Raw genomic sequence first — 115,343 nt, forward strand, 5'->3', positions numbered from 1 at the left:
TTGACCGACATCGAAAGGGCTCCGTCCATCGAACGGAGCCCTATGAATCAGGCATCCCACAAAAGGGGAATCCCTGAATGTCGATACGACCTAGGGCCATGCTGGACCTGACGGGGGCGCTGGATTTTCGAACCGACCGCTTCCAGCTGCGGCCGCTGTCGGTCGAGGATTCCCCCGTCCTGTTCCGGCACCTGTCCGACCCGGCCGTTACCGAGTTCATGGACATCGACCCCCTGCAGGGCGAGGACGAGGCCCTGGCCATCATCGGCTGGGCCATGGGCATCCGCGAGCGCAACGCCGGCCTGCGCTGGGGCATCCGCGACCGCGACGGCGAATTCCTGGGCACCGCCGGCTTCAACACCATCGAGCTGGAGCGCGGCCGCCGGGGCGAGGTGGCCTACGACATCCGCAAGGCCAGCTGGGGGCAGGGGGTGATGGGCGAGGTCCTGCCAGCCCTGGCCGTATTCGGCTTCCAGGGCCTGGGCCTGCGCCGGCTGGAAGCCATGGTCACCGTCGGCAACGAACCCTCCTGCCGCCTGCTGGAACGCCACGGTTTCGAGCGCGAGGGCGTGCTGCGCGACCATGGCTTCTGGAAGGGCGGGTTCTGGGACCAGGTCGTCTACGGACGGCTGGCGACTTGACCCCGGCCGGCTGAGGCTCCAAGTCTCCGCCCGGATCAGACGGCCGGGCGATCGCCCTCGCTTGCGGGGGAGGAAAGTCCGGGCTCCACGGTGACAAGGCGGCGGGTAACGCCCGCCGGGGGCGACCCCAGGGATAGCGCCACAGAAAGCAAACCTCCTGCGGCTTCGGCCAAAGGGAAGGGTGAAAGGGTGGGGTAAGAGCCCACCGCGGACGTGGCAACACGGACGGCATGGCAAGCCCCGCCTGGAGCAAGACCGAATAGGGATTCCGCGCCCGGCCAGTCCTTTCGGGGATACTGCCGGGCAGGGCCGTCGCCGGCCCGAGGCGTCCGGGTTGGTCGCGAGAACCGTCCCGCGAGGGGCGGTCCAGAGGAATGATCGTCGCGTCCCGTTTCGGCGGGGCGGCACAGAACCCGGCTTACAGGCCGTCTGATCCGTTCTGTTTTCCGGCGAAGGCCCATTTCACCGCCTCGACGAACATCGGCCGCCAGGTTGCGGCGTCGTGGCCGCCCTGGCCGGTGCGGAAGACCACCTCGCCGGGGGTGCGCTGGGCCTGTTTGACGATGCCGGTGGTCACCGTCTTGAACGTGGTCTCTTTCGAGCCGATGCCGATATAGAGCCTGGGCCGGTTCGCCACGGCGATATGCTCGCCCGCCGCCTCCCAGCCGATGGAAAGGGCGGTGACCGCGCCGAACAGCCCGGGGTTCTTGAGGCCGGTGGTCAAGGCCCAGGTCGCGCCGTCGGAATAGCCGAACAGCATGCGCTCCTCGCGCCGGGTCGAGGCGCCCAGCCTCAGGCCTGCAAACGGCACGACCTCCTCGAGGAAATACTGCTGGAAATGGGCGTAGCGCCGGGCCGCGCCAAATCCAGGCAGGTATTCCTGGGAGCGGGTGTAGGGCCCGCCCTGGCCCTCCGCCGACCACAGTCCGATGGCCACGATCGGCGGGACCTCGCCCTTGGCGATCAGCGGATCGAGCAGCTGCAGGTACTGGAACAGATACTGCCCGTCGGCGGCGTAGATCACCGGATAGCTCGCCCCTTCTCGCCAGCCGGGCGGCTTGTAGAGGGTCAGCCGCCGCTGCTCGCCCATGGCCGGGCTGGCGACCCGCACCAGAGACACCGTTCCTTCCGTGGGCGGCGCATCTGTCGGTTGGGCGACAGATATACTGCGCCACATGGTCGCGAATATCCCCAAAGCCACTACTTTTCGGCGAGTTGTCGCAGACTTATGCACAGCGTTCGATGTATGTTCTTGTGGATCGTTCACTTTGCTTAACAGTTCTTAGGAATTAGCTCAAATGCCGCAGGTTAGAGGCATCTAGTGTCATTGCATCCCAATCAATCCCATGTTAACCCAAATTCATGGTCAGCGGGATCGCGGCCAGGGGATAGTGGGGTCAACGCAAGGTGTTTCTCTCGACGTTCGAGAAGCAACTGGACGCCAAGCGGCGGATCGTGGTGCCGCAGGAATTCCGCGCGACCGTTTCCGGACCCTTTGACGGCGTCTTTTGTTTCCCCTCCATCGAGGCCGATTGCCTGGAAGGTGGCGGCAAGGCGTTGTTCGACCGTTACCTGGCCCTGATCGAAGAGCTGCCCTTCGGCGATCCGCTGCGCTCGGCGCTGGAGACCAGCGTGCTGGGCGGCATGGCCAAGCTCTCCTTCGACGATGCCGGCCGCATCACTCTGCCCCCGGGCCTTTGCGACATGTTCGGCATCACCGACTGGGTGGCCGTTGTGGGCCTGGGCGACCGTTTCCAGATCTGGCCGCGCGAGGCCTTCCAGTCGCACCGCGCCGCCGCCCGCGAGACGGCCCGGGCGGGCCTGGCCGAGCTGCGCGCCGCCCAGCGCGCCAAATCCCTGGCCGGCGCCGCTTCATGAACGGGCCGCACACGCCCGTGCTGATGGATGAGGTCCTGGCGGTCCTGGAGCCTGGGGCTGGGCGACGGATCGTGGATGGCACCTTCGGGGCCGGCGGCTACACCCGCGCGCTTCTCGAGACCGGCGCCGAGGTGGTGGCCTTCGATCGCGACCCTACCGCCCGCCGCTTCGCCGATCCTATCGCCGCCGATCCCGAACTGGGTCCGCGCTTCAAGCTGATCGAGTCCCGCTTCTCGGCCATGGACGAACTGCTGGGCGAGGGCTCGATGGACGGCGTCGCCCTGGACCTGGGCGTCTCGTCCATGCAGCTGGACGAGGCCGAGCGCGGCTTTTCCTTCATGCGCGATGGGCCGCTCGACATGCGGATGTCGGCCGACGGCCCCACCGCCGCCGACCTGGTCAACGAGCTGGAGAAGGAAGAACTGGCCCGCATCTTCTTCGTCTATGGCGAGGAGCGCGAGAGCCGGCGGGTGGCCTCCTTCCTGATCCGCCGCCGGGCCGAGAAGCCCTTCACCCACACCCTCGACCTGGCCGAGGTCGTCGAGCGCGCCCTGGGCGGGCGGCGCGGGGCCAAGACCCATCCGGCCACCAAGGTCTTCCAGGCCCTGCGCATCGCCGTCAACGAGGAGCTGAGCGAGCTTGAGGCCGGACTGGAATCGGCCGAGCGCGTTCTGAAGGCCGGCGGCCATCTGGCCGTGGTCACCTTCCACTCCCTGGAAGACCGTATCGTGAAAGCCTTCTTCACCGCCCGCTCGGGTCGCACCCCTGGCGGTTCGCGCCACGCGCCGCCCGTGCAAGGCGGGCCCAAGCCCAGCTTCAGGATGGTGTTCAACGGCGCCCGCGAGCCGGCCGAGGCCGAAACCGCCGCCAACCCCCGGGCCCGCTCGGCCAAGCTGCGCGCCGCCACCCGGACCGACGCCCCCGCCTGGAAGGCCGCGGCATGATCGGCGCCCTGTTCAATCACCGCACCCGTGGGTTCCGCACCATCAACCTCGTTGGCATGGCGCTGCTGATCGCCATGGCCCTGACCGTCAACCTGGCCAAGACCTATGCCGGGCGCGAGCGCAGCCAGATCGACCGCATCGACCGCCGCATCGTCGCCGAGCAGCAGCGCATCCGCCTGCTGCAGGCCGAGGTCGCCCATCTGGAGCAGCCCAACCGGCTGGAAAAGCTGTCCCGCGAGACCCTGGGCATGGCGCCCACGACCTCCAAGCAGGAGGTGTCGGTCGCCGCGCTTCCGCAAGCCGCCGGCCAGCCGGTCGAGCCGGTCCGCATCGCCACCGCCGTGGTCGCCTCGCCTGAGCCTAAGGCGGACGAGCCCAAGGCCGAGGAGCCCAAAGCCCCTGAGCCCGAACCCGCCAAGCCGGTGGAGGGCGTGAAGCGATGAGCATCGCCGATCTCGCCCCCCATCGCTTCCCGGCCGCCTGGCGCTGGGTCATCGAGCGGGTCTGGCGCCTGGAGCACGCCTTCGAGCGGGCCAAGGCGGCGGGCAAGGCCGAGGACGACACCCGCCTGCGCATCCTGTTCGTGCTGGCGGTGTTCGGGCTGCTGTTCCTGTTCGCCGGCGTCGGCGCCACCTTTGCGGCCCTGTTCTCGGACGCCGGCAAGGGCGGGGCAGGGGCCGGCCTGGCCGTCAACGCCCGCGCCGACCTGGTCGACCGCAATGGCCAGCTGCTGGCCATGGATCTGGTCCACTACGCCGTCTACGTCGACCCCAACGAGGTCTGGGACCGGTCCGAGACCCGCAAGGGCCTGCTCGGCGTGCTGCCGCAGCTGCCCGGCAAGCGGCTGGACAAGGCCCTGGCCGGCAAGCAGCGCCGCTTCATCTTCGGCGGCCTGACCCCCGACCAGAAGCGCATGATCCACGACCTGGGCCTGCCCGGGGTCAGCTTCGAGCCCGAGGTCGGCCGTTCCTATCCGCTGGGCAACACCGGCTCGCACCTGATCGGGTTCGCCCGTCCCGACGGCTCGGGCATGGCCGGGGCGGAAGCGGGGCTGGAACCGGCCCTGGTGGCCGGCGCCAAGGATGGCAAGCCGGTCGCCCTCTCCATCGATCTGCGGGTGCAGGGCGCGCTGGAGGACGAACTGGCCGCCGCCGCCGCCGAGTTCAGGCCGCGCGGCGCGGTGGGCATCGTCACCGACATCCACACCGGCGAGATTCTGGGCATGGCCAGCTGGCCGGACTTCGATCCCAACCGCCCCGGCGCCGCCAGCCCCGACCAGACCCTGAACCGCGCCGCCGCCTCGGTTTTCGAGATGGGCTCGACCTTCAAGGCTTTCACGGTCGCCATCGGCCTGGACACCGGGGTTGCGACGCCCAGCTCGATGTTCGACGCCCGCACGCCGTTCCAGATGGGCTATCGCACCATCCACGACTATCACGGCACCAACCGCATCCTGAGCTTGGTGGAGGTGTTCAACCACTCCTCCAACATCGGCACCGCCAAGCTGGCCGAGAGCATCGGGCCCGAGCGGCTGGCCGGCTATTTCAAGCGCTTTGGACTGACCCGCCCGGCCAATATCGAGTTGCGCGAGTCCGCCCGGCCGCTGACCCCCAAGGTCTGGGGGGCCGACGACATCGCCTCCGTGAGCTTCGGCCACGGCATCGATGTCAGCCCGCTGACCCTGGCCCAGGCCATGGGCGCCATCCTCAACGGCGGCAATATGATCCCGCTTACCATTCGCAAACAGAAAGAGGGCTATTGCCCCAAGGGCGTCCCGGTCATCTCCGAGAAGACCAGCATGACCATGCTGCAAATGATGCGGGCCAATGTGGTCGGCGGCACCGGCCGCAAGGCTGACGCGGTCGGCTACAATGTCGGGGGCAAGACCGGCACCGGCGAGAAATACGACCCCGCCATCCGCGCCTACAGCGGCTACAAGCAGATCGCCTCCTTCGCCGCCGTCTTCCCGACCGACGGCCCCGTCACCGCCAAGCGCTACTTCGTGCTGATCCTGCTGGACGAGCCGCAGGGCGGCATCCGCACCGGCGGCATCGTGGCCGCGCCCGCCGTCGGCCGGCTGGTCGAGCGTATCGCTCCCTTCCTCGGCGTGCCGCGCCGGACCCCGACCATTCCGATGATCGGCATGACTCCGGTGTCTCCGGAGGACGGGCTGTGAGGCTGTCCCAACTTATCGAGGGCGAGGTATCGGGCGATCCGGAAATCACCGGCGTCACCGCCGACAGCCGGCGGGTGAAGCCGGGCGTGCTGTTCGCCGCCATGCCGGGCTCCAAGGTCGATGGCCGCAGCTTCATCCCCGCCGCCCTGGCCGCGGGGGCCGCCGCCGTTCTGGCCCCTGACGATGTGAGCGGCCTGCCGGTTCCAGTGGCCCACGCCAGGGACCTGCGCCGCGCCTACGCCCTGGCCGCCAGCCGCTTCTGGGGCAAGCAGCCCGCTGTGTGCGTCGCCATCACCGGCACCAACGGCAAGACCTCCATCGCCGCCCTCTGCCGCCAGGTGTTCGCGCGCCTGGGCCATCGCTCGGCCAGCATGGGCACGCTGGGCTTCCGCATCTCCGCCCCAGGCGAGGCCGACGAGGTCGTCACCCCGCCGGGCCTGACCACCCCCGACGCCGCCGATGTCGCCGAGCTGCTGGCCAAGGCGGCCGGCAAGGGCGTCACCCACCTGGCCCTGGAGGCCTCCTCGCACGGCATCGATCAGCGCCGGCTGGACGGGGTGACCCTGACCGCCGCGGGTCTGACCAACTTCACCCAGGACCACCTGGACTATCACGGCACCATGGGCGCCTACCGGGCCGCCAAGCTGCGGCTGTTCGAGACGCTGTTGCCGGCGGGTTCGATGGCCGTCCTCAATGCCGACAGCGACGCCTTCGAGAAGTTCGCCGAGACCGCCAAGGCCGCCGGCCAGACCGTGCTGTCGGTCGGCGAGGCCGGTGAGGATCTGCGGCTGATCTCGCGCCGCGCCACGCCCGAGGGCCAGCAGCTGACCGTCGCCTGGCGCGGAAAGCACATCACCGTCCGCCTGCCGCTGGCCGGCGCCTTCCAGGCTTCCAACGCCCTGGTCGCGGCCGGGCTCTGCATCGCCGCCGGCGAGGACGCCGAGGCCGTGTTGAAGGCGCTGGAGCATGTCGAGGGCGCGCCGGGCCGGCTTCAACGCATCGGGACCGGGCGGCAGGGCGGCGAGGCCTATGTCGACTACGCCCATACCCCCGACGGGCTGGAGACGGTGCTGTCGGCCCTGCGGCCGCACACCGAGGGCCGGCTGATCGTGGTGTTCGGGGCCGGCGGCGACCGGGACAAGGGTAAGCGGCCGCTGATGGGCGAGATCGCCGAACGTCTGGCCGATATCGCCATCGTCACCGACGACAATCCCCGCTCCGAAGATCCCGCGGCGATCCGCGCCGATATCCTCAAGGCCGCGCACGGGGCCCGCGAGATCGGCGACCGCCGCGCTGCCATCCGGGCCGGGGTCGCCGAGCTGAAGGCCGGCGATGTGCTGGTCGTCGCCGGCAAGGGCCACGAACAGGGCCAGCTCGTCGGGACCGTCAACCATCCGTTCGATGACGTGGCCGAAACCCAGGCCGCGCTGGAGCTGGTTCATGTCTGAGCCGCTCTGGACCGCGCGGGAGATCGCCGCCGCGACCGGCGGGCGGGCGGGCGGCGACTTCGCTGTGACCGGCGTCTCGTTCGACAGCCGCGAGATCGGCCCCGGCGACCTCTTCGTCGCCCTGGCCGGGGTGCGCGACGGCCATGAGTTCGCCGCCCAGGCCTTCAAGCAGGGCGCCGCCGGCGTGCTCGCTTCGAAGCCGGTCGATGGTCCCTCTGTGCAGGTGGCCGATACGCTGAAGGCTCTTGAGGACCTCGGCATCGCCGCCCGCGACCGCGCGACCCACGCCAGGCGCGGCGCGGTGACCGGCTCGGTCGGCAAGACCAGCGTCACCCAGGCGGTGGCGGCGGGCCTGGCCCGGGCGGGCCGCTCGCACAACTCGGTCAAGTCGTTCAACAACCATATCGGCGTGCCCCTGACCCTGGCCCGCATGCCCCGCGATACCGAACGCGCCGTATTCGAGATCGGCATGAACCACGCCGAGGAGATCGTGCCGCTGAGCCGTATGGTCCAGCCGCACGTGGCGGCCATCACCACGGTCGGCCCTGTCCATATCGAGGCCTTCGCCGATGGCGAGGCCGGCGTGGCGCGGGCCAAGGCCGAGATCTTCGCGGGCCTGAAGCCCGGCGGCGTGGCGGTGCTGAACGCCGACAACCAGTGGTTCGACTACCTGGCCGGCGAGGCCCGCAAGGTCGGCGCGGAGGTCTGGAGCTTCGGGCAGGCGGGGACCACCGCCAGGCTGCTGGACTTCCAGCCCCGCACTCAGGGCGCGGCCGTCCGGGCCGAGCTGGACGGCCGGCCTCTGGACTTCCCCATCCGCCAGAGCGGCTTCCACTGGGGGCCCAACAGCCTCTGCGTGCTGCTGATGCTGCGGGCGCTGGGCGTCGAAGAGGCCACGGCCCTGGCGGCGCTGGAAAACTTCGAACCGCTGGCCGGCCGCGGGGCCGAGCGTGAGGTTCATGTCGCGGCCGGGGTCTTCACCCTGGTCGACGAGAGCTACAACGCCAATCCGATCTCGATGCAGGCGGCTTTCCGCAGCCTGGGCGCTCGCAGACCCAAGGGGCGGCGGATCGTCGCGCTGACCGACATGCTTGAGCTGGGCCCGGACGAAGCGCAGTACCACGCCGCTCTCGCGGAACCCATTCTGGCGGCGCAGGTTGACCTCGTATTCTGCGCGGGGCCGCTGATGAAATCGCTCTTCGACGCCCTTCCGCCGACTCGCCGTGGCGGCTACGCGGAAACGGCGGCCGGTCTCGCGCCGTTGGTAACGACGGCCGTAGAGCCGGGCGATCTGGTGATGGTCAAAGGGTCCAACGGCTCACGCGCGGCGTCTATCGCCGCGGCGCTGGCCGCGCTGGACCGCGCCGGGGGAGGCGCCTGAAATGCTGTTTCTGCTCCATCAATGGCTGTCGGGTTTCGGGGAGCACATCCCCGCCGCCAACCTGCTGAAATACCTGACGTTCCGCAGTGGGATGGCGATGATCACCGGCTATGTGGTCGCCGTCGCCATGGGCTCGCGGTTCATCGGCTGGATGAAGGCCAAGCAGGGCAAGGGCCAGCCGATCCGCGCCGAGGGCATCGCCCGCCACGTGGTGGAAAAGGCCGGCACCCCGACCATGGGCGGCTTCATGATCCTGGCCGGCATCCTGGTCGGCTCGATGCTCTGGGCGGACCTTTCCAACGTCCATGTCTGGCTGGTGCTGGGCGTCACGGCCGCCTACGGCCTGCTGGGTTTCCTGGACGACTACGCCAAGGTGACCAAGCAGACGACGGCCGGCGTCTCGAGCGGCATGAAGCTGCTGATCCAGACCGTCGTGGCGGTGGCGGCCGTGGCCGTGCTGATGTTCTACGGCCCGGTTTCGCCCGAGACGCCGGAGCTTTCGACCTCGGTCGCCTTCCCGATCTTCAAGAACCTGCTGATCAACCTCGGCTATTTCTACATCGCCTGGGCCGCCTTCATCATCGTCGGGGCCTCGAACGCGGTGAACATGACCGACGGCCTGGACGGCCTGGCCATCGTGCCGGTGATGATCGCCGCCGGGGCGTTCGGCATCATCGCCTACCTGGTCGGCAACTTCTCGTTCGCCCAGTATCTGCAGGTGCATTTCGTGCCGGGCCTGGGCGAGGTGGCGATCATCTGCGGGGCCACCATCGGGGCGGGCCTGGGCTTCCTCTGGTACAACGCCCCGCCGGCCAGGATCTTCATGGGCGACACCGGCTCGCTGGCCCTGGGCGGCATGCTGGGCATGATCGCGGTGATCGCCAAGCACGAGATCGTGCTGGGCATCGTCGGTGGGCTGTTCGTCGCCGAGCTGCTGTCGGTGATGATCCAGGTCGCCTACTTCAAGCGGACCGGCAAGCGCATCTTCCTGATGGCGCCGATCCACCACCATTTCGAAAAGCTGGGCTGGGCCGAGAGCACCATCGTCGTGCGCTTCTGGATCGTCGCCCTGATGCTGGCCTTCATCGGCCTGGCCACCCTGAAGATCAGATAGAGGGGGTACGCGCAGCATGATCCCCATCCGTGGTTTCGAGGGCCGCAAGGTCGCCGTGTTCGGCCTGGGCCGCACCGGCCTGACCGCCGCGCGCGCCCTCGTGGCCGGCGGGGCGCAGGTCGCGCTGTGGGATGATGGCGAAAAGGGACGGGCCGAAGCCCAGGCCGAGGGGCTGGCCCTCACCGACCTCAACACCGCCGACTGGTCGGACTTCGCGGCGCTGATGCTGTCGCCCGGCGTGCCGCTGACCCATCCCAAGCCGCACTGGACGGTGGATCGCGCCAAGGCCTCCGGCGTCGAGATCCTGGGCGATATCGAACTCTTCGCCCGCACCCTGGCCCTGGTCCCCGAGCACAAGCGGCCCAAGGTCGCCGCCATCACCGGCACCAACGGCAAGTCGACCACCACGGCCCTGCTGGGCCATGTCTGCCGCATGGCCGGCCGCGACACCCGGATCGGCGGCAATATCGGTTTCGGCGTGCTGGGCCTGCCCGACATGCATGGCGGAGCGGTCTATGTGCTGGAGCTTTCCTCCTACCAGCTGGACCTGACCTCGAGCCTCAAGCCCGACGCCGCCGTCCTGCTCAACATCTCGCCCGACCACCTGGACCGCCATGGCGGCATGGAGGGCTACGTCAATTCCAAGAAGCGTATCCTGCTCAACCAGGTGAAGGGCGACACCGCCGTCATCGGGGTCGATGACGAATGGTGCCAGCGCATCTGCACCGAGATCACCGCCGCCAACCGCCGAACCATCCGCCCGATCAGCGCCTCCAAGTCGATGGGCCGGGGCGTCTATGCCCTGCAGGGCGTGCTCTATGACGCCACCGGCGAGCGGGTCATGACGGTGGCCGACCTGTTGCGGGCCCGCTCGCTGCCCGGCCGCCACAACTGGCAGAACGCCGCCGCCGCCTATGCCGCCGCCCGGGCGCTGGGCATTCCGGCCGAGGAAGCCGCCGAGGGGCTGATGACCTTCCCGGGCCTGGCGCACCGCATGGAGACCGTCGGCCAGATCGGCCGGGTGCGCTTCATCAACGACAGCAAGGCCACCAACGCCGACGCCGCCCGCCAGGCGATGTCCAGCTATCCGAACTTCTACTGGATCGGCGGCGGCCAGCCCAAGGCCGGCGGCATCGAGGCCCTCGCCGACCTCTTCCCGCGCATCAACAAGGCCTACCTGATCGGGGAGGGCGCCGATGAGTTCGGCCGCACGCTCGAGGGCAAGGCGTCCTACGTGAAGACCGGCACGCTGGAGGCCGCCACCGCCGCCGCCTATGCCGATGCGGCGGCCAGCGGCGAGGACGCCGTGGTGCTGCTCTCGCCGGCCTGCGCCTCGTTCGACCAGTTCAGTGATTTCGAGCAGCGCGGCGACGCCTTCCGCGCCGCCGTCGAGGGCCTTGTTCGCCCTGCCGCCCGGGGAGCCCGCGCGTGAGTCCAACCAATCAGCACATGTTCCTGCGGTCCGATAAGACCCCGCTTGGCCGATGGTGGTGGACGGTCGACCACTGGCTGCTGGGGGCGGTCGGCATCCTGCTGGTCACCGGCGTGCTGCTGTCGTTCGGTTCCAGCCCGGCGGCGGCGGCGCGGATGCATGTCACCTTCCCGTTCCACTTCGCGATCCGCCAGTGCGTCTTCGCCCTTCTCGGCGCGAGTATCCTGATCGGCGTCTCGATGCTGTCGGCCCGGGGGGTCAAGCGGGCGGCCTTCTTCATCTACCTGGCCTCGATCGCGGTGATGATCGCCCTGCCGTTCATCGGCCACGAGGCCAAGGGGGCCAACCGCTGGCTGCAGGTCGCCGGCTTCACCCTGCAGCCGTCCGAGTTCATGAAACCGGCCCTGCTGGTCCTGGTCTCCTGGATGTTCTCGGAAGGCCAGAAGGGCGAGGGCGTGCCCGGCGTCTCCATCGCCTTCGTGCTCTACTTCCTGGCCGTGGGCCTGCTCTTAATCCAGCCGGACGTCGGCCAGACGGTGCTGATCACCGTCGCCTTCGGGGCCGCCTTCTGGATGGCCGGGGTGCCGCTGAGCTGGATCACCGGCCTGGCCGTCGCCGCCGTCACGGGCCTGGGCTCGACCTATTTCATCTTCCCGCACGTGGCCTCGCGCGTGAACCGCTTCCTGCAGCCCGAGCACGCCGACACCCACCAGGTGACCAAGGCGGCCGAGGCCATCGCCAATGGCGGCCTGTTCGGCAAGGGGCCGGGCGAGGGGGTGATGAAGACCGGCGTGCCGGACGTCCATACCGACTTCATCTATTCGATGGCGGCCGAGGAATACGGCCTGATCTTCTCCCTGACCCTGATCGCGGTGTTCGGGGTGCTGGTCGTGCGCGGGCTCTACAAGTCCATGCGGCTCTCCGACCCCTTCGAGCAGGTGGCGGCGGCCAGCCTGTTCGTGCTGCTGGGCCAGCAGGCCTTCATCAATCTGGCGGTCAATCTGAACCTGATCCCGACCAAGGGCATGACCCTGCCGTTCATCAGCTATGGCGGCTCCTCGGTGCTGGCCATGGGGCTGACCATGGGCATGGCCCTGGCCCTGACCCGCCGCCGGCCGGGGGCCTATCTACCCGCCGAAGGACTCGCGCGCGCCGGCGCTTTCGCCTAAAGCGCGGGCATGGCCGAAAGACTTGCCGTCATCGCCGCGGGGGGAACCGGCGGCCACATGTTCCCGGCCCAGGCCCTGGCCGAGGCGCTGCGGGCGCGCGGCTGGCGCATCCTGCTGGCCACCGACGAGCGCGGCGCCCTCTATGCCGACCGCTTTCCGGCCGACTCGCAGCTGTCGCTGTCGGCGGCGACCGCCAAGGGCAATGATCCCATCGGCATGATCAGGGCTGGGATCGCGGTGATGCGCGGCGTCATGCAGGCCAGAGCCTCGTTCCGCAAACTCGACCCCGCGGTGGTGGTCGGGTTTGGCGGCTATCCCTCGCTGCCGGCCCTGTTGGCGGCGATCGGCCAGAAACGCCCCACCGTCATCCACGAACAGAACGCCGTCTTCGGCCGGGTGAACCGCTTTATCGCCGGCCGGGTGACCGAGGTCGCCTGCGCCTTTCCCACCCTCGAGATGGCCAAGCCCTCGATCAGGCAGCGGGCTCACGTCCTGGGCAGCCCCGTGCGGCCCGAGATCATGGCCCTGGCCAATGAACCCTACGCCCCGCCCGAGCCCGGCGGCCCGATCCGCCTGCTGATCACCGGCGGCAGCCAGGGGGCCCGCCTGCTCTCCGAACTGACCCCCGAGGCCATCGCCCGGCTGCCGGAAGAGATGCGCGGTCGTCTGGAGGTCCAGCAGCAGACCCGCAAGGAGTCGATGGACTCCGCCCGCCGCATCTACGCCAACGCCCTGGTCAAGGCCGAGGTGGCCCCCTTCTTCCGCGACATGGCCGGACGGCTGGCCAGCGCCCACCTGGTCATCGGCCGGGCCGGCGCCTCGACGGTCTGCGAGCTGGCGGTGGCCGGCCGGCCCTCGCTGCTGGTGCCGCTGAAGATCGCCGCCGACGACCACCAGCGCTTCAACGCCCGCCTGCTCGAAGACGCCGGCGGCGCGGCCGTCGCCCTGGAAGACGAACTGACCGTCGACAGCCTGGCCGGCGCCCTCAAGCACATGCTCGCCAACCCCGCCCTGCTGGCCCGCATGGCCGACGGGGCCCGCTCGGTCGCCAAGCCGGACGCCGCCGAGCGCCTGGCCGATCTGGTCGAATACACCGCCTTCGCCTGACCCTTCGCCTGGGCCAGAAAATCGTCTAACGGGGTGGGATGATCCAACGTCGCCGCCCCGTCCCGTTCGAACTCGGTCCCGTCCACTTCGTCGGCATCGGCGGCATCGGCATGAGCGGCATCGCCGAGATCATGATCCGCATCGGCTATACGGTGCAGGGCTCGGACGTGAAGGCCAGCGCCAACACCGACCGGCTGGAGAAGCTGGGGGCCCGCATTTTCATCGGGCACGAGGCGAGCCATGTGGAGGGCGCTTCGGCCCTGGTCTATTCGACCGCCGTCAAGCAGGACAATCCCGAGCTGATCGCCGCCCGCGAGCGCCGCATGCCGCTGGTGCGCCGGGCCGAGATGCTGGCCGAGTTGATGCGCCTTCAGTTCTCGGTGGGCGTGGCCGGGACGCATGGCAAGACCACCACCACCTCGATGGTCGCCGCGGTGCTGGACGCCGGCGGGCTGGACCCGACCGTGGTCAACGGCGGCATCATCAACGCCTACGGAACGAACGCCAAAGTTGGCGAGGGCGACTGGATCGTCGTCGAGGCCGACGAGAGCGACGGCACCTTCCTGCGGCTGAAATCGACCGTGGGTATCGTTACCAACATCGATCCCGAGCACCTGGACCACTACGGCGACTTCGAGGCGGTCAAGAAGGCCTTCCAGGACTTCATCGAGAACATCCCCTTCTACGGCTTCTGCGCGGTCTGCCTGGACCATCCGGAAGTGCAGGCCCTGGCCGCCAGGGTCGAGAACCGCCGGCTGGTCACCTACGGCGTCAACCCGCAGGCCGAGGTGCGGGCGCTGAACATCACCATGGGGCCGGACGGGGCGGCCTTCGACGTGCTGGTCACGCCGCGCGAGGGCGAGCCGGTGCTGCATGAAGGCATGAAGATGCCCATGGCGGGGCACCACAATGTGCTGAACGCCCTGGCCGCCATCGCCGTCGGCCGCGAGCTGTCGGTGCCCATCGAGGCCATCCGCAAGGGCCTGGCCGAGTTCGGCGGCGTGCGCCGCCGGTTCACCACCACCGGCATAGCCAACGGCGTGCGGGTGATCGACGACTATGGCCACCATCCGGTCGAGATCGCCGCCGTGCTCAAGGCCGCCCGGGCGGTCACCGAGGGGCGGGTCATCGCCGTGGTGCAGCCGCACCGCTACACCCGCTTGCGCGACCTGATGAGCGAGTTTTCCTCCTGCTTTAACGACGCCGACACGGTGATCGTCGCCCCCGTCTATCCGGCAGGCGAGCAGCCCATCGAGGGCGTGGATCGCGACGGCCTGATCGAGGGCCTGCGCCGCTTCGGCCACCGCCGGGCCCTGCCGCTCAGCGGGCCCGACGCCCTGGCCGCGATGGTGGCCGAGGAGACCCGGCCCGGCGACCTGGTGGTTCTGCTGGGGGCTGGCGACATCACCAGCTGGTCCTATGCGCTGCCGGGCCAGTTGGAGGCGCTTCAAGAGGGAGGGGGCGCGTGACCAAGTGGGGCGAGGCGCCGCCCTACAGGCCCGAGCCGGCCAAGACACCGACCGCCTTCCTGCGGAGCGTCGAGGAAGAGGCCAAGCGGCGGCGCATCCCGCTGAAATACCTGCCGCAGCTCGATAAGGGGCGGGGTCTCAGCGACGGCTTCTGGCTGCAGATCGTCGTGCCGCCGGCGACGCCGCGCTATGAGATGTTCCAGATGGAACGCAACGTCCGCACCCCGATCTTCGACACCTACGACGTGTCCGAGGCCGAGCGTCTGGTCCTCCAGCACGCCGACAAGTCCGCCCGCAAGGCCGAAGCCCGATGACCGATCTTCCCGCCGTGCGCGGCAAGCTGCTGCGCGAGGAGGCCCTGGCTCCTTTCACCTGGTTCCGGGTCGGCGGCCCGGCCGAGGCGCTGTTCCTGCCGGCCGACGAGGCCGACCTGGCCGAGTTCCTGCGCAATCTGCCCGCCGAGGCCACGGTCACCCCGCTGGGCGTCGGCTCCAACGTCATCGTCCGCGACGGCGGCATCGCCGGGGTGGTCATCCGCCTGGCCGGCCGCGCCTTCGCCCAGGTCACCGTCGAGGGCGACCTGATCACCGCCGGGGCCGGCGCCCTGGACGCCAACGTCGCCAAGGCCGCCGCCAAGGCCGGTCTGGCCGGGCTGGAATTCTATGCCGGCATCCCCGGCACGGTCGGCGGGGCGCTGACCATGAACGCCGGCTGCTACGGGTCCGAGACCAAGGACATCCTGGTCCGCGCCAGGGGCTATGACCGCTCCGGCGAACTGCGGACTTTCGAGCTGGCCGACTTCGGCTACACCTACCGCCACAGCCGCATTCCGGAGGGCCAGATCATCTGGACCGAGGCCACCTATCGCGGCCGCCCCGACAGCCCCGAGGCGGTCTCGGCCCGCATGGCCGAGATCACCGCCCGTCGCGAGACCACCCAGCCGATCCGCGAGAAGACCGGCGGCTCGACCTTCAAGAACCCGCCCGGCGATTCCAGCTGGCGCCTGGTCGACGCCGCCGGCTGGCGCGGCAAGCCCTATGGCGGGGCGCGGTTCTCCGAGCTGCACAGCAACTTCATGATCAACACCGGCGAGGCGACCGCCGCCGACCTCGAGGGCCTGGGCGATACGGTCCGCGCCGATGTGAAGGCGAAGTTCGGCGTTGAACTCGACTGGGAGATCAAGCGGATCGGGCGGCCCGGATGAATCCTGAGGCTGAGGCGTTCTATCGCCTTGTAGACAGCTTTATGATCTCTCAACCCGGCTGGTTCACCGAGGTGGAAACGCCGGCCGCCGACGTTGAAATTGCGGTGGCAGAAGCCGCGTTGGGCTTGGCGCTCCCCATCGAATACAAGAGCTTCTTGCGACGGTTCGGGGGCGGGTATTTCGCCCAGATCAATGTCCTTACGGTCGGTGAAGCAAGCGACTGGAATATCGTTCGCTGTAACGAGGTCGTGCCGAAAGATCGATCGTTTCTAGCTGTCACCGACGATGAAACGGGTGCGTACTATGGCTTCAAATACGCGAATGGCGTGTGCAGTCCGGAAATCTATCACCTTGACCCCGAAGTCGCTGATCCTCCCGAATTCGTTGCCCGAAACTTCTTTGTCTATGTGGAAGAAGTTGGCCTGCGAGGAGTGATCAAGCCGATCGGGCGGCCCGGGTAAGCGCCTTCTCGGTGGCCACCAGCCGGGCCGTCGAGGTGGCCCGCGCCACCAGCACTCCCTCGGGGTCGAACAGCCTGGCCTCCAGGAAGGCCACGCTCTTGCCCATCTGCACGACCTGGCCCTCGCCGACCAGCGGCCCCGGCCTGGCCGGCGCCAGGTAGGAGACGTTCATGTCCATGGTCGCCGTGTAGAGCGCCCCATGCGAGGCGATGAAGGCCGCCGGCCCCATGCAGTCATCCAGCATGGCCGCCAGGAACCCGCCCTGCACATAGCCGGCCGGATTGACGAACTCCGGCCGCCCACGAAACCCGATACGGATCCAGCCGCGTTCCGGCTCGGCCTCAAGGATGTGCCAGCCGAGAAGTTGGGCGCAGGGCGGGGTGGGCATCTCGTCGAGGGCGGTGGCGGTCATGGCGGGGCTCTCCTGAGATAGCGTTCAGGATGCGCCGGGGCTCCTGACAGCATGGTGTCAGCAGACGATCAGCAGGGCGGACCCTCGCCCGACTCCTGTTGAGCCAGCCAGGCGATCCGCGCTCGCGCTTCCCGTTCAGCCGCCCCAGGCGAGTCATAGAGTCCGCCCTCGGCAAGAGCGGGCCAAGCCTCATAGGTGAATGTGTCGCCGTCCGCGTCCTCTACGAAAGTGTAGAGGCCATGGCGCCTTAAGATCGACACCCGCCGCTTGCCGTCGGCGCGTCGGATTTCCTTGATAACGGCATCGTTCATTGGTCCTCGCACAGTCAGCCTAGTCCATTGTCGGTTTCCTGAAAGGTCTGGCTGAAGGGCGCGCTTGACTCCCGACCCCGCCTGTCGCACCCGGCCTTCATGCGCATGCTCATTCCGGCCCTCACGGCCAGCCTCGCCCTCTGTCTGACGCCCGCCATGGCCAAGCCGGCCAAGGCCAAGCCGCCGGCCGCCGCGCCGCAGCCGCCGGCCGTGGTCGCCGCCGCCCTGCGCGACAAGGCGCTGACCGACACCACCGCCTGGGACGTCCTGGAATCGCTGACCACCGAGATCGGGCCGCGGCCGGCCGGATCGCCCGCCATGACCCGGGCCAAGGACTGGGCGGTGGCCAAGTTCACGGCCCTGGGCTTCAAGAACATCAAGGTCGAGGAGTTCGCCAAGCCGAGCTGGAGCCGGGGCGCCGAGTCGGGCTCGATCACCGGGCCCTATCCCTTCAAGCTGTCGATCATCGGCCTGGGCGGCACCGTGCCGACCCCCGCCGAGGGCATCGAGGCGCCGATCGTGATCTTCCCGACCTTCGCCGACCTGCTGGCCGCGCCGGAGGGCTCGCTGACCGGCAAGATCGCCGTGGTGACCCAGCCCATGGTCCGGGCCCAGGACGGCGCCGGCTATGGTCCGGCCGGGACCCTTCGGCGCAGGGGTCCCAGCGAGGCGGCCAAGCGCGGGGCGGTCGCCTTCCTGATGCGGTCCGCCTCCACGTCCAGCAGCCGTGACCCCCATACCGGCGGCACCGGCTATGTCGACGGCATTCCGAAAATCCCCGCCGCCGCCCTGGGCGTGCCAGACGCCGAGTTGCTGGTCCGGCTGGCCGCGCGCGGACCAGTGACCGTCAAGCTGAACCTGGCCTCGACCACCAGCGCGACCACCGTGGCCTGGAACATCTCCGGGGAGATCGTCGGCTCCGAGAAACCCGACGAGGTCATCGTCATCGGCGGCCACCTCGACAGCTGGGACCCGGGCACCGGCGCCATCGACGACGGCGCGGGCGTCGCCATCACCACCGCCGCTGCCAAGCTGATCGGCGACCTGCCGCAAAAGCCCAAGCGCACCATCCGCGTCGTCATGTGGGGCTCGGAGGAGACCGGTGGCTCGGGCGCCGCCTACCTGGCCGCCCACAAGGATGAGCTGGGCAAGATAATCATCGCCGGCGAGAGCGACTTCGGCGCCGACAACATCTATTCGCTGGAACTGCCGGCCGGGGCGATGAAGGACCCGACCTTCGCGGCCCTGCCGGGCCTGTTCGCCCCGCTGAAGATCCTCCTTTCGCAGACGCCCTCGACCAATGGCGGCTCGGACACGGACGAGATCCACGCGGCCGGCGTGCCGGTGTTCGCGCTGAACCAGGACGGCGCCCGCTATTTCGACCTGCATCACTCGGCCGACGACACCCTGGACAAGGTCGATCCGCTGCAGATGAACCAGAACGTCGCCGCCTGGGCCTCGCTGCTCTGGCTGATCGCCAACAGCGACATCGATTTCCGGAAGGTCTCGGCGGCGAAATGAGCGGCGATCTTTCCGGACACCACGTCGCCGTCCTGAAGGGCGGCCTCTCCTCCGAGCGCGAGGTCAGCCTGGTCTCGGGCTTCGAATGCGCCAAGGCGTTGCGCAATGTCGGGGCCAGGGTCACCGAGGTCGACGCCGGCCGCGACCTGGCCCAGGTGCTGGCCGCCCTTAAGCCCGACGTCGTCTTCAACGCCCTGCATGGCGAATGGGGCGAGGACGGCTGCGTGCAGGGCATACTGGAGACGCTCGACATCCCCTACAGCCACTGCGGCGTGCTGGCCTCGGCCCTGGCCATGGACAAGGCCAAGTCCAAGGCGGTGCTGGCGGCGGCCGGGGTCGCGGTGCCGGGCGGCGGGCTCTACGACCGCTTCGAGGCGGCCAGGGACCACGTCATGGCCCCGCCCTATGTGGTCAAGCCCAACGCCGAGGGCAGCTCCGTGGGAGTCTTCCTGGTGTTCGAGGGCGCCAACCGCCCGCCGCAGGAGCTGGCCCAGCCGGAATGGACCTATGGCGAAGAGGTGATGATCGAACCCTACATCGCCGGCATGGAGCTGGCCGTGGCGGTGATGGACGGCAAGGCCATGGCGGTGACCGAAATCGTACCGTCCACAGGTTTCTACGACTACGAGGCCAAGTACGGCGAGGGCGGATCGACGCATGTCGTTCCGGCCCGAATGCCCTCGGAAGACTACGACCGCGCCCTGCGCATGGCCGAGGCCGCGCACGCCGCTTTAGGTTGCCGAGGGGTGACCAGAAGCGACTTCCGTTATGACCCTGTTAAGCGACTTCTGGTCCTGTTGGAGGTCAATACGCAGCCCGGCATGACACCCACTTCGCTCGTCCCAGAGCAGGCGGCCCATCTCGGGATTTCGTTTGATCGCCTGGTGATGTGGATCGTGGAGGACGCTTATGCCCGCGGCGCTGCGGGGGGGAGGGCGGCAAGCCGCCAAGCCCCGGGCTAAAACGCCCTCGAACTCTGGCAGAGGCCGTGCTGCGCCGCCGTCCCGTCAGGGGGCGACGAAGCTGCGCGCCGCGCGTGGCGTGCTGCCCGCTCGGGTTGCGCTGCCCGCCGCCATCGGCATCCTGGTCCTGGGCCTCATCGTCACCCTGGCCACCGGCGGCCGGGCCGAGAAGCTGCAGACCGCCATGAGCCAGACCCTGGCCGGCGAGGGCGCCGCCCTGGGCCTGAAGGTCGCCGCCATCCATGTGCAGGGCGCCTCGCCCGCCGCCGAACGCTCCATCCGGGCCGCCCTGGGCGTGCAGCCCGGCGATCCGATCATGGGCGCCAGCCTGTCCGACTTGCGCGCGCGGGTCCTGCAGGTGGGCTGGGTCAAGGACGCCCAGGTCGTGCGCCTGCTGCCGGACACCCTGGTCATCGCCGTGCAGCAGCGCGACACCCTGGCGGTCTGGCAACGCAACCGCCGCATGGTGGTCATCGACGGCTCCGGGGCGGTGATCCCCGAGGCCGATCCGGGCCGTTTCCCCGAACTGCCGCTGATCGTCGGCGCGGGGGCCAATGACAGCACCGCCCTGCGTATCCTGCCGGCCATCGCCCAGCGTCCGGGCCTGCGCGACCGGCTCGAAGCCCTGGTGCGGGTCGACGAGCGGCGCTGGGACCTGCGGCTCAAGGACGGCTCGCTGATCCAGCTGCCGGCCGTCGACGAAGAGTCCGCCCTGATCCAGCTCGACCAGCTGGAAGAGCGGCAACAGATTTTGACCCTGGGCTTCTCGCGCATCGATCTGCGCGAGCCGGGAATGGTGGCAGTACGCCCGCGTGAGACCCAGACGGCCGCCGTGACGGCGCCGCTGGTGGCGGATGGTGTTTGAGTAAGGGCTGAAACGGGTGGTGAAGACGATGTCAGGACTGGCGGACCGCAAACAGGCTAAGGACAGCCTGAAGCAGGCGCTGCAGCGCCAGCCGGTGATCGCCGCTGTCGACCTGGGGGCCTCCAAGGTCGCCTGTTTCGTCATGAAGCCCGACGGCGTGCGCCGGGCCGACCGCACCCTCACCACCGCCGGGGTCGGCTATGTGCAGTCGCGCGGCGTGAAGGGCGCCTCCATCGCCAGCATGGACGAGGCGGCCGAAGCCATCGCTCTGGCCGTCGAGCGGGCCGAGGGCGTCGCCAATCTCTCCGTTCAAGGCGTGACCATCGCCACCTCCGGCGGCCAGCTGGCCAGCCAGCGGGTGTCGGCCCGCGTCTCGCTGGGCGCCCGGCCGATCAGCGACAATGACTGTTCCCGCGCCCTGGCCTCGGCCATGGCCCAGATCCGCCTGCCGGGCCGCAAGGTCATCCACCTGCTGCCCATCGCCTGGTCCGTCGACGGCCAGAAGGGTGTGCGCGATCCGCGCGAGATGTTCGGCAAGTCGCTGGGCCTGGAGCTGCTGGTCGTCTCGATCAACGAGAACGTCTTCCAGACCCTCTGCCACTGCGTCGAGCGCGCGCATCTTCAGTTCGAAGGGGTGGTTGCGGCCCCGTTCGCCTCCGCGCTCGCCGCGCTGGAAGAGGACGAGATGGAACTGGGCGCCATCTGTATCGACATGGGCGGCGGTTCGACCTCGGCGGCCGTCTTCTCGGGCGGCAGCCTGGTCCACATCGACAGTTTCCCGATCGGCGGCGAGCACGTCACCGCCGACATCGCCCGCGGCCTGTCGACCTCGCGGGCCGGCGCCGAGCGGGTGAAGACCCTGCACGGCTCGGCCATCGCCTCGTCCAACGAGGACCGCGAGATGATCGAGGCCCCGCCGCGCGGCGACGATCCCGGCGCTGGCCCCGTCACCGCCCCCCGCAGCCTGCTGAAGGGCATCATCGCCCCCCGCGTCGAAGAGACGCTGGAGCTGTTGCGCGACCGCCTCAAGAACGCCGGCGCCCTCATCGAGCCCGGCGCCGGCATCGTGCTGACCGGCGGCGCCAGCCAGCTGGCCGGCGTTCGCGAAGTCGCCGTGCGCGTCTTTGACCGCCCCGTCCGCCTGGGCCGTCCGCGCCGGGTGCCGCACCTGGCCGACGCCGTTACGGGACCTGCCTTCTGCGCCGCCGCCGGCATCCTGCACCGCGCCGCCTTCGGCCCGCGCGAGGCGGTCTCGCCCAAGGCCCTGGCGGCGGTGAAGGCGTCCCGCGCCCCGATCGATCCCAAGGCCGGCCCGGTCACCAAGGTGGCGGCCTGGCTGCGCGACAATCTTTAGCGGGGAGCTTCGGGAGCGCAGCCATACGTGGTTTTAAACCGTGTATGGCGATGGTAGGCTTTGCCCATAGGAGCCCACAGTATGGTCAAAGTGATTGTCGCCAGTCTGAAGCCGAGCCCCAAGGGTGGCAGGTCGACCGTGGCGGTTACGAAGAAGCGGGTGCGCGACACCGAAGGCCAGATCAAGACATTGCGGACCCTTGACGCCGCCAGCGCGACCTTCGGTGATGATTTTCAATATGTGTTTGGCAGGAACGTCGCCAAGGCCCGTAAGGACAACAAGCGGACGGCCGGCGTGACCGATGCCGCCGTCGCTAAGCGCTGAGCCGCCTTATCTGTTGATTGTGGCCGGGCCAAACGGCTCCGGAAAAAGCAGCGCCTATCAAGACGCCGATATCGAATCTTTCGGCCGCTCCGTCTGGATCATCAATCCTGACCTGTTGGCTGCACGAATTCGCGATATCGAAGGGATGGATTTGCTGGCGGCAAATCTTCAATCCGTTCAGCGGATAGAAATCTGGCTGGAAGCTTCGATCAAGGCGCATCAAACGATCGGCGTCGAGACGGTGCTGTCCACGCCCAAATATCGGCGCCTTGTGGAAATGGCGAAAGGCTTGGGCTTTCAAGTTCGCCTGATCTACGTGGTCCTGGACAACCCTAGACGAAACGTCGAGCGCGTCCGTCTGAGGGTGAAAAAGGGCGGGCATGCCGTCCCGGAAGACAGGATTCTCGAGCGCTACACCAAATCATTGCAGCAGATGCCTTGGTTTCTTGAGCAGGCGGACGAGGCTTGGTTCTATGACAACTCGGGGGCCCAGCCTCGTCTCGTGGGAAAGAAGCAGGACGGCGTCGTGACGCTCGATCCTTCCATCCCGCCAGACCTCAAGCGCGCCATCCAGACCATTGAAACAAACTGATCCAGACCGAGCGGACCAGGCGGCAACCTCCCGCTATTGCCCTCTGACGGACTCATTTCCGGATTCTAAGACGACCCAACAGTTGATTCGCGACTGATCTGTTGAATCGTTCCGCGCTCAAGACGCGCTGGACGTTCGCGACAATCCGTAGCAGCCCCCGAGAGGTTTCGAATCGGCGAAACCCTTACAAGACAACAAATTCTGTCCACAGACGGGTCGACCCGCGCACGACTCACGATATGCGGTTAACCGCCGATTAAGGATGCGGGTTCTCATATTAACCGCGCCGTAAGGCATTCCAGGCGGGCGGGTCGTCTGGCGTTCGAAACGAGCGGCGAACAAGGATGCGGGTACCCTTATGAAACTTTACGCGCCCCCCACCACCGAACTGAAGCCCAGGATCGTGGTCTTTGGCGTCGGCGGGGCCGGCGGCAACGCCGTCAACAACATGATCGAGGCTGGCCTCGAAGGTGTTGAGTTCGTCGTCGCCAACACCGACGCCCAACAGCTTGCCTTCTCCAAGACCGATCGCCGCATCCAGCTCGGGATGACGGTGACGCAGGGCCTCGGAGCCGGGGCTCACCCGGAAGTCGGCATGAGCGCCGCCGAAGAGTCGGCTCCCGAGATCGGCGAGCACCTCGACGGCGCCCACATGGTCTTCATCACCGCCGGCATGGGCGGGGGCACCGGCACCGGCGCCGCCCCGATCATCGCCAAGAGCGCCCGTGAGCGCGGCATCCTGACGGTGGGCGTGGTCACCAAGCCCTTCCACTTCGAGGGCCGTCACCGCATGCGGCTGGCCGACGCCGGCATCGCCGAGCTGCAGCGCTATGTCGACACCCTGATCGTCATTCCCAACCAGAACCTGTTCCGGGTCGCCAACGAGCGGACCACCTTCGCCGAAGCCTTCGGCATGGCCGACCAGGTGCTGCATTCGGGCGTGCGCTCGATCACCGACCTGATGGTGCTGCCGGGCCTGATCAACCTCGACTTCGCCGACGTCCGCACGGTCATGACCGAGATGGGCAAGGCGATGATGGGCACCGGCGAGGCGTCCGGCGAGGACCGCGCCCTGATGGCCGCCCAGAACGCCATCCAGAACCCGCTGCTCGACGAAGTGTCGCTCAAGGGCGCCAAGGCCGTGCTGGTCAACGTCACCGGCGGCCTGGACATGACCCTGCTGGAGGTCGACGAGGCCTGTAACGCCATCTCCGACCAGGTCGACCCGGACGGCAACATCATCTTCGGCGCGGCCTTCGATCCGACGCTGGAAGGCACCATCCGCGTCTCGGTGGTCGCCACCGGCATGGACGGCGCCTCCATGGCCCTGATCGAGCCGGCCGCCCGGCCGACCCGCAGCACCATGGGCCTGCCGCAGGCTGCTCCGGCCCCGATCGCTACGCCCGACCCGATCAGCTACGCCCAGCCGGAGCCGCAGCCGGAACCGGTGATGCAGACGCCGTCGCGCTGGGAGCCCAGCTTCAGCCAGCCGGAACAGACCCTCGAGGAACAGCAGGCCGATCTGGCCTTCGACGCCCCGCCGATCCCCGAGCCGGTTCGCACCGAGGCCGCCGTGCGCATCGAGCCGCGTATCGAGCAGCCCCGCACGGTGATCGTCGACCCGCTGGTCGAAGAGATCGCCGACGAGCCGCTGTTCGGCGAAACCCACTTTGGCGAAGAAAAGCGCAAGGGCGGATTCCTCAGCCTGTTCGGCGGCCGCCAGCAACCTCGCTACGACGCCCCGGCGCCGGCGGCCCGTCCCGCCTCGCGCGGCGGCGCCCAACCGGCCCAGGCGCTCGAGGAAGAGGCCCAGATCGAGGAAGGGGACGATCTCGAAATCCCCAGCTTCCTGCGCCGCCTGGCGAACTGACACTCCGGGTCATCCGGCGATCCAGCGCCCGGCTCCGAAAGGGGCCGGGCGTTTTCGTTTGAGGGCAGGATTCTCTTGCAAGGCGAGGAGGGCATTGGGGATTCCCCTCCAACCCGTCTTGGTTACGGACAAGGTTACAATCCGAAACAGCCCTTGTTTTGCCCCCTGACACCCCGATCCGTAGAAGGCTTGTGGGGCGTGAAGCGGCAGCGAGCCGCCCGCGTGCAGAACGAGGTCGGTAGTGTCGGTTCAAGAGTATGCCCATGCATTCCAGCACACGCTGGCCGGGCCCGCGATCTTCGCGGGGCTGGGCGTGCATACGGGCGAGCATGTGCGGGTGGCCATCCGTCCCGCCGCCGCCGACGCCGGCATCGTCTTCGTCCGCACCGACATCAAGGATCGTGACAACCGCGTCGCCGTTTCCGGCGAGGGCGTGATCCGCACCGAGCTGGGCACCGTGATCGGCAACGCCGCCGGGGTGACCGTCTCGACCATCGAGCATCTGATGGCCGCCATGGCCGCCCTGGGCGTCGACAACGCCGTGGTCGAGCTGGACGGGCCGGAAGTGCCGATCATGGACGGCTCGGCCGAGCCCTTCGTGCAGATCCTCGACCGGGCCGGCCGCCGCCGCCAGGACACCCCGCGCCGCTATATCGAGATCACGGGCGCCATCGAGGTCGTCGAGGGCGACAAGCACGCCTCCCTGACCCCCGCCGACCGCTTCGAAGTGGCCTTCGAGATCGCCTTCGACAGCGCCGCCATCGGCCGCCAGCGGGTGGACGTGGTCGCCGACGAGGCCGGCTTCCGCAAGGAGCTGTCCAACTGCCGCACCTTCGGCTTCCTCAAGGACGTCGAGGCCCTGCGCGCCAAGGGCCTGGCCCGCGGCGGTTCGATGGACAACGCCGTGGTGCTGGATGGTGACCGGGTGCTCAATCCCGAAGGCCTGCGCCGCCCCGACGAGTTCGTCCGCCACAAGGCGCTGGACGCGGTGGGCGACCTCTATGTGCTGGGTATGCCGATCGTCGGCCGATTCGAGGGCGTGCTGGCCGGCCATGGCCTGAACAACCTGCTGGTTCGCGAGCTTCTCGCCCAGCCGCAGGCGTGGCGCGTGCGCACCTTCGCGCCAGAGATGGCCGAAGCCGTCTAACTAAGGCCCCTCCTGCAGGGTTCGCCGCATTTGCGCCCGCCTTTTCGTGGTGTAAGACCCATGTCGGCGCCCCAACAGCATGTGGGGGAGGCGCATCCGCTCTAACGGGGTGAGGGTTGGTTTTGTTTAAAGGTTCGGGCCGTGTGGCCGCCGTCTTCGCCGTGATGGTCATCGCCCTGGCGGCGGCGGGCTGTGCGCGCGAGAAGCCCAAGCCCCGGCTGGTCTATCAGGAGCGCCCGGTCGAGCTGCTCTATTCCACCGGCGCCGCCAAGCTGGACGAGAAGCGCTGGGGCGAGGCGATCGACTATTTCCGCGAGGTCGAGCGCCAGCATCCCTATTCGGAATGGTCGCGCCGCGCGATCCTGATGACCGCCTACGCCCACTATCAGGCTAACGCCTACGCTGCGGCCATCGAGGACGCCGACCGCTTCATCTCGCTGTATCCCGGCAACCAGTCGACCTCCTATGCCTACTATCTCAAGGCCGTCTGCTACTTCGAGCAGATCGTCGACGTCGGCCGCGACCAGGCCTCGACCGAGCAGGCCCTGCAGGCGCTGAACGACGTCATCGCCCGCTACCCGCGCAGCGAATACGCCGCCGACGCCCGGCTGAAGATCGACATGGTCCGCGACCAGCTGGCCGGCAAGGAGATGACCATCGGCCGCTACTACCTGCGCCAGGGCCAGACCCTGGCCGCCATCGGCCGCTTCCGCACCGTGGTCGACAAATACCAGACCACCTCGCACACGCCCGAGGCCCTCTACCGCCTGGTCGAGGCCTATATGACCGTCGGCCTGCTGGGCGAGGCCAAGCGCAACGGGGCGGTGCTGGGCTACAACTACCCGGACGACGCCTGGTATGGCGACGCCTACAAGCTCTTGACCAGCAAGGGTCTTCAGCCGGCCATCGAGCCCAGGACCCCCGGCTCGAAGAAGAGCTTCCTGCAGCGCCTGACCCGCGACAAGGGCGCCACCCTGGCCCCGCCGGCCTCGGACAGCTCGACCGACACGGCGGCGCCGGACCAGACCTCGGCCACCCTGCAGGCCCCGCCGGCCGACGCCGCTCCCGCCGCGCCGCCGCCGCCCAAGGCCAAGCGCAAGAGCCTGCTGGACAAGATCCTGCGGCGATAGGCTGAAGGCCCTTCTCATCGCGGGAGGGGCTTTCAGTTTGTTCCCCTTGCGTTCGACCCGATTTGGCGGGATTTTAGCCACATGCTGATCGGTCTCGGAATCCGCGACGTGGTGCTGATCGAGTCGCTGGACCTGTCCATCGGCGCGGGCCTCACTGCCCTGACCGGCGAGACCGGGGCGGGTAAGTCCATCATCCTGGACGCCCTGGGCTTGGCCTCCGGGGCCCGCGCGGAAGCCGGCCTGGTGCGCCGGGGCGCGGCCCAGGCCAGCGCCGCCGCCATCTTCGCCCTGTCGCCCGATCACGCCGCCTGGGCCCTGCTCGATGAGAAGGGCCTCTCCTATGACAGCCACGAGGACCTGGTCCTGCGCCGCACCCTGACGGCGGACGGGCGCTCGCGGGCCTTCGTCAACGACCAGTCGACCAGCGTCGCAACCCTCAAGGAACTGGGCGGCCTGCTGCTCGAGGTGCATGGCCAGCACGAGACGGTCGGCCTGCTCGACCCCCGCACCCACCGCCCGCTGCTCGACGCCTATGGCGGGCTGTCCGGCGACGCCGTTTCCAGGGCCTGGAGCGGCTGGCGGGCGGCGCGGGAGCGGCTCAGCGACCTGCAGGCGCTCGCCGCCAGGGCCGAGGCCGAGATCGAGGAAATCACGCTTCGTCTGGGCGAACTGGACCGGCTCGATCCCCGCGAGGGCGAGGAGGCGACCCTGGCCGAGGAGCGGGCCCTGCTGGGCTCGGCCGAGAAGGCGCTGGCCGACATCGACTCCGCCCGCGACGCCTTCAACGGCGCCGCCGTGACCGCCAAGATGGCCAATGCCTACCGGGCTCTGGAACGGGCCCGCGACCGGGCGGTGCAGTCGGGCGCGGCCGTCGATGGACCGGCCGTGGTGCGGCTGACCGCCGCCGCCGATCAGGTCGACAAGGCCATCTCCGAAGTCCAGGAGGCGACCGCCGCCATCGACAACGCCGCCTCGGCCTTCGATCTCGATCCCGACCAACTGGACCGCACCGAGGAGCGGCTCTTCGCCCTGCGCGCCATGGCCCGCAAGCTGTCGGTCAGCGTCAACGAACTGCCGGCCACCAGAGCCGCCTTCGCCGCCCGCCTGCGCGACGCCGAGAACAGCGAGGAGGCCCTCAAGAGCGCCCGCGCCGAAACCGCCGCCGCCCGCCAGGCCTATCTCGACGCCGCCGCGAGCCTCAGCGCCGAGCGCCGCGCCGCCGGCGATCGGCTGGCCGAGATGGTGATGGCCGAGCTGGGCCCGCTGAAGCTGGACAAGGCTCGCTTTCGGGTGGCGCAGGAGGTGCTGGGCGAGGAGCGCGCCGGGCCGTCGGGCCTGGACCGCATCGCCTTCGAGATTTCCACCAATCCCGGCGCGCCGTTCGGCGAGCTGGGCTCCATCGCCTCCGGGGGGGAGCTGGCCCGTTTCGCCCTGGCGCTGAAGGCGGCGCTGGCGGGACGCGGCGATGTCCAGCCGCTGATGATCTTCGACGAAGTCGACCAGGGGGTCGGCGGGGCTGTGGCCGACGCGGTGGGCCTGCGCCTGCGCCGGCTGGCCCGCGACGCCCAGGTGCTGGTGGTGACCCATAGCCCGCAGGTGGCCGCCCGGGCCGACGCCCACTGGAAGATCAGCAAGGCCGGCGACGACACCGCCATCCGCACCATCGTCGACCCGCTCTCGCCCGCCGCCCGCGAGGAAGAGATCGCCCGCATGCTGTCGGGGGCCGAGGTCACCGACGCCGCCCGCGCCGCAGCCCGAGCCCTCATGAATGCCTGAGAAACCTGTCGCCGACCTCAGCGAAGCCGAGGCCCTGGAGGAACTGACGCGCCTGGCCGACGAGATGGCCGGCCACGACCTGCGCTATTACCAGGACGAGGCGCCCACCGTAACCGACGCCGAGTATGACGCCCTTAAGCGCCGCAACAGCGAGATCGAGGCGCGCTTCCCGCACCTGATCCGTGACAACTCCCCCTCGCTCAAGGTCGGCGCCAGCCGGGCCGCGCAGTTCGCTCCGGTCGAGCATGGCGTGCCGATGCTCTCGCTCGACAACGCCTTTTCCGACGAGGACGCGGTCGAGTTCGATGCGCGTATCCGCCGCTTCCTGCGGCTGGACGAGACTCCGGTCGCCTACACCGCCGAGCCCAAGATCGACGGTCTGTCCGCCTCGCTGCGCTACGAGAAGGGCGTGCTGGTCCAGGGCGCCACCCGGGGCGACGGCCGGGTCGGGGAGGACGTCACCGCCAACCTGCGCACCCTCTCGGAGATCCCTCACCGCCTGAAGGGCTCGGGCTGGCCCGACGTCATCGAGATCCGCGGCGAGGTCTATCTAGGCCATGCCGAGTTCGCCGCCTTGAATGCCGCCGCCGCCGAGGCCGGCGAGAAGATCTATGTGAACCCGCGCAACTCGGCCTCGGGTTCGCTGCGTCAGATCGACCCGAGCATCACCGCCAAGCGGCCGCTGCGGTTCTTCGCCTATGCCTGGGGCCTCATCAGCGGCTCGTTCGCCGAGACGCAATGGGAGGCGCTGGAGAAGCTCAGGGCCTGGGGCTTCCAGGTCACCCCGCAGGCCAGGCGGGTCGAGGGCGTCGAGGGCCTGCTGGAGGCCTACCAGGCCATGCAGGCGCTACGGGCGGGCCTGGGCTACGACATCGACGGGGTGGTCTACAAGGTCGACCGCCTGGACTGGCAGCAACGGCTGGGCTTCGTCAGCCGCGCCCCCCGCTGGGGGATCGCCCGCAAGTTCCCGGCCGAGCAGGCCCGCACGGTGCTGGAGGACATCACCCTGCAAGTCGGCCGCACCGGCGCCGTCACCCCGGTGGCGCGGGTCAAGCCGGTGATGGTCGGCGGGGTCACCGTGGTCAACGCCACCCTGCACAACGCCGACGAGATCGCCCGCAAGGACCTGCGCATCGGCGACACGGTGATCATCCAGCGGGCGGGCGATGTGATCCCGCAGATCGTCGCGCCGGTGCTCGAGGAGCGGCCGGCCGACGCTGTCCCCTTCGAATTCCCGACCCACTGCCCCTGTCCGCTGCACACCCTGCTGGCCCGCGAGACCACGGCCGGCGGGGCCGAGACGGTGGTGCGGCGCTGCACCGGCGAGTTCGCCTGTCCGTTTCAGCGGGTCGAGCACCTCAAGCATTTCGTCTCGCGCCGGGCCTTCGACATCGAGGGACTGGGCGACAAGCAGCTGCAGGCCTTCTTCGACGAGGGCCTGGTCCGCGAGCCGGCCGACATCTTCCGCCTGGCCCGCAATGACGAAGTCCTGACGGCGCTGAAGGCCCGCGACGGCTATGGCGAGACCTCGATCGCCAACCTGACCGCCTCGATCGATGCGCGGCGCAGGATCGGGCTGGACCGTTTCATCTTCGGCCTGGGCATCCGCCATATCGGCGAGACCACGGCGGTGACCCTGGCGCGGGGCTATGGCGACGCCGCCAGCTTCCTGGCCGCCATGGACAAGGTCGCCGCCCGCGACGAGGAGGCCATGGCCGAGCTAGACGCCCTGGACCAGGTCGGCGAGGCGGTCATCGAGGCCGCCGCCAGCTATTTCGCCGAGGACCACAACCGTCGCATCGTCCAGGAACTGGTCGGCGAGCTCGATATCCAGGACGCCGAAAAGCCCAAGACCGATACCGCCGTCGCCGGTAAGACCGTGGTCTTCACCGGCGCCCTGGAGAAGCTGACCCGCGACGAGGCCAAGGCCCAGGCCGAGGCCCTGGGGGCCAAGGTGTCGTCCTCGGTGTCCAAGAAGACCGACCTGGTGGTGGCCGGCCCGGGGGCGGGCTCCAAGCTGAAGACCGCTACCGAACTGGGCATCCAGGTGCTGACTGAGGATGAGTGGATCGCGTTGGTCGCGGGCTGACTAACACCCGCTAATCCCAGCGAAGGCGAGGATGAGCGGGTGGGGAAGGTCAATAGTAGTCGCGCAGAGTGAGAACCTTCACCGTCCCGTTCGCCAGTGTCACCGACAGGGTCGCGCCGGCCGGCAGAGCCCGCAGACGCTGGAAGTCGGCGGTGGTCAGGTCCTTGAGCGGCTTGCCGTCGATGGCGGTCAGGGTGTCACCGGTCTTGAGGCCGGCGGCGTCGGCCGGGGAGCCCGGGGCGACGAACTGCAGCTTGCCGTTGGGTGGCTGAAGGCCCAGGCCGGTGCGGTCCTTGGTGAACGGCTTGCCCACCGCGTCCGGCAGCGGGGTCAGCCACAGGCGGTCGTGCGAATAGTCCGTGGTCAGGGCGAAGCGGCTGAGGATCGGCATGCCGATATTGCCCAGCGAGATGGTGCCGTCAGCGTCCTTGGCCTCGTCGCCGAACAGCACGGCCGGCACCGCTTCAAACGTCACCCCCGCGAAGGTCAGGGTGCGGACGGTGACCAGGTCCCGCGCTTTCAGGCCGCCGACGGCGCCCGACAGGCCCTTGGAGGCCAGGCGGCCATCGGTCAGCAGGCCGGCTGGTTTCCAGAAGGCGGAATAGACCAGCAGGGGCGAGCCGTTGCCGAGGTCAAAGTCCATCGGTACGGGCGCGGCGCCCTCGATGGAGACCGGCACGGTGCGCAGGCCGTTGACCAGCATGATCGGCACGGCCGTGGCGCCGGCGGGCGGGGTGAAGGCGGCGGGGTCCTGGAAGGCGATGGTTCTGGCCTGGAAGTCCAGGCTGACGGCCAGGTCGTTGAACACCTCCTTGCCCAGGATCACCGGCAGCGGCCGGCCCAGCATCTTCTCGACCCCGCGCAGGTCGATCAGCACCACGGTGAGATCCTTCAGCTCCAGGTCGCCGATCCGGATGGTGACGCCGCTGGCCAACTCGGCCTCGGCCCGTCCGCCAGTGCCGACGGCGGTGACCGAGCCGGTCGGCTTGATGCCGTTGGCCGCGGCCCAGGTCTTGTCCAGCACGGTCGCCTCGGCCCCGGAATCCAGCAGGACGTGGGTTTCGACGCCATTGACGCTGGCCGGAATGTAGATGCGGCTGCCCAGATAGAATTCGAAGGGCAGGGGGGCGGTCGCCGTGGCGCCGCCGGCGAAGGCGAACTTGCGTTGCGGGGCGGGAGCGGCCCAGACCTGGGCGTCGATCACCGGGTCGATGTCGATGGCCGTGAAGGTGAAGCGCTGCTGGCGGCGGTCGTTTTCGATCTGCTGGCGCTCCTCGAAGGGCATGCGCACGCCCTCGACCATCCGCCAGTCGCCATAGCGCACGGTGGTGGTCTGGCGGTCCTCGGTGAGCCGCATGGCGATGAGGGCGCCGGTCTTGGGATTGAGCAGCAGGTCGTAGCTGTCGGGGCCCTCGAAGACGATGCGGATCACCGCCACCCTGGCCCCGTCGAAGGTTTCGGACGGCTGCAGGCTGACCTTGGCGCCCTCGGCGCCGCGCAGGGCGTCATCGAAGGTCAGCAGGGCGCGCCGCTTGAGCTGGGTCAGCTCGGCGCCGGACAGGGCCTCGACCTGGCCGCTGAGGGTGACGCTCCAGCCGCCATCCGGGCCGTAGGCCTGGTTCAGCTTCACCGCCCCGATGGCGACGTCTTCGCGGCCTCGGCCCGGAGCCTGCCAGCGCTGCGCGGGACCGCCGTATTCGCCATCGCGAGCCTGGCCGGTCTCGTAGACGCCGTGAGCCTTCGCAAAGGCCTCGCCGCCGCGCCAGGCGACATAGCGGTCGGTGAGGTCGGACAGCGGGTCGGCGCAGGCCGCGCCGGCGGTCAGGGCCAGGGCCGTCAGGGCGCCGGCGAGCAGGGTGAAGGGTCTCATTCGGGGTCTCCGATCAGGGTCGTCAGGCCGCTGGGGCGCAGGGTGAGCAGTGAGAGGTCGGACCAGGGGTCGTCGCCACCGCGGGCATTGAGCCGCAGCTCGGCCGAGAGGCCGCTGTGCTGCAGGCAGGCGAGATAGGGGCTGTCGCTGGAGACACCCTGGATCACCCGTCCGCCGTCCGGCGAGAGCAGGGCGACCAGATGCTCGCGGGCGTCGGCGACGACGGTGACCTGTTGGCCGGGCCAGCGCTGGGCCACCTGCTCGGCGGCGGCGCCCTGGGTGGTCCGGAAGCTGGCGCTGGTCGGGGCGTAGGTCAGGCCGGCGACGATGATCCCGGCGGCGGCGGCCCGCTCCAGGTCGGGCTTGAGGGCCTCGAGCGGCTGAGGGAAGAGGTCGAACAGCACCACCTCGCGGGCGGCGGCGATCATGGCCCGGGCCCGGGCCAGAACCTGTTCGGGGGTCTTGAGGTTGTAGAGCCGCGCGTCGGGCTCGGGCGGGCGGATGGCGCTGAGCGCCGCCAGGGCCGCGCCGCTGCGCCGCTCGTAGCCGGCCTTCAGCGCCGCCACCAGCTCGGCGGCCGGGGCGGCGCGCCAGGCCTTGGCCTCGGTTTCATCGACCTGGACGGCGCCCTTGTGGCTGAGGCTTTCCAGCGCCTGGTAGACATTGGCCGGCGCCTTGCCGATCGCCCGGGCCAGCCGATAGCCGGTGGCCGGCCCGCCGCGCGCCAGCTCGCAATAGAGCCGGGACTCGGTGTCGGTGAAGCCCAGTTCGGCCAGCAGGCGTTCGGGTGTTTCGTTGTTAGTAGTCATAGCTACTACTAACGGGATCGAGGCGCCTCAGGTCCAGTGAAACCTTGGTAATCCAAGCCTAGGAAGCGGCGACCCTGGGCTTGCCCAGGTCGCAGAGGGCCGCGATCGCCGCGACCACCAGATAGATGCCCAGGCTGGTGCGGCCGAAGGCGGCGGCGGTTCCGGCGGGGAGGGCGAACAGGCTGGCGGCCTGCAAGGCCAGCAGCAGGGTCAGAAAGATCAGGCCCGGCCAGATGCTGCGTCCCTCCCTGCCGCGCCGCCACAGCCAGGCGGCCCCGCTCAGGGCGATCAGTCCTGCCTCCAGCAGCAGTTCCGGCTCCGGATAGTCCCATAGGCTGAGGCCCACCCGGCCCGGCATGAACAGCAGTTCCAGATCCGGCCGATGGACCAGGAAGTCGCCGATCCAGTGGGAGAACACCACCAGCCCGACCAGCACGGCGGCCCGCCAGTTCAGCCTCAGCAGCCAGCGGCTCAGGGCCATGCCGGCCAGCGACCACAGGACGGCGGCCGGCAGGCTGTGGGTGAAGGGCATGTAGTCCAGGACCAGGAAGCTGCCCGGCAGTTCGGGATCGAAGCGGACCTTCTCGACGCCGGCCATGACCAGCGAACTCCAGCCAATGTCGAGCAGCTGGGCGGCGGCGACATAGGTCCACAGCGGGCCGCGCGGCTCGACGGCCTTGGCGGCCAGGGCGGCTGAATAGTGGCCGACGAACATGCGGGTCCCCTCCCGGTAGGGCGGGAGTGTGGGCCTAAAGCCGGCCCGGCTTCAATAGTAGTCGGCCAGCACCAGGTCGCGCTGGCGGCCGTCGGCCAGGGTCAGGCGCACATGCGAGCCGGGCTTGCCCCGCGCCCAGCCCGACTGACGGCTGCCAGGCCAGCCGGCGTCGATCCGCTGGCTGTCGATGGCGACGATCTGTTCGCCGACCGACCAGCCGCCGGCTTCGGCGGGGCTGGCCCTGGCGACGTGAATGACGGTCAGGGCGGCGCCTTCGAACCGCACCGCCAGGCCCGAACGGTCGCGGTTGAAGGGCTCATCCAGAGCGCCGGAGGCGGGCTTGAACCAGAGCCGTTCGCCTGGATAGTCGACCACCAGTCGGAAGCGGCGCCAGATGGGCATGCCGATCACCGCCGGACTGGCGCCCGCGGGCTGGCGGTCGACCACGGCGACCGGCACGTTCGACAGTTCGAAGTTGGCCAGCTCGACCCTGGGCAGGACGGCGGTCGTGAACTGGCTGGCGCCGTCGATGCCGGTCGAGACCCAGCTGGATTGACGAAGGCCGTCCAGCAGGCGGTGGCTCTCCGCCCACTCGCGGCTGATCTGCAGGGGAATGGCGCTGCCCAGGTCGAAAGTCGCGGCCAACCGAGGCCCCGGCGCCGGGCCCTTTCCGACCCACAGGGGCATGCAGCGCAGGCCATCGGCTTCCTGGCTCAGGGTCAGGCCCCACCAGTCGGTGGGCGTATCCTCGGCGATCCGGAGCCGCGCGCGGGGCAGGTCGAGATCCAGCCGGGTGGCGTCGAACAGAGCCTGGCCGGCTATGGCGCCGGCGCCGGGACGCAGCGGCGAGAGATCGAGCGCCTCGGCGCCATCCTTGGGAAACCGGATCGCGACCCCGGCGACCGAAAGCTCGAAATCGCCGACCTTCAGGGTCTCGACCGGGCCCCCCGCATTGCCCACCGCCGCACCGGGGCCGGAGAGCGAGAGGCCCAGGTCGCGCGCCTGGGCCAGGTCGATCAGGGTCGGGACCGAACCGCTGTCGAGCATGACCGGCATGGACCGCCCGTTGACGGTCCCCTCGACGAAGATCAGGCCGGTTGAGAGGTCCAACCGCGTCCAGCGACCGGCCGCCGCCGACAGGCCGGGAAGGACCAGACTGGGAAGGGCAAGCGCCGCCCCGGCGGTCAGCAGGGCCTGGCGGCGGTTCACAACGGCGCGCAGACCTCGAGCAGCCAGGCCCGCACTTCCGGCTCGACCAGGGGCGAAATCGTTTCCAGCACCCGGGCGTGATAGGCGTCCATCTGGGCGCGCTCGTCGGCGGTCAGCAGGCGGGTCTCGATCAGCCGGCGGTCGATGGGGGCCAGGGTCAGGGTCTCGAAGCCCAGCATCGGCCGCTCGCCGCCGGGCACGGGACGGGCCTCGGTGACATACTGCAGGTTCTCGATGCGGATGCCGTATTCGCCGGTCTTATAGTAGCCGGGTTCGTTGGAAACGATCATCCCCGGCCGCAGGGCGACGTTGTTGGGGGCCTTGGCGATGCGCTGAGGCCCTTCATGGACGCCCAGATAGCTGCCCACGCCATGACCGGTGCCGTGGTCGTAGTCCAGGCCGGCGTTCCACAGCGGCGCTCTGGCCAGGGCGTCGATGGCCGACCCCGTGGTGCCGGCCGGGAAGCGGATGGCGGCCAGGGCCAGGTGGCCCTTCAGCACCAGGGTGAAGCGCTCGCGCATCTCCTGGCTGGGCTCGCCGATGGCCACGGTGCGGGTGACGTCGGTGGTGCCGTCCAGATACTGGGCGCCGGAGTCGACCAGGAACAGCGAGCCGGTCTCGGCCTTCTTGTTCAACCGCTGGGTGGGGCGGTAGTGGACGACCGCGCCGTTGCTGGCGGCGCCGGCGATGGTGTCGAAGGAGAGGTCCTTCAGCGCGCCGGTGGCCTCGCGGAAGCCTTCGAGCTTCTTCACCACGGTGACCTCGTCGGGGAGGCCCTCCTGCCCCTCGGTGGCCAGCCAGTGCAGGAACCGGGTCAGGGCCGCGCCATCGCGGACGTGGGCCCGGCGGGCGCCTTCGATCTCGACGGCGTTCTTGCAGGCGCGGGGCAGGGCGACGGGGTCCATGGCCCGCACCGTGGCGGCGCCGGCGTCGTCGAGGGCGCCGAAATACCAGGCCGAGGACAGGGCCGGATCGACCAGCACCCGCTTGCCCTTCAGCTCGGCCAGGGCGCCGGGCAGGGCCTCGGGCCGCTCCAGCGAGACCTGGTTGCCCAGCCAGGCCGGCAGGTCCTCGGTGATCTTGGCGGGGTCGAGGAAGACCCGGGCCGTGCCGTCGGCGTTCAGCACCGCCTGGCCGATGGGCAGGGGCGAGCGGATAACGTCGCCGCCGCGGACATTGAACAGCCAGGCGATGGAGGCCGGGGCGGTGATCACCGCGGCGTCGGCGCCCTGGGCCTTGAGGCTTTCACCCACACGGGCGCGCTTGGCGGCGCTGTCCTCGCCGGCGTACTGCAGCGGGTGAGGCACGATGGGGGCGGTCGGCTGGGCCGGGCGCTCGGCCCCCCAGGCGGCGTCCAGGGGGTTGGTGTCGACGGGCTGCAGCTTGGCGCCGGCCTTCTCGGCGGCGGCGCGCAGGGAGGCCAGGGCGTCGGGGCTGTGCAGACGCGGGTCGTAGCCGATGACGCCGCCCTTGGGGGCCCGTTCCTCGAGGTAGGCGGGGACGCCGCCCTCGACCAGGTCGCGGATCTCGAAGGTCTGCTGGTCGACCTGGTCCCGGACCTGCAGGGTGTAGCGGCCATCGACGAACACGGCGGCCCGGTCCTTGAGCACCACGGCGGCCCCGGCCGAGCCGGTGAAGCCGGTGGCCCAGGCCAGGCGGTCGTTGGCCTGGGGCAGATATTCGTTCTGATGCTCGTCCTCGTGCGGCACCAGGAAGCCGTCCAGGCCCTGGGTCTGCATGGCCTTGCGGATCAGCGGCACATGGCGCGGTCCGAAGGAAGGATCGGTGGTCTCGTCGAAGGTCTGGCGCATGGGGGAGATTTAGGCCGGGGCGCGGCGGGGTGCAAACCTCGGCTGTTGAAACCGGAGCCGAATGGGCGCCAAATCCGCGCCGTCAATGTCGGGAGGGCGACCCATGCAGACCTGTGAAGCGTTCAACAGTCCGTCGCGGCGGTCGTTCCTGCAGAAGGTCGGCCTGGGCGGTGGCGCCATGCTGCTCTCCACCCTGGCCCCGGGCCTGGCGGTGGCGTCGGGGGCGACCGACGCCCTGTTGCTGACCTGTATGGACTATCGGCTGATCGACAATGTCGGCGCCTATATGGACGGCCGCGGGCTTCGCGACCGCTATGACCACGTCATCCTGGCCGGCGCCTCGCTGGGGGTGCTGACCGGCAAGATGCCGAACTGGGGCCAGGTGTTCTGGGAGCATCTGGACATCGCCATAGCCCTGCACAAGATCCACAAGGTCATCGTCATCGACCATTGGAACTGCGGCGCCTACAAGACCTTCCTGGGCGAGGAGGCCGTCAAGGATCCGCCGACTGAACTGGCGACCCATACCCGCTATCTGCGGGCCTTGAAGTCTCAGCTTTATGCGCGTCATCCCGACCTCGAGTCCGAGATCGGGATCATGGCGCTCGATGGAAAAGTCCAACTTCTGAGCTAGACTACTGGGGCGCCTGTTCGTTCGGCGCGGTTTCGGCCGGCGGCGGCGGGGTCGCGGCGGTGGTGGCGTCGCGGGCGCTGGCGGCCGCACGGTCGGCGGCGTCACGGGCGCTGGCGGCGGCGGCCCGGGTGTCGGCGGCGGCCTGATCGGCGGCCGACTGGACGCCGGACTGAACGCTGCTGATGGCGGCGTTCGAGCCTTCGACGATGCCCTGGGTGCGGGCGTTGTCGGCGGCGGTCTGCAGGTCCTGGGCGGTCGGGGCGGTGCTGCCGCTCATCACCATGAAGGCGACCGCGATGATGGCCACCACGGCGACCACGCCGGCCACCAGCCAGCCAACGGCGTTGTTGTTGGTCTCGCGCCGGGCTTCGTCGCGGGCGACGGCGGCTGTCTCTCGATTGACGTCGTACTGGGACATGGGAACTCCTGAACCTGTCCCCCGACCGGGAGCAAACGTCAGGGCGGAGCGGCGGTTCCGATCAGGGCCGTTCGAGGACCAGAGTCGCCCAGGCGTCGCGGTGCAGCCGCTTGACCATCCGAAAGCCCCGCGACAGGTAGGCCGCCCTGACCATCCGCTCCTGGCTGCGCAGCAGGCCGGACAGTATGGCGATCCCGCCAGGCTTCAGGGCGCCCTTGATGTCCTGGGCCAGGCCGATCAGCGGCCGGGCCAGGATGTTGGCGAACACCAGGTCGTAAGGGGCCTGGCCGGCGACCAGGCGGTCGTTCAGCCCGTTGGCGTGGACGAACCGGGCCGTCGCGTCGTTGATCGTGGCGTTCTCGTTGGCGATGCGCACGGAGTCGCGGTCGATGTCGGTGCCGACCGCCACTCTGGAGCCGGTGCGGGCGGCGGCGATGGCCAGCACGCCGGTGCCGCAGCCCACGTCCAGCACCTTATCGAACCGGCGGGCCTTGATGAGGTCGTCATAGGCTGACAGGCAGCCCTCGGTGGTGCCGTGGTGGCCGGTCCCGAAGGCGGCGCCCGCCTCGATGCGCAGCTTCACGGCATTGACCGGCGCCCGGCCGGTGTCGTGGGCGCCATAGACGAAGAAGCGACCGGCCCTGACCGGCGGAAGGCCCGACAGCGACATGGCCAACCAGTCGGCGTCGGCCAGCTTGTCGACGCTGACGGTCAGCTGCGGATAGCCGGCCAGCAGGGCGGTCAGGCCATCGATCTCGAACGGCTCGGTCGGAAAGGCGTCGATGCGCCAGACGTCGTGGTCCTCGTCCTCTTCCAGGATGGAATAGGTGGCGCCCTCCAGGGTCGGGTCGGAGTCGATGGCCACGGCGGCGGCCTCGGCGACGAGGCGGGGCCCGCGGGCGATGATCTGGACGGCGTCTTGGCTCATGCCGTCCTGTAGCGGGGCGGAAGTCGGTTAGGAAGGGCTGTGCGGCGCGACCGGGCGGGTGTCGCCGGTGGGCGCGCTGTCGTCCTGGTCGGGCATAGCGGGCGGTGGCGGGGCGGACAGGGCCGCTCTGGGGTCCTGCTGGACCGGCAAGGCGCCCGGCAGATCGCCATGCGGCGTCAGGCCCGACAGGATATCGCCACTGGCGCTGGGATAGCGGACCGGCGCCTGGTCGGGCTGCGGGGCGCTCAGCGTGTCCAGAAGGGCCGCCTGGCGGATGGCGTCGGCCCGGTCCTCGGGGGCCGGACGCGGGTCGTAGCGGGGAACGTCCGCATCGCCGGCGTCGTAGGCGGCGCTCTGCAGCAGGGTCTGATCGGGGCGGGCCCAGGAGTCGTAGTAGACCGGCGCCACGACCGGGGCGTAGCTAGCCGTGTCGTCATAGGCGTAGCCCTGCGCCACAGGCGCCATGGAGCCGTCGCGGGTGGCGCTTTCGATCGGACCCAGCTTCATGGCCGCGCCGCCGGCCAGGCCGACCAGCGCGGCGGCCCCGATGCCGTAGAACAGCTCTTTCACCGGCTGGCCACAACCTGATTGGCCGGCGAGGTGTTCTCACGCAGGCTGATGCCGGCTCCCAGAACCAGGGCGACCAACAGGCACATTTGCAGAAGGTTTTTCATCGTTCCGCTCCCACACTCCCTGGGGGCAGAGCGCGTGAGGGCGGCAAAGGTTCAATCCGTTAACCTATGCCGGCTGGCGAGACCTGGCCGCGGCGGCCTCTATGGCGTCCACCAGGGTCGGGATCAGGGCGATGGGCAGGTCGTGACCCATGCCGGGAATGATCCGCAGTTCCGCGCCAGGGATGACCCTGGCGGTGTCCTCGCCGCCGTCGACCGGCACCAGCGGATCGTCGGCGCCGTGCAGCACCACGGTCGGGCATTTGATGGTGGCGACGGAGGCGCGGCGGTCGCCGCTGGCCAGGACGGCGGCGTACTGGCGGGCCACCCCGATCGGATAGACCGCCCGCTCGGCGTCGGCGCGCAGGCGGGCCCGCATCTCGTCGTCGTTGAAGGGATAGCCGGGGCTGCCGACGACGCGGGCGGACTCCAGTCCGAACTCGACCGCCGCTTCGATCCCGGCCTCGGCGGGCGGGCGGCTGGTCAGGCGGGCGGCGGCCTCGGGGGTCGACTTGGAAAGGCCGGGGTTGCCGGTGGTCGACATGATCGAGGTCAGGCTGAGCGCCTTGTCCGGATACCGCGCCGCCAGCTCCTGGGCGATCATCCCGCCCATCGAGGCCCCGACGATGTGGGCTCGGGCGATGCCCAGGGCGTCCATCAGCCCGGCGGCGTCGGCGGCCATGTCCTCGACCAGATAGGCGGCCGGGGAGGGCTGGCCCGCCGCCCGGGCGGCCAGGATGGCCCGGATGTCCGGCGGGCCGGCGCTCTCGAAGCGGTGGGAGAGGCCGACGTCGCGGTTGTCGTAGCGGATGACCTGATAGCCGCGCGCGGTCATCGCCTCGACCACGCTGATCGGCCAGCGGGTCAGCTGGGCGCCCAGGCCCATGATGAACAGCACCGTCTCGCCGGCGGGATCACCGTAGCGCTCGTATTCCAGCTCGATACCGTTGGCGACGATGCGCGGCATGTTCCGCTCCCTCTGGTGTTTTCACCACCTTAGGGGAGGGGAACGCGGGGCGGCAACGGCCCTTACGCCGCCTTCTTGCGCTTCACCGGCTTCTCGGCCCAGTCGGGGGCCATGTCCTTGCGCCAGGCGACGCAGCCCGGGGCCGACAGCTTCACATCGAAGCGGCGCTCATGGCTGCGCTCGAAATTCATCAGCGGCGGGGCGTAGGTCTTCAGGGCCTTGGCCGCCAGCAGGTAGGGGGCGCTGATCGCCTGGGCCGGGCCGCGCGATTTGGGCGCCCAGCCGAAGCGGCGGCGCAGCCGGCCGTTGGTGTAGAAGACGCCGTTGGTCAGCACCGAACGCGGCGAGGAGAATTCGATCGAGATCGAGACATTGAGGTCCTGGCCATTGATCACCCGATGCGGCGAATGCAGCGGCCAGTAGGCGCCCTCGCCCGGCGACAGCTTCACCGGGCTGACCTCGTTCTCCATCAGCGGGTTGTAGGGCAGGTCCGAGAGGGTCTCCTTGAGCAGGATGGCCTCCAGGGCCGCCTCGGTCACATGCTCCTCGTGCGGCGGATAGACGAAGATCGTCTTGTGGCCGCGGATATGCCACAGCATCGTCTCGGCCGGATCGACGTGGAAGAAGATGCCCATGTTCGGGCTGGAGATCAGCACGGCGGCGTCGGCGCTGAGGTGCGGGACGCCCGTGGCCTTGGAGAACTCGGCCATCAGGCGGTCGAACACGACCTTGTAGCGCGGGTTTTTGGTCATGGCGCTGCGGGGGCTGACCCAGAGCGCGCCCTTGCGGGCCGCCTCGACCAGCTGCGCGCCGGTCAGCTTGCCGGGGTCGCCGGCGATCCAGGTTTCGTGCGGGGGCGGGTTGGGCCGCATGGTGCAGACGGTCAGCTCATCGCGCGGATGCTCGTCGATCAGTTGCGCCAGGGCCTCATCGGTGAACAAGCCCGTTTCCTCAAGGCGATGGTTGAACTTGAGGATCTCCTTGCCGGCGACCTGGCGGTCTTCGCGGGAGAGGGTTTCGAGCAGCTGCATGGCGAGGTGTCCCAAGGCGGATCAATCGCCTCGGTCGGCAGCAAGAAGGGGGCCTAAGAGCAGGTCTTGAGCGGCACGGAACCCAGGCCTTCGTTCTGGCCCGGCATGCGAAGGCTGCGCAGGATGGCCAGGCCCGTGATGCGATTGGCCTGCGGACCGCCGACGGTCCAGGCATGGACGTAGGCGTTGCCCTGCTTGTATTTCAAGACCAGCAGGACCTCGCGCCGCGCGACCACTGACCCGCTGCATTCCACCTTCTGCTGCACCGGGCCGCCGTCGGGATCGGGGGTGAACATCGGGAAGTTGCCGACATAGGCGCCGGCGTAGGTCACCTCGCCTTTCCTGAAATAGTAGACCGTGAAGTCCGGACCCTGGCTGACGAGCGTGGTGACGCCCGGCGGCAGAGTGACCTCGAAGGGCGGCTTGGCGTTGTCCCGCGCCGTCGCGGCCGGAGCGCCGACGAACAGGGCTGCCGCCATCAGGGCGAGCTGCGTCCACGGCTTGCCTGCGCCCATCAGCCCTTCTCCACGAAGCTGTCGATGACCTTCTTCTCGCCGGCCTTGTCGAAGCTGACGGTCAGCTTGTTGCCCTCGATGGCGATGACGTCGCCATAGCCGAACTTGATATGGAAGACCCGGTCGCCGCGCTTGTAGGCGCTGGACTTGCCGGTGTCGGAGACGGCGACCAGCCGGCCCTCGCCCTCGATCACCTGGGTGCGGCCGGCTGGGCCGCCATGATAATTGCGGGCCTGGGCGCGCTTCCAGCCGGGTGAGCTGTAGCCCTGGCCGAAGCTGGTGGAGTCGTCCCAGCGCGAGGCGGTCTGCTGCATGCCGGGGCCGCCGCCGTAATAGCCGGTCTCGCTGGCCGCCTCGACATTGGCGATGGGCAGTTCGTCGACGAAGCGGCTGGGCAGCTGGCTGGTCCAGCGGCCATAGACCTGGCGGTTGGCGGCGAACGAGATGCGGGCCTCCTCGCGGGCCCGGGTGATGCCGACATAGGCAAGGCGGCGTTCCTCCTCGAGGCCCTTCTCGCCCTTCTCGTCCATGCTGCGCTGGCTGGGGAAGACGCCTTCTTCCCAGCCGGGCAGGAAGACCAGCGGGAATTCCAGCCCCTTGGCGGCGTGCAGGGTCATCACCTGCACCGCGTCCTCGCCGGCCCCGCGGTCCAGGTCCATGACCAGGGACACGTGTTCCAGATAGGCCTGCAGGGTGTCGAAGTTGCCCATCGACTGGACCAGTTCCTTGAGGTTCTCCAGCCGGGTCTGGCTGGTCGGCCCACGGTCCAGGCGCAGGGCGTCGGTGTAGCCGCTCTCCTCCAGGATGGTCTCGGTCAGCCGGGCCTGGTCGGTGGTCTCGGCCAGGGCCCGCCAGCGGTCCATGTCCCGCAGGAAGTTGGCCAGCGCCGTGCGGGTGCGGGCGGCCAGTTCGTCGGTCTGGACCAGGCCGCGCGAGGCCGTGCTGGCGGAAATCCCGTTCACCCGGGCGAAGTGCAGGATCTTCTGCACCGTGGTGTCGCCGATGGCCCGCTTGGGAACGTTGACGATGCGCTCGAAGGCCAGGTCGTCGTCCTCGGACTGCACCAGCCGCAGATAGGCGTGGGCGTCGCGGATCTCGGCCCGTTCGAAGAAGCGCGGGCCGCCGACCACCGCATAGGGAATCTGCAGCATCACGAACCGCTCTTCGAAGGCCCGCATCTGGAAGCTGGCGCGAACCAGAATGGCGACATCCTTGAATTTGCGGGGTTTCTCTCCGCTTTTTTTCCAGCGCTCGATCTCGTCGGCGACCAGCCGGCTCTCGGCCTCGCCGTCCCAGACCCCGCGCACCACGACCTTCTCGCCGTCGTTGGCCTCGGTCCACAGGGTCTTGCCGAGCCGCCCCTTGTTGACGGCGATCAGCCCCGAGGCCGCCGCCAGGATGTGGCTGGTCGAGCGATAGTTGCGCTCCAGCCGGATGACCTGCGCCCCCGGGAAGTCGCGCTCGAAGCGCAGGATGTTGTCCACCTCGGCGCCCCGCCAGCCATAGATCGACTGGTCGTCGTCGCCCACGCAGCAGACGTTCTGCCGCTTCTGGCCCAGCAGCCGCAGCCAGAGATACTGGGCGACGTTGGTGTCCTGGTATTCGTCGACCAGGACGTATTTGAAGCGGTTGTGATATTCCTCAAGGATATCAGGGTATTTGGTGAACAGCGTGATGTTGTGCAGCAGGAGGTCGCCAAAGTCACAGGCGTTCAGAACCCGCAGGCGATCCTGGTACATGGCGTAGAGGGCCTGGCCGCGGTTGTTGGCGAAATGGGCGCCTTCGGACGGCGGCAGCTTGTCGGGGGTCCAGCCACGGTTCTTCCAGTGGTCGATGAGGCCGGCCAGGTTCTTGGGCGTCCAGCGCTTGGCGTCGATGTTCTCGGCTTCCAGCAGCTGCTTGATCAGCCGCTCCTGATCGTCGGTGTCGAGGATGGTGTAGCTGGACTTCAGCCCCAGCAGCTCGGCGTGGCGGCGCAGGATCTGGGCGGCGATGGAATGGAAGGTGCCCAGCCAGCGCAGGCCCTCGGCGGCGGGGCCTATGATGGCGGTGATCCGCTCGCGCATCTCGCGGGCCGCCTTGTTGGTGAAGGTGACGGCCAGCAGCTCCCAGGGCCGCGCCTTGCCGGTGGCCAGGATGTGGGCCAGCCGGGTGGTCAGCACCCGGGTCTTGCCGGTGCCGGCGCCCGCCAGGACCAGAACCGGGCCTTCCGTGGCTTCCACAGCGGCGCGCTGCTCGGGGTTCAGCCCGTCAAGATAGGGGGCCGGCGCGTCGGCGCGGGCCAGGTCGGAAATGCGGGGCTGGGGCAGTGACTCGGACATTGCGGAACATATGTAGCACAGGGCCGGATTGCTTACGCCTGTGCGGCGTTCCGTTGCAAGGCGAACACCCGGCAGGCCGAGGCCAGGGGCCGGCCGGCGCGCTGATCGTCGATGCGGCCGATCAGAGCGGCGAGGCTGAGGCCCTCGGCGGCGGCGGCGGTGTCCAGCACCGCCCAGAACTCCGGCTCCAGCGCCAGCGAGGTGGCGTGGCCCGACAGATTGACCGATCGCTTCTTTAGATCGCCGGGCATGGCAACCGCGCTTCGGAGTGGGCGTTTTCCCTGCCGACGGCGCCATCGCGCCGGCTTTCAGCAGGAGTAGCCCCATGATCTCGCCCAGTGAAATTCGTGAACGCATGGAAGTCGTCGGTTCGGACGAACATCACGTCGGCCGGGTCGACAAGGTGATGGGTGGCGAGATCGAGCTGGCCAAGCTGGATTTCGGCGGCGGCTTCAAGCACCATCTGATCCCGCTTTCCTGGGTGGAATATGTCGATGAGGACAAGGTCCGCCTGACCATGACCGCCGACGCCGCCAAGGCCGCCTGGACCGAAAAACACTAGTCCGGATCCCGTTTGGCGGAATCGAGATTGGAGGCCGCCTTGTCGCGCAGGGCGGCCTCGAGCTTTTTCTGCGCCTTGGTCAGGCCGAACTTCACCCGGTTCTCGCTCGCCTGGGTCTTGGCGGCCGATTTGGCCTTGGCCTTGCGGAAGCGGTTGAGGTTGACCGGCTCGCTCATCGCGGGGTGATCACTATGGTAGCCTGCAGGTGCAGGGCGCGGCCCTTGCTGAGGACTGCCGGCGCGCGGCCGGGGAAGACGCAGTTCTGCACCGAGGCCTCGCGGCGCAGCAGCCAGTAGCGCAGCGGCCGGCCGTCGACCTTGCAGGCCAGGCCCACGCCCCAACTTCCGAGGCCCGGCTGGCCCGGCCAGGCAAAGCCCATCGAGGTTCCAGCCTGGAGCGAGCCGAAGCCCGGCTTGACCGGCCGTCCGTCGGAGGCGAAGGCCAGGGCCGAGGCGTTGGTCAGTCTCAGCGCGAACCCGCCGAAGCCACGCTCGTCGTCATTGCCGGCCAGGGACAGCCCGTCGAGCCGCGAGATGATGGTAGTGTCGAACTCGATCCGCCGCGCGCCCTTCTTCAGGGGATAGATACGGACGGTGGTCACCTCGTCGGCGGCATAGACCACCTCGGTCCCGCCGGTGAGCAGCCAGTCGCTCTTGAGAACCAGCTCGGCCGAACCGCCGGGACCCGGGCCGAAATGGGTGTCGCGGACGGTGAAGGCGATGCCCTTCAGGTTCCAGCTGTCGGCGACCGGCTTGCCGTCGACCAGGATGCGCGGCCAGGCCCAGAAGGCGCCGCGCTGCTGCGGATAGCTGGCCGCCCCGTCCTCGGTCAGCACCGTGCCGTCCGGCGCATAGAGCGGATGCAGGTAGTCGAGCCGCCCGGCCTCGGTCCCGGCCGCCGCTCGGGTGCGGAAGAAGAAGGCTGGCTTGCCGGTCTCCAGCACCGTCACCCCGTCGGTGGTGATCTGGGCGTCGAACAGGGGCTTGGGGGTCTGGGGCGCCGGAGTCTGGGCCAGGGCCGGGGTGGCAATCAGCAGGGTCAGGACGAGAAGGGCGGGTCGGATCATGGGCGGACCGTGGCGGAAAATTGCGGCAAGTTGTGGGGCCGTCCGCGTTCCAGGGCAACTGCGCAAGGTCTAGAGTCGTTCTGGGGCTATGACGTTTCTGTCGTGCTTTGGCGTTAAACGAGTCGCGTGATGACGGATGCTTTCCGCACCCATATGCAGGTAATCGGGTCGGACGATCGGCCGGTGGGCGCCATTTTGCGTATCGTCGGGCGGCATATCGAGCTGGCGGTCGAGCCGGTTCTGCACATCCCGCTGCTGTGGGTGGCCCGGGTCGAGGCCGACCTCGTGCGGCTGGACCGCCCCGCCGCCCAGGCCCTGGCCGCCAGCCCCAAAGCCGCCTGAAGGGCGCCCTGGGGCAATCCGACGCCGGTTCCGCCTTCTCTGAGCCTTGGTCTAGACCCAAAGATTGCGTTAGTGACGGTCTGCTCTTGCGAGGGGGAATCGTCGCCGTGCGCCATTTGCGTCTTATCCTGGCCCTGTCGGTGGCCGTGTCCGCGGTCAGCCCCGCCCCGCTGATGGCTCGGCAGAGCGCCGCGGCCAGCGCCGACGCCGCCACCTGCATGGGCGCCTATGGGGCCCTGGGCAAGCTGCGCGACAACCTGGCGGTGACCAATCCCGACCTGAAGGACATTCCCAACTACGCCAGCATCGACTTCTCGGCCCGCAAGACCGAGTTGCAGCGGCGCACCGCCTTTGATCCGGCCACGGTCAACGCCAACGAAAGCGCGGCCATCACCCTGCTGACCGGCGGGGTGATCGACAACGACCCCAGCCGCATCCAGCGGGTCATCGACACGGTCAGCCGCTGCGACAGCGTCTTCGGCTTCCGCCCGCAACTGGGCCAGGTGCAGGGGGCGGTCGCGCCCTCGGCGCCGGCCCCGACCGCGCCGCTGATCACCGCGACGCCGATCGCGCCCGCCGCGCCGCCGCCGGCCGCGCCGAAGCCCAAGCCCGGCCAGCCCGCGCCGCCCGTGGTGTCGGCCATGGACGACCGCAGCTGCTCGGTGGCCTATCTGGCCCTGTCCTGGGGCAACAGCGCCAACCCGACCCTGGCCCAGGCCCTGCTGGACCGCGCCAAGGCCGCCGGCGCGAAATACATGGCCGCCAAGCCCAGCCTGGCGGTCGGCGATGTGCAGACCGATATCCAGACTGCCGCCAAGGCCCGGCTGGATCCGATCGTCGACGGGACCAGCGGTCCGGAGACCCTGTTCGCCGACGTCCGCTCCTGCGACGCCAAATACGGTTACGGCATCCCCGAGGGGGCGACCCCTTAGGCGGTCAGAGGACCCAGCCGCCGCTGTCGCCGGTGACGTTGCCCGAGATCTTCATCCGGTAGTCGGCCACGCCGTCGCCGTTCACGTCCAGCGACAGGGTGGTGACGCCCGAGCCGAAGCTCAGGGTCATCTCGCCGGCATGATGGGTGAAGCCGCCCACCAGGGTGAAGGCCTGGTCGCCGCCGGTGATGCTGTCGGCGTCGATGGCCGAGAGGTCGAGCTTGTCGCTCTGGGCGGCGATCAGATCGTTGACCGTGTCGACCTCGATGGCGCCGCTGGTGCGGATCGACTCCTGGCGGATCACGAACGTGTCCGTTCCCGCGCCACCGACCATGATGTCGGACCCGGTTCCGCCGATCAGGGTGTCGTTGCCGTTCATGCCCTTGAGCAGGTCGTCGCCGCCCAGGCCGTCCAGGCTGTTGGCGCCGCCATTGCCGGTCATGGTGTTGGCCAGGCCGTTGCCGACCCCGTCGATATTGCCCGAACCGTCCTGGATCAGGTTCTCGATATTGGCCGACAGCGTCCAGTTCAGGGTGGCGCGGACGCTGTCCGTCCCCTGGCCCGAAGCCTCGGTGGTCGTGTCGCTGGCGTCGTCGACATAGAAGGTGTCGTCGCCCAGGCCGCCGGTCATGCCATCAGCCCCGGTCCCGCCGTCCAGCACGTCGTTGCCGTCGCCGCCGCTGAGGATATCGACCCCGATGCCGCCGTTCAGCGCGTCATTGCCCGTGCCGCCATCCAGGTTGTCGTTGTCGGCGCCGCCGTCGAGGATGTCGTTGCCCGAACCGCCGGCCAGGGTGTCGTTGCCGATTCCGCCGTCCAGCCGGTCGTTGTCGTTCTGGCCGTCCAGGTTGTCGGTGCCGTCGCCGCCGAACAGCATGTCGTCGCCGACGCCGCCCTGCAGGGTGTCGTTGCCGACCCCGCCCTTGATCATGTCCGAACCGGCCCCGCCATCCAGCGTATTGTCGCCGCTGTTGCCGAGCAGGGTGTTGTTGCCGCCGTTACCGGTTCCGTTGATGTTGGCGCTGCCTTCCTGGACCAGGATTTCCAGGTTGGCGGCCAGGGTCCAGGTGATCGCGGCGCGGACAGTGTCCGAGCCTTCGCCCGAGCCCTCGATGGTCGTGTCGCTGGCGTCATCGACATAATAGATGTCGTCGCCCGTGCCGCCGGTCATGGCGTCCGCGCCGGTTCCGCCGTCGAGGATGTCGTTGCTGGCCCCGCCGTCCAGCTGGTCGATGCCGTCGCCGCCGTTGAGCTGGTCGGCGCCGAGGCCCCCGATCAGGTCGTCGGCGCCCGCGCCGGCGTTGAGGATATCGTTGCCATCGCCGCCGTCCAGGGTGTTGGCCCCGCCGTTGCCGGTCATGGTGTTGGCGCTGGCGTTGCCCGTGCCGTTGATGTCGGACGAGCCGTCCAGGATCAGCTGCTCGAGATTGGCCGCAAGGGTCCAGTTCAGAGCCGCCCGGACGGTGTCGTAGCCTTCGCCGCTGTTCTCGGCAGTCGTGTCGCCGGCGTCATCGACATAGAAGGTGTCGTCGCCCGTGCCGCCGGTCAGGGCGTCCTGGCCCGTGCCGCCGTCCAGGATGTCGTTGCCCGAACCGCCGTCGAGGGTGTCGTTGCCGCCCAGGCCGTTCAGCGTGTCGTTGCCGCCGCCCGCGTCGAGGTTGTCGGCGCTGCCGGTGCCGTCATGGCTTTCGTCGGCGCCGGTGCCCGTCCAGGATCCGCTGGCGGCCGGGTGGCCGTAAATGATCCAGGTCGCGCCGGCATTGTTGCCGCCAGCGTCGTGGAACGAGGTGGCGACCAGGATGTCGGCGGCGCCGTCGTTGTTGAAGTCGCCCCAGCCGCCGACGCGGCTCAGGTTGTCGCCCGCCGCCTCGCCGTTGATCTGGAAGCCGTTGGTCCCGTCCAGGCCGGCGAGGGAGACGCTGCCGGTCGAGCCCACGGTGGCCCCGCCGAAGATGACATAGGCGGCGCCGGCGTTGCTGCCGGCGTCGTCCTTGCCGGTGGCGCCGATGATGAAGTCGTTGATGCCGTCGCCGTTGACGTCGCCCGTGCCCGCGACCCGGATGCCCAGGTTGTCGCCCGAGAGCTCGCCGTCGATCCGGAAGCCGGTGGTCCCGGTGAGGGTGGAGACGTTGACATTGCTGGCGAAGTTGCCGTCGACGGCGGTGTTCTTGCCGAACAGGACGAAGGCGCCGCCGTTGTTGGTCAGGCCGTTGGCCCCGATGATGACGTCGTCGATGCCGTCGCCGTTGACGTCGCCCAGGTTGGAGACCGAGATGCCGGACTGATCGCCCGCCGCCAGGCCGGCGATGCGGAAGCCGTTGGCGCCGTTCAGGGTGCTGAGGTCGACCGTGGCGGTGAAGCCGGTGTTCTTGCCGAAAACGACGTAGACGCCGCCCGAGTTGGAGCCGTTGGCGTCGAGGCCCATGGCCCCGATCAGCATATCGTCGATGCCGTCGCCGTTGATGTCGCCGGCGTTGGAGACCGAGGTGCCGGCATAGTCGTAGCTGTTGATGGCCGGCATCTTGAAGCCGTTGGTGCCGTCCAGGGTGGCGACGTCGATGTTGCCGGCGAAGGCGCCGCTGACGCCGGTGTCCTTGCCGAAGATCACATAGGCCGCGCCGCGGTAGCCGTCGGCCTGGTTGGCGCCGACCAGGATGTCGGCGATGCCGTCGCCGTTGAAGTCGCCCGAGGAAACCGAGAAGCCCAGGCCATCGCCGCCGTTGGTGCCGCTGATCTGGAAGCCGGTCGTGCCGGTCAGGCTGGAGGTGGCGATGTCGCTGGCGAAGGCGCCGGCGACGGCGACGTTCTTGCCGTACAGGACATAGACCGCGCCCGAGCCGCCGCCGTCCGGGTCCGCGCCCGAGGCGCCGAGGATGACGTCGTTGATGCCATCGTGGTTGACGTCGCCGGCCGAGACCGAGACGCCGACGAAGTCCTGGGCGTACTCGCCGCCGTTGATCTGGAAGCCGTTGGTCCCGTTGATGCCGGTCAGGCTGAAGTTGGCGGGAAAGCCGCTGGCGGTGCCGAACACCACGTAGACCGCGCCCTGGCTGGAACCGCCGACCCCGGTGGCGCCGATCAGGAAGTCATCGATGCCGTCGCCGTTGATGTCGCCGGCGTTGGAGATCGACTGGCCGGCATAGTTGCTGGCCGCTTCCCCGGTGATCTGGCTCCCAGTGGTGCCGTCCAGGCTCGTAAGAGCAACTACCGCCGTGAAATCAGCCATGTCTTCTCCCCTGAACAAAGCGGCGCTGTCGTCGCCGTCAGTATTTGTTCAAAACGCACGCAATGCGCGTCCACAAAGCGCGCACATGACATGTCGTGGGGAATGGTTACCGATTTGTTCGAGGTGGCTATCTTGTCGCAGGCCCCCATGGGGCGGCGCGGGCTCGCCGCGCCGGTCAACCTGAAGGATGCGTGCGGTGGCTTCCCTTATTCCACAAGATGTTGGCAGCTTCGCCGGGGCGGCGGGGAGGGGGATCGGAGGTCACCACGCCCGCCAGCTTTTTGGCATTCAGTCCGTCACAATCTCGCGAGCAGCAGTGATTGCTGCGACGGGCTTGCAGCCCGTCTAGCGAACCGCCCCGCAGAAGCGCTGAATCCGGCTGCAGGCCTCTTCCAGCACATCGTTGGAGGTCGCGTAGCTGATGCGGAAGAAGGGTGAGAGCCCGAAGGCCGCGCCATGCACCACCGCCACGCCTTCGGCCTCCAGCAGCTCGCTGGCGAAGTCCTCGTCGTTGCCGATCACCTTGCCGGTCGGGGCCGTGCGGCCGATCAGCTTCTCCACCGACGGATAGACGTAGAAGGCGCCCTCCGGGGTCGGGCAGTACATGCCGCTGGCCTGGTTGAGCATCGAGACCACCAGGTCGCGGCGCTCCTGGAACAGCTTTGCGTTGGGCTTGATGAAGTCCTGCGGGCCGTTCAGCGCCTCGACCGCCGCGTACTGCGAGATCGAGGTCGGGTTGGAGGTCGATTGGCTCATCACCTTGGCCATCAGCTTGATCAGCGGCTCGGGCCCGGCCGCGTAGCCGATGCGCCAGCCGGTCATGGCGTAGGCCTTGGAGACGCCGTTCATGGTCAGGGTGCGGTCGTAGAGCTCGGGAACGACCTGGGCGATGGTGGTGAACTCGAAGTCGTCGAACACCAGATGCTCGTACATGTCGTCGGTCAGGATCCAGACCTGCGGATGGCGCAGCAGCACCTCGCCCAGCGCCTTGAGCTCGGCGCGGGTGTAGGCGGCGCCCGACGGATTGGACGGTGAGTTGAGCAGCAGCCACCTGGTGCGGGGCGTGATGACGGCTTCCAGGTCGGCCGGCTGGACCTTGAAGCCCTTGGCCGCCGTGGTCTGCACGAACACCGGCTCGCCGCCGGCCAGCAGAGCCATGTCGGGATAGCTGACCCAGTAGGGGGTCGGCACGATCACCTCGTCGCCGGGCGACAGGGTGGCCATGAAGGCGTTGAAGATCACCGGCTTGCCGCCCGGCGAGACGTTCACCTGGGACGGCTTGTAGGCCAGGCCGTTCTCGCGGGCGAACTTGGCGCAGATGGCTTCCTTCAGCTCCGGGATGCCGTCGACGTCGGTGTATTTGGTCTTGCCCTCGCGGATCGCCCGGATGGCGGCTTCCTTGATATTTTCGGGGGTGTCGAAGTCCGGCTCACCCGCGCCCAGCCCGATCACGTCGCGACCTTCCCGCTGCAGCATGCGGGCCTTGGCGCTGACGGCCATGGTGGCGGAGGGCTTCACGCGCCGCAGCGCGGCGGACTCAAACGACATGGGGTTCCCCTGGACTCGGATGGGTTGGACAGGATTGCGGCGGTCTTAGCGTCCGCCATGCTGCGATGCAACGCGAAGGCCCCGCCGGAGCGAGTAAGTCTTGATTAGAGACGGAGTGCGGCCCATGCTCGCCTCCCCAACAGAAGGAGCCCGCGATGGCCCGCAAACCGCTTGAGCCCACCCCGCCGCAAGGCAGCGTCCTGGTCGTCGGCGTCGGCGCGCTGGAGGGCCTGGGCGCCGCTATCGCCCGGCGCTTCGCCGAGGGCGGCTATCCGGTCGTCATCGCCGGCCGCAATGCGCCCAAGCTCGAGGCCACGCTCGCCGCCCTGCAGGGGCTGATCGCGCCGGTCACCGCTGTGATCGGCGACGCCTCGATCCCCGAGGACGCCCAGCGGTTCGTGGCGGCGGCCCAGGCGGTGGCGCCGCTGGCCCTGGTGGTCCACAACGCCGGCTCCAACCGGCCCGCGCCGTTCCTCAAGGTCCCTGCCGAGACTTTCGAGGGTCACTGGCGCGAGCATGCGCTGGGCGGCTTCCATGTCGCCCAGGCGGCCCTGCCGGTCCTGGTGGCGCGCGGTGGCGGCAGCCTGATCTTCACTGGGGCCAGCGGCAGCCTGCGCGGCAAGGCCATGTTCGCCCCGTTCGCCGCCGCCAAGGCCGCCCAGCGCGCCCTGGCCCAGAGCATCGCCCGCGAGTTCGGGCCGCAGAACGTCCATGTCGGCTACGTCGTGGTCGATGGCGGTATCGAGGGCGAGCGGCTGCTGACCTTCCGGCCGCAGCTGAAAGACGAGCGCGGCCCTGACGGCATGCTCAACATCGACGCCATCGCCGACGCCTACTGGACATTGCACCACCAGCACCGCAGCGCCTGGACGCTCGAGTTGGACCTGCGGCCCTGGAGCGAGACCTTTTAGTCCCTCTCTAATTCCGCTCATCCCCGCGAAAGCGGGGACCCAGGCGTTTTCGTTTCAGCCTTTCGGCCGCCCAGGCCCGTCAGAGCCGCCCCAAACGGCAAAAAACCTGGGTCCCCGCTTTCGCGGGGATGAGCGGATTTTGGGGGCCTTTTGAGTCCTATCGGCGATAGGCGCTTACCGCCTCTACGAACGCCGCCAGATGCTTGCCCATGAAGGCTCGCGTCCGCTCGTCGGTGAGTTCGCCATCGATGATCTTGGTGTGGGCCTGAAAAACCAGCACCTCGCTGAGCGGCGCCACATGGGTCTGGGTGCGGCGCAGGATCAGGCGCAGGTGGTCCTGGCCGCGGGCGCTGCCGGTCATGCCGGGGCTAGCCCCGATCATGCAGGCGATCTGACCGGTCAGCGGGGCGGGATCGCCGCGTGACGCCCAGTCGATGGCGTTCTTCAGCACCCCGGTTATGCCGTTGTTGTATTCCGGACAGGCGAACAGCAGCCCGTCCGCCGCCCGCACTGCCGTCTTCCAGGCCTGGACCGCCGGCGGATCGCCCTGGTCTTCGACGTCCTGGTTGAAGAGGGGCAGGTCGTGCAGGCCGAAGACCTCGATATGCACGTCCGGCGGCGACAGTTCCTGGGCCGCCTTCAGCAGGGCGGTGTTGAACGAGGCGGCGCGCAGGCTGCCGGAAATGCCCAGGAGTTTCATGAGGCGAAGATGATCCCATTATCCCCGCCCGCAAAGCGCGGAGGGGGTCCCGCCCGGCAGTGCAAAAAATTGGTGCTATTTTCGCGCCGGAGGCGAGCGGTTGCGGCTTTTGGGGACTGCCGGACGTTGGTGGCCCGGGCGAATACCCCCACATTGGGGCCAATCAGTAGAGATTGGCGTTCAACACCCGTGCCCATTGAATCTTCTCCCCCTTCGGCCGGTCCCGACACCCCCGATACGGATGCGCTCAAGCAGCTGGTCACCGAGCTGATGACCCCGGCCGCCATCGCCGGGCTGCAGGCCCACCCCGCCTTCGCCGACGCCGCCCGTGGCACCCTCGACGGCTGGGCGCCGCAGCCGGGGGACGAGCGCCATATCAATCGCACCCTGCAGGATGTCGGCCTGTTCATGGCGGGCCTGTGGGTCATGCAGCTGGCCGCCGAGCCCGAGGGCTTGACCCATACCAGCCTCTCCGCCGTGCTCGCCGCCTGGGGCGTCGCCAGCCGCGGCCGGGTCGGGGCGATGCTCACCTATCTGCAGTTTCGCCGGATGATCGAGCCGGCGCCCTCCGGCGACCGGCGCAGCCAGCGGTATCGGCCCACCCCCGCTCTCAGCGCCCTGCTCGGAAACTGGTTCGAGCGGGAACTGAAGGCCTGCGCCCTGGTCCGGCCCGATGTCGCCCCGGTCCTTGGCGCCTGGGACCAGAGCGCCGTCCGCGACCGCTACATCGCCGCCTACAGTCGCCTGATGCTGGGCGCCCACCTGGCCCATGCCCGCCCTGAGGACAGCCTGGACGTCTTCTCCCATCGCCGCTCGGGGCTGACGGTGCTGGGCCAGATCCTGATCGACGCCGGCTTTCCCGATGCCGGTCCCGTCCGCCTCAACCATGTCTCCATCGCCCGCCGCGCCGACGTCTCGCGCGGTCATATCCGCAGCCTGGTGCTGGCCGGCGAGCGGGCCGGCTTCCTGGTCCGCGACCCCGATGGCCTGACCACCCTCTCGGAGGATCTGCAGCGCCACGTCCGCGATTTCCTGCCGATGTACTGGCTGGGCCTGGCCTGGGCGGCAGGGGCGGCGATGGCCGGGGAGGGGAACTCCGGCGCCTGACGATCATTTTCACCATGCGGGGCAGGAGCATGCATGACCTTCGCCGCCCACCCGCACCGTTCCCCACATGACTCTGGCGACGACCTGCTGTGGCTCGACTGGAAGAGCGTCGACTGGCTGTCCCTTGACCCGATGTCCGCAATCGGCGAGGCCTGGGCTCGCATGAAGGCCTTCATCAACTTCGTCCTGAACATGGACGCCCGCGCCTGGCGCACGGTGGGCGTTTCGTTCGTGCTGTTCGGCGGGGTGGGGCTGGTTTTCGTGTTCGGCGCCCAACTTCTCGGTATCAATGGCGCCGACACCATGGAGCAGTGGATGAACGCCGCTCATGGCGTCTGGGCCCTGCCCGTCGCTGTGGGGGCCTTCGCCGCCCTGGCCTTCCTGGGGGTGCCGCAGATCGTGCTGATCGCGGCCGCCGTGGTGGCCTTCGGACCATGGACCGGCATGCTCTACAGCTGGATCGGCACCATGGTCTCGTCCGTGGTCGGCTTCTGGATGGGCCGGCTGTTCGGCGGCCGGCTGCTGCGCGATGTCGGCGGCGAGCGGGTCAGGAAGTTCATGGACCTGATCGGCCGCAACGGCTTCATGGCCAGCCTGATCGTGCGGCTGGTGCCCTCGGCCCCGTTCATCGTGGTCAATATGGCGGCCGGCGTCTCGCCGATGCGCCAGCGGGATTTCTTCGCCGGCACGGCGCTGGGCATCCTGCCCAAGATCGTGCTGACGGCGCTCGCCGGCCACTCGGCCATGAAGGGCATGTCGGGCGGCGGCATGGCCAGCTATTCGGTCATCGGCCTGGTCGCCGTGGCCTGGATCGGCGTCGGCTGGTTCGCCCGCCGGTGGCTGCGCAGCCGCGAGGACGCCGCCGCGGCGATCCCGCCGGCGACCGCCGAGCCGACTGACACCTAGGTTACACTCCCGCCCCGCCGCCGGCGCGATGCTCCCCGCCACACCACGGCCGGGGAGGGCCGCCCATGTCGCGCATCGCCACCACCATCGCAGGCCTGATGCTTACCCTGGCGCCCGCCGCGCAGGCCGCGCCTCAACCGGCCAGCCCCGCCACCATCCAGGCCCAGGCGGCGCTGAAGGCGCAGCTGCCCTTCGCCGACCGCCAGGATTTCGATTTCGCCAGCCGGGGTTTCCTCGGCTCGCGGACCGATCCGCTGGTCAAGGACGACAAGGGCAGGGTGGTCTGGGACCTCTCGGCCTACGACTTTCTGAAGGGCGAGGCGCCGGCCACCGTCAATCCCAGCCTCTGGCGGCAGGGCCAGCTGCTGTCGATGAACGGCCTCTTCCAGGTCAGCGAGACCATCTGGCAGGTGCGCGGCTTCGACATTTCCAACATCACCTTCGTCAAGGGTCAGACCGGCTGGATCGTCATCGACCCCCTGACCAGCAACGAGGTCGCCAAGGCGGCCTATGACCTGGTCACCGCCAGGCTGGGCTCCCGGCCCGTGGTCGCGGTCATCTACACCCACAGTCATGCCGACCACTTCGGCGGCGCGCGGGGCGTGGTCAGCCAGGCGGACTACGACAGCGGCAAGGTGCGGGTGATCGGCCCGGCCGGCTTCCTGGAGGAGGCGGTCAGCGAGAACGTCATCGCCGGCCCGGCCATGAACCGCCGCGCCGTCTACCAGTTCGGCTACGACCTGGCGCCCGGCGTCCAGGGCCAGATCAGTTCGGGCATCGGCCAGGCGGTCTCCAAGGGGACGACCAGCCTGCTGCCGCCCAAGGAGAGCATCGACCACACCGGCCAGATGCTGGTGGTCGATGGCGTGAAGATCGAGTTCCAGGTCACGCCGGGGACCGAGGCGCCGGCGGAGATGAACTTCTACTTCCCGGACCTGAAGGTGTTGTGCATGGCCGAGAACGCCAACGCCAGCATGCACAACATCCTCACCCCGCGCGGGGCCAAGGTGCGCGACGCCAAGGCCTGGGCCGACTACCTGTCCGAATCCATCCGCCTCTATGGCGGCCGCACGGACGTGATGTTCACCAGCCACGGCTGGCCGCGGTTTGGCCAGCAGGTCGTCGTCGACTACCTGGGCGACCACCGCGACGCCTACAAGTTCCTGCACGACCAGACGGTGCGGCTGATGAATAGCGGCATGCTGCCCGGCGAGATCGCGGGCGCCCTGGTCCTGCCGCCGGCCCTGGCCAAGGACTGGTTCAACCGCGGCTACTACGGGACGATGAGCTTCAACAGCCGGGCGGTCTATCAGCGCTACATGGGCTGGTACGACGCCAATCCCTCCCACCTGGCGGTGCTGCCGCCGGCCGAGGAGGGGCGGCGCTATGTCGAGGCGATCGGCGGGGCCGACAAGGTCATCGCCCTGGCTAGGGCCGCCTATGACAAGGGCGACTACGGCTGGGCCGCCACCCTGCTGAACAATGTGGTCATGGCCGACGCCGGCAACGGCCCGGCCAGGGCCCTGCTGGCCGACGCCTACGAGCAGCTGGGCTACCAGGCCGAGAGCGCCATCTGGCGGAACATGTATCTGACCGGAACGACGGAATTGCGCACCGGCGTGGCGGCGCCCGCCCCGCAGTCCGGCTCGGCCGACGTCATCGCCAACCTGCCCACCCCGATGATCTTCGACCTGTTGGCGACAAGGCTGAACCCGGCCAAGGTCGGCGACGCGAGCTTGAGCGTGCTCTTCGTCTTCCCGGACCGGAACGAGCGCTACCTGGTCCGCGTCCATAACGACGTGCTGACCGCAGAGCCGGCGGCGCCGGACGCCAAGGCCGACGCGACGCTGACGGTGGCGCGGGGTCTGTTCCTGCAGTCACTGTTCACCGGCCAGTCGCTGGCCCCCAAGGTGCTGACCGGTCAGGTGAAGATCGACGGCGATGTCGGTGCGCTGCAGCGTCTGACCAGTTGGTTCGATCCGCCCAAGGGGGGATTCCCGATCGTCACGCGGTAGGGCTAAAAGGGGATCATGCTGATCCTCTACACCCGCACCGGCTCCTGCAGCCTGGCCAGCCATATCGCCCTGGAAGAGGCCGGCGCGGCCTACGAGACCCGTGAGATGGACTTCAGCGTCCAGCAGCAGCGCTCGCCGGAATACCTGGCGCTCAATCCCAAGGGCCGCATCCCGGCCCTGGTCACCGATCGGGGCGTGCTGAGCGAGAACCTCGCCATCCTGGCCTACATCGCCCAAGCCTTCCCGCAGGCGCGTCTGGCGCCGACCGATCCGTTCGAATTCGGCCGGGCCCAGGCGATCAACGCCTACCTGTCGTCGACCGTCCATGTCGCCCACGCCCACAGGCATCGCGGTTATCGCTGGGCCGACGATCCCGCCGCGCACGAGGCTATGCGGGCCAAGGTTGCCTCTAACATGGCCGAGTGTTTCACCCTGATCGAGACCGAGATGCTCGAGGGGCCCTGGGTGCTGGGCGAGGCCTACAGCATCTGCGACCCCTACCTGTTCACCATCGCCGGCTGGCTGGAGGGCGATGGGGTCGATCCCGCCCAGTTTCCCAAGGTCTCGGCGCACATGGCGCGCATGGTCGAGCGGCCCGCCGTGCGGAAAGTTCTTGCTGCGTTGACCTGATCCACAGCCCATCCGCGCAAGACTCTTGCGCGGATTCGCCAGATTCGTTAGAGAAGGCGCATGCGCAGCGACCGCGACAACCTGCTTCTTCTCGGCCTGGGGCTTAGCCGCCCCTGGGCGACCGCTTAGCCGCGCGCTGTCGCGGCCGGGCGCTCAGGGGTGAGTTGATCCGACCCTGACCCCGACACAAAGCGACGAAAGCTCCGTTCAATGACTTCCCCGGTATCCGACTCGAAACGCGATCGAGTCATCATCTTCGACACCACCATGCGCGATGGCGAGCAGTCGCCCGGCGCCTCCATGTCTCTGGAAGAGAAGCTGGAGCTGGCCAAGATCCTCGAGGAGATGGGGGTCGATGTCATCGAGGCCGGCTTCCCGATCGCCTCGAACGGCGACTTTGAGGCGGTGCGCGAGGTCTCCAAGATCGTCACCGAGAGCACGGTGGCGGGCCTGTGCCGCGCCCACCAGGTCGATATCGACCGCTGCCACGAGGCCATCAAGCACGCCAAGCGCGGCCGCATCCACATCGTCATCGCCACCAGCCCCCTGCACATGAAGCACAAGCTGCAGATGGAGCCCGAGGCGGTGCTGGAGGCGATCACCAAATCGGTCGGTCACGCCCGCAACCTGTGCGGCGATGTCGAATGGTCGGCCGAGGACGCCACCCGCTCCGAGCGCGACTTCCTGCGCCGGGCCATCGAGACGGCGATCAAGGCCGGGGCCACGACCATCAACCTGCCCGACACGGTGGGCTACACCTATCCGTCGGAATACGCGGACCTGTTCAAATACATGGTCGAAAACGTCGAGGGGGCCGACAAGGCGATCTTCTCGACCCACTGCCACAACGACCTGGGCCTGGCCGTGGCCAACAGCCTGGCCGGGGTGCAGGGCGGCGCGCGGCAGGTGGAATGCGCTGTCAACGGCCTGGGCGAGCGGGCCGGCAACGCGGCGCTGGAAGAGATCGTCATGGCGCTGAAGGTGCGCGGAGACCAGCTGCCCTATGAGACCGGCATCGTCACCCAGCACATCACCCGGGCCAGCCGCTATGTCTCGGCCATCACCGGTTTCCCGGTGCAGTTCAACAAGGCCATCGTCGGCAAGAACGCCTTCAGCCACGAGAGCGGCATCCACCAGGATGGCATGCTGAAGAACCGCGAGACCTACGAGATCATGCGGCCCGAAGACGTGGGGCAGGGCGCCACCAACCTGGTGATGGGCAAGCACAGCGGCCGCCACGCCTTCCGCGAGAAGCTCAAGGGCCTGGGCTACGAGCTGGGCCAGAACGCCCTGAACGAGGCGTTCGGGCGGTTCAAGGACCTGGCCGACAAGAAGAAGCACGTCTTCGACGACGACATCATCGCCCTGGTCGATGACGCCCTGGCCCGGGGGTCGGAGAAGATCCGCGTCGTGCGCCTGCGCGTCGTGGCCGGCACCGAAGGCCAGTCGGCCGAACTGACCCTGGACGTCGATGGCGAGGTGAAGACGGCGCACGCCACGGGCGACGGCCCGGTCGACGCGGTGTTCAACGCCATCATCGAGATCGTCCCGCATTCGGCGGCGCTGCGCCTCTTCCAGGTGCATGCGGTCACCGAGGGCACCGACGCCCAGGCCCAGGTCTCGGTGCGGCTGGAAGACGACGGCCGCATCGCCACCGGCCAGGCCGCCGACACCGACACCCTGACCGCCAGCGCCAAGGCCTATGTGAATGCGCTGAACAACCTGTTCTCCCGCAAGGAGAAGGGGCGGCCGGAAACGGCGATCGCATCAGGATTTTAGATTGATGGTGAATATCGTATAGGGAGAGAATGCAGCGACCGCCTCCGCTCCCGGTGAGCAGGGAAAAGCTCAAACGTTCCAAGGCTGAGCTCCGGGACCGCTTGGACCAGGATGCGGAGGCAAATTCGCTTTTGAAGCGGCTTGATTCTCAACGCAACAATGCTAACGCCGACGACAACCTTATTGCTGATCTAGCTAGAATAAACCATATGCGGCCAAATAGTCGCATACGTGCGACTATGATGTTTAGTTCTAGATTAATGCATATAAGCAAGTCCATCGATTCTGCAGTAAAGGGTGGGGCTCCGATATTGAATCCGGGTGAATTTATTAAATTGCACGAGGCGATAGATCGGGAGAGAATCGCCAAGTGGACGCGGAATTCATTTCGGAAGGGAGCTGAAGCTAAGGCGGTTTACGAGACGACTCAGACATTGCAAGCGTTGCAGCGCTTGGTGCAGTTTGAGTGGGTTGCTGCGCCGGCTTCAAGGCGCAAGGTTTCGCCGACTATTTTAGAGATTAGAGCAGAGGTATTGAGGCGTAGCGCTTCGGTATTGCGCGAGGCATTGATCGAGTTCTCGGCTTTGTTACAGCGTACGGAATTTGGCCCTGACGTAAGAGAAAATATTGGTGGAAGTCTGATCTCAGACATTCTGAGACTTTCGGAGAGAATTGTTAGGGATATAGAAGAAGGGATAATCGATATCCCGGTCCTCAATCTCAACAGACGTGCGGTCAGGGACTTGAAAAAGTTCCTTGCGAACGCAGTCATAGCCGGGGTGACTGCATTGGCAGGCGCAGCGGGGGCTAATATTCTCTCAAGCGGCGAGCCCCCCCCAAAGTCACTAGGCCCACCTGCGGGATATGAGCAGCTTCTGCAGTACGCTGACGCGTTGGATGAGGCGACGGCTGCGGTAAATGATTTATCCCTCGATAGATCAGCGATCCCGGACGAGGATGTTGACTTCGGTTTGGTGTAGTCTTGACGTCCTTCCTTTGGATTCCCATCACCGTCGCCGCGGCCGGCTTCCAGGTCGCCCGCAACGCCGCTCAGCGCAGTCTGCTGACCGGCGCCGGGCCGTGGGGCGCGACCCTGGTGCGCTTCCTGTTCGGCCTGCCGTTCAGTCTGGTCTTCGTGGCCATCGCCCTGGCCATCACCCCGGCCCAGCCGCGCTTCACCGCGATCTTCTGGCTGTGGTCGGTGCTGGGCGCCTTCGCCCAGATCGGCGCCACCGCCGCTTTGCTGGTGGCCATGCGGCGGTCGAGCTTCGCCCTGGGCACCGCCTTCCAGCAGAGCGGCCTGCCGTTCGCCGCCCTGATGGGCTGGGCCTTCTTCCATGACCATCTCAACCCCCTCGCCTGGGGCGGGGTGCTGGTCGCCACGGCGGGTCTGATGGCGCTGTCATGGCCGCGGCAGGCCGAGGGCCCGCGCGACTGGAGCGCCGCCTGGCTGGGCACGCTGTCAGGGGCCTGCTTCGCCCTCTGCGCCAACGCCTTTCGACAGGCCGCCCTGGGGCTGGACCCCGTCCACCACATCCCCTCGGCCCTGATCACTGTGGCGGCGGTGCAGGCGGTGCAGTCGGCCGCCCTGGTGATCTGGATGAGCCTGACCCAGCGCCCGGCGCTGGGCGCCGCGCTGCGGTCGTGGCGGGTGTCGCTGGGCGCCGGGCTGTTCGGGGCCCTGGCCTCGGCCGGCTGGTTCAGCGCGCTGGCCCTGTCGCCGGCTGGGCCGGTGCGGGCGGTCGGCGTCGTGGAGATGCCGTTCGCGGCCCTGGCCGGCCGGCGGCTGTTCGCCGAGCGGGTCAGCCCCTGGCAGTGGCTGTTCGGGGCCGTTACCGCCGGCGGGGTGATCCTGGCGGCGCTGGGCTGACGCCCCTTTTCAGGGCATGCGCGGCGCGGCGGCCAGGCCCAATCTGACATCATGATGCGGAGCCTGTTCCTCGTCGCCCTTCTGAGCCTCGCCGCCGCCTCCGCCCGGGCCGCGTCGCCAGAGGAGGCGTTCCTGGACCGCCTGCAGGCCATGGCGCCGGTCGAGCTGCAGGTCGCGGCCGGCCTTGGTCCGCCCGATCCGGCGGCCCGCGTCCGTCTCGCGGTCCCGGCGCCCGGACAGATCGAACTGCGGACCATCGCCGGCCCGCGGGCCGGGCAAATCGAGACCCTGGCTTTCCAGCCCTCCGAAACGGGCGGTCTGAGGGTGAGGCTCGCACGGGGCCCGGCCCCGGTTTTCGACCCCGACGAGATCGCGCGTTGTGGGGCCGAACTGGAAGGCGAGGACATCCTGGCCATCGAATGCTCGACGCGGCGGGGGGAAATGAGCCGCGCCCTCATCCCGCCGCTGCGAATCTACACCATCTTCCTGGAGGCCGACGGGCCGCGCCTGGTGGCGGGCGGGGACCTGATGGGGCGGATTGTCTATTCACCCGCCGGCGCCAAGCCGGCCGGTCCGCTGACGGCTGGCCTGCAATCCAACCTCGCCGACGCCCTGCGGCAGATGGCGGCCGGCCCGGCGGCGGCCCCGGGACGGCTGCCCGGCGGGGCCAGCGGCCGGGGGAACTGGTATGGGACCGACCTTCTGCTCACCGAGGTGGCGGGGCTGGATTTCGTGCTGGCGCGGACGGCCGACCGCGAGGCGGAGGCCCGGCAGGTAAGCACGCACTGGGCCTTCGTGTTTCAGCCCGGGGAGCCCGACACCCTGGTCTGGCGCATGCGCCGCTCCCGGCCGGGGGCGGCGGATCGGCTGTTCTGGTGTGTCGGACGTCCGGTCGGCGACGGGGTGGAGGTTGCCTGCCATCCCGGGCGCCGCGCGCCCGCCGGCGCCGACCCGGCCGTCGCCTTCCGCCTGGCCCCCTTTCCAGAGTGGTCGATCCAGGTCGAAGCCGGTGAGGACAACCCTTATGCAACCGTCGGCAGCGCCCGTCTGAAGACCCGTCCGGCCCCCTGAACCGGGCCGTTATCGCAGCCCGGGTGATTCTGGGCGCGGCCGCCTGAAGCAGGCCGATTAATAGACCTTGAATTCAACACGTTCGCAGGGCACACCGCAGCACGTTCTGCATTTCCCACCGACTCTGTTGTTCGACGCTGCGCCAGGGGAGCGCGCTCGCGGCGTGGTCCCGGGATTGCAGAGCGAGCGTATAACCGTCCCGATTTGCTCCTGACCCAAGGTCCTGAATGTTCGGCTCTCTCTTCGGCGCCATTTCCAACGACATCGCCATCGACCTCGGCACGGCCAACACCCTCATCTACATGAAGGGCAAGGGGATCGTGCTGAACGAGCCTTCGGTGGTCGCCCTGCGCAACATCGGCGGCCGCAAGACCGTTCACGCCGTGGGCATTGAGGCCAAGCAGATGCTGGGCCGCACGCCGGGCCACATGGAAGCCATCCGTCCCATGCGCGACGGGGTCATCGCCGACTTCGAAGTCGCCGAGGAGATGATCAAGTATTTCATCCGCAAGGTTCACAACCGCAAAGGCTTCGTGAACCCCAAGGTCATCGTCTGTGTGCCGTCGGGCGCCACCGCCGTCGAGCGCCGCGCCATCAACGACAGCTGCCTCAACGCCTCGGCCCGTCGCGTCGGCCTGATCGACGAGCCCATGGCCGCGGCCATCGGCGCGGGCCTGCCCATCCATGAGCCCACCGGCTCGATGGTCGTCGACATCGGCGGCGGCACCACCGAGGTGGCCGTGCTGTCCCTGTCGGGCATCGTCTATTCCCGCTCGGTTCGCGTCGGCGGCGACAAGATGGACGAAGCCATCATCAGCTACATGCGCCGCCACCATAACCTCCTGATCGGCGAGACCACCGCCGAGCGCATCAAGAAGGAAATCGGCACCGCCCGGGCCCCGGCCGATGGCGAGGGCCTTTCCATCGACGTCAAGGGCCGCGACCTGATGCAGGGCGTGCCGCGCGAGGTCCGGATTTCTGAGAAACAAGCGGCGGACGCCCTCGCGGAGCCGGTCAACCAGATCGTCGAGGCCGTGAAGGTCGCCCTGGAAGCCACCCCGCCGGAACTGGCCAGCGACATCGCCGACAAGGGCATCATGCTGACCGGCGGCGGCGCCCTGCTGCGCGGCCTGGACGCCGAGATCCGCGACCACACCGGCCTGCCGGTGACCGTGGCCGACGACCCGCTGAGCTGCGTGGCCCTGGGCTGTGGCAAGGTTCTTGAACATCCCAAGTGGATGAAGGGCGTTCTCGAGTCCACGCTCTCCTAAACCGTCCTGATTCGGGGCGGGGTGCCCCGACGGAGAACACAGGGTGGCGTTCCGCCAGGATCCTTTCGGCGAACTCAAGGTCCCGCTGACCTGGACGGCGGCGGTGGCCCTCATCGTCTGCATCGTCATCGCCGCGGCCGTGCTGCTCAGCGACCGGCGGGAGACCCTTGAGGACAAGGCCTATCCCAAGGCCCGGCAGGTGGTCGACGTCGCCGCTTCCAAGGCCAACGGCGTGGTGGCCGCTCCGACGCGCTGGGCCGGCGACTTCTTCGGCGCCATCGGCAGCTACTTCTTCGCCGCCAGCGAGAACCGCCACCTCAAGAAGGAACTGCTGGTCGAACAGGGCTGGCACGACCGCGCCATCGCCCTGCAGGACGAGAACGAGCGGCTGCGCGCCGTGCTGGGCGTCAAGACCGACCCGCCCATTCCCATGGTCACCGCCCATGTCGTCTCGGACTCGCGCGGGCCCTACGCCAACGCCCGCCTGGCCGATGTCGGCTCGGAAAAGGGCGTGCAGATCGGCTTTCCGGTGATCAGCGAGCGCGGCCTGGTCGGCCGGGTGGTCGGGGTGACCAATGGCGCCAGCCGCATCCTGCTGCTGACCGACGTGATCTCGCGCACCCCGGTGATGATCGACCGCACCAACGCCCGGGCCATCCTGACCGGCGACGGCGGACCCAACCCCAAGCTGGACTACCTGCGCGGCCGCGATCCGGTGAAGCAGGGCGACCGGGTGCTGACCAGCGGCGACGGCGGCGTCATCCCGCGCGGCCTGCCGGTCGGCCGGGCGGTCAAGGGCCTGGACGGCGCCTGGCGGGTGGTGCTGGACAGCGACAGTCAGGCTATCGACTGGGTGCGTATCCTCAAGTTCACCGACTACAGCCAGCTGGTGAACCAGCAGGCCCTGTCGACCTCGACCCTGCCGCCGGTAATCACCGAGGACCCGCAGGCCCGCATCGTCGCCGATCAACCGGCCCCAAAGCCGGCCGATAAGCCGACCCCGGACGCCGACCGGCCTGCCAAGCCGGCGGACAAGCCGACCCCAAAGCCGGCTGACAAACCCGCCGACAAGCCCAAGCCACCGGCCAAACCCCCGGTGAAACCCACAACCCCCGCGGGGGCGCCGCAGTGAGTTTCGACACCGCCCGGCCGCTGAACCCCTGGCGGTGGCTGGGCCTGCCCGCCCTGCTCTGCGTGCTGGCGGCCATGCTGTTCGCCACGCCCATCCGCATCTTCGGCCAGCAGCTGCCCGAGCCGGTCTTCCCGATGATCTGCGCCTTCGCCTGGGCGGTGATCCGGCCCTCGATCCTGGCCCCCATCGTGCTGCTGCTCATGGGCGTCTTGCTGGACATCTTCTGGGGCGCGCCCGCCGGCCTGTGGGCCCTGTCGCTGCTGGTCGCCTATGCCGGGGCGCTGACCGTGCGCAACATGATGACCGGCCAGAGCCGGCCGATGATGTGGGCCTGGTATGCGGGCTTTAGCGCGCTCGCCATGCTGGCCGGCTATTTCTTCACGGTGATGGACGCGAGGACCCCGCCCAGCCTGATCGCGGTTTTCTGGCAATTTTTGGCCACCAGCCTGCTCTATCCGTTCGCACACCGGCTGATCGACCGGTTCGAGGACGCGGATGTGAGGTTCCGGTGAGCGAGCCTTCAATCTTCTTTTCCGAGGTCAATGAGCGGCAGGGCGTCTTTACCCGCCGCGCCTTCCTCATGGGCGGCCTGACCGGCCTGGGGCTGGTGGCGCTGGGCGGCCAGCTGGTCCACCTGCAGCTGGTCGAGGCCAACCGCTACGCCAAGCTGGCCGAGAGCAACAAGTTCAACTTCCGCCTGGTGCCGCCGCCGCGCGGGCTGATCCTGGACCGCAACGGCGTCACCCTGGCCTCCAACCGTCCAAACTTCCGCCTGCTGGTGGCCCGCGACGGGGGCATGGATGTCGAGACCACGGTGGCGGAACTCTCCAACCTGGTGCCCATCGACGACAAGCGCCGCATCCGGCTGGTCAAGGACATCAAGCGCGCGCCCAAGCGGTCGCCGGTCTCGGTGATGGAGGACATGACCTGGGAGGAGTTCAGCCGCGTCAATGTCCGCGCGCCGGAACTGCCGGGCGTCACCGCCGACATGGGCGAGGTGCGGGTCTATCCGCACGGCGGCGCCTTCGCCCATGTCATCGGCTATGTGGCCAAGGTCAACGACAAGGACGTCAAGGCGGCCGGCGCCAACCCCGATCCGCTGCTCTACAACCCCGGTTTCCGTATCGGCCGGCAGGGCATCGAGAAGGCCTTCGACCTGCAGCTGCGCGGCAAGCCGGGCGCCCAGAAGCAGGAGGTCGACGCCAAAGGCCGGGTGGTCCGCCAGGATCCGCGGGGCGACATCGCCCCCACCCCGGGCAAGGAAATCCGCCTGACCATCGACGTGGACGTGCAGGAGCGCGCCCTGGAGGTGTTCGGCGAACAGAGCGGCGCGGCGGTGGTCATGGACTGCCGGACGGGTGACCTCCTGTGCCTGCTCTCGGCCCCCAGCTTCGACGCCAACCGCTTCGTGCGCGGCCTGACCGTGCCGGAGTACAAGGCGCTGAACGAGTACGAGCGCCGGCCGCTGCTCGACAAGGCGCTGTCGGGGACCTATCCGCCCGGCTCGACCTTCAAGACCATGGTGGCGCTGGCGGCGCTGGAAAGCGGCATGATTACGCCGCAGGATCGCTATGTCTGCGGCGGCGCCTGGTGGTTCGGCGGCCGCTATTTCCACTGCTGGAAGAAGGACGGCCATGGCGCGCAGAACATGCACGACGCCATCAAGAACAGCTGCGACATCTACTTCTACCAGGTGGCGCTGAAGATCGGTCCCGACCGCATCGCCTCGGTGGCCGGCCCGTTCGGCATCGGCCAGACCTTCGATATCGGCATCACCGGCCAAATGGCGGGCACGCTGCCCTCCACCGACTGGGTCAAGAAGCACCGGCCCTCCGACCCCAAATGGTATCCCGGCGAGTCCCCCAGCTACGGGATCGGGCAGGGACTGCTGAACGTCAATCCGCTGCAGCTCTGCGTGATGACCGCGCGGCTGGCCAACGGCCGCAAGGCGCTCAATCCACGCCTGGTCAAGTCGATCGGCGGGGTGGAGCAGCCCAGGGGCTCGGAGGCTCCGGACCTGCCCTTCTCGCCCGAGCACATCGCCATCGTCCGCGAGGGCATGGCGGCGGTGGCCAACGACGTCAGCGGCGGCGCCTATCGCCAGAGCCAGCTGGGGCTGGGGCCGATCAAGATGGCGGGCAAGACCGGCACGGCCCAGGTGCGCAGCTACGACAAGGTCGCCTCGCGCAAGAGTTCGAGCGTCGGCTGGAAACTCAAGGACCACAACTGGTTCGTCGCCTTCGCCCCCTATGACAATCCGCGCTATGCGCTCAGCCTGCTGGTCGAACATGGCGGCGGCTCGGGCGCCACCGAGGCCGCCCCCCGGGCCCGCGAGATCATGCGCACGGTGCTGCTCAAGGACCCCGAGCTGCGCAGCCTGATCGAACAACCCATGCCGATGCCGGACGTCGACCCCGGCGCCGATACCGAAGGCGCCGCGCCGGACCTGCCCGACGCCGCGCCCCCGCCGCCGCCCGGAGCCCCCACTTGACCGTCTCGGCCCTGACCCGTCCCGGCGAGCGCGACCGGCCCATCGTCAAGTTCAGCGAGATCGACTGGGCCTTCTGCCTGTTCCTGTGCCTGATCGCCGGGATCGGGGCGATGATGATGTATTCCGCCGCCCCACAGTCCTGGCTGCCCTGGGCCGCGCCGCACCTGATCCGCTTCGGCGTCTTCTTCGTGATCATGATCGTGCTGGCCATGGTCGACCTGCGGGTCTGGTTCAGCGTGGCCTACATCGTCTACGGCGTGGCCCTGGTGCTGCTCGTGGGCGTGGAGGCCTTCGGCTATGTGGCCAAGGGGGCCCAGCGCTGGCTGGACATCGGCCCCATCCGCATCCAGCCCTCGGAGATCATGAAGATCGGGGTGGTGCTGGCCCTGGCGCGCTTCTACCACGGCCTTTCCGGCGACCATGCCCGCTTCTCCTGGTGGCTGCTGGTCCCCGCCGCGATGATCGGCGCGCCGGCCCTGCTGGTGGCGGTGCAGCCGGACCTGGGCACCGCCATCCTGATCGTCGCCACCGGCGTGGCCATGATGGTGCTGGCCGGGCTTTCCCTGCGGCTGATCGTGGCCGGGATCGTGGCGCTGATGGTCGCCGCGCCGCTGGCCTTCGAGTTCCTGCTGCACGACTACCAGCGCAACCGGGTCTTCACCTTCCTGCACCCGGAGAAGGACCCTTCGGGCGAGGGCTACCACATCCTGCAGTCCAAGATCGCCCTGGGCTCCGGCGGCCTGCTGGGCAAGGGGTTCGGGTTGGGCTCGCAGAGCCAGCTCAACTTCCTGCCCGAGAAACACACCGACTTCATGTTCGCCACCCTGGCCGAGGAGTTCGGGTTCGTGGGGTGCTTCTCGGTGCTGTTCCTGTATGGCGCGATCATCTTCATGGCGCTGAGGATCGCCTCGACCAGCCACAGCCATTTCGGGCGACTTGGGGCGTCGGGTGTGACGGCGACGTTCGCCCTTTACGTTTTAATCAATGGGGCGATGGTCATGGGCTTGGCGCCGGTCGTGGGGGTTCCGATGCCGCTGCTCAGTTACGGCGGCACCGTGATGCTCACGGTGATGATTGGCTTTGGCCTGGTGCAGTCCGTACGCGTCCATCGCTACTCGGAAGTCACCGCCGGCCGTGGCGCCCTTCTCTAACCCTCCGGGGCAGGGGCCTAAACCAACGCCGCCTCGTCCGTCGCCCGGATCAGCGCGTCGATCACGCCTGGCTCCGTCGAGGCATGCCCGGCATCCCAGACCACCTCGAACTTCGACTCCGGCCAGGCCTTGTGCAACGCCCAGGCGGTTTCCAGCGGGGTGACCACGTCGAAGCGGCCGTTGACGATCCAGCCGGGGATGTGGCGGATCTTGCCGACCTGTTTGAGCAGCCAGCCGTCCTCGGCGAAGAAGCCCTTGTTGGCGAAGAAGTGGCACTCGATGCGGGCGAAGGCGACGGCGAAGTCGACCTCGTTGAACTTGGGCGGCCGGGCCTCGGGGCCGCGGATCGAGATGGTGTCGCCTTCCCACTGGCTCCAGGCGGCGGCCGCCTCGGCCTGGACCTTGCGGTCGGTGTGGGTGAGGCGCCGGTGGTAGGCGCTGATCATGTCGCCGCGCTCGGCCTTGGGGATGGGCGCCCGGAACCGCTCCCAGGCGTCGGGGAACAGCATCGAGGCGCCGTCCTGGTAGAACCATTTCAGCTCGCGCTGGCTGACCAGGAAGATGCCGCGCAGCACCAGCGCCTCGACCCGCTCGGGGTGGGTGACGGCGTAGGCCAGGGCCAGGGTCGAGCCCCAGGAGCCGCCGAACACGGTCCACTTCTCGACACCCAGATGTTTGCGCAGCCGCTCGATGTCCTCGACCAGGGTCCAGGTGGTGTTGTCCTCCAGGCTGGCGTTGGGCCGCGACTTGCCGCAGCCGCGCTGGTCGAACAGCGCCACCCGCCACTTCTGCGGATCGAAGAACCGCCGCATGGTCGGGTTGATCGCCCCGCCCGGGCCGCCGTGCAGCACGATGGCCGCCTTGCCCTCGGGATTGCCGCACTCCTCGTAATAGAGCTCATGCGGCCCGCCGGTCGGCAGCCAGCCGAAGGCGTGCGCCTCGATCTCGGGATACAGGCCCCGGCGGGACTGGGCGGCGCCGAGCGGCGGCGTAGGCAACGAACGATCCATCCGCGCCTTCTAGCCGATCCGCTTTCCCTGGGGGAGAGTCCCTAGACGGGAAAACGCTTATCCAGCCAATCGATCAGGATGCGGTTCAACTGCTCGGGCTGTTCCTGCTGGGTCCAGTGGCCGCTGTCGGTCACCAGTTTCTTCTCGAGGTCGGTCACATAGGCCTCCATCCCGTCGGCGGCGGAGGGCGGCAGCACCGCGTCCTTCTCGGCCATCACCATCAGGGCGGGCTGGGTGACGCTCGTCGGCAGGTCGGCCGAGGCCTGCCAGTTGCGGGTGAAGTTGCGGTACCAGTTGATGCCGCCGGTGAAGCCACTGGCCTTGAAGCTGTCGGCGAAGACCTGGAACTCCTGCGGCGTCAGGAATTTCTCGCGCGGATCGGCCGCCGGGTCCCAGGCCTGGAACAGCCGCACCATGGCGAAGGCCGAAGGGTCGCCCGGCTTGCGCTCGGTGGCGAAGCCGGCCGAGGCCGGCGCCTGGGCCGGCGGCTTGCGCATGAAGAAGTCCATCGATCGGGACGGGTCGGCGTCGAGGATGGCGTCGGCCTCGTCGGGCTTCTGGAAGTGGACGATATACATTTCGTCTCCCATCCGGGCCCGCATGATGGCGATCGGGTCGACCGGCGAGCGGCGATAGAAGGGGGTGTTGACCCCGATCACCCCGGCCACCCGATCCGGGTGCATCAGCGGCATCTGCCAGACGATGATGCCGCCCCAGTCATGGCCGACGAAGACGCCCTTCTTCGCGCCGACGTGATCCAGCAGCCCGACCAGGTCGCCGGTCAGGTGGGCCATGTCGTAGTCCTCGACCGCCTTGGGGGCCTGGGTCAGGCCATAGCCGCGCTGGTCCGGCGCGATCACCCAGCGGCCGGCGTCGGCCAGGGCCTTGATCTGGTGGCGCCAGGAGAAGGCCAGTTCCGGGAAGCCGTGGCAGAGCACGATGGGAACGCCCGTCCTGGGACCAGCCTCGTAATAGGCCATCCGGATGCCGTTCACGTCGGCGTACTGCACGGGCGGCATCATCGGCAGGGCGTCGGGCACGTCGCTTTCCTCCAGCGTTTTGGGGACCGTGACGGGTCGCCGTCGGGGAAGGCAAGATGCTATGAGCCCCGCCGTGACCATTCCGCCCGACAACGCCAGGCCCGCCCCGACCCCATGGGGCCTGATCATCCTGCTGGGGGCGATGACCGGTTTCGCGCCGGTCTCCATCGACATGTACCTGCCGGCCCTGCCCTCCATCGGCAAGACGCTGGGGGCCAGCGCCGGGGCGACCCAGGCGACCCTGTCCGCCTTCCTGGCCGGCATGGCCATCGGCCAGTTCATCTACGGCCCGGCCTCGGACCGGTTCGGTCGCCGCGCGCCGGTCATGGTGGGGGCGGTGGTCTATATGGCCGCTTCCGTGCTCTGCGCCCTGGCGCCCAGTATCGAATGGCTGATCGCCGGGCGCTTCCTGCAGGCCCTGGGCGGCTGCGCCGGGGCGGTGATCGCCCGGGCGGTGGTCCGCGACCGCTTTGGCCATACCGACACGGCCCGGGTGCTGTCGCTGCTGATGCTGATCATGGGGCTGGCCCCGATCCTGACGCCGCTGGCGGGCGGCTGGGTGATGCTGGTCGCCGGCTGGCGCGGCATCTTCTGGCTGCTGGCCGGTTTCGGCGTGGCCATCTGCGTGGCCGTGATGCTGTTCCTCACCGAGAGCCGTTCGGACGAGACGGCGGCTCTGGCCCGTTCGGAGAACCCCTTCCGCGCCTATGCCGAACTGCTGCGCCAGCGCCGGCTGATCGGCTACAGCCTGGCCGGGGCGCTGAACGGGGCGGTGCTGTTCACCTACATCTCCGGCTCGCCCGATCTGATCATCGACCAGTACGGCTTCTCGCCGCAGACCTTCGGCTGGGTGTTCGGGGTCAATGCCTTTGGAGTCATCGGCGCCAGCCAGGTCAATCGCTGGCTGCTGCGCCGCCATCACCCAGACTATGTGCTGGGCCGCGCCAGCCTCGTCGCCAGCGGCTTCGCCATCCTGATGTTCGCCGACGCCGCCACGGGCCTTGGCGGCATGTGGCTGCTGCTGCCGCTGCTGTTCATGACCCTGGCCAGCTACGGCCTGATGCAGGGCAACACCATGGCCGGGGCCCTGAGTGTCGACCCCCGGCGGGCGGGTTCGATCTCGGCCCTGATGGGCGGCATGTCGTTTGGCGTGGGGGCCTTCGCGTCCTGGGCCTCGGGAGCCTTCCACGACGGCACCGCCCGGCCGATGACCGGGGTGATGCTGGTGGCGCTTCTGGGCTCGGCGGCCGCGATCTGGCTCCTGGCTCTGCCCAGGGATCAGGCCGGCGACTGATCGACCCCTCTGGCGGCCCAGATCAGGATCGCCCAGCCGATCAGGAAGCTCACGCCGCCGATAGGGGTGATCGCCCCGACCCAAGGCGACGCCCCGAACGCCAGGGCGTAGAGCGAGCCCGAGAACAGCACGATCCCGCCCAGGAACCAGGCCGGCGCGAACCGGGCCCGCCTGGCGCCCACCTGCATGAAGGTGGCGCAGGCGAAGGTGGCCATGGCGTGCATGAACTCGTAGCTGGCCCCGGTCCTCAGCAGCTCGGCCGCGCGCGGCTCCGCCCCATGCGCCGCGAACGCCCCGATGGCCACCGAGCCCAGCCCCATCAGGGCGGCCAGGGTCATCCAGTTTCGTCTGGTCCAGATCGTCACGAAAACTTCCCCCGCGTCACCGTTGATACGGCCCTGGCCCGACCTTACCGTGGAGGATGAAGGCGTAAAGCCGCCCATCCTCCCCCAGCGAGGCGGCGCGCCCACGGAGGATATCCCATGGCGCTGACCCGAGGCGACGACTATCCGATCCACCAGACGCCCGATCCCATCGCCTATGGCGGCACCGACCGGAACTTCTACGACCGCTACTTCTTCAATGGCTATCACCCCAAGGAAGGCGAGGACTTCTTCGCCGCCGCCTTCGGGGTCTATCCGCACCTCAACATCACCGACGCCGCCTTCGTGGTGGTGCGCGACGGGGTCGAGACGGCGCTGCACGCCAGCGGCTGGCTGGGCGACCGCATGGATCTGGAAGTGGGGCCGATCAAGATCGAGATCCTCGAGCCGCTCCACAGGCTGAAGCTCATCGTCAATGCGCCGGACAAGGGCCTCAAGGCCGAGATCGTCTTCACCAGCCGCGCCGCCCCCATCGAGGAGCCGCGCTTCATCCGCCGGATCAGCACCCGGGCCTTCATGGACTACACGCGGCTGACCCAGAACGGCCACTACGAGGGCTGGATCGAGCTGGACGGGGTGAAGAAGTCGGTCGACGGCTTCGTCGGCACCCGCGACCGCTCCTGGGGGGTGCGGCCGGTCGGGGCCCGCGACAGCCAGGAGGTCGTGCCGCCCCAGCCGCAGCAGTTCTTCTGGCTGTGGTCGCCGCTCAGCTTCGACGACGGCAGCTTCTTCTTCCACAGCAACGACGACGCCCTGGGACGGCCGTGGAACACCCGCGCCGTCTGGACGCCGGACGGCTCGGACGAGGCCGGCATGCATCACCTCAACGGCCAGGCCAAGATCGAGTGGAAGAGCGGCACCCGCCACGCCAGGTCGGCGACCATCCAGCTCACCGACGACTACGGCAAGCCGGCGGGCCAGATCGCCTTCGAGCCGGAATACGAGTTCCTGATGCTGGGCCTGGGCTACACCCATCCCAAATGGAGCCACGGCCACAACCACGGCCAGCTGGCGGTCGAACGCGAGGACATCGGCCTGGCCCAGGCCGATCCCAAGATGCCCTTCCATCTGCACGTTCAGGCGCTTTCCAAGGTCACCTTCACCGACGCCGCCGGCAAGGTCCGCAAGGGCAGGGGGGTGCTGGAGCAGCTGGCCATCGGCCCGCACGGCCCTTCGGGCTTCAAGGACATGCTGGACTTCGCGCCTTGAGCCTTACCGAACAGCTTGAAGCCTACCTGACCCGCACCACGGGCCTGCCGACGAAGGTTGTGGCCATGGCCCGCATCCCCGGCGGGGCCAGCCGCGAGACCTATCGTTTCGACGCCGACGTCGGCGGGACGATCAAGCCGCTGATCCTGCGGCGCGACCCGGTCGGCAGCCTGATCGACACCGACCGGCGGTTGGAATTTCTGGCCTTCCGCAGCTTCCACGGCCGCGGCCTGCCGGTGCCCGAAGCCATCGCGCTCGAGGAGGAGGGGGCCGAACTCGAGCGGCCCTTCTTCATCATGGGCCGCATAGACGGCGGCAAGGCCGGCAGCCCGTTCAGCGCCCCGCCCTATGGCGACCACGCCCGGGCCATCGGCGAGCAGTTCTTCGGTCATCTGGGCGCCATCGCCGCCGCCGACCCGCTGACCCTGCCGATCAGCGAGGCGGCTGAGGCGCCGGCTCTGGACGCCTGCTGGAAGCGCGAACTGGACTACTGGTCGGGGGTCATTGAGGCCGACGAACTGCATCCCCAGCCCATCGTCCGCGCCGCCATCCGCCGCCTGCGCGCCAACCCGCCGCCGCCGGCCCAGAAGCTCAGCGTCGTGCATGGCGATTATCGGACCGGCAACTTCCTGCATGACGGCGAGGGCCGGGTGATCGCCCTGCTCGACTGGGAGATGGCCCATCTGGGCGATCCGCTGGAGGACCTGGGCTGGGCCATGGACCCGCTGTGGTGCTACGGCGAGACCGAGCGGGTCTGCGGCATGGTCCCGCGCGCCCAGGCCATCGCCCTCTGGGAAAAGGCCAGCGGCCTGAAGGTCGATCTCAAGGCCTTCGCCTGGTGGGAGCTGTTCGCCTCGGTCAAGGGCCAGGCCATCTGGACCTCCTCGGCCAAGGAGTTCCGCGACGGCGGCCTGAAGGACCCGGTGCTGGGCTTCTCGGGCTGGTACACCGCCCGCCGCCAGGACATCATCCTGGCCGACCGCCTTTCGCAAGGCATGGCCCTGCTGGAGGCGCAGGCATGACCCCGACCGTCGCCGAACTGCTGCTGGGCAATTTCGTGGCCTTCTCCAACCCGCCGCCGCCCGAAGCCATGGGCGATTTCATGACCAGCCGCATCGGCATCGTCGGCATGATCTCCATGCTGGCCGCCCAGGAGGCCGACCGCGGCGCCGCCGCCCGCATCTGGGAGAACGGCGCCATCCGCGCCATGCTGGCCAGGGGCGGCGGCTACGGGCCCTTTGCCGAGGTTCAGGACGGGGAGGCGACCATCGAGGCGTTGGACGCGGTCAACGCCGACCTGCGCCGGGCCCTCATCGCCCTGCACGAGGCGGTCGAGGCCGCGAAAGACGACGATCTGGATCGCGAAATCCTCGACCTCTATGTCAAGATGGCTCAGGCTAGACGCCTGGACCTGCCGCCGTTTCCCGCGAGTTGACCCATGATCCGCCGTGTTTTCGTCGTCCTTGGTCAAAGCTTAGTATTGGCCTTGGCCCTGGCGGCGCCGGCCAGGGCGGAGGTGTTCAAGGAATTCAAGGACTGGTCGGCGGTCTGCGACAACATCAAGTCGTGCGAGGCGATGACCTTCGCCGGCGACACCTTCGAACTGGCGGCCTTCTTCACCATCCGCCGCGCCGCCGGACCCGGCGCGCCGGTCAAGGTGGTCATCTCGGCCATGGCCAGCGACGACGAAGCCGGCCGGCAGCCGACCGTTTGGCAGCTGCTACTGGACGGCAAACCGCTGCCGGGATTCGCCGATCTCAACGCCCCGTCCAAGGACGGCATGTGGCGGGTCGAACTCGTCGGGCCGCGGGCCGAGGCCTTCCTGGCCGCCATCCGCAACGGCGATGGCCTGCTGGTCAAGGGCGCCAGCAAGACCGACCGCAGCCGGTTCTCGCTGTCGGGCCTGTCAGCCAGCCTGCTCTGGCTCGACGACGCCCAGGGCCGGGTCGGGGGCGCCACGGCGCTGGCCAAGCCCGGTCCCACCCCGGCTTCGGCGGTCCCGCCGGCTCCGCGGCGGCCGATCATCATCGCCGCCAAGCCGGTCAGCCAGGCCGGCCTGCCCAAGACCCCGCCGGCGGCGCTCAAGGCCAATCCGGCCCTCGCCGAATGCGACCTCGATCCCAAGGCGGGGAATTACGACCTGGTGGTGGCCCGCCTGGCGCCTGGAAAGCTGTTCTGGGGCATCCCCTGCTCGGCGGGGGCTTACAACACCTTCTACGAGCTGTTCGTGACCGATGAGAAGGGCGGCGGGGCCAAGCCGGCCATCCCGCCCTATGCCCCGGGCGCCGAGGACCAGCCGACCAACGAGCTGATGAACATCAGCTTCGATCCCGCCAAGCAGATGCTCAGCAATTTCGACAAGATGCGCGGCATCGGCGATTGCGGCGCTATGAGCGACTGGGTCTGGGACGGGACGAGCTTTCTGCTGGTCACGCAATACATGATGCCCGACTGCCACGGCGTCCCGCCCGACGATTGGCCCTCGCTGTGGCAGGCCGAGGTGAAATAGCGGCGACTCAGTCTAGCAGCCGCCCATGCCGACCTCGCTGCGCATGGGCCTCTACTACGCCGGGATCTTCATCGGCACCGGCGCCAGCCTGCCCTACATGTCGGTGTGGTTTCACGACCATGGCCTGAACGGCGCGCAGATCGGCATGATCCTGTCCGCGCCGATGCTGGGACGGCTGTTCAGCGGTCCGGCCCTGGCGGTCTCGGCCGATGGGTTCAAACTTCGCCGCACCCCTTTGATGTTGCTGGGTTTTGGCTCAGGTCTGGCGTTCGGCGCCATCGCCCTGTTCCAGGGCTTTCCCGTCTGGCTGCTCTGCTGGCTGGCGGGCGCATGCCTGCAGGGCGGGATGTCGCCGCTGGGCGATGTGATGACCCTGCGCCTCGCCGCGCGGGAGGGCTTCGCCTACGGCCCGGCGCGTTCGGTCGGCTCGATGGCCTTCGTTGTCGGCAACCTGCTCGGCGGAGTGGTGCTGGCGTCGTTCGGGTCCGGCGCGATCCTGGCCTGGACCGTGGCCGCCGCACTGCTGAGCGGCGTCTTCGCCCGCCTGCTGCTGCCACCCGAGCCGGTGCATGAGGGCGGGGCGGCCCCCGCCAGCCGCTCCGACCGCTGGGCCGGGCTTGGCCAGCTTCTGCGCGACCGCACCTTCATGCTGATCATCGTCTCCGCCGGACTGATCCAGGCCACCCACGCCTTCTACTATGTCTTCTCGAGCCTGCTGTGGCAGGGGCAGGGGATCTCCGATTTCGTGATCGGCGCCTTGTGGGCAACCGGCGTCATAGCTGAGATCGGTTTCATGTTGATGGCCGAGCGCATCCGCCGGCGAGTCGGTCCTGAACGGCTGATCCTGATCGGCGGCGTGGCGGCGCTCCTGCGCTGGTGCGCCAGCCCGCTGGTCCTGCCGCCCCTGCTGCTGTTTCCGCTGCAGGCCCTGCATGCGCTGAGTTTCACCGCCACCTTCATCGGCTCGCTGCAACTGATCCAGCTGCGCGCGCCGGCCCGCTTCGCCTCGGCGGCGCAGTCCCTGGCCACCACCTTGTCCAGCGGCCTGCTGATCGGCCTGGCCACGCTGGCGTCCGGGCCGCTGTTCGATCGCTTCGGATCGCTCGGCTACCTGGCCATGGCGGTTATGGCGCTAGCGGGCGTCATCGGTGCGGCCCGACTCCCCAGAGCGCTCTCGCGCGCCTGAAACCTGTCCAAAAGTTCATCCCCCGCCATATTGTCGCAGGACCCGACCTGAGGGATAACGGCGCTATTCGGGAACGGGGCCTGCATCATGCAGTTCATCCTCGACATCATCGCGGCGGCCCTTGTCTGGCTGGCGGCGGTGGCGTTTGGCCATTTCGGGATCAAGGTCGACCTGCCCGACCGGCATCCCCCCAAGGCGGAGCGCATCATCGAGCGCACGCCCGCCCCCGCACGCCAGTCCGCCAGGACCAATCCGGACTGCCCCGAACTGAAGCCCGCGGCCCTCAAGACCGTCTGAGACGCGCTAGACTCTGCCTGCGACGTCAAGACCTTAACATATTCTTTGCAAGCCGCTTTCCGCGCGGCCTTTTCATCGATAGTTTTCACCCAGCGCGAGAAGTCATGGGCCGGGGCCAGCGCTTGAAGATCACCATCCGGCCGCCCAGGAACCACGTCGGCGCATGACGGCCAGATCCCGACCGCCTTTCGATTTCACCCGGCTGACGCCGCCTCCGATCGTCGCCCGTCCCGGTTTGAGCGAGGGCAACGCCGATGCCCCCGAGCCGCCGGCGGTGACCGACACCGACCTGGAGATCGTCGAGGCGCCCGTCCTCGAAATGCCCACCGTCGAGATGGCCGCAGACACGCAGTCGCCGCCGCCGGCGATGACCCAGCGCCCCGCGGCCGAGCCGCCGTCGACCCCCGCCGTCATCACCCAGCCGCCCACGGCCCTGGCCAGCGACAAGGGCCCCGCCTTCTGGCCGATCCTGATCGCCGCGCTGATCTTCTCGGCCGTCTGGCCGGTCGCGCCCCTGGCGTTTGCCTACGGCTATATCCACAACGTCGCTCCGCTGACCGAGACCCCGGTCGCCTGGATGGTGTTCGGGCTGCTGGTCGTGGGGCCGCTGCTTCTGGTCTGGATCTCGGCCTACACCCTGCACCAGAGCCGCAAGCTGGCGGCCGAAGTGCGCCGCAGCCGCGATGTCGCCACGCGCATGCTGGGTCCCGCAGCCCTGGCCGCCGCCGAGGCCGGCTCGGCCGTCGAGGCCATCCAGGGCCGCATCAACGCCGCCGCCGCCTCGGCCAAGGACGCCCGCGACACCATGCTGGCCCTCAACCAGTCGATGGCCGAGGAAACCGAGAAGCTCAGCGAGACCGCCGCCAGCGCCGCCCGCAGCGCCCGCCAGCTCAGCGGGGAACTGGCCCGCGAGCGCGAGTCGCTGGAGATCATGGGCCAGACCCTGGACGCCAGCTCGGCCGCCGTCGAGGACGCCATCACCCGCCAGGCCCGCATGGTCGCCGAGGCCTCCGACCTGGCCGAAACCCAGCTGCGTGAAGCCGAGGCCGCCCTGACCGCCCGCGCCGCCGACCTGGCCGCCGCCGCCGGCGAGGCCAGCGACGCCGCCCGCGTCGCCGCCGAGGACCTGTCCCGCCAGATCGGCCGCCTCGAGACGGCCGGGATCGGGGTCGGCGACCAGATGCGTCTGGTCGAGGAGGGCCTGACCGAACAGCGCGCCTCGCTGGTCACCGCAGCCCACGCCATCCGCGCCGACCAGGAGGACTTCGCCGCCCAGGCCGAGACCCGCGCGGCCCAGCTGGCCGAATACATGACCGCGGCCACCAACAGCGCCACTGACCTTTCCGAGAAGTCGACCCGCAGCGCCGAGATGCTGCGCCAGCTGATCGGCGACGCCGCCACGCGGCTGGGCGAAATCACCGCCGCGGCCCAGGCCGAGCGCGAGTCCATCGCCCGCCAGACCGCCGAGAGCCTGGGCAAGGTCGCCGACATCGCCAGCCAGGAGCGCTCGGCGCTCGAAGCCGAGATGAAGGCCTCCATCGACGCCCTGGCCGGCTCGGCCGAGGCCGCCCGCAGCGCCGCCGAGGGCCATGCCCAGGCCGCCCAGGGCCGGGTCGACCAGCTCAACGAGGCCGCCTTCGCCGCCCACCAGAAGGCCGACGCCATCTTCGAGGCCCGGCTGAACGACGCCCGCGAACTGATCGAGCAGTCGGCCCAGATGGTCGAACAGGCCGGCTCGCGCGCCGCTCAGCGGCTGGAGGAAAGCGTCGCCGCCGTGTCCGCCACGCTGAGCGGGCTGGAAAAGATGCTGACCGAGGTCGAGAGCCGCACCGACAGCCTGCCGGCCCAGGCCCAGGGCCGGGTCGAGGCGATCAAGGACTCGGTCGAGCGCGGCATCGACGAGCTGATGGACGCCGCCCGCCGCACCGCCGAGGAAACCCAGGCCATCGACTCGGCCTTCCAGGAGCGGGTGCGCCGCAACTACGACATGCTCAGCGAAGCCGCCCGCCTGATGGGCGCGGTGGCCGGCGGGGCGAGCAGCGCCGCGCCCGCCATCCGGCGCGAGGCGCCCGAGCCACGCGTGTCCGAGCATCGCGGCCCTGAACATCGTGGAATGGAGGCCCTGGTCTCGCCGGTTCGCGAGCCGACCACCCGCCAGCGCCTGCGCCTGACCCCGACGGCCACCGACGAGGAGTTCCGCAGCGTGTTCGACGCCGCCGGGGGCCGCGAACCGGCGGCTCCTCCGGCCGCGCGTGACGCCGCGCCGGCCGCCGGCCCCGCCACCATCGGCGACGCCTGGAGCTGGAAGGACCTGCTGCAGACCATCGACGACACCCCCGACGACGCCGAGGGCCTGGCCGAACGGCTGGTCGCCGAGATCGAGGCCATGGGCATCGACCCCATCGCCCTGCTGCCCAAGCCCAAGATCGACGAGATCGCCGCCGCCGTGCAGACCCGCGACGGCCGCGGCGCCCGCGAAGTGGTCAAGCGCCTGGCCCCCGCCGCCATCCGCCGCCTGGTGAGACGCCTGTTCTCCGACGCCGCCCTGCGCGGCCAGGCGGAACGCTATCTGCGCCGGTTCACCGGGATGCTGGACGAGGCGGCCGAGCGGGATCGCGGCGGGCTGCTGGTGGCGGCGCTGCTGTCGTCGGACGGGGGCAGGGCGTATCTGCTGCTCGACGCGGCGGCCGGGGATTTAGCTTAGATCGACCCGCGTCTCCCGCCGGGCTTCCAGCCAGGCGAGGTGCCTGCCGTGCAGCGCTTTCTCAGGCCCGTGGGCTTTGGCGTGCAGTGATCGGATATCCTGGATGTGACGATCCAGTTCCGAAAGCGACCAGGCGTCGGCGGTGGCCTCGAGTCCTTCTCCCAACCGCCGTCGCTCGAGTGGCCAGAGCGCCAGCGGCGTCAGCAGAATGATCGCGCATACGACAAGGCCGCAAATGATGGCGAGCAGCAGCAAAGCTGGCCAGTGCTGGCCCAGCCCGCCTTGAGACGTTTGAGGCGAAAGCATGATCCGCAGGACGCCGAGGCCCGCGAAGGCGCCACCGGAGAAGAGCCCGATGCGAAGCACGGCCCGCACGTCGATTGGATTTCTCACGTCGACCGGAACGGGCACGGGGTCGCCCCGCTTTCCGACGGCCGTCATCCAATAGTCTTGCAGGTTCATGGTCTGTCAGCGAGCTGCTAGCGACGGCCAGGAATGTGACATCTGCGGGTGAACGACTGCTTTCCGCACCCGCTGGAGCTTCGCTGATGCGTACGGCTAGGTGAGGCGGTCGTAGGCGGCTTCGACTGGCGCCTTGAGCGCGATGGCCAAGGCGGGCGGGAATACCGGTAGTTCCAGAAACCGCGCCACGCCGCCGGCCCGCCCCACCGTCGCCAACGTCTCGGCCAGCGGATCGACAATCGCCACGCCGGCCCGCGCCTGCCGCTCGATGAACCTCATCCAGCCGGCGAGTGGGCGGCACAGGCGTTCGACCGGTCGGCCGGCCAACAGGGCGTCATGAGCCGTCGCCAGCAGCCGAATCGGCAGCTTCTGCGAGCCGTCCCAGGCGATCTGGCTGAGCCTGTGGCGGATGGCCCGGTTGCGGAAGCGTTTCAGGATGGCGTCGATGTAGGGACCCTGGTCGCCTGGCAGGGTGGGGGCGATGTCCTGGCGCATCAGGGTTTCGATGAAGCCGGCGAGGTCCGGGTCGGCCATGGCCTCGGCGACCGTCTCGTGGCCGCGCAGCAGGCCCAGATAGGCGAGGCTGGAATGGGCTCCGTTGAGCAGCCGCAGCTTGGCCTGCTCGAAGGCGGCGACGTCGGGGGTCAGGGTGACGCCGACACTGGCCAGGTCGGGGCCTCCGGACGGCAGGATGTCCTCGACCACCCACTGGGTGAAGGCTTCGCGCTGGATGGGCCAGGCGTCTTCCAGGCCGGTCGCCTCCAGGACGCGGGCCTTGAGGGCCTGGTCGGTGGCGGGGGTGATGCTGTCGACCATCGAGCAGGGGAAGACCACCTCGCCGGCGATCCAGGCGGCGAGGTCCGGGTCGCGGCTGGCGGCGAGGGCGATGACGGCGGCGCGCAGCCTGTGTCCGTTGTCTGGGAGATTGTCGCACGACAGCACGGCGAGGGGTTCGAAGCCCGCCTCGCGCCGGCGCCTCAGACCTTCGACCAGCCAACGGATCGCGCTGGCGGGCAGGTCGGGGTGGCCCAGGTCCAGCGTACCGTCGGGTTTGAGGCAGTAGCCCTTCTCCGTGATGGTCAGGGTCACCAGCTTGAGCTCGGGCGCGGCAAGACGGACGGGGTCGGGCGCGACCAGCCGCTCGCGATGGGCGCCGATGACGCGGAAGGCCGTCTGCTCGTCCAGGGTGGCCAGGGTGTAGAGGCCATCCTGCGGGTCCAGCGCCCGCTTGAGGTCGCCGCTGCGCAGGGAAACGGCGCTGATCGCCCACCTCGGGTCATGGGCCAGCAGGCGGTCGAAATAGTCGGCCTGGTGGGCGCGGTGGAAGGCGCCGGGGCCGATGTGCAGGACGCCGATGCTTGTCGCCTCGCGATCATAGGCCAGGGGCGGGGCGGTGGCCGCGTTCAGCCTCACAGGGTGACGCCGGTCTTCCAGATGGCCATCTCGCGCTCGCCGTTCTGTTCGGCGCGGGTCGGCTGGCCCGAGGCGGTGGCCAGGACCAGGGCCATGAGGTCGTCGGCGGCCTGGTCCATCGTGCGGTCCTCGAGCACCACCCCGGCGTCGAAATCGATCCAGCGCGGTTTGCGGGCGGCCAGGTCGCTGTTGGTGGCGATCTTCAGGGTGGGGGCGGGGAAGCCGAGCGGCGTGCCCCGGCCGGTGGTGAACAGGATCACGGTCGCCCCCGCCGCCGCCAGGGCGGTGGAGGAGACGGCGTCGTTGCCGGGGGCTTCGAGCAGGGCCAGGCCGGGGCCGTGGGTGCGCTCGCCATAGGCCAGCACCTGTGCCAGCGGGGCGTGGCCCGCCTTCTGCACCGCGCCCAGCGACTTTTCCTCCAGGGTGGTGACGCCGCCGGCGATGTTGCCGGGCGAGGGGTTTTCCGAGACCGGCTCGCCGTGGTCGATGAAGTAGCGCTTGAAGCCATTGACGAGGCTGACCGTCGCCTCGAACACCGCCGGGCTGGTGGCGCGGGCCATCAGCAGGCGCTCAGCCCCGAACACCTCGGGGATTTCGGTGAGGATGGACGTGCCGCCGCCGTCCGAGACCTTGTCGGCTATGCGGCCGACCAGGGGGTTGGCGGTCAGGCCGGAAAAGCCGTCCGAGCCGCCGCATTTGAGGCCGATGACCAGGTCGGAGACGGGGCAGGGGACGCGGCTGTCCCGCTCGGCGATCTCGACCAGGGCCTCGACGGCGGCGAGGCCGGCCTCGATCTCGTCTTCCTCACCCTGGGCCGTAAAAGACCGCAGCCGGCTGGGGTCGATGCCCGGGGCGGCGGCCAGCAGGGCGTCCAGTTGGTTGGACTCGCAGCCCAGACCGACGATCAGCACCCCGCCGGCATTGGGGTGCGAGGCCAGGGCGCCCAGCAGCTTGCGGGTGTGGCCCAGGTCGTCGCCCAGCTGCGAGCAGCCGAAGGGATGGGTGAAGGCGTGCACGCCCTCGACCCGGCCGGCGAACTGCCGGTTCGCCGCCTCGGCGATGCGGCGGACGGTGTGGGCGACGCATCCAACGGTGCAGAGGATCCAGATCTCGTTGCGCGTCCCGACCCGGCCGTCGGTGCGGCGGTAGCCCATGAAGCCTGGAGCCGGTGTCGCCGTAACTGGCGCGGGGAAGGTGGCCGGCGCTGCGTAGCCCTCCTCGCCGCCGAGGGCCGTGGCGAGGTTATGGCTGTGGACGTGCGAGCCGGCAGCGATGGCGGTGGTGGCCTTGCCGATCGGGTGGCCGTATTTGCGCACCGCCTGGCCGGTGGGGAGGTCGCGGAGGGCGATCTTGTGGCCCTTGGGGATGGCGTCCAGCGCGGTCAGGTCGTCCACCGTCTCGCCCACCGCGATGTCGCGCAGGGCGACGGCCACGTCGTCGGCGGGGTCGATGCGGAGCAGGGCGCGGGCCATGGCGCTCAGGGATGATCCCGCCGGACACCGGTGTCAACGACCCAGCCGCCCACCGGTGGCGCGCCAGGGCGACGCAGGCTAAGAGGGTGAGGACATGACCGAACGCACGCCTCCGCAAGACGACGAGCCGCAGGCCGAAACCGGTTTCGGCCGCCGCCGCCCGACCATCAACGACATCGCCCGCCTGGCCGGGGTCTCCAAGAAGACCGTCTCGCGGGTCATCAACGCCTCGCCCTTCGTGCAGCAGGAAACCCGCGACCGCATCCAGCAGGTCATCGCCGAGACGGGGTATGTGCCCGACCCCCAGGCCCGGGGGCTGGCCTTCCGCCGCTCGTTCCTGATCGGCCTAGTCTACGACAATCCCAACCCCCAGTACGTCGTGAACATGCAGCTGGGTCTGCTGGACGGCATGCGCGGTTCGGGCTTCGAGCTGGTGGTGCATCCCTGCGAGCGTTCGAGTCCCTCGTTCCTGGCCGACATCCGCGCCTTCGTCGAACGCCAGAAGCTGTTCGGCGTGGTGCTGACCCCGTCGGTCTCGGAGGACGAACGGGTCGCCTCGCTGCTGGAAGAGATCGGTTGCGAATACGTCCGTGTCGCCTCGGTGTCGCTGGACAGCCCCGCCCATATGATCGTGACCCAGGACCGGGTCGGCGGGGTGCAGGCGGCGGACTACCTGGTCAGCCTCGGCCACCGCCGCATGGCCCACATCAGTGGCCCGGCGACCTTCCGCTCCTCGCACGAGCGGCGCGGCGGGTTCGAGGACGGGCTGGCGGGCCATGGGCTGAAGCTGGAGGACGGCTACAGCCGGGAAGGCGCCTACACCTTCGAGTCGGGGATCGAGATCGGCGGCCAACTGCTGGCCCTCTCGCCCAAGCCGACCGCCATCTTCGCCGGCAATGACGAGATGGCCGCGGGCGTGCTGCATGCCGCGCGGCAGGCGGGGCTGCGGGTGCCCGAGGACCTGACCGTGGTCGGGTTCGACGACTTCCAGATCGCCTCGCGGGTCTGGCCGGCGCTGACGACCGTGCGGGCGCCGACGCGAGAGATCGGGCGGCTGGCCGGGGAGCGCATCCTGGGCAAGGAAGACGCCAAGGCCAATCCGGAGGATCGGGCGCCCAAGCTGGTGGTGCGGGATTCGTCGGGGCCGGCGCCGCAAACCTAGCCGCTACACGGCTTTGGAAATCGAGTTGCCTCGCCTCATGACACCGGTTACCTAGTCGCCCATGCCCCGCCCGCTGCGCCAGCATCCGGACCGACTTTTCCCCGCCGAGCCGAATGCCCGGGCGGCGGCGCGGGAGCTTTATGCGAGCGTCAAAGCCCTGCCGATCCTCAGCCCGCACGGTCACACCGACCCGGCCTGGTTCGCGACCAACGAGGCCTTCGCCGACCCGACCGACCTGCTGCTGGCCCCGGATCACTATCTCTACCGGATGCTCTACAGCCAGGGTGTGTCGCTCGAGCGCCTGCGGGTTCCGGCCCATGGCGGCGTGGCGATGGGTGATCCGCGCGAGGCCTGGCGCACGCTCGCCGGCCATATGTATCTGTTCCGGGGCACGCCCTCGGCCCTGTGGCTGACCCACGTCTTCACCGAGGTGTTCGGCCTCGACGTCGCCCTGAGCGGCGAGACCGCCGACCTCTACTACGACACCATCGCCCAGGCCCTCGCCACTGACGCCTTCCGCCCCCGCGCCCTGTTCGAGCGGTTCAATATCGAGGTGCTGGCCACCACCGAGAGCCCGGCCGACAGTCTCAATCACCATCACGCCATCCGTGACAGCGGCTGGAAGGGCAGAGTGATCACCGCCTATCGCCCCGACCCGGTGATCGACGCCGAGCATGAGGCCTTCGGGGCTTCGCTGGAGCGGTTCGCCGAGCTGACCGGGCAGGATGTCTATGACTGGGCCGGCTATCTGGAGGCCCACCGCATCCGCCGCGCCGCCTTCGCCGAGGCGGGGGCGACCTCGACCGACCATGGCCATCCCACCGCCGCCACGGCCGACCTGTCGCCGACCGACGCCGAGGCGCTGTTCCGGGACCTGATCGCCGGCGACGTGACGCCCGAGAAGGCCGAGCTATTCCGCGCCCAGATGCTGACCGAGATGGCGGCGATGAGCCTGGACGACGGGCTGGTGATGCAGATCCATCCCGGCTCGTTCCGCAACCACAATCGCCTGCTGTTCGAGGGCTATGGCCGCGATAAGGGCGCCGATATCCCGACGCGGACCGACTATGTCAGTGCGCTCAAGCCCCTGCTGGACCGGTTCGGCAACGACCCGCGGCTGTCGGTCATCGTCTTCACACTCGACGAGACCTCATACGCCCGCGAGCTGGCCCCGCTGGCCGGCCATTATCCGTGCCTGAAGCTGGGCCCCGCCTGGTGGTTCCACGACAGCCCCGAGGGCATGCGACGCTTCCGCGAGCAGACCACCGAGACGGCAGGCTTCTACAACACCGTCGGTTTCAACGACGATACCCGGGCCTTCCTCTCCATCCCGGCCCGCCACGATGTGGCCCGGCGGGTGGACTGCGCCTTCTTAGGGAAGCTCGTCGCCGAGCATCGCCTGGATATCGATGAGGCAGGCGAAGTCGCCGCCGACCTGGCCTACAACCTGCCCAAGCGGGCCTACAAACTCTAAGAAGAAACGAGGGAGCGTCCGATGTTCGAAAAGACCCTGCAGGCCACCCATCCGGACATGATGGACGGCGCCAGCAACGACCAGCTGCGCGACCGCTACCTGATCCAGAACCTGTTCGTTCCCGGCAAGGTCAGCCTGACCTACAGCCACAACGAGCGCTTCGTCATCGGCGGCGCGGCGCCCACGACCGGGCCGGTCAAGCTGCCCGATCAGACCGAGCCGGCCTCGGCGGCGGGCCGTCCGTTTCTGGAGCGGCGCGAGGTCGGGATCATCAATGTCGGCGGGGCCGGCAAGGTGACCGTTGACGGGACAGCCTATGACCTGGCCCCGCGCGACGGCCTCTATGTCGGCATGGGCGCCAAGGATGTGACGTTCGAGAGCAGCGACCCCGCCGCCCCGGCCAAGTTCTATTTGGCCTCGACCCCGGCCCATGCGGCCTATCCGGTCCAGAAGATCTCCATCGCCACCGCCAACCCGCTGCAGCGCGGGGCGCTTGAGACCTCCAACCAGCGGACCATCTACCAGTATGTCATTCCGGGGATCTGCCAGTCGGCGCAGCTCTTGCTCGGCCTGACCATCCTGGAGACCGGCAGCGTCTGGAACACCATGCCGCCCCACCTGCATGACCGCCGCTCGGAGGTGTATTTCTATTTCGGGCTGGAGGGGGACCAGCGGGTCTTCCACTTCATGGGCGAGCCGGACAGCGCCCGCCACATCGTCGTCGCCAACGAGGAGGCGGTGGTCAGCCCGCCCTGGTCGATCCATATGGGATCGGGGACGCAGAACTACGCGTTCATCTGGGCGATGGGCGGGGAGAACCTCGACTACACCGACATGAACGTCCTCGACATCTGTCAGCTGAAATAGGCGCCGGCATGTTCGATCTGAGCGGCAAGACGGCGCTGGTCACCGGCGCCAACACCGGCCTTGGCCAGGCGATCGCGCAGGCGCTGGCGGGCGCTGGGGCCGACATCGTGGCCGTCGGCCGCTCGGCGCCCGCCGACACGGAAGCGGCTGTGCGCGCGGCGGGCAGAAGCTTCCTGTTTCTGGAGGCCGACCTAACCTCTCAGGCCGGTTTCGCCGAAATCGTCAGCCGCTGTGAGAAAGAGGTTGGCGCACCCGACATCCTGGTCAACAACGCTGGGACCATCCGGCGCGCTGACGCCGTGGATTTCTCCGAGGCGGACTGGGACGAGGTGATGAACGTCAACCTCAAGAGCGCCTTCTTCCTCACGCAAGCCGTGGGCCGCGGCATGATCGCGCGCGGGGCCGGTAAGGTGATCAACATCGCCTCGATGCTGTCCTTCCAGGGCGGCATTCGCGTCGCCAGTTACACCGCCTCCAAGAGCGGCATTGCAGGCCTCACCAAGCTGCTGGCCAACGAGTGGGCGGGCAAGGGCGTCAACGTCAACGCCATCGCCCCCGGCTATTTCTCGACCAACAACACCGAGGCCCTGCGCAACGACGAGACCCGCAGCCGGGACATCCTGGCCCGCATCCCGGCCGGGCGCTGGGGCAAGCCGTCGGACCTGGGCGGGGCGGCGGTGTTCCTGGCGGCGCCGGCCAGCGACTATGTGCATGGCGCGATTATTCCTGTGGATGGGGGATGGCTGGCCCGCTGAGCGTCCAGGACCCGCAGGCCGACACCGGCGCGGTCAGTCGCGACGTCCGGAAGAATGTCGCCTTTCTCGATGGCCTGCTGATCGAGGCCATTCGCTATCTCGACGGCGATGACGCCGCCCACCTGATCGACTCGGCCCGCCGGGCGGCGGCCGAGGGCGGCTCGGCCCCGCACCTGGACTTCCTGTTCAGCGCCCTGACGCCGGACGAGGCCATGCTGCTGGCCAGGGCCTTCGCCTGCCATTCGCTGCTGGCCAATATCGGCGAGGAGGTGGCCGGCCGCCGGCGTCTCTCCGAGGCCGACCATCAGCAGACCCTGGCGGGGGCCGCCGAGGCGCTGGGCCTGTCGAAGGCCAGGATCCGCAAATCCGTCGAGGCGCTGTCGGTGACCCCGGTGCTGACCGCCCACCCGACCGAGGTCCGCCGCCGGGCCCTGGTCGAGCGGGAGACCGAGATCACCCGGCTGATGGCCCTGCGACGCCATGCGCTGGAGCCCGAGCTCGATCGCCGCAGCCGCGAGGCGCTATTCCGAGAGGCGGCGCTGCTGTGGCGCACCCGCCTGCACCGGCCCGAGAAGATCACCGTCAAGGACGAGATCCGCAACGCCCTCTCCATCGTCCGCACCTCCATCCTGCCGGCCCTCAACAGCCTCTATGCCGAATGGGGCCAGGCCTTCGGGACGGCGCCCCAGGCCATGACCCTGGGCAGCTGGTTGGGCGGCGACCGCGATGGCCATCCGGGCGTAGACGGCGACACCCTGCGCCTGGCCTTCGCCTCCCAGGCCCGCATTGTGCTGGACCATTATGCCGGCGAGGTGCGCCGGCTGTGGTCGGACCTGGCCGTCTCCTCGGCCTATGCCGGGGTCTCCGAAGCGGTCGAGGCCCTGGCCGCCGCCTCCGGCGAAGCCTCGGCCCACCGCGCCGACGAGCCCTATCGCCAGGCCTTCGAGTTCATCTTCGACCGCCTCTGCGCCAGCGCCCAGGTGCTGGCCGGCGGGCCGGTGGCCTATGCGCTGGGGCCGTCCGACGCGCCGCCCTATGGCCTGCCGTCCGAGTTTGTCGCCGACCTGGAGGTGATCCGGGAGTCGCTGGAACAGAATGGCGGATCACGGCTGGTCGGCGAGCAGCTGACCACCCTGATCGCGGTCGCCAAGGCCTGCGGCTTCCACCTGCTGGCCCTGGACCTGCGCCAGAACGCCGACGTGCACGAGCGGCTGATCGCCGAACTGCTGACCCGTTCGGGCAGCGATATCGACTACCTGGCCCTGGACGAGGCCGCCCGCCAGGGTCTGCTGCTGGCCGAGATGGCCCACCAGCGCCTGCTGCGCTCGCCCTTCATCGCCTATTCCGAGGAGACGGCGAAGGAACTGCGGACCCTGGAGGCGGCGGCCGAGGCGGTGCGGCTCTATGGTCCGCAGGCCATCGGCGCCTATGTCGTCTCCAAGTCTGCCACCCTGTCGGACATCCTCGAGCCGCTGGTGCTGCTCAAGCAGGTCGGACTGGTCTGGGGCGGCGCCGAACCCCGCGCCGCCGTCCGCGTCTCGCCGCTGTTCGAGACGATTGGCGACCTGGAAGAGGGGCCTGCCGTGCTGCGGTCCTGGCTGGAACTGCCCCTGGCCCGCTCGCTGCTTGGCAAGGCGCCCGTGCAGGAGGTCATGGTCGGCTATTCCGACTCCAACAAGGACGGCGGCTATGTCGCCTCGCGCCGGGGCGTGGCCCGGGCCGCGACGGCGCTGGCGGCGGAGTGCGAGCGGCTGGGCGTGGGCCTGCGCCTGTTCCACGGCCGGGGCGGTTCGGTCGGCCGGGGAGGGGGACCGGCCGCCGAGGCCGTGCTGGCCCAGCCGCCGGGCACGGTGCAGGGGCGCCTCAGGATGACCGAGCAGGGCGAGATGATCGCCCGCCGCTATGGCGACCAGGCCACGGCCCGCCGCAATCTCGACAGCCTGGCCGCCGCCGTGCTGACCGCCAGCCAGACCCATCTGGGCGATGACGACCCCAAGGTGGCGGCGCGGCTGGACGAGCTGGCCGCCGCCTCGTTCCACGCCTATCGGGGCCTGGTCTATGACGAGCCCGGCTTCGAGACCTTCTTCTGGCAGGCCACGCCCATCGCCGAGATCGCCCAGCTCAACATCGGCAGCCGCCCGGCCTCGCGCACCGCCAGCCGCAAGATCGAGGACCTGCGGGCCATCCCCTGGGTGTTCAGCTGGAGCCAGGCGCGGTTCATGCTGCCGGGCTGGTACGGTTTCGCCGGCGGGGCGACCCGGATCGGGCTGGAGGGCGCCGAGTTGGCCGACCTCGCCGCCGGCAACGAGCTGTTCGCGGCCCTGCTTTCCAACATGGAACTGGCCCTGGCCCAGGCCGACCTGACCCTGGCCGGACGCTACGTGGCCTTGGCCGAGGACCGCGCCGGGAGCGACCGGCTGTTCGACATCATCCACCGCGAATACGACGCCGCCGTCGCCTTGGCTTTAGCGGCGCGGGGCGGGACGAAGCTGCTGGACGATCAGCCCAGCCTGTTGGAGTCGGTGGCCCTGGCCGCCCGCACGGTCGAGCCGCTCAACCACCTGCAGCTCGAACTGCTGACCCGCCGCCGGGCCGGCGATGAGGCCGAGGCCACGCGCCTGGCCATCCAGCTGACCGTGGCGGGTATCGCCGCGGGGCTTCGGAATACCGGCTAGACCAGGCTGTTCAGATAGGCCTCGAGGTGGGTGTAGCCATCGCCGTCGCGGTCAGTGGCGCCGTCGGCGGGATTGGTCGGGTTCAGGCCGTGGGCCTTCTCCCAGGCGTCGGGCATGCCGTCGCCATCGCTGTCCTTGGGCGCGGGGCCGCTCGCCAGCACCGGCCAGCCGCCGACCTGGGCCTGGGTGTCGATCAGTCGGCCAGTGCGGGCCTTCACGCCGGTCAGGATGCGCAGGTCCACGCTGTCCCGCCGCAGCGAAACGCCGGCCAGGCTCATGACCCGGTCATAGGCGATGCGCGCGGTGTCCGTCGGCATCTCCGGATCGACCACCGGGCCGGCCGAGCGGTAGCCGGCGGGCGGCTCGCAGGTCACCAGGCTCCAGGGATCGGCGGGGATGATGCCGTTCATGGCGTTGCCCTGGAAGAAGGCGCGGGCCGCCTGGCTGTGTTCGCAGAAGGCAAGGGCGCCGGGGGAGTCTGGGCCTTGGACGTACCAGTTGCCGACGAAATTGTAGGCGGCGGCGGTGTCCTTGTCGGCGTTGTAGCCCGAAGTCTCGCCGCCCCAGTTGTAGAAGACATTGTTGCGGAAATCGATCAGCGGGCCGAGCGGATCGACGCTGACGGGGTTGTAGTTGCCGGGCCGGGGCATGCGGTTGACGTGGCTGGCCCAGAGGTTGTGGTGGAAGCTGATCTTCGCCCCATAGCCGCCGCGGATCAGGCTGCCATAGCCATGCCGGCCCTTGGCGTGGACCGAACGGTTCAGGGATTCGGCGATCACCGACCACTGCACCGTCACGTCATAGAAGCCGTCCTCAGGCGGCGCATAGCGGCTGCCCAGAGACAGGGTCTCGTCGACCGACCAACTGGCCGAGAGGTGGTCCAGCACGATCCGCCGGCCGCTGGTCACGGTGATGGCGTCGTCCTGAATCTTCGACTCATCGCCCAGCCGCGAGCGGATGTAGCGGATCACCACATCGTCGGCGGCGATGACCAGCGGCTGGTCGCGCAGGGTGATCCCTTCGCCCGGCGCGGTCTGGCCGGCGATGGTGATACGGGGATGCTTGATCTTCAGCGGGGTCTTCAGCCGGATCGTGCCGGCGATATCGAACACCACCGTGCGCGGCCCCCTGGCCTCGACGGCGTCGCGCAGGCTGCCAGGGCCGGCGTCCTCCAGGTTGGTCACGTGAAAGACCTGGCCGCCGCGTCCGCCCAGCGACCAGCGGCCGAAGCCCTCGGCGCCCGGGAAGGCGGGGACCGGGCCCGGTTGCGCCCTCGACGCTCCGGTCGCGGCCAGGGTCAGTGAGAGGACGATCAGCGCCCTGACGATCCCCCCGATAATCCTTGGGCCCATCTGTAATTCCCTTCGCGAGCGCGCCTTGAGGATGCCGCATTCCCCGGTTTGGCGAAAAACCGCGATCCGGCTTGTCAATCGCCACGACTCTGAGCTATCAAAGCGAATGATACCGGTGTCAACGCGGAAACGACACCTAATGACACCGGTGTCATACCCAGACTCGTGATACTAGCGCGGTCAGGAGCGGGTTAGGCGGATTTAGCAACCGGCGGCGGAGATCGCCGGGGACGCGCGAAGGGGAGGGAGTTTATCGTGTCGAAAGCCCATGCTTCGCGCACCACCGCGCTGCGTTTTGGCGCCTCGCTTGCGGCCATCGCCTGCGCGCTGGCCGCCACCAACGCCCAGGCGCAGACGCCGCCGCCGTCCGACGAACCTTCCGAGGTTGAAGCGGTCGTGGTCACGGGCTTCCGCCAGAGCCTTGCCAGCGCCATCGCCGTCAAGCGCCAGGAAGTGACCGTCGTCGACGCCATCAAGGCCGAAGACATCGCCGACTTCCCCGACCTGAACATCGCCGAGGCCATCCAGCGGATTCCGGGCATCTCGATCGACCGTGACGCCGGCGAGGGCCGCTCGATCACCGTCCGGGGCCTGGGGTCGGACTTCACCCGCACCCGCATCAACGGCATGGAGGCCCAGGCCACCACCGGCGGCACCGACTCCTCGGGCGGCGCCAACCGCGGCCGCGGCTTCGACTTCAACGTCTTCGCCTCCGACCTGTTCAGCGGCGTCACCGTGCGCAAGACCGCCTCGGCCGAGACCGAAGAGGGCTCGCTGGGCGCCACCGTCGACCTGACCACCACCCGGCCCTTCGACTACAAGGGCTTCAAGATGGCGATGTCGGCCCAGTACGGTTACAACGACCTCTCCGGCGAGTGGGACCCCAGAGCCGCCTTCCTGATCAGCGACACCACCGAGGACGGCCGGTTCGGGGCCCTGTTCTCGGTCGCCTATTCCAAGCGCAACCTGATCGAAGAAGGCTTCTCTTCGGTGCGCTGGGAGCGGGCCACCGACAACGGCGGCTTCTGCAGCCCGGTCGGCTATGCGCCGCAGAACCCGGCCAGCGGCAGCGGCGCCAGCGCCGCCAACTGCACCACCGGCGTGGCGCGCCCGGCCAACACGGCCTCCAACAACGCCGCCTATACCGCGGTCAATGCCTCGACCATCTTCGCCCCGCGCCTGCCGCGCTACGGCCGGCTGGTCCACTCGCAGGATCGCCTGGGCTACACCGCCTCGTTCCAGTGGAAGCCGACCGACGCCACCACCGTCACCTTCGACGTGCTCTATTCCAAGCTGGAAGCCACCCGTCAGGAGAACTTCCTGGAATCGCTGTCCTTCAGCCGCAACGCGTCGGCCGGCGGCAAGCCGCAGATCGGCGTGGTGAGCGCGGTCGTGGCCAACAACATGATCGTCGCCGGCGTCTTCAACAACGTCGATGTGCGCAGCGAGCAGCGCTATGACGAGCTGTCGACCGAGTTCACCCAGCCGACCCTGACCGTCGATCACCGCTTCAGCGACAACTTCCGCATGCGGGCCTTCCTGGGCCGGGCGACGTCGGACTTCGACAACCCCGTCCAGACCACGGTCACCCTGGATCGCCAGAACATCCAGGGCTACGGCTGGGACTTCCAGGGGCATATGAACACGCCTCTGATCAACTACGGCTTCGACGTCACCAACCCGGCCAACTGGAACTGGCGCGATGTCAGCCTGGGCACGGCCGTGACCGCCGTGCCGCGCTCCGAGATCCGCATCCGGCCCAACGGCGTGGAGACCAAGTTCACCGCCGGCCAACTGGACTTCGTCTGGGACCTCAACGACGACCTGACCTTCAAGTTCGGCTACAATTACAAGAAGTTCGACTCTCGCTCCTTCGACCGGCGGCGGACGGACGAGACGGTTGTGCCGGCCCTGCCGGTCGGCACGACGGTGGCCGACATCTCGATGCTGCTGCGCGGCTTCGGCGACGGTCTGGGCCAGCCGGGTGGCAACGCCACTTCCTGGGTGGTGCCCAACCTCCCGGTGATCGCCAGCCTGTTCAACATCTACTGCAACTGCAACACCGGCGTGCCGGGCGGGGACTTCACCCTGACCAGCACCACCAACGGCAACGCCCGCGGCGGCAACCGCTTCATCAGCGAAGAGGACCGGTCCTACTACCTGCAGCTGGACTTCCGCACCGACGTCTTCAGCATGCCGCTGCGCGGCAATGTCGGCTTCCGGGGCGTGAACACCAACCTCTACGCCGAGGGCTACAGCTCGACCGGTGGCGGGACCAAGGTCTACGGCAGCCATGAATATCAGGACTACCTGCCGTCCCTGAACCTGGCCCTGAACATCACCGATGACTTCGTGGCCCGCTTCGGCGTCGCCAAGGTGATGGCGCGGCCGCAGATCGGCAACACACTGGCCGGGACCAACTATCTGGTGCCGACCACCTCGCTGGCCCCGTCCAGCCCGAACTTCACCGCCTCCATCGGCAACGTGAACCTCGATCCGTTCCGGGCGACGACCTACGACCTGAGCTTCGAGTGGTATTTCGCCAAGGACTCGCTGCTGTCGGCCGCCTTCTTCTACAAGGACATCGACACCTATATTCAGATCATCCGCCAGGACCTGCAGTACCAGGATCTGACGGCCCTGAACCCGTCGGCCTTCGCCCCGGGCTTCTGCCAGATCGCCAACGGCTGCTCGCCGACGACGATCTTCCAGCTGACCAGCGCGGTGAACACCAAGGGCGGGCCGCTGTCGGGCTTCGAGCTCAGCTACCAGCAGCCCTTTACCTTCCTGCCCGCGCCGTTCAACGGCCTGGGCGTGCTCTTGAACTACACCAAGGTGACGAGCGAGATCGACTACTGCAACAACGCGCTCTGCACGCTGACGGTGACCGACGACCTGATCAACCTGTCGCCGACCGCCTACAACGCCACCCTCTACTACGAGGATGAAAAGCTCAGCGCCCGCGTCTCCGCCGCCTGGCGGGACGAGTATCTGCAGAATGTCCCGGGCCGGAATGGCAACCTGGTCGAGGGCAAGACCGAGACCTTCAACGTCGACGCCTCGATGTCCTACAAGCTGACCGACAGCGTGCAGGTGACGTTCGAGGGCCTGAACCTTACCGACGAGTTTAATCGGCAGTGGGTCGGCGACGACACCCGCAGTTCGACCTCGGTCTACCACCATACCGGCCGCCAGGTTTACTTCGGCGTCCGCTACACCTTCTGACCTACCCTCCTTGCGCATGACTGGGCGCCGGCTACCCCCGGCGCCCAACTTTTTACGGAGAAGGGGATCGGTGTTAGGCGTTCATCTCGCCTGACAGGAGTACAGCTATGAGCAAAGATCGCCTCGCCGTTCTGGCCGCCATGATGGATCAGGGGGTGATCCCGGTCTTCTACCACCCCGACGCCGAGGTCTGCGCCAAGGTCATCCAGGCCTGCGCCGACGGCGGGGCCAAGGCCATCGAGTTCACCAACCGCGGCGACTTCGCCGCCCACGTCTTCCTGGACGTCACCCGCCATTTCGCCAAGGCCGATCCCAGCGTCATCATGGGCGTGGGCTCGATCGTCGATGCGCCGACGGCGGGGCTCTATATCGCCAACGGCGCCAACTTCGTGGTCGGCCCGATGCTGAACCCCGAGGTCGCCCGGCTCTGCAATCGCCGGATGATCGCCTACAGCCCCGGCTGCGGCAGCGTCACCGAGATATCCGAGGCCCAGGAACTGGGCTGCGAGATCGTCAAGGTCTTCCCCGGCAGCCAGGTCGGCGGCCCGGACTTCGTCAAGTCGGTGCTAGGGCCCATGCCCTGGACCAAGATCATGCCGACCGGCGGGGTCGATCCGACCGAGGCTTCGCTGAAGAGCTGGTTCGGGGCGGGCATCGTGGCCGCCGGGATCGGCAGCAAACTCATCAGTCAGGACCTGCTGGACGCCGGTGACTACGCCGGTATCGAAAAGCGGGTCCGCGACACCGTCGCCCTGATCAGGGCCATTCGCGGGAAATAGACGTGACCGACATCCTCGACATCCGCCCCGCCAGCGACTGCCGCTGGGACTGCGCCAGCTTCGGCGAGGTGATGCTGAGGTTCGATCCTGGCCACGGTCGGGTGCGCAACGCCCGCACCTTCCAGGTCTGGGAGGGCGGCGGCGAATACAATGTCGCCCGGGCCATGCGCAAGACCTGGGGCAAGCGCTCCACCGCCATCACCGCCCTGCCGGCCAACGACCTGGGCTGGCTGGTCGAGGACCTGATGATGCAGGGCGGGGTGGACACCAGCCACCTGCTCTGGCGCCAGTTCGACGGCATCGGGCGCAACACCCGGGTGGGCCTGAACTTCACCGAGAAGGGCTTTGGCATCCGCGCGGCGCTCGGCTGTTCGGACCGGGCCAATTCCGCCGCCTCGCAGATCCGCCCCGGCGAGTTCAACTGGGACAGGCTGTTCGGCGAGGAGGGCGTGCGCTGGTTCCACACCGGCGGCATCTTCGCGGCCCTGGCCAGCAACACCGCCGAGGCCGTGATCGAGGCGGTCGAAGCGGCCCATCGCTACGGGACCATCGTCTCCTACGACCTCAACTACCGGGCCAGCCTCTGGAAGAGCCAGGGTGGCAAGCCCGGCGCCCAGAAGATCAATCGCGCCATCGCCGAGCATGTCGACGTGATGATCGGCAACGAGGAGGACTTCACCGCCTGCCTCGGCTTCGAAGTCGAGGGCCTGGACGAGCACATCAGCGCCATCGACCCGGCCAACTTCAAGACGATGATCAAGACTGCGGTCGCCCAGTTCCCCAACTTCAAGGTCGCCGCCACCACCCTGCGCAACGCGAAGACGGCCACCTTCAACGACTGGTCGGCCATCCTCTATGCGGGCGGCGAGTTCTACCACTCGACCCTGCGCGAGAACCTCGAGATCTACGACCGCGTCGGCGGCGGCGACGGTTTCGCCTCGGGGCTGGCCTATGGTTTCCTGGAAGGGAAGGGGCCTCAGGCGGCGGTGGAATACGGCGCGGCCCACGGGGCGCTGGCCATGACCACGCCGGGGGACACCTCGATGGTCAATGTCAGCGAGGTCGAGGCGGTGATGAAGGGTAAGGGGGCGCGGGTTATCCGGTAGTCAGCCGCGCGATCTGTTCCGCCGCCGCATCCTGTCCCGCGTCATCCAACGCGGCAGCTTCCACCACTCCAATCACCGCCTGCTCGGACTTCTTCCGCATCCGCCCGTAGGCCGGATCGTAGTGATGCTCGATCAGTCCGTCCGCCAGGGCCGCGAAATCCCCCGCCTCGGCCAACTCCCGCCAGCCGGCTATCTGTTTGCGGCCCGGATGCACCGGCAGCCGTGCGATGGCCGCCTCCAGGGTCGCCGGGTTCTCGACAATGTCGCGATAGGCCCGCAGCAGGTAGTCGACCCGCGCTGCCCGTGGGACCTGTAGCTCAATCACCGGGGCGGCCCGCATGGCGTCCCACAGCGCGGGTGGAAGGAACCGCTCGCCGATGCGGCTGGACTCGGCCTCGACCACCACCGGCCGTGACAGGTCGAGCGCGGCGAGGGCCGTCAGCAGCCGGCTCTCGAACATCTTCTGGCTGGGCTGCGGCGATCCCGGCACGGCCCCGAACAGCGAGCCGCGATGGCCGGCCAGGCCTTCCAGGTCCAGCACCTGCACGCCTCGCGCGGCCAGCCGTCCCAGGATCTCGGTCTTGGCCGAGCCGGTATTGCCGTCCAGCAGGATGAGCTTCAGCGAGCAGGGCTGGTCGTAAAGCCGGGCCTTCACCGCCCGGCGATAGGTCTGGTAGCCGCCCTTGACCACGCTGACCCGCCAGCCGACCTGGGAAAGGATGGTGGCCATGGCGTTCGACCGCGAGCCGCCCCGCCAGCAATAGATCAGCGGGTGGAAGGTCTTGGGCCGGCCGGCCAGGGCCATCTCGAGATGCAGGGCGATGTTGCGCGCCACCAGGGCCGCACCGATCCGTTTGGCCTTGAAGGCCGACTCCTGGACATAGATGGTCCCGACCTGCGCCCGCTCCTCGTTGGTCAGAACCGGCAGGTTGATGGCGCCGGGCAGGCGGTCCTCCTCGAACTCGCCCGGGCTGCGCACGTCGATGACCGCGTCATAGCGGTCGGACGCCAGATCCTCGAAGGCCTCGACAAAGCGCATCATGCGACCTGCTATACAGGGCTTTTCGTCCTTGCCGAGAGAGTCGCCCCGATGCCCCAGGAGCCACGCCTGACCTCGCTCGCCCATGGCGGCGGCTGTGGCTGCAAGCTGGCCCCCGGGGTGCTGAGCGACGTCCTCTCCCGCATGCCCGTCCCTGGTGTCTTCCCGGACCTGCTGGTCGGGACCGAGACCAGCGACGACGCCGCCGTCTGGAGGCTTTCCGACGACCAGGCCCTGGTGGCGACCACCGACTTCTTCATGCCGGTGGTGGACGATCCCACCGACTTTGGCCGCATCGCCGCGACCAACGCTCTGTCGGACGTCTACGCCATGGGCGGCCGGCCGATCTTCGCGCTCGCCATCGTCGGCATGCCGGTCGGTCAGCTCAGCCCGGAGACCATCGGCGCCATCCTGGCCGGCGGCGCCTCGGTCTGCGCCGAGGCCGGCATCCCGGTGGCCGGCGGCCATTCCATCGACAGCGTCGAGCCGATCTACGGGCTTGTAGCGCTAGGACTGGTCGACCCCAAACGGCTGAAGAAGAACAGCGGCGGCCAGGCCGAGGACGTGCTGATCCTGACCAAGCCCATCGGGGTCGGGGTGCTGAGCGCCGCCTTCAAGCAGGAGAAGCTGACCGCCGCCGGCTACGCCGCCCTGATCGCCACCACTACTCAGCTCAACAAGGTCGGCCCGGACCTGGCCCTCAACCCCCATGTCCACGCCATGACCGACGTCACCGGCTTTGGCCTGCTGGGCCATGCGCTGGAGATGGCGCGGGGCGCGGGCCTGACCGCCGAGATCGAGGCCGACGCCGTGCCGCTGATCGAGGGGGTGCTGGACCTGGCGCGGGAAGGGGTGCGCACCGGCGCCTCGGGGCGCAACTGGGCCAGCTACGGCGCCAGCGTCGATCTGCCGGTGAGCCTGCCCGACTGGCGGCGCGACCTGTTGACCGACCCCCAGACCAGCGGCGGCCTGCTGATCGCCGTCTCACCGGAAGGCGCGGCTCCGGCCCTGGCCCGCGCCCGGGCGGCGGGCTTTTCGGCCCGCAGTATCGGCCGGCTGGTGGCGGGGCCGCCGCGCGTGCGGGTGATCTAGCGGGGCGGTCGCCTGACCACCGGATGTCGCCACAGGGCATAGAGCATGAGGGGCAGGCCGAGAGCGGCGGGCAGGGTCCAGTAGGCGATCACCGGCAGGTCCCGCCACACGGGCAGGTTCCTGCCGTTGTCGACATAGAAGGCGGTCAGCAACAGGATGTAGGACCATCCCATCCCGGCGATGTGCCATCGGGGCCAGCCAGGCCAGGCCAAACGCCGCGCCCTGCGGCCCAGCCAAGCGGCGGCGAAGGCCAGGCAGGCCAGGATGAACAGCTGGTAGTCCTCGCGCCAGCGGACGGCGGCCAGGGCGGCGGCCGAGGCGGCGACCACCGCGAGGCTCCAATAGTAGACGCCGCCAAAGGTCGGGTGCCGGCCGACGGCCTTGCGGCTCAGCATCGCCACCGCGCCCGTCACCACGCAGACCAGCCCGGCGGCCACATGCAGGCCGACCCCAGCCAGGAAAACCGGCGAGGTCGAGGGGATGGGTATCCCCGCGACAACGGTGACGGCGTCACTCAAGCGCCTGGCTCCTTGCCCCCTCGGGGCTGTGTGGCCGGCCTGATCCTAGCGCGTGAACCCGGCCTCGGCGAAGTCGACCATCCGGGTCAGCAACGCGTCCACATCGTCCTCGTGGGTGGTCCCCTCGCTCAGCACGTTCAGGCGGTCCAGCTCGGCGAAGCGGTTCTGGTGGATCATGCCCAGCACGAAATGCAGCCGCCAATAGACCTCCTCGCGAGGGAGGGCCGGGCTGGCGGCGATCAGGGCGTCGGAGAAGCGGCGCAGGTGCGAGACATCGCCCGACAGCGACTGGCGGATCTCCTCGGTGCCCTCGCTCCGCGCTCGTATGAGAAATTGCAGCGAGATGCGCCGGTCGTTGGCCGGGGCCAGCCAGCGCAGGGGCGGGGCCATCAGGGCGGTCAGGATCTCGCGCACCGGCGGGGCGCCGCCATGGCGGTCGTTGGCCTCGTGCAGCATGCGGGCCCGCTCGCGGTTCAGCTCCGCCGTCCGCCGGCGGAAGATCTCGAACAGCAGGGCGTCCTTGGAGCCGAAATGATAGTTGACGCTGGCCAGGTTGACCTGCGCCTCGGCGGTGATGTCGCGCACCGAGACGTTCTGGAACCCGTGCAAGGCGAACAAGCGCTCGGCGGCGTTGAACACCAGGTTCTTGGTCGCGGCCTCGACTTCGGGCGCCGCCACATCGGGCGCGCCGGCCTCTTCCATGGGACTCACTTCGTTTCGGCCCTTCCGTTACGAAACACGGAGCATTACGGGCTTGGGCGTCCGGTGCAAGCGAAGTTGAACAGCTGTTTGATCCGCGCGGCCTAGAGCAGCCAGCCGCCGCTGTCGCCGGTCACGTTGCCGGCTAGGGTCATGCGGTAGTCGGCCCGGCCGTCCCCATCGACATCCAGCGCCAGCAGGGTGTTGCCGCCCGACAGGGTCAGGGTCATTTCGCCGGCGTGGTGGGTGAATCCCCCAACCAGATGGAAGGCGTCGTCGGCCCCGGTCGAGACGTCGGCGTCGATGGCCGAGAGGTCCAGCCGGTCGCCCTGGGCCTTGATCAGGTCGTTGACCGTGTCGGTCTCGACCGCCCCGCTGGTGCGGACGGAGGCGGCGGTGACCACGAAGGTGTCCGCCCCCGCCCCGCCGACCAGGATGTCGGCCCCGGCACCGCCGATCAGGGTGTCGTCCCCGTTCATCCCCTTGAGCACGTCGTCGCCGGCCCCGCCGTCCAGGCTGTTGTTCCCGGCATTGCCGGTCATGGCGTTGACCAGGCCGTTGCCGACGCCGCCGATGTTTCCCGAACCCTCGAGGATCAGGGTCTCGATATTGGCCGCCAGGGTGAAGGTGACGGTCGCGCGGACGATGTCCGTCCCCTGGCCGGCGGCCTCCGCCGTCGTGTCGCCGACGTCGTCGACATAGAAGGTGTCGTCGCCCAGACCGCCGGTCATGGCGTCCGCGCCCAGTCCGCCGGTCAGCAGGTCGTTGCCGTCGCCGCCCGAGAGGCTGTCATCGCCGTCGCCGCCGTTGAGCTGATCGGCCCCGGCGCCGCCGTCCAGGCTGTCGATCCCAATGCCGCCGTCCAGGATGTCGGCGCCCAGGCCGCCAAGCAGGGTGTCGTCGCCATTGCCGCCGTCCAGCCGGTCGGCGCCGTCGCCGCCGTCGAGGCTGTCGTCGCCGTCCTGGCCCAGCAGCTGGTCGGCCCCGATCCCGCCCAGCAGGGTGTCGCCGCCGTCGCCGGCCTTGACCAGGTCGTCGCCGCCCGCGCCGTCGATGCGGTTGGCCCCGGCATTGCCGATCATGGTGTTGGCCATGCCGTTGCCCGTCCCGTCGATGTCCCCGCCGCCGGCGTCCAGGATCATCCGCTCGAGATTGGCCCCCAGGGTCCAGCTGACGAAGGCCACGACGACGTCGTTGCCCTCGCCCCCGGCCTCGACGACGCTGTCGCCCGCGTCGCGGACATAGAAGGTGTCGTCGCCGCTCCCGCCGACCAGGGTGTCGTCGCCGGCGCCGCCGTCGAGGATGTCGTTGCCGCCCAGACCCTCCAGCCGGTTGCTGAAGAAATTGCCGAAGATGGAGTTGGCGCCGCCATTGCCGGTCCCGTTGATGTTGCCGGCGACATTGAAGTTGCCGAACTCATCGGTCCGGTAGTCCTGCAGTTCGAGGTTCTCGAGGTTGGCGCCCAGGGTCCAGCTGATGGTCGACCGCACGGTGTCGGCGCCCTCGCCGGGGTTCTCCAGGATGGTGTCGCCGGCGTCGTTGACGAAATAGATGTCGCCGCCGTCGCCGCCGGCCAGGGTGTCGCTGCCGTTGCCGCCCTCCAGGTAGTCGCCACCGCCGCCGCCGTTCAGCTGGTCGTCGCCGTCATAGCCGTACAGGGCGTTGCCGCCGCTATTGCCGGTGATCTGGTTGTTCAGCTCGTTGCCGGCCCCGGTGAAATCGTCCGCCCCGGTCAGCTCCAGGTTCTCGAGATTGGCGCCGAGGGTATAGGTGAGACCGGCCTGCACCGTGTCGGTCCCGCCGCCCGGGTCGGTTTCTTCGGGCGTGTCGTCGGGCGAATCCAGAACATAGGTGTCGTCGCCGTCGCCGCCGCGCAGGATGTCGGGCTCGGCCGTACCGGTCAGCACGTTGGCGCCGCTGTCGCCCAGGATCACCGAGCGATAGCGGACCAGGAACTCGAATCCGTCGCCGGGCTGGTTCTCGAAGACGGCGACCCCGCCGGGCCCCTCGGCCACCACGTCCAGGTCGCCGTCGCTGTCCAGGTCGACGGCTTCGAAGCGGGTGAAACCGGTTTCGGAACCGAAAAGGTTACCGGCCCCTTCGGCGAAGCCGGCGCCGTTGCCGAGGTTGTAGAACACCCGGTAGCCATTGCCGCCGACCGCCCCGACCAGCAGGTCCTGGAAGCCGTCGCCGTTCAGGTCCAGCACCGCCAGGCGAGCCTGGCCGCCCACATAGACCTGGGAGAGGCCATGGTCGGGCCGCAAGGTCAGGTCGCCGTGGTCGTTTTCGTAGGCCTGCAGCCAGCCGCTCGTCGAGGTGATCTGGTCCAGGTCGCCGTCGCCGTCATAGTCGATCAGGGCGGTGTCGTCGGTCCCGGTGACCCCGGTCGGCAGGCCGGGGCCGGTCATGGCCTCGAAATGCGCCACGCCGGCCACCGCCAGGCCGTCGCCATCGCTGATCCCCAGGGTGATGGTCCGCGTGCTGGTGTGGCCGTCGAGATTGGCGATGGTCAGGGCTCGCAGCAGGGTCTGCACCGCCTCGGGTGTCGCGCCGGGGCCGAGGTCGAGCTCGAAGGTCGTACCCTGGCCGCCGCTGGCCTGGCCGATGACCACGCCGTCGATGCTGACCGCGCCGGTCCCGCTGTCGAAGGCGACGCTGGCGTCGGTCTGGATGGCGACCCGGTCGCCGACCAGCAGGCCGGACACGCGCAGCACCCCGCCGTCCAGGCTGGCGTCGGCGTCGGTGAGGCTGAAGCCGGCGGCCAGCAGGTGCGGGGTCGCCGCGTCGGTCGAGTCGACGACCAGGTCGCGGAAATCCGCCAGGATCGGCGGGTGATTCAGCACCGTCGGCTGGGCCTCGATCGCGACCTGCCCGCTGGCCTGCCCGCCCTGACCATCGTCGATGAGGTAGGTCAGGGTGCGCCAGTGGTGGGCGGCCGGAGTGTTGCTCCGCCAGGTCAGGCTCTCGACCAGCGCCTCGACGGCTGCCGAGGTCGCGCCAGCCCCGAAGGTCACCACCAGTTCGCCATGTGCGCCGGTCGAAGTCTGGCCGATCAGCGTCCCGTGGAAGCGGACCTGGCCGCTCACCGAATTATAGGTGACGCCCCCGGTCGGGCTGATGGTGATGACGTCCTCGGCCAGCATCCCCGAAATCGTCAGGCTGCCGCCGGCCAGGGAGCCCTCGGTCCAGAAGCTGACGTCGGCGTCGATGATGTGGGGCGTGGTGGCGTCGGCGGCGCTGAAGCTGACATTGTCCAGGCCGGTGAAGACCGTCGGGTCGTGCTGCGGGGTGACGGCCAGGTCGAAGCTGATGCTGGCCGTTGGGCCCGAGCCGGACGCTGTCACGGTGAGGTTGCGCGTCGGGGTCGGCGCGTTGCTGGCGTCGGCATAGGCCAGGTGGCGCAGCACGGCCTGTACGATCCCGGCCGGCTGGTCCTGGTTGAAGTCGATATGCAGGCCCGAGGCCGTCCAGTACGCCGTGCCCAGAGACTGGCCGGCGCCGCCCAGATACAGCATGCCGCCGCCCAGGTCGTAGAGGCCGAAGTCGTCGCCAACGATGTTGATCTGGTCCTCGGCCAGCAGGCCCGAGATCTCCATGTGGCGATAGCCGCCGCCGTCGGGGTCGGTGAAGACCGCGTCGGGCAGCATGAACTGCAGCCCGGCATTGACCGTGTCTTCCAGGAAAGTCGGGGCGGTCAGCTGGAAGACGCCCGCATCGTCCTGTGGCGTGATGCCGACCGTGATCTGGTCCGAGCCGCTGCCGCCCAGGCCGTCGGTCACCGTCACCGTCAGCACCGAGGTCTGCGGGGTGTCGTCCAACTGCTGCAGGGTCAGGGCCTCGACCAGCGCCTCGACCGCCGCCTGCGTCGCGGCTGGGCCGAGGGTGACGGTGAAGTCCGCGCCCTGGCCGCCGCCGGCATGGCCGATGACCACGCCGCCATAGCGGACCTCGCCCGTGCCGGAATCGTAGCCGATCTGGCCGGCGCCGTTGCCCAGGTTGGCGAGGGCGACGCGGACGTCGTCGGCCAGGCCCGACACCACCACCGAGCCGCCGTCCAGCTGGCTGGTCGTCAGGGCCAGGGTGACGTCGTTGTCCAGCCGCTGCGGCGTCGCCTGGGCGGCGTTCTCGGCGAACGCAGCGTTGTCCAGGCCGGTGAGGGACGGGGGGAAGTAGTCGTACTCGGCGGTGACATGCACGGCGATCTGGCCGCTGGCGATCCCGCCCTCGTTGTCGGTGGCGGTGACGGTCAGGCTGCGGTCGGCGGTCGGGAAGTCGCTGGTGTTGGCATAGGCCAGGTGCTCGAGGATGACCTCGACCATGGCCGTGGTGACCGGGAAGCCGGCGTCGAAGGCCAGGGTCAGGGTCCCGCCATTGCTGCCGCTGGCATGACCGACGACCTGGCCGTTCCAGGAGAGGGCGCCGCTGGCCGCGTCGAACGTCACGCCGCCGCCGTCGGTGAAGGTCACCCGGTCCTCGGCCAGCAGCCCCTGGACCTTGACCGTCCCGCCCTGGAACTGGCTCCAGACGTCGGTGAGCGTGACGTCGGCGTCCAGCAGGACCGGGGCGGCGTTGACCGCGTTCTCGCCGAAGCTGGCGGCGGTCAGGCCGGTCAGGGCGGGCGGATTGACGTCGTGCGAGTACTGGAAGGTGACGTCGAAGTTGAGCTGCGCGCTACTGGAGCCGTTCACCCACACGGAAACAGTGTGATGCTGGGCGGGATTGGCCGACGTGCTGGCCAGGGTGGCGCTCTGGATGATCGCCTTGATCTGCTCGGCCGTGAGCGTGGCGACGTTTTCAGCGAAGACGCTGGTGCTGTTGCTGGACTGGAAGGCCCTGGCGATCACCTGGCCGTCCCAGAAGATATAGCCGCCGGAGGTGTCGAAGGTCAGGCGGTTGTCGGCGGCGCCGGTTGTGTCGAACCATACCCGATCCTGGAAGGTGGCGCTGAAGTTGAGGCTGTAGGCGCCCTCCGAGCCGGTCAGGGTGATGTCGCCATCCAGCACCATCGGCGTCGCGGCCTGGTGGATGTCGCGGAACACCGGGTCGAAGCCGCCCAAGGTCCCGGGGTCGAGCGAAGGATTGACGAAGAAGTTGAAGCTGGCGCCGGCTGACAGGCCGTAGCGGTCGGTGATCGTGACGCCGAACGCGCGCTGCTCGGCCGGCTGGTTGCTGGGCGTCGCATAGGTCAGCATCGTCGCCAGAGCCTGGATGGCCGCGATACTGGCTGTGCGCTCCAGGTGGATGACGAAGTCGGCGCCCGCCCCGCCGCTGGCCTGGCCGATCAGCACGCCGTTCTGGGTGATCCGGCCGGTGGCGGCGTCGAAGGCGATGTCGCCAGCCTCGGACTGGCCCGCCAGGCTGATGCGGTCCTCGGGCTTGAGGCCGCCGATCCGCAGCTCGCCGCCGCCGATGTTGTCGTCCGCGTCGCTGAGATTGAGGGTGAGGCCCAGCGCCACCGGGCCGGCGTTGGCGGTGTCCTCGAACGTGAAGCCCAAGCCGTTGGCCTGGATGGCCGGGGCGCGGTTCTCGACCTGCGGCGTGACGTTGAGGGTGAAGCCGACGCCGGGGGCGGTGGTGTTCTCGATGAACCAGCCCCAGCCGTTGCCGTCGGTGATGCCCAGGTCGGTGTCGCCGTCGCCGTCCAGGTCGGCGGCGGCCGGGGCGGCGTTGTTCATCACATGCACGCCGGCCAGCGGGTTCCAGCCGGTGTCCTGGAACTGGCCGTTGTTGTTGATCCAGACCTTCAGCCTGCCGTCGGCGAGGCCCCCCACGGCGTCGAGGTCGTGATCGCCGTCCATGTCCAGGAAGGTCAGGACCCGGACCCCGGCCGAGTTGAAGACCGACTCCGAGGCCACGCCGTTGAAGGGATTGGCGCCGCCATGCATCTCGGTGAAGACGCCGCCGTCGTTGCGGAAATAGCGGACCGTGCCGGCGCTGGCGATGACCAGGTCGTCGTCCCCGTCCTGGTCCAGGTCGACACCGGTCGGATTGCCCCAGGGCATCCAGGCGAGGAACGGATTCTGGGCGTCCGAAACCGGCGTCAACACGCCGCCGTCGTTGCGGTAGAGCCGATAGCCGACGCTCGACGCGCCCGGGTTCACCATCTGGCCGACCAACAGGTCCGGATCGCCATCGCCGTCATAGTCGATGAAGGTGGGGGAGGGCGAGCCGTAGGCGCTCTGCTCGGAGGTCAGCTGATAGAAGAAGTCCCAGTCGTACTTGTCGACGCGGGGGTCCGCGCCGTGGTCCGTCACCCAGTGGCCGACCTGGATCGAATAGAGGCCCGTGCTGCCGTTCAAGCTGGTGGAGGCGAAGTCGGCCCGGCCGTCGCCGTTCCAGTCGGCGAAGCTCAGCCGCGGAGAGCCGCCGTGGCCAAGACTGCCGAGGAACAGTTCGCCGACGTCGTTGCTGAGGCCGTGGGAGACCCAGCTGTTCTGGGGACCGAGCGCCGCGTGGCCGTCGGCGTCGGTCAGCAGCAGCTTGAGTGGGCGGCTGATGGTGGGGGTGTCGCTGTGGTTTTCGTAGGTCAGGTTCTGCAGCAGGGCCTGCACCGAAGCGGCGCTGGCGTTGCTGAGGAAGGTGACGGTCAGATCGCCGCCTGTCCCGCCGCTGGCGGTGGCGAACTGTACGCCGCCGTAGGTCAGGGCCCGGGTCGCGGCGTTGAAGCCGATCTGGCCGACCCCGGTCCCCTGATTTCGGAAGGAGAGGATGTCCTCGGCCAGCAGGCCCGAGATGACCAGCGAGCCGCCGCCGAGGCGCGTCCCGGTGATCGTGAAGCCGGTGTTGAGCAACTGGGGTCCGTAGTTGGCGTCGTTCTCTTCGATCGTCGCGTCGCGGGGACCGCCGATCACGGGGGTGTCGGCAACAGGCATCGGGTCACTCGTCTGGTCGCAGCTTGGGCAGGCTGCTTCTGACTCGCCAAATCGCGGCGTGGGACTGCACAAACGCGGCAGCATTCACCCAAAACGGGTATGATGCGCCGGCTAGGGATGGTCCCGGGGGGCAGGTTGAGCTTGGCGGAGACAGAGCGGGCGAATGACGCCGATCTGACGGTCGACGACGGCCGCCTGGCCGCGCGCATCGCCCAGATTCGTGGCGAGCAGCTGGAGCGGGTGCGCCGGCGCCTGGGCACGGCCATCCCCACCCACGTGGTCTCCGAGGAGACCCTGACCGCCATCGCCCACGATGTCCGCGAGGCCGAGCTGCTGCGGGTGCTGAACGATCCTGCCTATCCGGGCGTGGCCCGCACCCTGGCCGAGCTGGGCTCGGGCGGCGGGGGCGGGCTGATCGACAAGGCGCTGCGGGATGTGACCCGGCTGGTGGGGGCGATGTGGGCCCTCTACCTGGACGCCACGCCGGGCGGCCTGACCCACAGCCGGCTGACGGCCCTGTGGGAGGCCAGCCATACCGGCGGCCGGACCCATGCCTACGCCCTGCTCGCCTGGCTGCAGTTCCTGGCCTACATCGAGCCGGCCGGCGAGGCCCCCGACGATGGCCGGGCCAGGCTCTACCGGCCGACCGAGCGGATGCGCTCGGCCTTCCGCGCCTATTTCACCGCCCAGCTCCGCGCCATCGCCCCGCTGCGTCCCGAGGCCGCGCAGGTCGCCGACCGGATCGGCGATCCCCAGGTCTTCGCCCGCTTCGTGGCCCTGACCGGCGAGGGTCTGCTGGCGGCGACCCTGCTGCTGCGGCCCCAGCAGCCGCCGCCGTTCAACCTGATCTCCCGCCGCCGGTCGGGGCTGGTGATGCTCTGGACCCTGCTGCTGTCAGCGCCCCAGGCCGGGGTCTGGCCGCCGGCCGGCGCCTTCCCGGTCAGCGTCAATGACCTGGCCCGCCGCAGCGGCGTGTCGCGGATGCATCTGCAGCGGCTCCTGGACGACACGGTCCGGGCCGGCATGCTGGCGCGGGGCCAGGACGGGACGGTCCGGGTGCGCTCGGGCCTGCGGCGCGAGGTCAACAGCTTCCTGGCCTTGCTGGTCGTCTGCCTGGCCAACACCGCGCGGGTCGCCGCGGCGGATCGGCCCTAGAACTAGGTCCCCTGGTTGAGGCGATAGACCATCGCCGCCTGGGCCGGCTGCAGTTTGAGGGCCTCGTCCAGCAGGGCGATCTTGTATTTGCACAGCTTGGTCTGCAGCGCCGTCTGGCCATCCAGGTTGACCCGGCGCTTGGCCAGCAGGGCCAGCTGCGCCTGGTCGGCGGCCGGGAACTGCGACAGCGCCCTGGCGGCCACCCCCTTGCGGGCGTTGTCCTCGTCCCAGGCCCGGCCGCGGCTGGCCCAGGTGAACTCGTCGGCATGCGCCCCGGCCGCGTCCTTCTGCGGGTTGGTGGCGGTCTGCTGGAACAGGGTGGCGGCGACGGCGGCGTCGCGCTGCACCAGGGCGGAGGGCAACACCTTGGCCGGATCGAAGTTCAGCCGGCCGCCGGCGAAATAGGCCAGGCAATAGCCCGGCGATTTGGCGCTCAGCGCCGTGGCTTCGTCGCGGGTCAGGGTCATCAGCGCCACCAGCTCCTTGTCGCCGCCCAGCTTGACCTGGCGGGTCATCACGTCGCGGATGTGCAGGCGGATCAGATACTGCGCCCCCGCCGCCCCCGACCGGTCCCCCGCCGCCGCCGCCAGGGCCCGCTGCATGTTGGTGTAGTCGGTGGGGTAGTAGCGCTTCAGGGCCGCCACGTCCGGCGAAGCATCCGCCGCCCTGGCCGCCGCCTCGAAGGCCAGGCGCGGCTGCATGTCATGCTGGTTCATCCACCAGCCGCCGGCCGCGCCGACGAGGCCGAACAGGGCGCCGAGCCCGACCAGCCCCGCCTTGCCGCCTTTGAAGATGGTCGAAACGATAGCCCCGACGGCCACCCCAACCGCCGCCAGTCCCGCGATCAGCAGGATGGCCCAGGTCGCAGCACTCATTGTGAATTCCCCCGGTAGTCAAAAATTCAAGGGCAGAGTCGCGGGGAACGGGCGGGGTTGCAAGGGGAAAGGGGCACACTACAATTCGGATTTTTCCGAACCTTCATTTAGAAGTTTCTCCACGGCTTTAGCCTTGGCAAGGAGTACTTTGAAGGCCGGCGCGCTCAAGACTAACCCACCCAAAGGCCCTACTAGCTTAACTGCCAAGACAGCCATACCAATTTGCACGGCGCCACCTATTGTATCTGCAACGGCCTTCCCAACTGACGGCGGCGTTTGCTTACGTATTTCTTTCCATGAATCCTCTGTTAGACCTGATATCTCATGGGTTGCCGCCTTTACCGTGACGGCCCCGAAGTTCCAAAGCGACAACAGTCGAAGACCTAGAATTTCGGATCTCCGCCGTATCGCGGCTGCGCGAGCGTCTGTGCCGATAATAGGTAATACGATAGCGACCTTAAGGGCTTCGATCTCCTCCCGGCCGGCATGCAAAGCCTGGGTTGCTGAAGGATCTACTGCTGAAGAGCTACTTGCCAGCAATTCGGCTTGATCTAGAGCTTGTTCAACTGCCTCAGCATCAGCCGGGTCCATAAAAGCCAAGGCCAAGCGATTGGCCTCGATTTCCGCGACGGAGGGATAGAGGGATGCGAAGTCCTCCAATGCGAGCGCCAGGCCATTTAGCAGTCCGCTTACGGTCCTATCAGCTTCGTAGTCAGAAGATCCATATGCAGCAGCGAGAGCTTGAAAGCGCCTTAGGCCTATCTGCAGAAACCCTATCGGTGTACTTTCTGCATCTACACCAATTTGATCAAGTAACCGCTGGATAGCTGATTCCAGTGCCGGGTCAGTTCGATTGCCTGACAAACTGGAAGCTATGGCATGGGCCTCTTCTCTTAAACCATTCAGCAGTTGCTGAGCGGCGATTGAGGTCGTTGTGCGGGGCGTGCCAAATGCTGGAGAAGCAGAAACTCGACCGGCCGCCAAATTGAAAATGAAGGGGCCTGGAACAGGCGCGCCCAATGTGGAGATGTCTTCTGATGGGTCCACAGAAGAGGGCTGCGCGTCTTCTGGCGGCCAATCCTCAGGCGGTTGGTAATCCGGGGGCCAATATTCGCCCATTCCCGAACGGCGACGGAGTAGATTTATAGCCAAGACCGTGCCATCGCGCCCGTCACGATTAGAATAGTCGGAAAGAGCTCGGTCTTTCGCGGGGCTTATTCTCAATGACTGCCTCGATTGATCTCTAGCATCTGAAAGTGACGTGAGATGTCTTATCGGCGCAAAATCTTCGACGCGTGTTCCTCGCAGCTCAAGAACTTGGAGGTTTTCCAAATCTTCAATCGGAGAAATATTTTCTACTGAAGTGTTTCTCAGGTATAAGTACTCAAGATATTCAAGTTCCCGAACGAATTCAATATCGGAAACCTCTGTATCGTCCAAACTTATATAGATAAGATTATGTAGGCCCGAGAGGGGGGAGGCGTCGCGAATCTTAGTACGGTCAGCACCAAATATGCTCAGCTCATTGAGTTCGGATAAGGAGGATATGTCAGAGACAGTCGTGTCGTCCATATCTAAGTAGGTCAAACCAGAAAGATGGCGTAAGGGCTTGATGTCAGATAGCGCCGTATTAGATATATTAAGATCGGCTAATTTCGCCAGCTTATAAATACTACTGATGTCCGATATGCTGGTGTTTGATAAATCTAACTTCGACAAATTCTCTAAACTAGATATTTTTTCAATAGTATCGACATTGGTATCGGATAAATTAAGCGACGTTAAATTGGAGAGGAGGGAGATTTCCTCTGGAATGGTTCGAATTGGAAGGCCCGACAGGTCGAGAGCGGTCCCTTCAGTATCCACCAAGTCGAAAATCCGCCGCCGAGCTTCGGAAAGGGCTTTGAGCGGACTGAGTCTCGTTAGGTTTTCGCGAGCCATGCCACCCTCCACTGGGAAAGTGTAGGGCGATTATAGGTTGTGGCAAGCGCTACTTCGCCTACCGCACCAGCTCCCGCATCGCCTTGTCCAGCCCCTCGATGGTCAGCGGATACATCCGCTCGTTCATCAGCTGCTTCATCACCCCGATCGACTGGGTGTAGTCCCAGTGGCGCTCGGGGGTGGGGTTGAGCCAGACTGCGCTCTCGTAGATGTCCACGACGCGGTCCATCCAGATGGCGCCCGGTTCGTCGTTCCAGTGCTCCACCGAGCCGCCTGGATAGGTGATCTCGTAGGGGCTCATGGTGGCGTCGCCTACGAAGATGACTTTGTAATCGTGGGGGTATTTGTGCAGCACGTCCCAGGTGTTGAGCTTTTCGGTGTGCCGGCGGCGGTTGTCCTTCCAGACGCTCTCGTAGAGGCAGTTGTGGAAGTAGAAGAATTCCAGGTTCTTGAACTCGGTGCGGGCGGCGCTGAACAGCTCCTCGCAGAGCTTGATGTGGCTGTCCATCGAGCCGCCGATGTCGAAGAAGATCAGCACCTTGATCTTGTTGCGCCGCTCGGGGCGCATGACGATGTCGAGATAGCCCTTGCGGCTGGTGCCCTTGATGGTGCCGTCCAGGTCCAGCTCGTCCGGCGCGCCTTCGCGGGCGAACTTGCGCAGCCGGCGTAGGGCGACCTTGATGTTGCGGGTGCCCAGTTCGACGCTGTCGTCGAGGTTCTTGTATTCGCGCTTGTCCCAGACCTTGACCGCCTTGCCGTGCCGGCCCTTGTCCTGGCCGATGCGCACGCCCTCGGGGTTGTAGCCGTTGGCGCCGAAGGGGCTGGTGCCGCCGGTGCCGATCATCTTGGAGCCGCCCTCGTGGCGCTTCTTCTGCTCCTTGAGGCGCTCCTGCAGCATCTCCATCAGCTTTTCGAAGCCGCCCATGGCCTCGATCTGGGCCTTTTCCTCGTCGGTGAGGAACTTCTCGGTCAGGGCTTTCAACCACTCGGCCGGAATCTCGCTGGTGACGCCCTCGCCGACGGTTTCCAGGCCCTTGAACACGTGGCCGAAGACGCGGTCGAACTTGTCGAGGTTCTTCTCGTCCTTCACCAGGGTCGAGCGCGACAGGTAGTAGAAGTCCTCGACCTTGCGATCGATGACGTCCTTGTCCAGGGCCTCCATCAGGACCAGGTATTCCTTCAGCGTCACCGGCAGCTTGGCCTGACGCAGTTCGGAAAAGAAGCGCATGAACATGGGCGGGCAGCCTTAGGCTTCGAACGATCGTTTGAAGTCGAAGGATGGCGGCTGGGCGCCCGGTTGTCCAGCGTCCGAGCAGCCCCTGCGCCTATCGGGCGTCGAACTTCCTCATCTCCAGCAGCCCCAGCTCCATCCAGGCTCCGGCCAGTATGGCCAACGTCTTGACGGTCTCGTCCGGACTGATGAACTCCTGCACATAGGTCCAGTCTCCGATGACAAAGACCCCGACGCTGACGGTTACCGTCTTGCCTGCCCGGCGGCCGGTGAAGAAGGCGAAGGCGACCGGCGTTCCCGAGACCGGTTCGCGAGCCGAGCGCGGCGGGCCGCCTTCCGTCTTCAGGTCCTCGATCTGGGTTCTCAAGGCCTGCACTGCCGCTTGCATGGCCTCGTCTATGTCGAGCGGTCGGGCGGATTTGTAGGCGCGTGAGAAGTCCGCACCAAAGCTCGCGCCGGCGCAGGTGACATCGTCCGCCGGCGCATCGGCCCTTCCCAAGGTGATGCTGAAATCCTTGGAATCGTCATCGACGATGCAGATCATGCCACTGCCCTTGTGGCGCAGCATCGGGCGGTCGTCATAGGAGACGTTCTCGAAGTAGCCGCCTACGCCCAGCCGCGAAATCGTGGCGTCGGCAACAGCCCGGGCGGCGGCGTTTTCCCGCGCGTCGGCGTCGGACGGCCCCGCCGCCATGGCCGGCCCGCAGAGGAGCAAGGCGGCGGCGGCTGCCGCCAGGGACCGAAGAAAACGCATGCAAAACCCCCTGGCGCCGAAACGCGTCAGCGCTTCAGAGTTGCTTGCCGTCGACCGAGATCAACAGCATCACCAGCTGCAGTTCGGCCATGATCTCGGCCGCCATGGCGCGCTCTTCGGGGGCGGTGACCCGTTGGGCGAAGACCCAGTCGCCGATCACCACGGCGGAGGTGCGGGTATAGACCTTCTGGCCATTGAGGACGGCGGTGAAGCGGGCGGTGGTTACCTTGGGCAGATCGCCGGTGTCCTCCCGCATCAGCGAGACGCCCGGCCCCTCATAGGGTTTCATCCTTTTGAAGTTCTGCTTCATCGCCTGGATCGAACTGGCGACGATCTGCTCGGCGGTCGGCCTTTGCGGATAGCGGGTGGCGTAGAGGCTGCGGGTGATCTCGACGATGTTGTCGGAGCAGCCGACATCATCGCCGCGCGGCAGGCCGTCGAAAATCTTGACGTCCTCGGCGTTGGTGTCCGCCCCGACCCAGCAACTCATGCCGCTGGCCTTGTGGCGGATGGTCGGGATGGCGTCGTCGGTGGCGTTCTCGAAGAGGTCGCTGATATTCAGCCGGCCGATCACCGCCTCGGCGATGGCCCGGGCCTTGGCGACCTCTTCCGGCGAGGGCGGCGCGGGGGCGACCGGAACCGCAGGCGCCGCAGCCGCAGGCGGCGCCTCAGGTGTTTGGGCCAGGGCCGAACCGGCGAAAAAGACGGCGGCCGTGGCGGCCGCCAGGGTCTTGCGAATGGTCATGCCGGTCCCCCCGGTTGCGATACCTGGGTGCAGCATCCGCCAGGTAGTGGGCGGCGTCCAGCCCGAACCCGGCGCTACTTCGCCTCCGGCTTCATCAGTTCGGCCACCTGTAGCACCATCTCGATCTCGCCCAGCAGATCGGCCGCCGTCGCCATGTCGTCCGGTGCGACGATCTTCTGCACATAGACCCAGTCGCCGATCACCATGGCCGAGAGGCGCACGAAGACCGGCTTGCCCTTCTGGATGCCGGTGAGCCGCAGCGTGCCGATCTGCAGCTTCTTGGTCAGATCGCTCATCGCCGAGATGCTGGGACCCTTGTAGAGTTGGACCCTCTCGACATCGCCGCTCAGGCCCTCGATGGCCGTGGCGAGCGCCTGCTTGACGGTGGGTGTCTTGGCGTAGCGGACGGCCCGCAGGGTGGTCTGGCCGATGGCGGCGAAACTGCAGGAAACATCATCGCCGGCGGGCTGGCTGGGCGCCACGACGATCAAGAAGCTGGCCGGATCGTCGCCGACGTCGCAGGTCAGGCCGCTGGCCTTGTGCCGCACCCGCGCCAGCTCGCCATCGGAGGCGTTTTCGAACTGGTCGCCCAGCCCCAGGCGCGTGATGGCGGCGTCGGCCGCGGCCCTGGCCTCGGCCACCTTCTGAGGGTCGGGCGGCGG

99 protein-coding genes, 1 other RNA gene and 1 pseudogene (1 of these 101 running past the window's edge) are annotated in these 115,343 nt (G+C 68.6%); 63 read left to right on the forward strand and 38 right to left on the reverse strand.

The window, feature by feature from the left end; translation table 11 throughout:
- Positions 1-77: 77 nt before the first annotated feature.
- Together QO010_RS00005 and rnpB are read left to right on the forward strand one after the other, a co-directional pair.
- On the forward strand, positions 78-641 hold the full coding sequence (locus tag QO010_RS00005) for a GNAT family N-acetyltransferase (protein WP_307344415.1): 564 nt from the start codon (positions 78-80) through the stop codon (positions 639-641).
- 35 nt (positions 642-676) lie between these two features.
- Positions 677-1,078, forward strand: an RNA gene (rnpB, locus tag QO010_RS00010) — RNase P RNA component class A.
- A 32-nt stretch (positions 1,079-1,110) separates the two neighbouring features.
- Here rnpB and QO010_RS23950 read toward each other — a convergent pair.
- A pseudogene (locus QO010_RS23950) lies at positions 1,111-1,818 on the reverse strand (alpha/beta hydrolase); the annotation flags it as partial.
- Between the two features lie 230 nt (positions 1,819-2,048).
- Between QO010_RS23950 and QO010_RS00015 the strand changes: the two are divergent.
- From QO010_RS00015 to QO010_RS00080, 14 genes are read left to right on the forward strand one after another with little or no spacing between them, the layout of a single operon-like run.
- The gene (locus tag QO010_RS00015) at positions 2,049-2,519 is read left to right on the forward strand and encodes a division/cell wall cluster transcriptional repressor MraZ (protein WP_307344417.1); all 471 of its coding nucleotides are present in this window, start codon (positions 2,049-2,051) and stop codon (positions 2,517-2,519) included.
- Positions 2,516-3,463 carry a 16S rRNA (cytosine(1402)-N(4))-methyltransferase RsmH gene (gene rsmH, locus QO010_RS00020; protein ID WP_307344419.1) on the forward strand — a complete coding sequence of 316 codons (948 nt, stop codon included), beginning with the start codon at positions 2,516-2,518 and terminating at the stop codon, positions 3,461-3,463. The genes QO010_RS00015 and rsmH overlap by 4 nt, the downstream gene beginning before the upstream one ends.
- Complete coding sequence (ftsL, locus tag QO010_RS00025) at positions 3,460-3,906, forward strand: cell division protein FtsL (RefSeq protein ID WP_307344421.1); 447 nt, start codon at positions 3,460-3,462, stop codon at positions 3,904-3,906. The genes rsmH and ftsL overlap by 4 nt, the downstream gene beginning before the upstream one ends.
- Positions 3,903-5,639 carry a peptidoglycan D,D-transpeptidase FtsI family protein gene (locus QO010_RS00030; RefSeq protein WP_307344422.1) on the forward strand — a complete coding sequence of 579 codons (1,737 nt, stop codon included), beginning with the start codon at positions 3,903-3,905 and terminating at the stop codon, positions 5,637-5,639. Before ftsL ends, QO010_RS00030 begins: the two co-directional genes overlap by 4 nt.
- The gene (locus QO010_RS00035; protein ID WP_307344423.1) at positions 5,636-7,087 is read left to right on the forward strand and encodes a UDP-N-acetylmuramoyl-L-alanyl-D-glutamate--2,6-diaminopimelate ligase; all 1,452 of its coding nucleotides are present in this window, start codon (positions 5,636-5,638) and stop codon (positions 7,085-7,087) included. Before QO010_RS00030 ends, QO010_RS00035 begins: the two co-directional genes overlap by 4 nt.
- Complete coding sequence (locus QO010_RS00040; protein WP_307344424.1) at positions 7,080-8,468, forward strand: UDP-N-acetylmuramoyl-tripeptide--D-alanyl-D-alanine ligase; 1,389 nt, start codon at positions 7,080-7,082, stop codon at positions 8,466-8,468. The genes QO010_RS00035 and QO010_RS00040 overlap by 8 nt, the downstream gene beginning before the upstream one ends.
- A 1-nt stretch (position 8,469) precedes the next feature.
- Positions 8,470-9,582, forward strand: a complete 1,113-nt coding sequence (gene mraY / locus QO010_RS00045; RefSeq protein ID WP_307344425.1) for a phospho-N-acetylmuramoyl-pentapeptide-transferase — start codon at positions 8,470-8,472, stop codon at positions 9,580-9,582.
- A 16-nt stretch (positions 9,583-9,598) separates the two neighbouring features.
- Positions 9,599-11,014 carry a UDP-N-acetylmuramoyl-L-alanine--D-glutamate ligase gene (murD, locus tag QO010_RS00050; RefSeq protein WP_307344427.1) on the forward strand — a complete coding sequence of 472 codons (1,416 nt, stop codon included), beginning with the start codon at positions 9,599-9,601 and terminating at the stop codon, positions 11,012-11,014.
- Between the two features lie 17 nt (positions 11,015-11,031).
- Positions 11,032-12,183, forward strand: coding sequence for a putative lipid II flippase FtsW (gene ftsW, locus QO010_RS00055; protein WP_307347001.1), 1,152 nt, complete (start codon positions 11,032-11,034; stop codon positions 12,181-12,183).
- A 9-nt stretch (positions 12,184-12,192) separates the two neighbouring features.
- The gene (murG, locus tag QO010_RS00060) at positions 12,193-13,290 is read left to right on the forward strand and encodes an undecaprenyldiphospho-muramoylpentapeptide beta-N-acetylglucosaminyltransferase (RefSeq protein ID WP_307344429.1); all 1,098 of its coding nucleotides are present in this window, start codon (positions 12,193-12,195) and stop codon (positions 13,288-13,290) included.
- Positions 13,291-13,328: 38 nt separating this feature from the next.
- Complete coding sequence (gene murC, locus QO010_RS00065) at positions 13,329-14,759, forward strand: UDP-N-acetylmuramate--L-alanine ligase (protein ID WP_307344431.1); 1,431 nt, start codon at positions 13,329-13,331, stop codon at positions 14,757-14,759.
- On the forward strand, positions 14,756-15,073 hold the full coding sequence (locus tag QO010_RS00070) for a hypothetical protein (RefSeq protein ID WP_307344433.1): 318 nt from the start codon (positions 14,756-14,758) through the stop codon (positions 15,071-15,073). The genes murC and QO010_RS00070 overlap by 4 nt, the downstream gene beginning before the upstream one ends.
- Positions 15,070-15,963, forward strand: coding sequence for a UDP-N-acetylmuramate dehydrogenase (murB, locus tag QO010_RS00075; RefSeq protein WP_307344435.1), 894 nt, complete (start codon positions 15,070-15,072; stop codon positions 15,961-15,963). Before QO010_RS00070 ends, murB begins: the two co-directional genes overlap by 4 nt.
- Positions 15,960-16,424, forward strand: a complete 465-nt coding sequence (locus QO010_RS00080; protein WP_307344437.1) for an SMI1/KNR4 family protein — start codon at positions 15,960-15,962, stop codon at positions 16,422-16,424. The genes murB and QO010_RS00080 overlap by 4 nt, the downstream gene beginning before the upstream one ends.
- Here QO010_RS00080 and QO010_RS00085 read toward each other — a convergent pair.
- On the reverse strand, positions 16,399-16,836 hold the full coding sequence (locus tag QO010_RS00085) for a PaaI family thioesterase (RefSeq protein ID WP_307344439.1): 438 nt from the start codon (positions 16,834-16,836) through the stop codon (positions 16,399-16,401). The two genes, QO010_RS00080 and QO010_RS00085, sit on opposite strands and share 26 nt — an antisense overlap.
- Before the next feature lie 68 nt (positions 16,837-16,904).
- Positions 16,905-17,147, reverse strand: a complete 243-nt coding sequence (locus tag QO010_RS00090; protein WP_307344442.1) for a hypothetical protein — start codon at positions 17,145-17,147, stop codon at positions 16,905-16,907.
- 99 nt (positions 17,148-17,246) lie between these two features.
- Here QO010_RS00090 and QO010_RS00095 point away from each other — a divergent pair, with 99 nt between their 5' ends.
- From QO010_RS00095 to ligA, 11 genes are all read left to right on the forward strand, one after another.
- A complete protein-coding gene (locus QO010_RS00095; RefSeq protein ID WP_370873690.1) occupies positions 17,247-18,668 on the forward strand; it encodes a M20/M25/M40 family metallo-hydrolase in 1,422 nt (473 codons plus the stop codon).
- Positions 18,665-19,630, forward strand: coding sequence for a D-alanine--D-alanine ligase (locus QO010_RS00100; protein WP_307344443.1), 966 nt, complete (start codon positions 18,665-18,667; stop codon positions 19,628-19,630). The genes QO010_RS00095 and QO010_RS00100 overlap by 4 nt, the downstream gene beginning before the upstream one ends.
- Positions 19,631-19,709: 79 nt before the next feature.
- Positions 19,710-20,495 (forward strand): cell division protein FtsQ/DivIB, encoded by a 786-nt coding sequence (locus QO010_RS00105; RefSeq protein ID WP_307344444.1) that lies wholly within the window; start codon positions 19,710-19,712, stop codon positions 20,493-20,495.
- Positions 20,496-20,523: 28 nt separating this feature from the next.
- Positions 20,524-21,849 carry a cell division protein FtsA gene (gene ftsA / locus QO010_RS00110; RefSeq protein WP_307344445.1) on the forward strand — a complete coding sequence of 442 codons (1,326 nt, stop codon included), beginning with the start codon at positions 20,524-20,526 and terminating at the stop codon, positions 21,847-21,849.
- An 81-nt stretch (positions 21,850-21,930) separates the two neighbouring features.
- Positions 21,931-22,173, forward strand: coding sequence for a hypothetical protein (locus QO010_RS00115; RefSeq protein ID WP_307344446.1), 243 nt, complete (start codon positions 21,931-21,933; stop codon positions 22,171-22,173).
- Entirely contained in the window at positions 22,151-22,765 is a 615-nt protein-coding gene (locus tag QO010_RS00120; protein WP_307344447.1) for an ATPase, read from the forward strand. Before QO010_RS00115 ends, QO010_RS00120 begins: the two co-directional genes overlap by 23 nt.
- Before the next feature lie 358 nt (positions 22,766-23,123).
- Positions 23,124-24,635, forward strand: coding sequence for a cell division protein FtsZ (gene ftsZ, locus QO010_RS00125; RefSeq protein ID WP_307344448.1), 1,512 nt, complete (start codon positions 23,124-23,126; stop codon positions 24,633-24,635).
- 241 nt (positions 24,636-24,876) lie between these two features.
- Positions 24,877-25,782, forward strand: coding sequence for a UDP-3-O-acyl-N-acetylglucosamine deacetylase (gene lpxC, locus QO010_RS00130; RefSeq protein WP_307344450.1), 906 nt, complete (start codon positions 24,877-24,879; stop codon positions 25,780-25,782).
- 143 nt (positions 25,783-25,925) lie between these two features.
- Positions 25,926-26,912, forward strand: a complete 987-nt coding sequence (locus tag QO010_RS00135) for an outer membrane protein assembly factor BamD (protein WP_307344452.1) — start codon at positions 25,926-25,928, stop codon at positions 26,910-26,912.
- Between the two features lie 81 nt (positions 26,913-26,993).
- Complete coding sequence (gene recN / locus QO010_RS00140) at positions 26,994-28,688, forward strand: DNA repair protein RecN (protein ID WP_307344454.1); 1,695 nt, start codon at positions 26,994-26,996, stop codon at positions 28,686-28,688.
- Positions 28,681-30,777 (forward strand): NAD-dependent DNA ligase LigA, encoded by a 2,097-nt coding sequence (ligA, locus tag QO010_RS00145; protein WP_307344455.1) that lies wholly within the window; start codon positions 28,681-28,683, stop codon positions 30,775-30,777. The genes recN and ligA overlap by 8 nt, the downstream gene beginning before the upstream one ends.
- Before the next feature lie 49 nt (positions 30,778-30,826).
- Here ligA and QO010_RS00150 read toward each other — a convergent pair whose 3' ends face one another.
- The 5 genes from QO010_RS00150 to QO010_RS00170 are packed head-to-tail and all read right to left on the reverse strand — an operon-like array spanning position 30,827 to position 37,191.
- Positions 30,827-32,647: an aspartyl protease family protein gene (locus tag QO010_RS00150; RefSeq protein WP_307344456.1), complete on the reverse strand. Its 1,821-nt coding sequence runs from the start codon at positions 32,645-32,647 to the stop codon at positions 30,827-30,829.
- Positions 32,644-33,456: a helix-turn-helix domain-containing protein gene (locus tag QO010_RS00155; RefSeq protein WP_307344458.1), complete on the reverse strand. Its 813-nt coding sequence runs from the start codon at positions 33,454-33,456 to the stop codon at positions 32,644-32,646. The genes QO010_RS00150 and QO010_RS00155 overlap by 4 nt, the downstream gene beginning before the upstream one ends.
- Positions 33,457-33,514: 58 nt before the next feature.
- Positions 33,515-34,171, reverse strand: coding sequence for a hypothetical protein (locus QO010_RS00160; RefSeq protein WP_307344460.1), 657 nt, complete (start codon positions 34,169-34,171; stop codon positions 33,515-33,517).
- Between the two features lie 51 nt (positions 34,172-34,222).
- Complete coding sequence (locus QO010_RS00165; RefSeq protein WP_307344462.1) at positions 34,223-35,380, reverse strand: pepsin/retropepsin-like aspartic protease family protein; 1,158 nt, start codon at positions 35,378-35,380, stop codon at positions 34,223-34,225.
- Positions 35,377-37,191: an aminopeptidase P family protein gene (locus tag QO010_RS00170; protein WP_307344464.1), complete on the reverse strand. Its 1,815-nt coding sequence runs from the start codon at positions 37,189-37,191 to the stop codon at positions 35,377-35,379. The genes QO010_RS00165 and QO010_RS00170 overlap by 4 nt, the downstream gene beginning before the upstream one ends.
- Before the next feature lie 103 nt (positions 37,192-37,294).
- Here QO010_RS00170 and QO010_RS00175 point away from each other — a divergent pair, with 103 nt between their 5' ends.
- Entirely contained in the window at positions 37,295-37,825 is a 531-nt protein-coding gene (locus QO010_RS00175; RefSeq protein WP_307344466.1) for a carbonic anhydrase, read from the forward strand.
- Between the two features lies 1 nt (position 37,826).
- Here QO010_RS00175 and QO010_RS00180 read toward each other — a convergent pair whose 3' ends face one another.
- The 8 genes from QO010_RS00180 to QO010_RS00215 all read right to left on the reverse strand — a co-directional run bounded on the left by QO010_RS00180 (position 37,827) and on the right by QO010_RS00215 (position 44,927).
- Positions 37,827-38,243, reverse strand: coding sequence for a hypothetical protein (locus QO010_RS00180; RefSeq protein ID WP_307344468.1), 417 nt, complete (start codon positions 38,241-38,243; stop codon positions 37,827-37,829).
- 61 nt (positions 38,244-38,304) lie between these two features.
- Positions 38,305-39,171 carry a 50S ribosomal protein L11 methyltransferase gene (locus QO010_RS00185; protein WP_307344471.1) on the reverse strand — a complete coding sequence of 289 codons (867 nt, stop codon included), beginning with the start codon at positions 39,169-39,171 and terminating at the stop codon, positions 38,305-38,307.
- 27 nt (positions 39,172-39,198) lie between these two features.
- Positions 39,199-39,741, reverse strand: a complete 543-nt coding sequence (locus tag QO010_RS00190; RefSeq protein WP_307344473.1) for a hypothetical protein — start codon at positions 39,739-39,741, stop codon at positions 39,199-39,201.
- A 168-nt stretch (positions 39,742-39,909) separates the two neighbouring features.
- Entirely contained in the window at positions 39,910-40,809 is a 900-nt protein-coding gene (locus QO010_RS00195) for an alpha/beta fold hydrolase (protein WP_307344475.1), read from the reverse strand.
- Positions 40,810-40,871: 62 nt separating this feature from the next.
- Complete coding sequence (locus tag QO010_RS00200; RefSeq protein ID WP_307344477.1) at positions 40,872-41,840, reverse strand: hypothetical protein; 969 nt, start codon at positions 41,838-41,840, stop codon at positions 40,872-40,874.
- Positions 41,841-41,893: 53 nt separating this feature from the next.
- Positions 41,894-42,355, reverse strand: coding sequence for a hypothetical protein (locus QO010_RS00205; RefSeq protein WP_307344479.1), 462 nt, complete (start codon positions 42,353-42,355; stop codon positions 41,894-41,896).
- On the reverse strand, positions 42,355-44,676 hold the full coding sequence (locus tag QO010_RS00210; RefSeq protein ID WP_307344481.1) for an ATP-dependent helicase: 2,322 nt from the start codon (positions 44,674-44,676) through the stop codon (positions 42,355-42,357). Before QO010_RS00210 ends, QO010_RS00205 begins: the two co-directional genes overlap by 1 nt.
- A 32-nt stretch (positions 44,677-44,708) precedes the next feature.
- Complete coding sequence (locus tag QO010_RS00215; protein ID WP_307344483.1) at positions 44,709-44,927, reverse strand: ribbon-helix-helix domain-containing protein; 219 nt, start codon at positions 44,925-44,927, stop codon at positions 44,709-44,711.
- Between the two features lie 74 nt (positions 44,928-45,001).
- Between QO010_RS00215 and QO010_RS00220 the strand changes: the two genes are divergently transcribed.
- Positions 45,002-45,238: a DUF2171 domain-containing protein gene (locus QO010_RS00220; RefSeq protein ID WP_307344485.1), complete on the forward strand. Its 237-nt coding sequence runs from the start codon at positions 45,002-45,004 to the stop codon at positions 45,236-45,238.
- On the opposite strand, the gene QO010_RS00225 is transcribed toward QO010_RS00220, so the two are convergent.
- On the reverse strand, positions 45,235-45,414 hold the full coding sequence (locus QO010_RS00225; RefSeq protein WP_307344487.1) for a DUF4169 family protein: 180 nt from the start codon (positions 45,412-45,414) through the stop codon (positions 45,235-45,237). The two genes, QO010_RS00220 and QO010_RS00225, sit on opposite strands and share 4 nt — an antisense overlap.
- Positions 45,411-46,304, reverse strand: a complete 894-nt coding sequence (locus QO010_RS00230; RefSeq protein ID WP_307344489.1) for a DUF6807 family protein — start codon at positions 46,302-46,304, stop codon at positions 45,411-45,413. The genes QO010_RS00225 and QO010_RS00230 overlap by 4 nt, the downstream gene beginning before the upstream one ends.
- A gap of 129 nt (positions 46,305-46,433) precedes the next feature.
- Between QO010_RS00230 and QO010_RS00235 the strand changes: the two genes are divergently transcribed.
- Positions 46,434-46,646 (forward strand): DUF2171 domain-containing protein, encoded by a 213-nt coding sequence (locus tag QO010_RS00235; protein ID WP_307344491.1) that lies wholly within the window; start codon positions 46,434-46,436, stop codon positions 46,644-46,646.
- 107 nt (positions 46,647-46,753) lie between these two features.
- Positions 46,754-47,578 carry a hypothetical protein gene (locus tag QO010_RS00240; protein WP_307344493.1) on the forward strand — a complete coding sequence of 275 codons (825 nt, stop codon included), beginning with the start codon at positions 46,754-46,756 and terminating at the stop codon, positions 47,576-47,578.
- Positions 47,579-47,582: 4 nt separating this feature from the next.
- On the opposite strand, the gene QO010_RS00245 is transcribed toward QO010_RS00240, so the two are convergent.
- Positions 47,583-50,804 (reverse strand): hypothetical protein, encoded by a 3,222-nt coding sequence (locus QO010_RS00245; protein WP_307344495.1) that lies wholly within the window; start codon positions 50,802-50,804, stop codon positions 47,583-47,585.
- Between the two features lie 345 nt (positions 50,805-51,149).
- On the reverse strand, positions 51,150-52,352 hold the full coding sequence (locus tag QO010_RS00250; RefSeq protein WP_307344497.1) for a pyridoxal phosphate-dependent aminotransferase: 1,203 nt from the start codon (positions 52,350-52,352) through the stop codon (positions 51,150-51,152).
- 155 nt (positions 52,353-52,507) lie between these two features.
- Between QO010_RS00250 and QO010_RS00255 the strand changes: the two genes are divergently transcribed.
- Positions 52,508-53,263 carry an SDR family NAD(P)-dependent oxidoreductase gene (locus QO010_RS00255; RefSeq protein WP_307344499.1) on the forward strand — a complete coding sequence of 252 codons (756 nt, stop codon included), beginning with the start codon at positions 52,508-52,510 and terminating at the stop codon, positions 53,261-53,263.
- A 157-nt stretch (positions 53,264-53,420) separates the two neighbouring features.
- Here QO010_RS00255 and QO010_RS00260 read toward each other — a convergent pair whose 3' ends face one another.
- A complete protein-coding gene (locus QO010_RS00260) occupies positions 53,421-53,963 on the reverse strand; it encodes an NADPH-dependent FMN reductase (RefSeq protein ID WP_307344501.1) in 543 nt (180 codons plus the stop codon).
- Between the two features lie 189 nt (positions 53,964-54,152).
- Between QO010_RS00260 and QO010_RS00265 the strand changes: the two genes are divergently transcribed.
- The 13 genes from QO010_RS00265 to rodA all read left to right on the forward strand — a co-directional run bounded on the left by QO010_RS00265 (position 54,153) and on the right by rodA (position 69,386).
- The gene (locus QO010_RS00265) at positions 54,153-55,070 is read left to right on the forward strand and encodes a hypothetical protein (RefSeq protein WP_307344503.1); all 918 of its coding nucleotides are present in this window, start codon (positions 54,153-54,155) and stop codon (positions 55,068-55,070) included.
- A gap of 162 nt (positions 55,071-55,232) precedes the next feature.
- The gene (locus QO010_RS00270) at positions 55,233-55,976 is read left to right on the forward strand and encodes a TVP38/TMEM64 family protein (RefSeq protein ID WP_307347007.1); all 744 of its coding nucleotides are present in this window, start codon (positions 55,233-55,235) and stop codon (positions 55,974-55,976) included.
- A gap of 65 nt (positions 55,977-56,041) precedes the next feature.
- Complete coding sequence (locus QO010_RS00275; RefSeq protein WP_307344505.1) at positions 56,042-57,991, forward strand: alkyl/aryl-sulfatase; 1,950 nt, start codon at positions 56,042-56,044, stop codon at positions 57,989-57,991.
- Positions 57,992-58,006: 15 nt separating this feature from the next.
- Positions 58,007-58,621, forward strand: coding sequence for a glutathione S-transferase family protein (locus QO010_RS00280; RefSeq protein WP_307344507.1), 615 nt, complete (start codon positions 58,007-58,009; stop codon positions 58,619-58,621).
- Between the two features lie 210 nt (positions 58,622-58,831).
- Positions 58,832-60,400: a 2-isopropylmalate synthase gene (locus tag QO010_RS00285; RefSeq protein WP_307344511.1), complete on the forward strand. Its 1,569-nt coding sequence runs from the start codon at positions 58,832-58,834 to the stop codon at positions 60,398-60,400.
- Between the two features lie 101 nt (positions 60,401-60,501).
- Positions 60,502-61,380 (forward strand): hypothetical protein, encoded by an 879-nt coding sequence (locus QO010_RS00290; protein WP_307344512.1) that lies wholly within the window; start codon positions 60,502-60,504, stop codon positions 61,378-61,380.
- A gap of 2 nt (positions 61,381-61,382) precedes the next feature.
- Complete coding sequence (locus tag QO010_RS00295) at positions 61,383-62,270, forward strand: DMT family transporter (protein ID WP_307344514.1); 888 nt, start codon at positions 61,383-61,385, stop codon at positions 62,268-62,270.
- 51 nt (positions 62,271-62,321) lie between these two features.
- Positions 62,322-63,341 carry a hypothetical protein gene (locus tag QO010_RS00300; protein WP_307344516.1) on the forward strand — a complete coding sequence of 340 codons (1,020 nt, stop codon included), beginning with the start codon at positions 62,322-62,324 and terminating at the stop codon, positions 63,339-63,341.
- A 227-nt stretch (positions 63,342-63,568) separates the two neighbouring features.
- The gene (locus tag QO010_RS00305) at positions 63,569-64,612 is read left to right on the forward strand and encodes a rod shape-determining protein (RefSeq protein ID WP_307344518.1); all 1,044 of its coding nucleotides are present in this window, start codon (positions 63,569-63,571) and stop codon (positions 64,610-64,612) included.
- 43 nt (positions 64,613-64,655) lie between these two features.
- On the forward strand, positions 64,656-65,744 hold the full coding sequence (mreC, locus tag QO010_RS00310) for a rod shape-determining protein MreC (protein WP_307344519.1): 1,089 nt from the start codon (positions 64,656-64,658) through the stop codon (positions 65,742-65,744).
- Entirely contained in the window at positions 65,741-66,256 is a 516-nt protein-coding gene (locus QO010_RS00315; RefSeq protein WP_307344521.1) for a hypothetical protein, read from the forward strand. Before mreC ends, QO010_RS00315 begins: the two co-directional genes overlap by 4 nt.
- Positions 66,253-68,235 (forward strand): penicillin-binding protein 2, encoded by a 1,983-nt coding sequence (mrdA, locus tag QO010_RS00320; protein WP_307344522.1) that lies wholly within the window; start codon positions 66,253-66,255, stop codon positions 68,233-68,235. The genes QO010_RS00315 and mrdA overlap by 4 nt, the downstream gene beginning before the upstream one ends.
- Positions 68,232-69,386: a rod shape-determining protein RodA gene (gene rodA / locus QO010_RS00325; RefSeq protein ID WP_307344524.1), complete on the forward strand. Its 1,155-nt coding sequence runs from the start codon at positions 68,232-68,234 to the stop codon at positions 69,384-69,386. Before mrdA ends, rodA begins: the two co-directional genes overlap by 4 nt.
- A gap of 17 nt (positions 69,387-69,403) precedes the next feature.
- Here the strand turns inward: rodA and pip are convergent, their stop codons facing one another.
- Positions 69,404-70,396: a prolyl aminopeptidase gene (pip, locus tag QO010_RS00330; RefSeq protein ID WP_307344526.1), complete on the reverse strand. Its 993-nt coding sequence runs from the start codon at positions 70,394-70,396 to the stop codon at positions 69,404-69,406.
- Positions 70,397-70,437: 41 nt separating this feature from the next.
- Positions 70,438-71,415, reverse strand: a complete 978-nt coding sequence (locus tag QO010_RS00335) for an alpha/beta fold hydrolase (protein WP_370873715.1) — start codon at positions 71,413-71,415, stop codon at positions 70,438-70,440.
- Between the two features lie 94 nt (positions 71,416-71,509).
- Between QO010_RS00335 and QO010_RS00340 the strand changes: the two genes are divergently transcribed.
- Positions 71,510-72,730, forward strand: coding sequence for a multidrug effflux MFS transporter (locus tag QO010_RS00340; RefSeq protein ID WP_307344530.1), 1,221 nt, complete (start codon positions 71,510-71,512; stop codon positions 72,728-72,730).
- Here the strand turns inward: QO010_RS00340 and QO010_RS00345 are convergent.
- Positions 72,715-73,095 (reverse strand): DUF423 domain-containing protein, encoded by a 381-nt coding sequence (locus QO010_RS00345; protein WP_307344532.1) that lies wholly within the window; start codon positions 73,093-73,095, stop codon positions 72,715-72,717. The genes QO010_RS00340 and QO010_RS00345 overlap by 16 nt on opposite strands.
- Before the next feature lie 117 nt (positions 73,096-73,212).
- Here QO010_RS00345 and QO010_RS00350 point away from each other — a divergent pair, with 117 nt between their 5' ends.
- The 7 genes from QO010_RS00350 (at position 73,213) to QO010_RS00380 (ending at position 81,018) form a co-directional block, all read left to right on the forward strand.
- Positions 73,213-74,322, forward strand: coding sequence for an Rv3169 family protein (locus tag QO010_RS00350; protein ID WP_307344534.1), 1,110 nt, complete (start codon positions 73,213-73,215; stop codon positions 74,320-74,322).
- Positions 74,319-75,344, forward strand: coding sequence for a phosphotransferase family protein (locus tag QO010_RS00355; protein WP_307344536.1), 1,026 nt, complete (start codon positions 74,319-74,321; stop codon positions 75,342-75,344). The genes QO010_RS00350 and QO010_RS00355 overlap by 4 nt, the downstream gene beginning before the upstream one ends.
- Positions 75,341-75,757 carry a hypothetical protein gene (locus QO010_RS00360; protein WP_307344538.1) on the forward strand — a complete coding sequence of 139 codons (417 nt, stop codon included), beginning with the start codon at positions 75,341-75,343 and terminating at the stop codon, positions 75,755-75,757. The genes QO010_RS00355 and QO010_RS00360 overlap by 4 nt, the downstream gene beginning before the upstream one ends.
- A gap of 3 nt (positions 75,758-75,760) precedes the next feature.
- Positions 75,761-76,831 (forward strand): DUF1176 domain-containing protein, encoded by a 1,071-nt coding sequence (locus QO010_RS00365; protein WP_307344540.1) that lies wholly within the window; start codon positions 75,761-75,763, stop codon positions 76,829-76,831.
- A 25-nt stretch (positions 76,832-76,856) separates the two neighbouring features.
- Positions 76,857-78,017, forward strand: coding sequence for an MFS transporter (locus tag QO010_RS00370; protein WP_307344542.1), 1,161 nt, complete (start codon positions 76,857-76,859; stop codon positions 78,015-78,017).
- 87 nt (positions 78,018-78,104) lie between these two features.
- A complete protein-coding gene (locus QO010_RS00375) occupies positions 78,105-78,314 on the forward strand; it encodes a hypothetical protein (RefSeq protein ID WP_307344544.1) in 210 nt (69 codons plus the stop codon).
- Positions 78,315-78,477: 163 nt separating this feature from the next.
- Positions 78,478-81,018 carry a coiled-coil domain-containing protein gene (locus QO010_RS00380; protein ID WP_307344546.1) on the forward strand — a complete coding sequence of 847 codons (2,541 nt, stop codon included), beginning with the start codon at positions 78,478-78,480 and terminating at the stop codon, positions 81,016-81,018.
- Here the strand turns inward: QO010_RS00380 and QO010_RS00385 are convergent.
- The 3 genes from QO010_RS00385 to QO010_RS00395 all read right to left on the reverse strand — a co-directional run bounded on the left by QO010_RS00385 (position 81,010) and on the right by QO010_RS00395 (position 84,365).
- Complete coding sequence (locus QO010_RS00385; RefSeq protein WP_307344548.1) at positions 81,010-81,480, reverse strand: hypothetical protein; 471 nt, start codon at positions 81,478-81,480, stop codon at positions 81,010-81,012. The two genes, QO010_RS00380 and QO010_RS00385, sit on opposite strands and share 9 nt — an antisense overlap.
- A 96-nt stretch (positions 81,481-81,576) precedes the next feature.
- Positions 81,577-82,893, reverse strand: coding sequence for a mannitol dehydrogenase family protein (locus tag QO010_RS00390; protein ID WP_307344549.1), 1,317 nt, complete (start codon positions 82,891-82,893; stop codon positions 81,577-81,579).
- Positions 82,890-84,365 (reverse strand): UxaA family hydrolase, encoded by a 1,476-nt coding sequence (locus QO010_RS00395; RefSeq protein WP_307344551.1) that lies wholly within the window; start codon positions 84,363-84,365, stop codon positions 82,890-82,892. The genes QO010_RS00390 and QO010_RS00395 overlap by 4 nt, the downstream gene beginning before the upstream one ends.
- 94 nt (positions 84,366-84,459) lie before the next feature.
- Here QO010_RS00395 and QO010_RS00400 point away from each other — a divergent pair, with 94 nt between their 5' ends.
- From QO010_RS00400 to ppc, 5 genes are all read left to right on the forward strand, one after another.
- The gene (locus QO010_RS00400; protein ID WP_307344553.1) at positions 84,460-85,527 is read left to right on the forward strand and encodes a LacI family DNA-binding transcriptional regulator; all 1,068 of its coding nucleotides are present in this window, start codon (positions 84,460-84,462) and stop codon (positions 85,525-85,527) included.
- Between the two features lie 61 nt (positions 85,528-85,588).
- Complete coding sequence (uxaC, locus tag QO010_RS00405) at positions 85,589-87,001, forward strand: glucuronate isomerase (protein WP_307344555.1); 1,413 nt, start codon at positions 85,589-85,591, stop codon at positions 86,999-87,001.
- Between the two features lie 21 nt (positions 87,002-87,022).
- Positions 87,023-87,868 carry a 5-dehydro-4-deoxy-D-glucuronate isomerase gene (kduI, locus tag QO010_RS00410; protein ID WP_307344557.1) on the forward strand — a complete coding sequence of 282 codons (846 nt, stop codon included), beginning with the start codon at positions 87,023-87,025 and terminating at the stop codon, positions 87,866-87,868.
- A gap of 8 nt (positions 87,869-87,876) precedes the next feature.
- Positions 87,877-88,623 (forward strand): 2-dehydro-3-deoxy-D-gluconate 5-dehydrogenase KduD, encoded by a 747-nt coding sequence (gene kduD, locus QO010_RS00415; RefSeq protein WP_307344559.1) that lies wholly within the window; start codon positions 87,877-87,879, stop codon positions 88,621-88,623.
- Positions 88,608-91,298 carry a phosphoenolpyruvate carboxylase gene (gene ppc, locus QO010_RS00420; RefSeq protein ID WP_307344561.1) on the forward strand — a complete coding sequence of 897 codons (2,691 nt, stop codon included), beginning with the start codon at positions 88,608-88,610 and terminating at the stop codon, positions 91,296-91,298. The genes kduD and ppc overlap by 16 nt, the downstream gene beginning before the upstream one ends.
- Here the strand turns inward: ppc and QO010_RS00425 are convergent.
- On the reverse strand, positions 91,295-92,650 hold the full coding sequence (locus QO010_RS00425) for a pectate lyase (RefSeq protein ID WP_307344563.1): 1,356 nt from the start codon (positions 92,648-92,650) through the stop codon (positions 91,295-91,297). The two genes, ppc and QO010_RS00425, sit on opposite strands and share 4 nt — an antisense overlap.
- A 255-nt stretch (positions 92,651-92,905) precedes the next feature.
- Between QO010_RS00425 and QO010_RS00430 the strand changes: the two genes are divergently transcribed.
- The 3 genes from QO010_RS00430 (at position 92,906) to QO010_RS00440 (ending at position 97,760) form a co-directional block, all read left to right on the forward strand.
- A complete protein-coding gene (locus tag QO010_RS00430; RefSeq protein WP_307344565.1) occupies positions 92,906-95,875 on the forward strand; it encodes a TonB-dependent receptor in 2,970 nt (989 codons plus the stop codon).
- 107 nt (positions 95,876-95,982) lie between these two features.
- The gene (locus tag QO010_RS00435) at positions 95,983-96,654 is read left to right on the forward strand and encodes a bifunctional 4-hydroxy-2-oxoglutarate aldolase/2-dehydro-3-deoxy-phosphogluconate aldolase (protein ID WP_307344567.1); all 672 of its coding nucleotides are present in this window, start codon (positions 95,983-95,985) and stop codon (positions 96,652-96,654) included.
- 2 nt (positions 96,655-96,656) lie between these two features.
- Positions 96,657-97,760, forward strand: a complete 1,104-nt coding sequence (locus QO010_RS00440; RefSeq protein WP_307344569.1) for a sugar kinase — start codon at positions 96,657-96,659, stop codon at positions 97,758-97,760.
- Here the strand turns inward: QO010_RS00440 and mnmH are convergent.
- On the reverse strand, positions 97,750-98,802 hold the full coding sequence (gene mnmH / locus QO010_RS00445; protein ID WP_307344571.1) for a tRNA 2-selenouridine(34) synthase MnmH: 1,053 nt from the start codon (positions 98,800-98,802) through the stop codon (positions 97,750-97,752). The two genes, QO010_RS00440 and mnmH, sit on opposite strands and share 11 nt — an antisense overlap.
- Positions 98,803-98,850: 48 nt before the next feature.
- Between mnmH and selD the strand changes: the two genes are divergently transcribed.
- Positions 98,851-99,891 (forward strand): selenide, water dikinase SelD, encoded by a 1,041-nt coding sequence (gene selD, locus QO010_RS00450; protein ID WP_307344573.1) that lies wholly within the window; start codon positions 98,851-98,853, stop codon positions 99,889-99,891.
- Here selD and QO010_RS00455 read toward each other — a convergent pair.
- The 3 genes from QO010_RS00455 to QO010_RS00465 all read right to left on the reverse strand — a co-directional run bounded on the left by QO010_RS00455 (position 99,888) and on the right by QO010_RS00465 (position 107,980).
- Complete coding sequence (locus tag QO010_RS00455) at positions 99,888-100,409, reverse strand: hypothetical protein (protein ID WP_307344575.1); 522 nt, start codon at positions 100,407-100,409, stop codon at positions 99,888-99,890. The genes selD and QO010_RS00455 overlap by 4 nt on opposite strands.
- A 45-nt stretch (positions 100,410-100,454) precedes the next feature.
- Positions 100,455-101,111, reverse strand: coding sequence for a TetR/AcrR family transcriptional regulator (locus tag QO010_RS00460; RefSeq protein WP_370873692.1), 657 nt, complete (start codon positions 101,109-101,111; stop codon positions 100,455-100,457).
- A gap of 101 nt (positions 101,112-101,212) precedes the next feature.
- The gene (locus QO010_RS00465; RefSeq protein ID WP_307344578.1) at positions 101,213-107,980 is read right to left on the reverse strand and encodes an FG-GAP-like repeat-containing protein; all 6,768 of its coding nucleotides are present in this window, start codon (positions 107,978-107,980) and stop codon (positions 101,213-101,215) included.
- Between the two features lie 141 nt (positions 107,981-108,121).
- Between QO010_RS00465 and QO010_RS00470 the strand changes: the two genes are divergently transcribed.
- Positions 108,122-109,135 (forward strand): hypothetical protein, encoded by a 1,014-nt coding sequence (locus QO010_RS00470; protein WP_307344580.1) that lies wholly within the window; start codon positions 108,122-108,124, stop codon positions 109,133-109,135.
- Positions 109,136-109,137: 2 nt separating this feature from the next.
- Here QO010_RS00470 and QO010_RS00475 read toward each other — a convergent pair whose 3' ends face one another.
- The 6 genes from QO010_RS00475 to QO010_RS00500 form a co-directional block, all read right to left on the reverse strand.
- Positions 109,138-110,010: a hypothetical protein gene (locus QO010_RS00475; protein ID WP_307344582.1), complete on the reverse strand. Its 873-nt coding sequence runs from the start codon at positions 110,008-110,010 to the stop codon at positions 109,138-109,140.
- Between the two features lie 78 nt (positions 110,011-110,088).
- On the reverse strand, positions 110,089-111,951 hold the full coding sequence (locus QO010_RS00480) for a leucine-rich repeat domain-containing protein (RefSeq protein WP_307344583.1): 1,863 nt from the start codon (positions 111,949-111,951) through the stop codon (positions 110,089-110,091).
- Between the two features lie 58 nt (positions 111,952-112,009).
- On the reverse strand, positions 112,010-113,185 hold the full coding sequence (locus QO010_RS00485) for a vWA domain-containing protein (RefSeq protein WP_307344585.1): 1,176 nt from the start codon (positions 113,183-113,185) through the stop codon (positions 112,010-112,012).
- A 91-nt stretch (positions 113,186-113,276) separates the two neighbouring features.
- A complete protein-coding gene (locus QO010_RS00490) occupies positions 113,277-113,936 on the reverse strand; it encodes a hypothetical protein (RefSeq protein WP_307344587.1) in 660 nt (219 codons plus the stop codon).
- 34 nt (positions 113,937-113,970) lie between these two features.
- Positions 113,971-114,681, reverse strand: coding sequence for a hypothetical protein (locus QO010_RS00495; RefSeq protein ID WP_307344589.1), 711 nt, complete (start codon positions 114,679-114,681; stop codon positions 113,971-113,973).
- Between the two features lie 74 nt (positions 114,682-114,755).
- Positions 114,756-115,343: the 3' portion of a hypothetical protein gene (locus QO010_RS00500; RefSeq protein WP_307344591.1), read on the reverse strand. 81 nt of this gene lie beyond the right edge of the window; 588 of the gene's 669 nt are visible here — the last part of the coding sequence; the start codon falls outside the window, past its right edge; its stop codon occupies positions 114,756-114,758.

Source organism: Caulobacter ginsengisoli (assembly GCF_030814835.1).
Lineage (GTDB): Bacteria > Pseudomonadota > Alphaproteobacteria > Caulobacterales > Caulobacteraceae > Caulobacter > Caulobacter ginsengisoli.

Bases quoted from the DNA above. Each gene is read 5' to 3' on its own strand.
- QO010_RS00005 (WP_307344415.1), top strand. From the start codon at position 78: ATGTCGATACGACCTAGGGCCATGCTGGACCTGACGGGGGCGCTGGAT.
- rsmH (WP_307344419.1), top strand. From the start codon at position 2,516: ATGAACGGGCCGCACACGCCCGTGCTGATGGATGAGGTCCTGGCGGTC.
- ftsL (WP_307344421.1), top strand. From the start codon at position 3,460: ATGATCGGCGCCCTGTTCAATCACCGCACCCGTGGGTTCCGCACCATC.
- QO010_RS00030 (WP_307344422.1), top strand. From the start codon at position 3,903: ATGAGCATCGCCGATCTCGCCCCCCATCGCTTCCCGGCCGCCTGGCGC.
- QO010_RS00040 (WP_307344424.1), top strand. From the start codon at position 7,080: ATGTCTGAGCCGCTCTGGACCGCGCGGGAGATCGCCGCCGCGACCGGC.
- mraY (WP_307344425.1), top strand. From the start codon at position 8,470: ATGCTGTTTCTGCTCCATCAATGGCTGTCGGGTTTCGGGGAGCACATC.
- murD (WP_307344427.1), top strand. From the start codon at position 9,599: ATGATCCCCATCCGTGGTTTCGAGGGCCGCAAGGTCGCCGTGTTCGGC.
- ftsW (WP_307347001.1), top strand. From the start codon at position 11,032: ATGTTCCTGCGGTCCGATAAGACCCCGCTTGGCCGATGGTGGTGGACG.
- murG (WP_307344429.1), top strand. From the start codon at position 12,193: ATGGCCGAAAGACTTGCCGTCATCGCCGCGGGGGGAACCGGCGGCCAC.
- murC (WP_307344431.1), top strand. From the start codon at position 13,329: ATGATCCAACGTCGCCGCCCCGTCCCGTTCGAACTCGGTCCCGTCCAC.
- murB (WP_307344435.1), top strand. From the start codon at position 15,070: ATGACCGATCTTCCCGCCGTGCGCGGCAAGCTGCTGCGCGAGGAGGCC.
- QO010_RS00080 (WP_307344437.1), top strand. From the start codon at position 15,960: ATGAATCCTGAGGCTGAGGCGTTCTATCGCCTTGTAGACAGCTTTATG.
- QO010_RS00085 (WP_307344439.1), bottom strand. From the start codon at position 16,836: ATGACCGCCACCGCCCTCGACGAGATGCCCACCCCGCCCTGCGCCCAA.
- QO010_RS00090 (WP_307344442.1), bottom strand. From the start codon at position 17,147: ATGAACGATGCCGTTATCAAGGAAATCCGACGCGCCGACGGCAAGCGG.
- QO010_RS00095 (WP_370873690.1), top strand. From the start codon at position 17,247: ATGCGCATGCTCATTCCGGCCCTCACGGCCAGCCTCGCCCTCTGTCTG.
- QO010_RS00100 (WP_307344443.1), top strand. From the start codon at position 18,665: ATGAGCGGCGATCTTTCCGGACACCACGTCGCCGTCCTGAAGGGCGGC.
- ftsA (WP_307344445.1), top strand. From the start codon at position 20,524: ATGTCAGGACTGGCGGACCGCAAACAGGCTAAGGACAGCCTGAAGCAG.
- QO010_RS00115 (WP_307344446.1), top strand. From the start codon at position 21,931: ATGGTCAAAGTGATTGTCGCCAGTCTGAAGCCGAGCCCCAAGGGTGGC.
- QO010_RS00120 (WP_307344447.1), top strand. From the start codon at position 22,151: ATGCCGCCGTCGCTAAGCGCTGAGCCGCCTTATCTGTTGATTGTGGCC.
- ftsZ (WP_307344448.1), top strand. From the start codon at position 23,124: ATGAAACTTTACGCGCCCCCCACCACCGAACTGAAGCCCAGGATCGTG.
- recN (WP_307344454.1), top strand. From the start codon at position 26,994: ATGCTGATCGGTCTCGGAATCCGCGACGTGGTGCTGATCGAGTCGCTG.
- ligA (WP_307344455.1), top strand. From the start codon at position 28,681: ATGCCTGAGAAACCTGTCGCCGACCTCAGCGAAGCCGAGGCCCTGGAG.
- QO010_RS00150 (WP_307344456.1), bottom strand. From the start codon at position 32,647: ATGAGACCCTTCACCCTGCTCGCCGGCGCCCTGACGGCCCTGGCCCTG.
- QO010_RS00155 (WP_307344458.1), bottom strand. From the start codon at position 33,456: ATGACTACTAACAACGAAACACCCGAACGCCTGCTGGCCGAACTGGGC.
- QO010_RS00160 (WP_307344460.1), bottom strand. From the start codon at position 34,171: ATGTTCGTCGGCCACTATTCAGCCGCCCTGGCCGCCAAGGCCGTCGAG.
- QO010_RS00170 (WP_307344464.1), bottom strand. From the start codon at position 37,191: ATGCGCCAGACCTTCGACGAGACCACCGATCCTTCCTTCGGACCGCGC.
- QO010_RS00175 (WP_307344466.1), top strand. From the start codon at position 37,295: ATGCAGACCTGTGAAGCGTTCAACAGTCCGTCGCGGCGGTCGTTCCTG.
- QO010_RS00180 (WP_307344468.1), bottom strand. From the start codon at position 38,243: ATGTCCCAGTACGACGTCAATCGAGAGACAGCCGCCGTCGCCCGCGAC.
- QO010_RS00185 (WP_307344471.1), bottom strand. From the start codon at position 39,171: ATGAGCCAAGACGCCGTCCAGATCATCGCCCGCGGGCCCCGCCTCGTC.
- QO010_RS00195 (WP_307344475.1), bottom strand. From the start codon at position 40,809: ATGCCGCGCATCGTCGCCAACGGTATCGAGCTGGAATACGAGCGCTAC.
- QO010_RS00200 (WP_307344477.1), bottom strand. From the start codon at position 41,840: ATGCAGCTGCTCGAAACCCTCTCCCGCGAAGACCGCCAGGTCGCCGGC.
- QO010_RS00205 (WP_307344479.1), bottom strand. From the start codon at position 42,355: ATGGGCGCAGGCAAGCCGTGGACGCAGCTCGCCCTGATGGCGGCAGCC.
- QO010_RS00210 (WP_307344481.1), bottom strand. From the start codon at position 44,676: ATGTCCGAGTCACTGCCCCAGCCCCGCATTTCCGACCTGGCCCGCGCC.
- QO010_RS00215 (WP_307344483.1), bottom strand. From the start codon at position 44,927: ATGCCCGGCGATCTAAAGAAGCGATCGGTCAATCTGTCGGGCCACGCC.
- QO010_RS00220 (WP_307344485.1), top strand. From the start codon at position 45,002: ATGATCTCGCCCAGTGAAATTCGTGAACGCATGGAAGTCGTCGGTTCG.
- QO010_RS00225 (WP_307344487.1), bottom strand. From the start codon at position 45,414: ATGAGCGAGCCGGTCAACCTCAACCGCTTCCGCAAGGCCAAGGCCAAA.
- QO010_RS00230 (WP_307344489.1), bottom strand. From the start codon at position 46,304: ATGATCCGACCCGCCCTTCTCGTCCTGACCCTGCTGATTGCCACCCCG.
- QO010_RS00235 (WP_307344491.1), top strand. From the start codon at position 46,434: ATGACGGATGCTTTCCGCACCCATATGCAGGTAATCGGGTCGGACGAT.
- QO010_RS00245 (WP_307344495.1), bottom strand. From the start codon at position 50,804: ATGGCTGATTTCACGGCGGTAGTTGCTCTTACGAGCCTGGACGGCACC.
- QO010_RS00250 (WP_307344497.1), bottom strand. From the start codon at position 52,352: ATGTCGTTTGAGTCCGCCGCGCTGCGGCGCGTGAAGCCCTCCGCCACC.
- QO010_RS00255 (WP_307344499.1), top strand. From the start codon at position 52,508: ATGGCCCGCAAACCGCTTGAGCCCACCCCGCCGCAAGGCAGCGTCCTG.
- QO010_RS00260 (WP_307344501.1), bottom strand. From the start codon at position 53,963: ATGAAACTCCTGGGCATTTCCGGCAGCCTGCGCGCCGCCTCGTTCAAC.
- QO010_RS00270 (WP_307347007.1), top strand. From the start codon at position 55,233: ATGAAGGCCTTCATCAACTTCGTCCTGAACATGGACGCCCGCGCCTGG.
- QO010_RS00275 (WP_307344505.1), top strand. From the start codon at position 56,042: ATGTCGCGCATCGCCACCACCATCGCAGGCCTGATGCTTACCCTGGCG.
- QO010_RS00280 (WP_307344507.1), top strand. From the start codon at position 58,007: ATGCTGATCCTCTACACCCGCACCGGCTCCTGCAGCCTGGCCAGCCAT.
- QO010_RS00285 (WP_307344511.1), top strand. From the start codon at position 58,832: ATGACTTCCCCGGTATCCGACTCGAAACGCGATCGAGTCATCATCTTC.
- QO010_RS00300 (WP_307344516.1), top strand. From the start codon at position 62,322: ATGATGCGGAGCCTGTTCCTCGTCGCCCTTCTGAGCCTCGCCGCCGCC.
- QO010_RS00305 (WP_307344518.1), top strand. From the start codon at position 63,569: ATGTTCGGCTCTCTCTTCGGCGCCATTTCCAACGACATCGCCATCGAC.
- pip (WP_307344526.1), bottom strand. From the start codon at position 70,396: ATGGATCGTTCGTTGCCTACGCCGCCGCTCGGCGCCGCCCAGTCCCGC.
- QO010_RS00335 (WP_370873715.1), bottom strand. From the start codon at position 71,415: ATGCCGCCCGTGCAGTACGCCGACGTGAACGGCATCCGGATGGCCTAT.
- QO010_RS00350 (WP_307344534.1), top strand. From the start codon at position 73,213: ATGGCGCTGACCCGAGGCGACGACTATCCGATCCACCAGACGCCCGAT.
- QO010_RS00360 (WP_307344538.1), top strand. From the start codon at position 75,341: ATGACCCCGACCGTCGCCGAACTGCTGCTGGGCAATTTCGTGGCCTTC.
- QO010_RS00365 (WP_307344540.1), top strand. From the start codon at position 75,761: ATGATCCGCCGTGTTTTCGTCGTCCTTGGTCAAAGCTTAGTATTGGCC.
- QO010_RS00370 (WP_307344542.1), top strand. From the start codon at position 76,857: ATGCCGACCTCGCTGCGCATGGGCCTCTACTACGCCGGGATCTTCATC.
- QO010_RS00375 (WP_307344544.1), top strand. From the start codon at position 78,105: ATGCAGTTCATCCTCGACATCATCGCGGCGGCCCTTGTCTGGCTGGCG.
- QO010_RS00380 (WP_307344546.1), top strand. From the start codon at position 78,478: ATGACGGCCAGATCCCGACCGCCTTTCGATTTCACCCGGCTGACGCCG.
- QO010_RS00385 (WP_307344548.1), bottom strand. From the start codon at position 81,480: ATGAACCTGCAAGACTATTGGATGACGGCCGTCGGAAAGCGGGGCGAC.
- QO010_RS00395 (WP_307344551.1), bottom strand. From the start codon at position 84,365: ATGGCCCGCGCCCTGCTCCGCATCGACCCCGCCGACGACGTGGCCGTC.
- QO010_RS00400 (WP_307344553.1), top strand. From the start codon at position 84,460: ATGACCGAACGCACGCCTCCGCAAGACGACGAGCCGCAGGCCGAAACC.
- uxaC (WP_307344555.1), top strand. From the start codon at position 85,589: ATGCCCCGCCCGCTGCGCCAGCATCCGGACCGACTTTTCCCCGCCGAG.
- kduI (WP_307344557.1), top strand. From the start codon at position 87,023: ATGTTCGAAAAGACCCTGCAGGCCACCCATCCGGACATGATGGACGGC.
- kduD (WP_307344559.1), top strand. From the start codon at position 87,877: ATGTTCGATCTGAGCGGCAAGACGGCGCTGGTCACCGGCGCCAACACC.
- ppc (WP_307344561.1), top strand. From the start codon at position 88,608: ATGGCTGGCCCGCTGAGCGTCCAGGACCCGCAGGCCGACACCGGCGCG.
- QO010_RS00425 (WP_307344563.1), bottom strand. From the start codon at position 92,650: ATGGGCCCAAGGATTATCGGGGGGATCGTCAGGGCGCTGATCGTCCTC.
- QO010_RS00435 (WP_307344567.1), top strand. From the start codon at position 95,983: ATGAGCAAAGATCGCCTCGCCGTTCTGGCCGCCATGATGGATCAGGGG.
- mnmH (WP_307344571.1), bottom strand. From the start codon at position 98,802: ATGATGCGCTTTGTCGAGGCCTTCGAGGATCTGGCGTCCGACCGCTAT.
- selD (WP_307344573.1), top strand. From the start codon at position 98,851: ATGCCCCAGGAGCCACGCCTGACCTCGCTCGCCCATGGCGGCGGCTGT.
- QO010_RS00460 (WP_370873692.1), bottom strand. From the start codon at position 101,111: ATGGAAGAGGCCGGCGCGCCCGATGTGGCGGCGCCCGAAGTCGAGGCC.
- QO010_RS00465 (WP_307344578.1), bottom strand. From the start codon at position 107,980: ATGCCTGTTGCCGACACCCCCGTGATCGGCGGTCCCCGCGACGCGACG.
- QO010_RS00475 (WP_307344582.1), bottom strand. From the start codon at position 110,010: ATGAGTGCTGCGACCTGGGCCATCCTGCTGATCGCGGGACTGGCGGCG.
- QO010_RS00480 (WP_307344583.1), bottom strand. From the start codon at position 111,951: ATGGCTCGCGAAAACCTAACGAGACTCAGTCCGCTCAAAGCCCTTTCC.
- QO010_RS00485 (WP_307344585.1), bottom strand. From the start codon at position 113,185: ATGTTCATGCGCTTCTTTTCCGAACTGCGTCAGGCCAAGCTGCCGGTG.
- QO010_RS00490 (WP_307344587.1), bottom strand. From the start codon at position 113,936: ATGCGTTTTCTTCGGTCCCTGGCGGCAGCCGCCGCCGCCTTGCTCCTC.
- QO010_RS00495 (WP_307344589.1), bottom strand. From the start codon at position 114,681: ATGACCATTCGCAAGACCCTGGCGGCCGCCACGGCCGCCGTCTTTTTC.